The sequence below is a fragment of the Natroniella sulfidigena genome (assembly GCF_023223645.1).
Lineage (GTDB): Bacteria > Bacillota > Halanaerobiia > Halobacteroidales > Halobacteroidaceae > Natroniella > Natroniella sulfidigena.
This window is the reverse complement of record NZ_JALKBY010000009.1, coordinates 1-115,343: the sequence shown is the minus strand read 5'-3', so window position 1 is coordinate 115,343 and position 115,343 is coordinate 1. Positions and strand designations below refer to the sequence as shown.

The 115,343-nt window shown below is 32.5% G+C and carries 106 protein-coding genes, 9 tRNA genes, 1 other RNA gene, 1 riboswitch and 2 other annotated features (1 of these 119 running past the window's edge); of the genes, 104 read left to right on the top strand and 12 right to left on the bottom strand.

Features of this window, described 5'->3' with window-relative positions:
* The 17 genes from MWH28_RS07555 to MWH28_RS07475 all read left to right on the top strand — a co-directional run.
* Window positions 1-222 carry the end of a hypothetical protein gene (locus MWH28_RS07555; RefSeq protein WP_248618696.1) on the top strand. It extends 891 nt beyond the left edge of the window, so only the last 222 of its 1,113 coding nucleotides appear in the window; the start codon falls outside the window, past its left edge; the stop codon is at window positions 220-222.
* A gap of 258 nt (window positions 223-480) precedes the next feature.
* The gene (locus MWH28_RS07550) at window positions 481-1,587 is read left to right on the top strand and encodes a hypothetical protein (RefSeq protein ID WP_248618695.1); all 1,107 of its coding nucleotides are present in this window, start codon (window positions 481-483) and stop codon (window positions 1,585-1,587) included.
* 794 nt (window positions 1,588-2,381) lie between these two features.
* Window positions 2,382-5,192, top strand: coding sequence for an excinuclease ABC subunit UvrA (gene uvrA / locus MWH28_RS07545; protein ID WP_248618694.1), 2,811 nt, complete (start codon window positions 2,382-2,384; stop codon window positions 5,190-5,192).
* A gap of 411 nt (window positions 5,193-5,603) precedes the next feature.
* Entirely contained in the window at window positions 5,604-7,424 is a 1,821-nt protein-coding gene (gene uvrC / locus MWH28_RS07540) for an excinuclease ABC subunit UvrC (RefSeq protein WP_345894757.1), read from the top strand.
* A gap of 87 nt (window positions 7,425-7,511) precedes the next feature.
* Window positions 7,512-7,847 carry a phage holin family protein gene (locus MWH28_RS07535; protein ID WP_248618693.1) on the top strand — a complete coding sequence of 112 codons (336 nt, stop codon included), beginning with the start codon at window positions 7,512-7,514 and terminating at the stop codon, window positions 7,845-7,847.
* A 390-nt stretch (window positions 7,848-8,237) separates the two neighbouring features.
* Window positions 8,238-8,441, top strand: coding sequence for a hypothetical protein (locus tag MWH28_RS07530; protein WP_248618692.1), 204 nt, complete (start codon window positions 8,238-8,240; stop codon window positions 8,439-8,441).
* A gap of 429 nt (window positions 8,442-8,870) precedes the next feature.
* A complete protein-coding gene (locus tag MWH28_RS07525; RefSeq protein WP_345894760.1) occupies window positions 8,871-9,077 on the top strand; it encodes a heavy-metal-associated domain-containing protein in 207 nt (68 codons plus the stop codon).
* A 256-nt stretch (window positions 9,078-9,333) separates the two neighbouring features.
* On the top strand, window positions 9,334-9,606 hold the full coding sequence (locus MWH28_RS07520) for a metal-sensitive transcriptional regulator (protein WP_248618690.1): 273 nt from the start codon (window positions 9,334-9,336) through the stop codon (window positions 9,604-9,606).
* A gap of 13 nt (window positions 9,607-9,619) precedes the next feature.
* On the top strand, window positions 9,620-10,021 hold the full coding sequence (locus tag MWH28_RS07515; RefSeq protein WP_248618689.1) for a SoxR reducing system RseC family protein: 402 nt from the start codon (window positions 9,620-9,622) through the stop codon (window positions 10,019-10,021).
* The gene (locus tag MWH28_RS07510; protein ID WP_248618688.1) at window positions 10,002-10,844 is read left to right on the top strand and encodes a Cof-type HAD-IIB family hydrolase; all 843 of its coding nucleotides are present in this window, start codon (window positions 10,002-10,004) and stop codon (window positions 10,842-10,844) included. The genes MWH28_RS07515 and MWH28_RS07510 overlap by 20 nt, the downstream gene beginning before the upstream one ends.
* A 101-nt stretch (window positions 10,845-10,945) precedes the next feature.
* Complete coding sequence (locus tag MWH28_RS07505; RefSeq protein WP_248618687.1) at window positions 10,946-11,965, top strand: alpha-hydroxy-acid oxidizing protein; 1,020 nt, start codon at window positions 10,946-10,948, stop codon at window positions 11,963-11,965.
* A gap of 444 nt (window positions 11,966-12,409) precedes the next feature.
* On the top strand, window positions 12,410-13,450 hold the full coding sequence (locus MWH28_RS07500; protein ID WP_248618686.1) for a nicotinate phosphoribosyltransferase: 1,041 nt from the start codon (window positions 12,410-12,412) through the stop codon (window positions 13,448-13,450).
* A gap of 198 nt (window positions 13,451-13,648) precedes the next feature.
* Window positions 13,649-14,617, top strand: a complete 969-nt coding sequence (locus tag MWH28_RS07495; protein ID WP_248618685.1) for an ROK family protein — start codon at window positions 13,649-13,651, stop codon at window positions 14,615-14,617.
* 39 nt (window positions 14,618-14,656) lie between these two features.
* Entirely contained in the window at window positions 14,657-15,580 is a 924-nt protein-coding gene (gene hprK / locus MWH28_RS07490) for an HPr(Ser) kinase/phosphatase (protein ID WP_248618684.1), read from the top strand.
* Between the two features lie 45 nt (window positions 15,581-15,625).
* Window positions 15,626-16,093 carry a HutP family protein gene (locus MWH28_RS07485; RefSeq protein WP_248618683.1) on the top strand — a complete coding sequence of 156 codons (468 nt, stop codon included), beginning with the start codon at window positions 15,626-15,628 and terminating at the stop codon, window positions 16,091-16,093.
* 274 nt (window positions 16,094-16,367) lie between these two features.
* Complete coding sequence (locus tag MWH28_RS07480; RefSeq protein WP_248618682.1) at window positions 16,368-17,252, top strand: glucodextranase DOMON-like domain-containing protein; 885 nt, start codon at window positions 16,368-16,370, stop codon at window positions 17,250-17,252.
* A gap of 76 nt (window positions 17,253-17,328) precedes the next feature.
* Window positions 17,329-17,646: a carbohydrate-binding protein gene (locus MWH28_RS07475; protein ID WP_248618681.1), complete on the top strand. Its 318-nt coding sequence runs from the start codon at window positions 17,329-17,331 to the stop codon at window positions 17,644-17,646.
* 61 nt (window positions 17,647-17,707) lie between these two features.
* Here the strand turns inward: MWH28_RS07475 and MWH28_RS07470 are convergent, their stop codons facing one another.
* The gene (locus MWH28_RS07470; RefSeq protein ID WP_248618680.1) at window positions 17,708-18,481 is read right to left on the bottom strand and encodes a DUF4912 domain-containing protein; all 774 of its coding nucleotides are present in this window, start codon (window positions 18,479-18,481) and stop codon (window positions 17,708-17,710) included.
* Complete coding sequence (locus MWH28_RS07465; protein ID WP_248618679.1) at window positions 18,481-20,097, bottom strand: glycoside hydrolase family 57 protein; 1,617 nt, start codon at window positions 20,095-20,097, stop codon at window positions 18,481-18,483. The genes MWH28_RS07470 and MWH28_RS07465 overlap by 1 nt, the downstream gene beginning before the upstream one ends.
* Before the next feature lie 204 nt (window positions 20,098-20,301).
* On the opposite strand from MWH28_RS07465, the gene MWH28_RS07460 reads away from it, so the two are divergent.
* The 19 genes from MWH28_RS07460 to MWH28_RS07370 all read left to right on the top strand — a co-directional run bounded on the left by MWH28_RS07460 (window position 20,302) and on the right by MWH28_RS07370 (window position 40,758).
* Window positions 20,302-21,504, top strand: coding sequence for a glycosyltransferase family 4 protein (locus MWH28_RS07460; RefSeq protein WP_248618678.1), 1,203 nt, complete (start codon window positions 20,302-20,304; stop codon window positions 21,502-21,504).
* Between the two features lie 521 nt (window positions 21,505-22,025).
* Window positions 22,026-22,913 carry a hypothetical protein gene (locus MWH28_RS07455; RefSeq protein ID WP_248618706.1) on the top strand — a complete coding sequence of 296 codons (888 nt, stop codon included), beginning with the start codon at window positions 22,026-22,028 and terminating at the stop codon, window positions 22,911-22,913.
* Between the two features lie 21 nt (window positions 22,914-22,934).
* Window positions 22,935-23,675 (top strand): phosphatase, encoded by a 741-nt coding sequence (locus tag MWH28_RS07450; protein ID WP_345894759.1) that lies wholly within the window; start codon window positions 22,935-22,937, stop codon window positions 23,673-23,675.
* 45 nt (window positions 23,676-23,720) lie between these two features.
* Window positions 23,721-24,452, top strand: coding sequence for a PHP domain-containing protein (locus tag MWH28_RS07445; protein WP_248618676.1), 732 nt, complete (start codon window positions 23,721-23,723; stop codon window positions 24,450-24,452).
* A 232-nt stretch (window positions 24,453-24,684) separates the two neighbouring features.
* Window positions 24,685-25,548 carry an RNase adapter RapZ gene (gene rapZ, locus MWH28_RS07440; protein ID WP_248618675.1) on the top strand — a complete coding sequence of 288 codons (864 nt, stop codon included), beginning with the start codon at window positions 24,685-24,687 and terminating at the stop codon, window positions 25,546-25,548.
* Window positions 25,549-25,559: 11 nt separating this feature from the next.
* A complete protein-coding gene (locus MWH28_RS07435; protein WP_248618674.1) occupies window positions 25,560-26,858 on the top strand; it encodes a gluconeogenesis factor YvcK family protein in 1,299 nt (432 codons plus the stop codon).
* Between the two features lie 30 nt (window positions 26,859-26,888).
* Entirely contained in the window at window positions 26,889-27,824 is a 936-nt protein-coding gene (gene whiA, locus MWH28_RS07430; RefSeq protein ID WP_248618673.1) for a DNA-binding protein WhiA, read from the top strand.
* A 563-nt stretch (window positions 27,825-28,387) separates the two neighbouring features.
* The gene (locus MWH28_RS07425; protein ID WP_248618672.1) at window positions 28,388-29,407 is read left to right on the top strand and encodes a sugar-binding transcriptional regulator; all 1,020 of its coding nucleotides are present in this window, start codon (window positions 28,388-28,390) and stop codon (window positions 29,405-29,407) included.
* A gap of 59 nt (window positions 29,408-29,466) precedes the next feature.
* On the top strand, window positions 29,467-30,462 hold the full coding sequence (gene gap, locus MWH28_RS07420; protein WP_248618671.1) for a type I glyceraldehyde-3-phosphate dehydrogenase: 996 nt from the start codon (window positions 29,467-29,469) through the stop codon (window positions 30,460-30,462).
* Between the two features lie 141 nt (window positions 30,463-30,603).
* Entirely contained in the window at window positions 30,604-31,788 is a 1,185-nt protein-coding gene (locus MWH28_RS07415; RefSeq protein WP_248618670.1) for a phosphoglycerate kinase, read from the top strand.
* A gap of 186 nt (window positions 31,789-31,974) precedes the next feature.
* Entirely contained in the window at window positions 31,975-32,727 is a 753-nt protein-coding gene (tpiA, locus tag MWH28_RS07410) for a triose-phosphate isomerase (RefSeq protein WP_248618669.1), read from the top strand.
* Between the two features lie 316 nt (window positions 32,728-33,043).
* Window positions 33,044-34,597 (top strand): 2,3-bisphosphoglycerate-independent phosphoglycerate mutase, encoded by a 1,554-nt coding sequence (gpmI, locus tag MWH28_RS07405; RefSeq protein ID WP_428323573.1) that lies wholly within the window; start codon window positions 33,044-33,046, stop codon window positions 34,595-34,597.
* Window positions 34,598-34,735: 138 nt separating this feature from the next.
* Window positions 34,736-36,028 carry a phosphopyruvate hydratase gene (gene eno / locus MWH28_RS07400; protein WP_248618668.1) on the top strand — a complete coding sequence of 431 codons (1,293 nt, stop codon included), beginning with the start codon at window positions 34,736-34,738 and terminating at the stop codon, window positions 36,026-36,028.
* Between the two features lie 104 nt (window positions 36,029-36,132).
* Window positions 36,133-36,357, top strand: a complete 225-nt coding sequence (gene secG, locus MWH28_RS07395) for a preprotein translocase subunit SecG (protein WP_248618667.1) — start codon at window positions 36,133-36,135, stop codon at window positions 36,355-36,357.
* A gap of 118 nt (window positions 36,358-36,475) precedes the next feature.
* Window positions 36,476-38,599: a ribonuclease R gene (gene rnr, locus MWH28_RS07390; protein WP_248618666.1), complete on the top strand. Its 2,124-nt coding sequence runs from the start codon at window positions 36,476-36,478 to the stop codon at window positions 38,597-38,599.
* A 78-nt stretch (window positions 38,600-38,677) separates the two neighbouring features.
* Window positions 38,678-39,148 carry an SsrA-binding protein SmpB gene (gene smpB / locus MWH28_RS07385; protein ID WP_248618665.1) on the top strand — a complete coding sequence of 157 codons (471 nt, stop codon included), beginning with the start codon at window positions 38,678-38,680 and terminating at the stop codon, window positions 39,146-39,148.
* A 91-nt stretch (window positions 39,149-39,239) separates the two neighbouring features.
* Window positions 39,240-39,602: a transfer-messenger RNA gene (gene ssrA, locus MWH28_RS07380) on the top strand.
* A 147-nt stretch (window positions 39,603-39,749) separates the two neighbouring features.
* Window positions 39,750-40,598, top strand: a complete 849-nt coding sequence (locus MWH28_RS07375) for a methyl-accepting chemotaxis protein (protein ID WP_248618664.1) — start codon at window positions 39,750-39,752, stop codon at window positions 40,596-40,598.
* 84 nt (window positions 40,599-40,682) lie between these two features.
* Window positions 40,683-40,758 (top strand) — tRNA-Trp (locus MWH28_RS07370).
* A 93-nt stretch (window positions 40,759-40,851) separates the two neighbouring features.
* On the opposite strand, the gene MWH28_RS07365 is transcribed toward MWH28_RS07370, so the two are convergent.
* The 3 genes from MWH28_RS07365 to MWH28_RS07355 form a co-directional block, all read right to left on the bottom strand.
* Window positions 40,852-42,009 carry a tyrosine-type recombinase/integrase gene (locus tag MWH28_RS07365; protein ID WP_248618663.1) on the bottom strand — a complete coding sequence of 386 codons (1,158 nt, stop codon included), beginning with the start codon at window positions 42,007-42,009 and terminating at the stop codon, window positions 40,852-40,854.
* A gap of 114 nt (window positions 42,010-42,123) precedes the next feature.
* Window positions 42,124-42,615: an ImmA/IrrE family metallo-endopeptidase gene (locus MWH28_RS07360; RefSeq protein WP_248618662.1), complete on the bottom strand. Its 492-nt coding sequence runs from the start codon at window positions 42,613-42,615 to the stop codon at window positions 42,124-42,126.
* Between the two features lie 49 nt (window positions 42,616-42,664).
* Window positions 42,665-43,099 (bottom strand): helix-turn-helix domain-containing protein, encoded by a 435-nt coding sequence (locus MWH28_RS07355; protein ID WP_248618661.1) that lies wholly within the window; start codon window positions 43,097-43,099, stop codon window positions 42,665-42,667.
* Window positions 43,100-43,255: 156 nt separating this feature from the next.
* Between MWH28_RS07355 and MWH28_RS07350 the strand changes: the two genes are divergently transcribed.
* The 6 genes from MWH28_RS07350 (at window position 43,256) to MWH28_RS07325 (ending at window position 46,009) form a co-directional block, all read left to right on the top strand.
* Window positions 43,256-43,546, top strand: a complete 291-nt coding sequence (locus MWH28_RS07350) for a helix-turn-helix domain-containing protein (RefSeq protein WP_248618660.1) — start codon at window positions 43,256-43,258, stop codon at window positions 43,544-43,546.
* Window positions 43,547-43,550: 4 nt separating this feature from the next.
* Window positions 43,551-43,838 carry a helix-turn-helix domain-containing protein gene (locus tag MWH28_RS07345; protein WP_248618659.1) on the top strand — a complete coding sequence of 96 codons (288 nt, stop codon included), beginning with the start codon at window positions 43,551-43,553 and terminating at the stop codon, window positions 43,836-43,838.
* A gap of 125 nt (window positions 43,839-43,963) precedes the next feature.
* Window positions 43,964-44,851, top strand: a complete 888-nt coding sequence (locus MWH28_RS07340) for a DnaD domain-containing protein (RefSeq protein ID WP_248618658.1) — start codon at window positions 43,964-43,966, stop codon at window positions 44,849-44,851.
* Window positions 44,844-45,356 carry a replicative helicase loader/inhibitor gene (locus MWH28_RS07335; RefSeq protein ID WP_248618657.1) on the top strand — a complete coding sequence of 171 codons (513 nt, stop codon included), beginning with the start codon at window positions 44,844-44,846 and terminating at the stop codon, window positions 45,354-45,356. Before MWH28_RS07340 ends, MWH28_RS07335 begins: the two co-directional genes overlap by 8 nt.
* Before the next feature lie 57 nt (window positions 45,357-45,413).
* Window positions 45,414-45,770, top strand: coding sequence for a hypothetical protein (locus MWH28_RS07330; RefSeq protein WP_248618656.1), 357 nt, complete (start codon window positions 45,414-45,416; stop codon window positions 45,768-45,770).
* Window positions 45,767-46,009, top strand: a complete 243-nt coding sequence (locus tag MWH28_RS07325) for an aspartyl-phosphate phosphatase Spo0E family protein (protein WP_248618655.1) — start codon at window positions 45,767-45,769, stop codon at window positions 46,007-46,009. Before MWH28_RS07330 ends, MWH28_RS07325 begins: the two co-directional genes overlap by 4 nt.
* Before the next feature lie 44 nt (window positions 46,010-46,053).
* On the opposite strand, the gene MWH28_RS07320 is transcribed toward MWH28_RS07325, so the two are convergent.
* Window positions 46,054-46,497: a hypothetical protein gene (locus MWH28_RS07320; protein WP_248618654.1), complete on the bottom strand. Its 444-nt coding sequence runs from the start codon at window positions 46,495-46,497 to the stop codon at window positions 46,054-46,056.
* A 1,167-nt stretch (window positions 46,498-47,664) separates the two neighbouring features.
* On the opposite strand from MWH28_RS07320, the gene MWH28_RS07315 reads away from it, so the two are divergent.
* The 7 genes from MWH28_RS07315 (at window position 47,665) to MWH28_RS07285 (ending at window position 52,000) form a co-directional block, all read left to right on the top strand.
* Complete coding sequence (locus MWH28_RS07315) at window positions 47,665-48,315, top strand: hypothetical protein (protein WP_248618653.1); 651 nt, start codon at window positions 47,665-47,667, stop codon at window positions 48,313-48,315.
* Window positions 48,316-48,403: 88 nt separating this feature from the next.
* Complete coding sequence (locus MWH28_RS07310) at window positions 48,404-48,706, top strand: hypothetical protein (RefSeq protein ID WP_248618652.1); 303 nt, start codon at window positions 48,404-48,406, stop codon at window positions 48,704-48,706.
* 22 nt (window positions 48,707-48,728) lie between these two features.
* A complete protein-coding gene (locus MWH28_RS07305) occupies window positions 48,729-49,892 on the top strand; it encodes an ATP-binding protein (protein ID WP_248618651.1) in 1,164 nt (387 codons plus the stop codon).
* A 747-nt stretch (window positions 49,893-50,639) separates the two neighbouring features.
* Window positions 50,640-50,798, top strand: coding sequence for a hypothetical protein (locus tag MWH28_RS07300; protein WP_248618650.1), 159 nt, complete (start codon window positions 50,640-50,642; stop codon window positions 50,796-50,798).
* 168 nt (window positions 50,799-50,966) lie between these two features.
* The gene (locus tag MWH28_RS07295; RefSeq protein ID WP_248618704.1) at window positions 50,967-51,392 is read left to right on the top strand and encodes a phage holin family protein; all 426 of its coding nucleotides are present in this window, start codon (window positions 50,967-50,969) and stop codon (window positions 51,390-51,392) included.
* 10 nt (window positions 51,393-51,402) lie between these two features.
* On the top strand, window positions 51,403-51,777 hold the full coding sequence (locus MWH28_RS07290) for a hypothetical protein (RefSeq protein WP_248618649.1): 375 nt from the start codon (window positions 51,403-51,405) through the stop codon (window positions 51,775-51,777).
* Between the two features lie 16 nt (window positions 51,778-51,793).
* Window positions 51,794-52,000 (top strand): DUF3006 domain-containing protein, encoded by a 207-nt coding sequence (locus MWH28_RS07285; protein ID WP_248618234.1) that lies wholly within the window; start codon window positions 51,794-51,796, stop codon window positions 51,998-52,000.
* A gap of 962 nt (window positions 52,001-52,962) precedes the next feature.
* On the opposite strand, the gene MWH28_RS07280 is transcribed toward MWH28_RS07285, so the two are convergent.
* From MWH28_RS07280 to dndC, 4 genes are read right to left on the bottom strand one after another with little or no spacing between them, the layout of a single operon-like run.
* Complete coding sequence (locus MWH28_RS07280) at window positions 52,963-54,111, bottom strand: cysteine desulfurase family protein (protein ID WP_248618648.1); 1,149 nt, start codon at window positions 54,109-54,111, stop codon at window positions 52,963-52,965.
* Between the two features lie 5 nt (window positions 54,112-54,116).
* Entirely contained in the window at window positions 54,117-54,494 is a 378-nt protein-coding gene (locus MWH28_RS07275) for a DndE family protein (RefSeq protein ID WP_248618647.1), read from the bottom strand.
* Window positions 54,466-56,502, bottom strand: coding sequence for a DNA sulfur modification protein DndD (gene dndD, locus MWH28_RS07270; RefSeq protein ID WP_248618646.1), 2,037 nt, complete (start codon window positions 56,500-56,502; stop codon window positions 54,466-54,468). Before dndD ends, MWH28_RS07275 begins: the two co-directional genes overlap by 29 nt.
* Window positions 56,489-57,889: a DNA phosphorothioation system sulfurtransferase DndC gene (dndC, locus tag MWH28_RS07265; RefSeq protein WP_248618645.1), complete on the bottom strand. Its 1,401-nt coding sequence runs from the start codon at window positions 57,887-57,889 to the stop codon at window positions 56,489-56,491. Before dndC ends, dndD begins: the two co-directional genes overlap by 14 nt.
* Window positions 57,890-58,627: 738 nt before the next feature.
* Between dndC and MWH28_RS07260 the strand changes: the two genes are divergently transcribed.
* The 14 genes from MWH28_RS07260 (at window position 58,628) to hepT (ending at window position 76,011) form a co-directional block, all read left to right on the top strand.
* Window positions 58,628-60,685: a DEAD/DEAH box helicase family protein gene (locus tag MWH28_RS07260; RefSeq protein WP_248618644.1), complete on the top strand. Its 2,058-nt coding sequence runs from the start codon at window positions 58,628-58,630 to the stop codon at window positions 60,683-60,685.
* Window positions 60,686-60,688: 3 nt separating this feature from the next.
* On the top strand, window positions 60,689-60,859 hold the full coding sequence (locus MWH28_RS07255) for a hypothetical protein (RefSeq protein WP_248618643.1): 171 nt from the start codon (window positions 60,689-60,691) through the stop codon (window positions 60,857-60,859).
* Complete coding sequence (locus tag MWH28_RS07250; RefSeq protein ID WP_248618642.1) at window positions 60,849-62,801, top strand: AAA family ATPase; 1,953 nt, start codon at window positions 60,849-60,851, stop codon at window positions 62,799-62,801. The genes MWH28_RS07255 and MWH28_RS07250 overlap by 11 nt, the downstream gene beginning before the upstream one ends.
* Window positions 62,801-63,202, top strand: coding sequence for a hypothetical protein (locus MWH28_RS07245; protein WP_248618641.1), 402 nt, complete (start codon window positions 62,801-62,803; stop codon window positions 63,200-63,202). Before MWH28_RS07250 ends, MWH28_RS07245 begins: the two co-directional genes overlap by 1 nt.
* A 661-nt stretch (window positions 63,203-63,863) precedes the next feature.
* Window positions 63,864-65,696 carry a DNA phosphorothioation-dependent restriction protein DptF gene (gene dptF / locus MWH28_RS07240; protein WP_248618640.1) on the top strand — a complete coding sequence of 611 codons (1,833 nt, stop codon included), beginning with the start codon at window positions 63,864-63,866 and terminating at the stop codon, window positions 65,694-65,696.
* 4 nt (window positions 65,697-65,700) lie between these two features.
* Window positions 65,701-67,128 (top strand): DNA phosphorothioation-dependent restriction protein DptG, encoded by a 1,428-nt coding sequence (dptG, locus tag MWH28_RS07235; RefSeq protein WP_248618639.1) that lies wholly within the window; start codon window positions 65,701-65,703, stop codon window positions 67,126-67,128.
* Window positions 67,109-70,972: a DNA phosphorothioation-dependent restriction protein DptH gene (gene dptH / locus MWH28_RS07230; RefSeq protein WP_248618638.1), complete on the top strand. Its 3,864-nt coding sequence runs from the start codon at window positions 67,109-67,111 to the stop codon at window positions 70,970-70,972. Before dptG ends, dptH begins: the two co-directional genes overlap by 20 nt.
* A 933-nt stretch (window positions 70,973-71,905) precedes the next feature.
* A complete protein-coding gene (locus tag MWH28_RS07225) occupies window positions 71,906-72,412 on the top strand; it encodes a hypothetical protein (protein WP_248618637.1) in 507 nt (168 codons plus the stop codon).
* 400 nt (window positions 72,413-72,812) lie between these two features.
* Complete coding sequence (locus MWH28_RS07220) at window positions 72,813-72,989, top strand: nucleotidyltransferase domain-containing protein (protein WP_248618636.1); 177 nt, start codon at window positions 72,813-72,815, stop codon at window positions 72,987-72,989.
* Window positions 72,986-73,132, top strand: a complete 147-nt coding sequence (locus MWH28_RS07215; protein WP_248618635.1) for a hypothetical protein — start codon at window positions 72,986-72,988, stop codon at window positions 73,130-73,132. Before MWH28_RS07220 ends, MWH28_RS07215 begins: the two co-directional genes overlap by 4 nt.
* Window positions 73,133-73,155: 23 nt before the next feature.
* A complete protein-coding gene (locus MWH28_RS07210; protein WP_248618634.1) occupies window positions 73,156-73,806 on the top strand; it encodes a SatD family protein in 651 nt (216 codons plus the stop codon).
* Between the two features lie 68 nt (window positions 73,807-73,874).
* Entirely contained in the window at window positions 73,875-74,729 is an 855-nt protein-coding gene (locus tag MWH28_RS07205; protein WP_248618633.1) for a DUF3307 domain-containing protein, read from the top strand.
* A gap of 462 nt (window positions 74,730-75,191) precedes the next feature.
* On the top strand, window positions 75,192-75,605 hold the full coding sequence (gene mntA / locus MWH28_RS07200; RefSeq protein ID WP_248618632.1) for a type VII toxin-antitoxin system MntA family adenylyltransferase antitoxin: 414 nt from the start codon (window positions 75,192-75,194) through the stop codon (window positions 75,603-75,605).
* Window positions 75,598-76,011, top strand: a complete 414-nt coding sequence (hepT, locus tag MWH28_RS07195; RefSeq protein WP_248618631.1) for a type VII toxin-antitoxin system HepT family RNase toxin — start codon at window positions 75,598-75,600, stop codon at window positions 76,009-76,011. The genes mntA and hepT overlap by 8 nt, the downstream gene beginning before the upstream one ends.
* Window positions 76,012-76,310: 299 nt before the next feature.
* On the opposite strand, the gene MWH28_RS07190 is transcribed toward hepT, so the two are convergent.
* Window positions 76,311-76,802 (bottom strand): YusW family protein, encoded by a 492-nt coding sequence (locus tag MWH28_RS07190; RefSeq protein ID WP_248618630.1) that lies wholly within the window; start codon window positions 76,800-76,802, stop codon window positions 76,311-76,313.
* A gap of 190 nt (window positions 76,803-76,992) precedes the next feature.
* A riboswitch (M-box (ykoK) riboswitch) is annotated at window positions 76,993-77,161 on the top strand.
* 229 nt (window positions 77,162-77,390) lie between these two features.
* On the opposite strand from MWH28_RS07190, the gene mgtE reads away from it, so the two are divergent.
* Both mgtE and MWH28_RS07180 read left to right on the top strand, forming a co-directional pair.
* Window positions 77,391-78,755 carry a magnesium transporter gene (mgtE, locus tag MWH28_RS07185; protein ID WP_248618629.1) on the top strand — a complete coding sequence of 455 codons (1,365 nt, stop codon included), beginning with the start codon at window positions 77,391-77,393 and terminating at the stop codon, window positions 78,753-78,755.
* 341 nt (window positions 78,756-79,096) lie between these two features.
* Window positions 79,097-79,396 carry a hypothetical protein gene (locus MWH28_RS07180; RefSeq protein WP_248618628.1) on the top strand — a complete coding sequence of 100 codons (300 nt, stop codon included), beginning with the start codon at window positions 79,097-79,099 and terminating at the stop codon, window positions 79,394-79,396.
* 111 nt (window positions 79,397-79,507) lie between these two features.
* Here the strand turns inward: MWH28_RS07180 and MWH28_RS07175 are convergent, their stop codons facing one another.
* Window positions 79,508-79,909 (bottom strand): TIGR02328 family protein, encoded by a 402-nt coding sequence (locus MWH28_RS07175; RefSeq protein WP_248618627.1) that lies wholly within the window; start codon window positions 79,907-79,909, stop codon window positions 79,508-79,510.
* Between the two features lie 352 nt (window positions 79,910-80,261).
* On the opposite strand from MWH28_RS07175, the gene MWH28_RS07170 reads away from it, so the two are divergent.
* The 39 genes from MWH28_RS07170 (at window position 80,262) to MWH28_RS06980 (ending at window position 114,880) form a co-directional block, all read left to right on the top strand.
* Entirely contained in the window at window positions 80,262-81,299 is a 1,038-nt protein-coding gene (locus MWH28_RS07170) for a uroporphyrinogen decarboxylase/cobalamine-independent methonine synthase family protein (protein ID WP_248618626.1), read from the top strand.
* 142 nt (window positions 81,300-81,441) lie between these two features.
* A complete protein-coding gene (locus MWH28_RS07165; protein ID WP_248618625.1) occupies window positions 81,442-81,660 on the top strand; it encodes a hypothetical protein in 219 nt (72 codons plus the stop codon).
* A gap of 1 nt (window position 81,661) precedes the next feature.
* Window positions 81,662-81,964: a spore coat protein gene (locus MWH28_RS07160; RefSeq protein ID WP_248618624.1), complete on the top strand. Its 303-nt coding sequence runs from the start codon at window positions 81,662-81,664 to the stop codon at window positions 81,962-81,964.
* 388 nt (window positions 81,965-82,352) lie between these two features.
* The gene (locus tag MWH28_RS07155; RefSeq protein WP_248618623.1) at window positions 82,353-82,733 is read left to right on the top strand and encodes a hypothetical protein; all 381 of its coding nucleotides are present in this window, start codon (window positions 82,353-82,355) and stop codon (window positions 82,731-82,733) included.
* Window positions 82,733-83,362, top strand: a complete 630-nt coding sequence (locus MWH28_RS07150; protein ID WP_248618622.1) for a gluconate 2-dehydrogenase subunit 3 family protein — start codon at window positions 82,733-82,735, stop codon at window positions 83,360-83,362. Before MWH28_RS07155 ends, MWH28_RS07150 begins: the two co-directional genes overlap by 1 nt.
* Entirely contained in the window at window positions 83,352-85,001 is a 1,650-nt protein-coding gene (locus MWH28_RS07145; RefSeq protein WP_248618621.1) for a GMC family oxidoreductase, read from the top strand. Before MWH28_RS07150 ends, MWH28_RS07145 begins: the two co-directional genes overlap by 11 nt.
* 99 nt (window positions 85,002-85,100) lie before the next feature.
* Window positions 85,101-85,610: a hypothetical protein gene (locus MWH28_RS07140; protein WP_248618620.1), complete on the top strand. Its 510-nt coding sequence runs from the start codon at window positions 85,101-85,103 to the stop codon at window positions 85,608-85,610.
* Window positions 85,611-85,668: 58 nt separating this feature from the next.
* Window positions 85,669-86,022 carry a DUF2512 family protein gene (locus MWH28_RS07135; RefSeq protein WP_248618619.1) on the top strand — a complete coding sequence of 118 codons (354 nt, stop codon included), beginning with the start codon at window positions 85,669-85,671 and terminating at the stop codon, window positions 86,020-86,022.
* A 249-nt stretch (window positions 86,023-86,271) separates the two neighbouring features.
* Complete coding sequence (locus tag MWH28_RS07130) at window positions 86,272-87,711, top strand: glucose-6-phosphate isomerase (RefSeq protein WP_248618618.1); 1,440 nt, start codon at window positions 86,272-86,274, stop codon at window positions 87,709-87,711.
* A gap of 233 nt (window positions 87,712-87,944) precedes the next feature.
* A complete protein-coding gene (locus MWH28_RS07125; RefSeq protein WP_248618617.1) occupies window positions 87,945-88,406 on the top strand; it encodes a protease complex subunit PrcB family protein in 462 nt (153 codons plus the stop codon).
* 118 nt (window positions 88,407-88,524) lie between these two features.
* Window positions 88,525-89,862 carry an N-acetylmuramoyl-L-alanine amidase family protein gene (locus tag MWH28_RS07120; protein WP_248618616.1) on the top strand — a complete coding sequence of 446 codons (1,338 nt, stop codon included), beginning with the start codon at window positions 88,525-88,527 and terminating at the stop codon, window positions 89,860-89,862.
* A 167-nt stretch (window positions 89,863-90,029) separates the two neighbouring features.
* Window positions 90,030-92,252 carry an N-acetylmuramoyl-L-alanine amidase family protein gene (locus tag MWH28_RS07115; RefSeq protein ID WP_248618615.1) on the top strand — a complete coding sequence of 741 codons (2,223 nt, stop codon included), beginning with the start codon at window positions 90,030-90,032 and terminating at the stop codon, window positions 92,250-92,252.
* On the top strand, window positions 92,252-92,746 hold the full coding sequence (locus MWH28_RS07110; protein ID WP_248618614.1) for a GerMN domain-containing protein: 495 nt from the start codon (window positions 92,252-92,254) through the stop codon (window positions 92,744-92,746). The genes MWH28_RS07115 and MWH28_RS07110 overlap by 1 nt, the downstream gene beginning before the upstream one ends.
* Window positions 92,747-92,891: 145 nt before the next feature.
* Window positions 92,892-93,710, top strand: coding sequence for a glutamate racemase (gene murI, locus MWH28_RS07105; RefSeq protein ID WP_248618613.1), 819 nt, complete (start codon window positions 92,892-92,894; stop codon window positions 93,708-93,710).
* 215 nt (window positions 93,711-93,925) lie between these two features.
* Window positions 93,926-94,606 (top strand): UTRA domain-containing protein, encoded by a 681-nt coding sequence (locus MWH28_RS07100; protein ID WP_248618612.1) that lies wholly within the window; start codon window positions 93,926-93,928, stop codon window positions 94,604-94,606.
* Between the two features lie 47 nt (window positions 94,607-94,653).
* A tRNA-Leu gene (locus MWH28_RS07095) sits at window positions 94,654-94,741 on the top strand.
* Window positions 94,742-94,960: 219 nt separating this feature from the next.
* Complete coding sequence (locus tag MWH28_RS07090) at window positions 94,961-95,440, top strand: cell wall hydrolase (protein WP_248618611.1); 480 nt, start codon at window positions 94,961-94,963, stop codon at window positions 95,438-95,440.
* Window positions 95,441-95,454: 14 nt separating this feature from the next.
* Window positions 95,455-96,864: a PepSY1/2 domain-containing protein gene (locus tag MWH28_RS07085; RefSeq protein WP_248618610.1), complete on the top strand. Its 1,410-nt coding sequence runs from the start codon at window positions 95,455-95,457 to the stop codon at window positions 96,862-96,864.
* A 180-nt stretch (window positions 96,865-97,044) separates the two neighbouring features.
* Window positions 97,045-97,120: transfer RNA gene (locus MWH28_RS07080), tRNA-Val, on the top strand.
* Window positions 97,121-97,304: 184 nt separating this feature from the next.
* A tRNA-Asp gene (locus MWH28_RS07075) sits at window positions 97,305-97,381 on the top strand.
* Window positions 97,382-97,482: 101 nt separating this feature from the next.
* Window positions 97,483-97,558 (top strand) — tRNA-Phe (locus MWH28_RS07070).
* Between the two features lie 25 nt (window positions 97,559-97,583).
* Window positions 97,584-97,659 (top strand) — tRNA-Gly (locus MWH28_RS07065).
* Window positions 97,660-97,666: 7 nt separating this feature from the next.
* Window positions 97,667-97,740: transfer RNA gene (locus MWH28_RS07060), tRNA-Cys, on the top strand.
* Window positions 97,741-97,752: 12 nt separating this feature from the next.
* Window positions 97,753-97,842, top strand: a tRNA-Leu gene (locus MWH28_RS07055).
* 10 nt (window positions 97,843-97,852) lie between these two features.
* A tRNA-Val gene (locus MWH28_RS07050) sits at window positions 97,853-97,928 on the top strand.
* Window positions 97,929-98,488: 560 nt separating this feature from the next.
* Entirely contained in the window at window positions 98,489-98,965 is a 477-nt protein-coding gene (locus MWH28_RS07045) for a PTS sugar transporter subunit IIA (protein WP_248618609.1), read from the top strand.
* A 3-nt stretch (window positions 98,966-98,968) separates the two neighbouring features.
* Complete coding sequence (locus MWH28_RS07040) at window positions 98,969-99,235, top strand: PTS sugar transporter subunit IIB (RefSeq protein ID WP_248618608.1); 267 nt, start codon at window positions 98,969-98,971, stop codon at window positions 99,233-99,235.
* Window positions 99,236-99,328: 93 nt separating this feature from the next.
* Window positions 99,329-100,594, top strand: a complete 1,266-nt coding sequence (gene ulaA / locus MWH28_RS07035; RefSeq protein ID WP_248618607.1) for a PTS ascorbate transporter subunit IIC — start codon at window positions 99,329-99,331, stop codon at window positions 100,592-100,594.
* Window positions 100,595-100,875: 281 nt separating this feature from the next.
* A complete protein-coding gene (locus MWH28_RS07030) occupies window positions 100,876-103,107 on the top strand; it encodes a PRD domain-containing protein (protein WP_248618606.1) in 2,232 nt (743 codons plus the stop codon).
* Between the two features lie 454 nt (window positions 103,108-103,561).
* The gene (gene ytxC, locus MWH28_RS07025; RefSeq protein ID WP_248618605.1) at window positions 103,562-104,455 is read left to right on the top strand and encodes a putative sporulation protein YtxC; all 894 of its coding nucleotides are present in this window, start codon (window positions 103,562-103,564) and stop codon (window positions 104,453-104,455) included.
* A 69-nt stretch (window positions 104,456-104,524) separates the two neighbouring features.
* Window positions 104,525-105,124, top strand: coding sequence for a DUF445 domain-containing protein (locus MWH28_RS07020; protein ID WP_248618604.1), 600 nt, complete (start codon window positions 104,525-104,527; stop codon window positions 105,122-105,124).
* Between the two features lie 54 nt (window positions 105,125-105,178).
* Window positions 105,179-105,404 (top strand) — a binding site (T-box leader).
* Between the two features lie 600 nt (window positions 105,405-106,004).
* Window positions 106,005-107,918, top strand: coding sequence for a threonine--tRNA ligase (gene thrS / locus MWH28_RS07015; protein WP_248618603.1), 1,914 nt, complete (start codon window positions 106,005-106,007; stop codon window positions 107,916-107,918).
* A 154-nt stretch (window positions 107,919-108,072) separates the two neighbouring features.
* A complete protein-coding gene (infC, locus tag MWH28_RS07010) occupies window positions 108,073-108,663 on the top strand; it encodes a translation initiation factor IF-3 (protein WP_345894755.1) in 591 nt (196 codons plus the stop codon).
* A 52-nt stretch (window positions 108,664-108,715) separates the two neighbouring features.
* A complete protein-coding gene (rpmI, locus tag MWH28_RS07005) occupies window positions 108,716-108,913 on the top strand; it encodes a 50S ribosomal protein L35 (RefSeq protein WP_248618602.1) in 198 nt (65 codons plus the stop codon).
* A gap of 29 nt (window positions 108,914-108,942) precedes the next feature.
* Window positions 108,943-109,296 carry a 50S ribosomal protein L20 gene (gene rplT / locus MWH28_RS07000; RefSeq protein WP_248618601.1) on the top strand — a complete coding sequence of 118 codons (354 nt, stop codon included), beginning with the start codon at window positions 108,943-108,945 and terminating at the stop codon, window positions 109,294-109,296.
* An 89-nt stretch (window positions 109,297-109,385) separates the two neighbouring features.
* Complete coding sequence (gene rlmB, locus MWH28_RS06995) at window positions 109,386-110,180, top strand: 23S rRNA (guanosine(2251)-2'-O)-methyltransferase RlmB (protein ID WP_248618600.1); 795 nt, start codon at window positions 109,386-109,388, stop codon at window positions 110,178-110,180.
* 55 nt (window positions 110,181-110,235) lie between these two features.
* Window positions 110,236-110,500: a binding site (T-box leader), on the top strand.
* 64 nt (window positions 110,501-110,564) lie between these two features.
* Window positions 110,565-111,584, top strand: a complete 1,020-nt coding sequence (gene pheS, locus MWH28_RS06990) for a phenylalanine--tRNA ligase subunit alpha (protein ID WP_248618599.1) — start codon at window positions 110,565-110,567, stop codon at window positions 111,582-111,584.
* A 64-nt stretch (window positions 111,585-111,648) separates the two neighbouring features.
* Window positions 111,649-114,045, top strand: a complete 2,397-nt coding sequence (pheT, locus tag MWH28_RS06985) for a phenylalanine--tRNA ligase subunit beta (protein ID WP_248618598.1) — start codon at window positions 111,649-111,651, stop codon at window positions 114,043-114,045.
* A gap of 319 nt (window positions 114,046-114,364) precedes the next feature.
* On the top strand, window positions 114,365-114,880 hold the full coding sequence (locus MWH28_RS06980; protein WP_248618597.1) for a hypothetical protein: 516 nt from the start codon (window positions 114,365-114,367) through the stop codon (window positions 114,878-114,880).
* The last annotated feature ends 463 nt before the right edge of the window (window positions 114,881-115,343 follow it).

Here is a 115,343-nt window from a genome sequence, read left to right as displayed (position 1 = left end):
GTATTATTTGGCCAAACAGAGCCTTTATCAGCAGCTATCAATGAAGATAATATCTTTGGTGCAGATGTACCAAGTGGAGCTACTCAAAATGTTCAAGATTCATTTGATGGTGTAGCTGGTGCAACAGTAAGAATTTCTCGAGAAGCTACATCTTATCAGCGTGCATTAGAAGCTGCTGGTATTCTTGATGAAGATGAAGTAATCGTTACTGATCGAATCTAGGAAATCATCAGTATTAATTACTAAATTTAATAAGCAGATTAAGCCCTTCGTAAATTAATTTTTACGAGGGGTTTTTCTATTTTATGACTTATCTAAAAAACTTTTGAAAACTTGTACTTGTTTACTTTGTTTTGTAATTATTTGTTATGAAATTGTTCACAATTTACCTTGACGACTTAATGTGACAAATGTTATAATGAATCGTGAAGAATTTATTTATTACCTTAAAAATTTTCTTACAAAACAGGGGGGTTATTAATGAAAAAGAGTTCAAGAATTATGTTACTTTTGGCTTTGGCTTTATCTATCGTAGTTATTGCAGTAGGTTGTAGAGATGAACAAGCTGCAACAACAGATGGGGAATCACTGGAAGGGACTTATGTTGGTCGTGCTTGGAGAGGGCAGACAGATGGTGTTGATGAATTTGATGCAGATGAGACTGACAGGTATATTGAAACTATCTTAACACTTGATGAAGATGGGATTATTGAAGATGCTCAAATGAGATTCTTCCAACAATATGATGGCTACTGGGGTGTTCGTAATGATGGTAGCGCTGATATTGAGGTTGACTTTTCAGTAGAGCCTACTATGGCTAGCTTTAATAATGCTGGTGAATATGAACTTGGAGATTCTATGTTCGATGTTTCAACTACTAACATGAATGCTTTATATGCTGTAGCAGTAGATGAGGATACTGGGGATGTTGCAGCTTTACTTGTTGATCCATGGTATAGATTTGTACATGAATTGAGATTGGATGAAGACTTTGATTTTGAAAATGCAACTATTGGTGAAGACTTAAATTATACATCAGGTAACTTCTTTGCTACTAAAAGAGCAGCTAGAGATAACGAAATTGACTGGGAAGAAGAGTATGGTGACAACACTATCTTTGACTTCATTGCGTGGAACCATGTAATGACAGCACGTGGTCCATTTGAAGGAATGGATGAAGATACTTCTGTTAAAGAATTCTTAGCAGCAATGGATGTTGAATTTGCTAATGGACAACCACAACCAATGGACGTTGAATATGGTCACCACAGTTTAGGTGGTTGGGATGGTAACTACGCAGCTGTTGAAGAGTTCTTGATCGGTCAAGATGCAACTGAGCTTACTAACTTATATGATGAAGATGCTGTATTAACTGGTCAAACAGAGCCTTTATCAGAGGCTATCAATGAAGATAATGTATTTGGTGCAGATGTACCAAGTGGAGCTACTCGAAATGTTCAAGATTCATATGATACTGTAGCTGGTGCAACAGTAAGAATGTCTCGAGAAGCTACATCTTATCAGCGTGCATTAGAAGCTGCTGGTATTCTTGATGAAGATGAAGTAATTGTTACTGATCGAATCTAGGAAATCGACCAGTATTAATTACTAAACTTAATAAGTAGATTAAGCCCTTCGTAAATTAATTTTACGGGGGCTTTTTCTATTTTATTCTTACTCGTCCAATCTTCCTTTGCTAACCACTCTTTTCATAGCATTTTTTATATTAAATTGTTGAGGGGCTTATAGTTGTTATCTCGGTTCATTATTAATATTCTACGTTATTTTATAAGAATCCTTTTAACTAGCCATTCGCTTTCGTTATAGCTTGATAACTAAAAGGAATAGTGACTGGTTACTAGCAAAATAAAAAAGTAAACAGTTCTTTTGATATTTTTCAAAAACAAGAATAATTTAATTTTAGAGACAATATTGTGGCACTTTTGTGCCACAATATTGAGTTGACAGTTTACGGTTTACAGTTGACAGTTGAAGGTCAAAATCTTAAGACCTTTGAAAGGTCTTATGTTTAGGGGTTTAGAGTGGGTTTGAATTTAGGTTTTCCTTCGGGTTCTTTAAACCCTTCGTGATGAAAAAATCAGCTCTTAGATTTTTTCTATCCACTGTCAACCGTCAACTGTTCACTGTAAACTGATATATAGTGGCAAAGTGCCACTATATATCAAATAAGTTTAATAATTAAGGTTGATAATAATATTATAACCGCCTGGATAAAAATTAATCTTTGGTTGTAATTAGTAATCATTACTGATATAATAAAAACTAGGTTAAGCTTAAGTCTGAGTTTGAGTAAATTCAAAAAGAATTACTTAAACTTAACCTTAAGCTTAGACTTAAACTAAATTATAGGGGTGGGTAAAATGGCTAAAGATAAGATTATAATTAAAGGGGCAGCTGAACATAATCTAAAGGAGATAGATGTTGAGATACCTCGGGATCAGTTAGTCGTCTTGACTGGGTTGAGTGGTTCTGGGAAGTCATCCTTGGCCTTTGATACGATTTATGCGGAGGGCCAACGTAGGTATGTCGAATCTCTATCTGCTTATGCCCGACAGTTCTTAGGGCAGATGGAGAAGCCGAAGGTTGAATATATTGAAGGATTATCGCCTTCGATTTCGATTGATCAGAAGACGACTAGCAAGAATCCTCGCTCTACAGTCGGAACGGTGACTGAGATTCATGATTACTTACGATTATTGTATGCTCGGATTGGGACGCCTCATTGTCCTGAATGTGGTCAGCAGATTTCATCTCAGACAGTTCAAGAGATTGTTGATCAGATTTTGGAGTTGGAAGAGAGGACTAAGTTTCAGGTGTTGGCCCCAGTTGTACGGGGGAGAAAAGGGGAGTATAAGGATCTGTTGGCCCAGATTAAACGGGATGGATTTGTTCGAGTCAGGGTTGATGGAGAGATTAGAGATATTAGTGAAGAGATTGATTTGGATAAGAATTATAAGCATTGGATTGAGGTAGTAGTCGATCGGTTGGTTATGAAAGATGGAATCAAATCTAGATTGGCTGATTCTTTGGAGACTGCTTTGGAGTTGGCTGATGGGTTGGTAATTATTGATCTGATAGATGGTGAAGAATTATTATTCAGTGAGAGCTTTGCTTGTCCAGATTGTGGGGTTAGTTTAGAAGAGTTATCACCACGGATGTTTTCTTTTAATAGTCCTTATGGAGCTTGTTCTACTTGTGATGGTTTGGGAGTTAAGCGGGAATTTGATCCTGATTTGATTCTTGATTATGAACTGTCATTGGCTGAGGGGGCGATTATTCCGTGGCAGAAATCAAGGAGTAGATATTATCCACAAATGGTAGCAGCAGTAGCTGATAGGTACGGTGTTGATCGCCATCGACCATTGAAGGAAGCTGATCAAGAGTTTATCGATGTTTTATTGTATGGTGCTAGCAATCCAATTGAATTTGAATATACAAATCGAAAAGGTAGGACTAGATTACACCAGAAAAAGTTTGAAGGATTATTAGAGGTCTTTAATAGGAAGTTTAGAGAGAGTAAGTCGAAGCGAAAGAGAAAGAAGTTGGAGTCATATATGAGTATTGGCCATTGTCCAGAATGTGCTGGAGCTCGTCTAAATCGGAAGAGTCTGGCCGTAACAGTAGGTGGCAAGTCGATTGCCGAGATAAGTAGGATGTCGATTGAGGAAGCTTATGATTTCTTTGCTAACTTGGAGTTGAGCCAACGGAATCAGATTATTGGAACTGAGATCTTAAAGGAGATTAAGGAGCGGTTGAAGTTTTTGGTTAATGTAGGTCTAGTCTATTTGACCTTGGATCGTTCGGCAGGGACTTTATCTGGTGGAGAGGCACAACGAATTAGATTAGCAACGCAGATTGGTTCCAGTCTGGTTGGGGTAATTTATATCTTAGATGAGCCGAGTATCGGTCTGCATCAGCGGGATAATCGACGTTTGATCGATACCTTACAGGAATTGCGTGATCTGGGTAATACGGTCTTGGTCGTTGAACATGATGAAGAGACGATCAGAACGGCTGATCATGTTATTGATATTGGGCCCAAGGCAGGTAGACATGGTGGAGAGATAGTGGCTCAAGGTAAGGTTGAGGATATCATAGCAGCAGAGGAGTCTTTGACTGGACAGTATCTGTCAGGTGAGAAGGAAATTAAGGTGCCAGCTCAAAGGTTAGAACCTAATGGGAAATACTTAGAAATCAAAGGTGCCCGCCAGAATAACTTGAAGGATCTAGATGTCAAGATACCTTTAGGGACATTTACTTGTGTGACTGGAGTCTCTGGTTCTGGGAAGAGTACGCTGGTTAATGAAATCTTGAATCGAAGGCTGATGAAGGAGTTTTATAGCTCTAAGAAGAGGCCAGGTGAGCATGATCAAGTAGTAGGGATGGAGCATCTAGATAAGGTGATTAATATCGATCAGTCACCGATTGGTCGAACCCCACGTTCTAATCCAGCGACCTATACTAAGGTCTTTGATCATATTCGCGATGTCTTTGCGAAGACGCCGTTGGCCCAAGAGCGAGGTTATAAGAAAGGGCGATTTAGCTTTAATGTTAAGGGGGGACGGTGTGAAGGCTGTAAAGGAGATGGCATTATCAAGATTGAGATGCACTTTTTAGCCGATGTTTATGTTCCCTGTGAAGTCTGTGATGGTCAGCGGTATAATCGTGAGACATTAGAGGTTGATTATAAAGGAGAGACGATTGCTGATGTATTGGAGATGACAGTTGAGGAAGCTTTAGAGTTCTTTCAAAATATACCTAAAATTAAGCGGAGATTGCAGACTTTATATGATGTCGGTTTAGGTTATATTAGATTAGGACAACCTTCGACTACTCTATCAGGAGGAGAAGCACAACGGGTTAAGTTAGCAACAGAGTTGAGTAAGAGGAGTACAGGAAGTACAATCTATATCTTGGACGAACCAACGACCGGTCTTCATTTTGAAGATGTCAATAAACTCTTACAGGTCTTACAGCGATTAAAAGAAGGTGGCAATACTGTATTAGTAATTGAGCATAATTTGGATGTAATTAAGAGTGCTGATTATATTATTGATTTAGGGCCAGAAGGTGGAGATTATGGTGGAGAAGTAGTAGCTACTGGTACTCCAGAAGAGGTTGCAGAGGTTGAAAGTTCTTATACAGGCCAGTTTTTGCAGGAGATATTGTGAAAGAAAAAGAACACTAGTCTCTCAGAGACTAGTGTTCTTACTAATATATTTTAGTAGATGGTCCAAAAACCTAAGACTAACAAGATTAAGATTAGAAATAAGACGAAAGCATCTTGCCCCTTTTTGTATTTACCCATTTGTCTTCCTCCTTTCTAATCTGTTTGCTATATATTATGTAGTTATGTAATAAAATGTTAATTTGTATTGAACCACGAATGAACCCTAATAAAAAATAAAGATAAATAATGGATTGAACTTAAAATCGAAAAAGGATAAACTATGGAATTAAATTAATAAAGAGTTTAAAAAAATTACATAATTTTTGACTATCAATTTTAAACTATCAATTATCAATTCAGTTTTTTAACTGTCAATTGTTAATTGTAAACTGTAAATTGCTTTTCCGAGGGGGTGGTTAAGATCGATTTAAAAGTTAAAGCGAAGAATTTACCTGATGAGCCTGGGGTCTATTTAATGAAGGATCAGACGGGCCAAATTATTTATGTTGGTAAGGCTAAGTCACTACGTAAGCGGGTTAAGTCTTACTGGCAATCTAGTAAGCAAAGATTTAAGACTAAGGTCTTGGTCGATAGGATTGCTGATTTTGAATCTATTGTGACCGATACTGAAGTGGAGGCCTTGATCTTAGAGAATAATCTGATTAAGAAGTATAATCCTAAATTTAATATTCAGCTAAAGGATGATAAGACTTATCCTTATATTAAGGTAACGGTAGCTGAAGCTTATCCTCGTGTCTATAAGACACGGATTGTCAAGAATGATGGTTCTCGTTACTTTGGCCCGTATACAGATGTTAAAGCGGTCAATGATTTATTGGATTTAGTAACTGATTTATTTTCCCTGCGGGATTGTAAACGGGAGTTAACGGTAAAAAAAGAAGAACGAGCTTGTCTGAACTACCATATTGACAAGTGCCATGCTCCGTGTATTAACGAAATTAGCCAGGCTGAATATAATGAATTAATAGCACAAGTAACTATGATTTTAGAGGGAAAAGAAGAGAATTTAGTCAAGCAATTAGAGAGTAAGATGGAGCAAGCAGCACAAGATTTAGAATTTGAAGTTGCTGCTAAGTTGAGAGATCAAATTAGAGCGATCAATAAAGTGACCCAAAAACAGAAGGTTGTAGCAGAGAAGTTGATCAATCAAGATATAATTGCTCTGGCTACTGAAGATGATGATATTTGCTTGCAGTTATTAATTGTCAGAAGTGGAAGGTTGATAGGAAAAGAGGATTTTATTTTTGCTGAGAGTGATGATTTAGCAGAGGTAGTGACTGCCTTCTTACAGCAGTATTATGATCAGGTCTATTATATTCCTGAGGAGATCTTATTAGAGTTTATGATTGATGATCTAGCAGTAATTGAAGAGTGGTTACAGCGTAAGAAGGGTGGTAAAGTAGAGCTTAGAGTTCCTAAGCAAGGACAGAAAAGAGGATTGGTTGAGTTAGCAGCTCGTAATGCTCGATATAATTTGAAGGAGTATCGCTTTAAGGAAAAGTTTAGCTCGCAAAAGTTAGGTCAAGGGGTTAAGCAGTTACAGCAGGAGTTAGGGTTTAAACAGCCACCTGTTAGAATTGAAGGGTTTGATATTTCTAATTTGCAGGGGACAGATACGGTTGCTTCTTTAGTTAGCTTTAAAAATGGTCAACCATATAAGAAGGGGTATCGTCGCTTTAAGATTAAGAGTGTAGAGGGCCAAGATGACTTTGCTGCGATGAATGAGGTTATCTATCGAAGATATTCTCGATTAGTAGAGGAAGGAAGAGAATTTCCAGATCTGATCTTGATCGATGGTGGAAAAGGGCAGTTGAATTCAGCTTTAGAGGTTTTGAAGGAGTTGGGAAGAGAAGGACAGCAGATTATCAGTTTAGCTAAGAGGGAAGAAGAGGTCTTTGTACCAGGAAAAAAAGCACCTGTCAGATTGGCCAGGGATTCGGCAGGGTTATATTTAGTGCAGCGGGTACGAGATGAAGCACACCGCTTTGCAGTCAGTTACCATCGAAAGCTAAGAGGGCGGAGATTGACCCATTCGATGTTGGATGATATTCCAGGGATTGGTCAAAAGCGACGCGAGGCTTTATTACAGTACTTTGGATCATTAGAGAAGATCAAGACAGCTTCTATAAAGGAGTTGGCTAAAGTTAAAGGGATTAGTGATAATTTAGCAACGGGAATTAAAGAGTATTTAGAACAGCATCTTCGACCTTAGAGTATAAGGAAATATTATAAACTGATATTTTGAATTTAATTGTGAAGGATGCATCGTAAATTGTCAAATGAAACGGGAGGGAGTAGAATGACACGAGTTATTAAATTATTTATTTCGATGTTGGCCCTGATTTTGACTGCCCAGTTAATACCTGGGATTTCGATTGCTAATTTAGGGGCCGGTTTATGGGCTGCTTTAATATTAGGGTTGGTTAATACATTTATCAAACCAATTTTGACCTTATTTACCTTACCATTGACGATTTTAAGCTTTGGTTTCTTTTTAGTGCTTATCAATGGTGGAATGCTGTTATTAACTGCTTGGCTTGTGCCAGGATTTGCTGTAGCTAACTTTTTAGCTGCAATATTAGGGGCAATTTTGGTCAGTATTCTTAATAATTTAATGTTAAAAGCTTTGATATAAGTCATGAGTGTTAATTTAAGATGATTTTTTGTAGTATAAAGATTTGAAGTAAAGTTTTATTACAACATTGTGTGAGTTTCAGTGTTCGTGTGAGTGTGAGTGGAAATCATAAATTAAAACCTTTTTAGCTCGAAAGTTTTTGGCTTTGACTGAGACTTATTACACAGACTAACACTATTTGCATGAATGAATTGTTTGACAATTCAAAGAGGGTGTTTTATAATTTATTTAAAGAAAGAAAATTTGCTTAATCTTTTGATAATACTTAAAACTTATATTAGTAATTGAAGTTGAGTTTGAAGCTTAGTTTAAATAAAAGTAACCCCTAATTCTTTTAGTGAACTTAAATCTTAATTTTAAACTTAATCCTATCCAAGAAAGGGTGAAAAGATGCAGAATAAATTCGTAGCAGGTAGATATGTCAATTATCCTTGTGTTAAAGGCTGTAATCATCATTTGCAATTGAAGGAGGATATTTCAGAGCTGGCAGGAGATGCTGAGGTAAGTTTAGAATGCCCAACTTGTGATATAGAACGGAAATATTCAGTTAAAGAGGTAATGAGTATCATCAATTCGATGGAACATTATAATTAATTTTAAATAATCTGTATGTTATTTTGTAAAAAGGATACAATATTATAGGGTGGTAACTTTTATTAAATAATTTTTTAACGGCAGCCATGATGATGGTTGTCTTTTTTTTATTACAAAATAGCTTAAGTCTAAGGCTGAGTTTGAGGTTAAGTCAACCATTAAAACCATAAGGTCTTACTTAAACTTAGACTTACCCTTAAACTTAATATCAATAGATTTGTAGTTTAAGTCTTTGTTCTTATTTAGGAAATTATGTTTCTTAAAAATTATTGATTATTTTTTATTTTGGTTTTACTTAACCTCAACCTTAAACTTAGACTTAGTCTTAAACTATGACCAAAGGTCATTTCCCCTTGACAATAGTTAGAAATTTTGGTATTCTGATAACATACCACATGGGGGTATATCATAAAAATAAGGGAGGCTTTAATTATGAAGGAAGTATTTACAGTTAAAGGTATGTCTTGTGGTCATTGCAAGAATGCTGTGGAGTCAGCTTTAGCCGATGTAGATGGTGTTAAAGAAGCAGTGGTTGATTTAGAAGCTGAAGAAGTAGAGGTTGAATTTGATGATAGTCAGACTGATTTAAAACAATTGAAGGAAGTAGTTACAGAAGAAGGTTATAAAGTAAGTTAAATAGTGATAAAGGCCACCCCTTAGCTAAGGGGTGGTTTTTAAAATTAGCTAAAATCTAAATAAATATTTTGATTTTGATTGAATATATTGTATAATCAAAGGTAAAGATTTTTATAAATATCTTAAGAGCAAAGAAAATATTGTAAATTTTTGGAGGTTAATCGTTTTATAGCTCTTGATTATTGAGTTTTTAGTTTTTTGAGCTTGATATTTTGAATTTAAGAGTATTGTATAAATTAAAAGGGGGTTAGATTGAATGAGCTCATATAAAAAAAAGAAGGAAGACTTGTTAAATAGATTAAAGCGAATAGAAGGGCAAGTACGTGGAGTACACAGAATGGTTGAAGATGATAAGTACTGTGCTGATATTTTGGTACAAATTGCTGCTGTCAAAGGGGCTTTAAATAAGGTGGGAAAGACTATTTTAGAAAAGCATGCTCATGGATGTGTCCAGAATGCAATTGCAACTGGAGATGGAGATGAAAAGATTGATGAATTGTTAGAAATTCTATTTAAGTTTAATAAGTGAAAGGATGATAAAGTTGAAGCAATATGCTGAAGTTTTAGAAAGTATTGATTCTGAACAAAAGGTTAAAGTGGAGATCAGAAGACATTCTGCTTGTGGTGACTGTGGTAAGTGTGATGAAAGAAATAGCATGAAATTGGTGATTGATAATGATTTAGAAGCTCAAGAAGGGGATATTGTTGTCTTAGAACTGCAAGAAAATGATCTCTTAAGTGCTGCAGTAGTAATCTATTTGGTTCCTTTATTAGGTTTGATAGCTGGTTACTTCTTAGGGCTTGCTTTAGGAATTGAAGCGGAGTTGTTTAGAGTTTTATTAGGATTTGTATTATTTGGATTATCTTTTGTATTAGCTAGAAAATTTGGAGATTATAGAGCAGATAAGTATGAAGCAAAAATGATTGAAATTACTAATGGTTGAGGCAGAAAGGGAAGTGATAGGAATGGATTATAAATTAGTAGCTATAGATTTAGACGATACTTTGTTAGCAGATGATTTAGAGATTTCTAAACGGACGGTTGAAGCAATCGAAGAAGCTCAAAAACAGGGGGTTAGAGTAGTGATTGCTACTGGTAGAATGCACTCTTCTGCGTTACCATATGCAAAATTATTAGGATTAGAGAATGAATTAATTACTTATAATGGGGCTTTAGTGAAGCAGTTAGTTGATAATCAAACTTTATATCATGAGCCTGTTTCTGCTGAGTTGGCCCGGCAGATTGCTAAGGTTGCTCAAGAGTATGATCTACATATTAATTTTTATCTAGATGATCTGTTATATGTCAATAAAGCAGGTGCTGAAGCTGACTATTATGAAGAAGTAGCAGGGATTAAACCAATCTTAATTACTGAAGATCTAGTCGATTTTGTCGACCAACCTTCAACTAAGATCTTAATTATTGAAAATGATAAAGCTAAGTTAAAGGAAGCTTTTGCTGAATTGACTGCTAAATTTTCTGATTCATTAACGATAACTACTTCTAAGGCAAACTTTATAGAGATTATGTCTCAAGAGGTCTATAAAGGTAATACTTTGGCTAATCTAGCTACAGAATTAGGGATTGAAGCAGAAGAGGTGATGGCAATTGGTGATAGTTATAATGATCTAGAGATGATAGAATATGCTGGCTTAGGAGTAGCAGTAGGAAATGCTAAAGAAGAGATTAAAGAAGAAGCTGACTATATTACTGGAGCAAATGATGAAGAAGGGGTTGCTCAAGTTATTGAGAAGTTTATACTGTAAAAGTGATTAGTAATTAGTGATTAGTAACTAGTAAAAACAAATTCTTTAAAATCTTTTGAACTTACTGATCACTGATAACTTTTTCAAAGGAGGCTAAAAAAATGGATTTAGAAGAGATTTATCAAACAGCTAGAGAAAAGATGGAAGGTTATTGTCGGGTTTGTTCTGTCTGTGATGGGAGAGCCTGTAAAGGAGAAGTTCCTGGCATGGGAGGAGCAGGAACTGGGTCTTCTTTTCAAGCTAACTTGGCAGCTTGGCAAGATTATAAATTACAGTTGCGAACTTTACATCAGGCAGATGATCCAGATACAAGTGTTACTATTTTAGGGGAAAAGTTAACTACTCCAATTCTTAAGGCTCCAGTGACTGGTAGTCAGTATAATATGGGAGGAGCTTTATCTGAAGAGGAATATACTAAGGTAGTTGTAGAAGGTAGTCAGGAATTTGGAACGATTGCTATGACAGGAGATAGTGGAGATCCAACCGTTTATGATGTAGGGGTGGATGCTATTCAAGCTTGTGATGGTTTTGGAATTCCAATTATTAAGCCTCGTGAACAGGATGAGATTAAAAAACGGATCAAGATGGCAGAAGAGGTTGGTAGTAAAGCGGTAGGAATTGATGTTGATGGAGCTGGCTTAATTACTATGGCTTTGAAGAATCAGCCTGTTGGCCCGAAGAGCAAAGAAGAGCTAGAAGAGTTGGTTGCTAGTACTGAGTTGCCATTGATCTTAAAAGGGATTATGACGGCTGATGAAGCTAGATTGGCTGTAGATGCTGGAGTTGAGATGATTGTTGTCTCTAACCATGGAGGACGAGTATTAGATTCAACACCTGGAACGGCTGAGGTATTGCCAGAGATAGCTGCGGAAGTGGGAGATGAAGCAACGATCTTGGTTGATGGTGGAATCAGAGCTGGGGTTGATGTTTTAAAGGCCTTAGCTTTAGGAGCGGATGCAGTTTTAGTTGCTAGACCGTTGATTATTGCTGCTTTTGGTGGCGGAAAAGAAGGATTTAAGTTGTTATTGGATAATTTAACGACTGAATTAAAGAAGGCAATGATTCTGACTGGTTGCAATAGTGTTGACGAGATTAGCTCTGATATTTTGCGGAAATATTAAAAATAAAACTTTATTACAATTATGTGTCAGTTATGTGTGTGTGGGTGAAAATAATTTTGTAGGGGCAGGTCTCCGTGCCTGCCCGTGAAATGAATAAATTATTAGCCATATGTTTTAACGTATGGCGGGCGTTGTTAAACCAAGGCTTATTAAAGGTGTGAGCCACAGGTTTTACCACCCCAAGAGTACTTCCTCAGTCGGCATAAACCACCTCCTTCAGGGCGCTGTGGTGGGATTACGAAGTCTCGATTGGACTACAGGTTAAAACCTGTAGCTTGGACTTAAAAATAAAGGGCGAACACAGAGATTCGCCCCTACACAAACACATTATTGCACGAGCGAAAAGTGAAACTTTATATCAATTTAAGATCATATAGTAGATTCAATGATAATTGGAAATAATGAGAGTAAAGTAGTGATGCAAAGCAGGGAGGAAAATGGCTAATGGATTTTAAAGAACTTAGTAATTTAGATGATGTTAAAGAGTTTAAAATAAGTAAAGATAGAAGTCTTTTTTCTGCAACTCATCAAGAAATAGAGTCAGGAGCAACGACCGATATTTATTTTATTAAGACCAGAGAAATCTTAGACAAGTTAGAGCAGACTGATACTCAGGTTGTAGCTGAAGTTTTTGCTAATAGGTCTGGGGTTGTAGCTGGAATTGATGAAGCTTTGAACCTATTGCAGGAAAAGGATGTTAAGGTTTGGGCTTTAGAAGAGGGGACGAGTATAGATAAAAAAGAGGTTGTAATGAAGATTGAAGGAGCTTATAATGATTTTGGTATCTTTGAAACAGCTATTTTAGGTACTTTATCGAGTTCAAGTGGTTGGGCGACTGCTGCTAGAAAGTGTAAAGAGGCTGCTGCAGATAAGCCGATGTTATGCTTTGGAGCTCGACATTTACACCCTGCTGTTGCTCCAGTAATGGAGCGTGCTGCCTTGATTGGAGGAGCAGATGGAGCTAGTTGTATCTTAGGGGCCAAACTTGGAGGAACGGAGCCATCTGGTACAGTACCTCATGCCTTAATCTTAACGGTCGGTGATACCTTAGAAGTAGCTCAAGCATATCATGAATTTATGCCTGAAGATGCACCACGGGTTATTTTGGTTGATACATTCCAAGATGAAGCAGTTGAAGCATTAAGAATTGCTGATAAACTAGAGGGTGCTTTAGATGGGATTAGGCTGGATACTGCTTCTGAACGTGGTGGAGTGACTGCTGGATTAGTAAAAGAGGTTAGAGCTCGCTTGGATCAAGCTGGGCATGAAGACGTCAATATCTTTGTATCAGGAGGGCTGACTCCTACTAGAATTGAGGAGTTATCAGAGTTAGGAGCCGATGGTTTTGGTGTTGGTAGTTATATTTCGGGAGCTAAAGGGATTAATATGACGATGGATTTAAAAGAGATTGCTGGTAAGCCAATAGCAAAAAGAGGTAGGATTCCCGGACAGACTGACAATTCTAGATTAAAGAGGATATTATAGCTAAAAGGGCCTTGATTGGCTCTTTTTTCTTGTCGTATAATGTCTTTTTTTAATCCATTTTGCAGGATTTTTGTGTGGTTTCAAGAATAAGTATAGGAAATAGGTTATTTAATCTGGAGCTAAATGTCTGAACATTACAAATTTATAGATGAAATGGAAAATATAGATTATTAATATTAGTTGTGTTGAGGGGGAAAAATGATAGAAAAGGATTATGTTATTGGTATTGATCTTGGAGGGACGAAGATTTTGACCATGTTGGTTGATCAACAGGGGGATATTATAGCTAAGGTCAAAAGAGCAACTGAAGCAGATAAAGAGCCAAGTAAGATCATCGACAATCTAAAGCAGACGGTAGTTACAGTAACTGAGCAAGCAGGGATTGGATTAGATGAAGTTAAAGGGATTGGGTTAGGAGCTCCTGGATTACTTGATCTTGAGCAAGGAGCTATTATAGATACTCCGAATCTAAATCTTAAAGGTGTTCAGATTGTTGAGCAACTAAAAGAATTTGGTCCTGCTGTATTTTTGGAAAATGATGCTAACGCAGCAGCGATAGCAGAAAAGTGGTTTGGAGCAGGAAGAGATGTTGAGGATTTGGTGTATGTGACAGTCAGTACTGGGATTGGTGGAGGAATTATAGTTAATGGTGAAGTATGCCATGGTTTAGGTAATGGTGGTGAGATTGGACATATGACTATCGATCCGACTAGTAAATTACAATGCAGTTGTGGTAATTATGGTTGTTGGGAAGTGTTGGCTTCTGGTACTGCGTTGGCCCGTAGGGCCAAGGAAGTTGTTATTTCTAACCCTGATACTTTACTAAGGCAAATGGTTGAAGATATTGAGCAGATTGATGGTGCTATTGTAGCAGAAGCTGCACGTAAAGGGGATTTAGTTGCTCAAGGATTAATGACTGAATTGGCTGAGTATGTAGGGCTTGGATTGGCCAATTTAATTACTATATTTAATCCAGAAAAGATTGTACTTGGTGGTGGGGTTTCAAAGTCTTGGGAGTTATTAAAACCAACGGTTGAAGAAACTATTAGCAAGCGGGTAATGAAGCCTTTATTAGATGGTTTTGAAATAGTTGTTGCCCAATTAGGGACTGAAGCAGGAGGTATTGGTGCTGCTACAATTGCTTTATTAAAGTTGGAACTAATTTAGTTAGATAAAATTTGAACTTATTAATTTAGGGGAGGAATCATGGATCAAATATCTGTAGAGAAGATAATCGATAAATTTGGATTAAAACAATTAAACCAAACTCCTATTAAAAATCAAATAACAGTAAGTGATATTAAAAGACCAGGAATAGAGTTAGCTGGTTTCTTTGATTATTTTACTCCTGAAAGAATTCAAATTTTAGGTAGAACGGAGATTTCTTTTTTAACTGAATTACCATTAGAGTTATTAGAAGAGAGATTGAATAAATTTTTAGGATATCAAATTCCTTGTGTGATTATTACTAGAGGATTGGAGCCAGTAGAAAAATTAATTGAGATTTCTGAAAAGAATAATATTCCAATTTTAAGTACTGATTCTTCAACTACAAGTTTTATTAGTTGTTTAACTACCTATTTGGAAGAAACATTTGCTCCTCAAGTTACGAGGCATGGAGTCTTAGTTGAAATTTATGGAGTTGGGGTTTTGATTAAAGGAAGTAGTGGAATTGGAAAGAGTGAGAGTGCTCTAGATCTAGTAAAGAGAGGACATCGCTTGATAGCAGATGATGCAGTAATAATCAAGCGGGTAATGAGAAGTAAGTTAGTAGGGACTTCACCGGAGATATCAAAACATCATCTGGAGTTGAGGGGTTTGGGAATTATTAATGTTAAAACCCTTTTTGGGGCAGGAGCAGTTCGAGAAGCACAAAATATTGATCTAATTATTCAGCTAGAGAAATGGGATCAACAGAAAAACTATGATCGGTTAGGTTTAGATGATGAAATGGTTGAAATTTTAGAGGTTACTGTTCCTAGAGTGGTGATACCTGTTAAACCAGGAAGGAATTTAGCGATGGTGATGGAAGTAGCAGCTATGAATTTTCGTTTAAAGAGTACAGGATATAATGCTGCTAAAGAGTTTACTAAACGATTGGAGAATGAATTAAAAGATAAGAATAGTTAATTAACTATATAATCAAAAATAAGTTGCAATATGAGGTGAATAAAAATGGAGCTAACTGATTTTTCAGTAGAGGATATTATTAAAGCAGATGGAGAAAGGACAATAGGTAAAATTGCAACAGTTTTAGCTATGGTAGATGATCAGTGTGATGATCAATTGGTTGATACATTTATTTCAGAGGGTTATAAGGTAGTTATTACACGAGCTGGTGGCAAAGGTGAGCAGCTTAAAAATAAGGTGTTACGAAATACTTTAGGAGCTGCTGTAAAAGGAAATGTGATTGATGAAGGAATTCAAGATCGGAGGGTCTTAACTAGATGTGTTGAGCGTGCTTTAGTAGCACTCAATGGGCCAATGAGTGGTATCTCTGGAGCAGGGATTAAGATTGGAATTGTTAAAAAAGATGCTCATTTAGCTGTAGCAATCCACGGCAAATTAGGGATTCCAGGGTTGGATATTGATCATGAAATTTCTGGGTTAGGTGTTCATTATTACGGTTTGAGTGCTGAATAAAATTATAAAACAGCTTAAGTCTAAGGTTGAGGAAATGGTTTTTATTACGAAGGGTTTTTATAAACCCGAAGGTAAGGCTAAGCCAACCGTTAAAAGCATAAGGACTTAGGTTTTACTTAAACTTAGACTTAGCCTCAAACTTAATATCAGTTCATTTTCACTTGCTCGACTCCGCTTAAATTATTTAAGCGGAGCTTTTTTAAATTAAGAGAATAATATTCCTTTGCTTTATTTCATAACAATAGGTAAGAGAATTTTTAAAGGAGAGGTTTTGATGAGAAGAGTTAAGGGAATATTATTTCTGAGCTTAACTATACTATTAATTGGGTTTTCTGTTCAAGCAGGGAATAATGTTATCTTTGAGATGGAAGATCCGATAGGAGATGAATATGGTCCAGGGAGTTATTTATATCCTAAAAGTGAACAATTTGAGCCATATCAAGGGTTATTTGATTTGACTTATTTTAAGGTGGAAGAAGAAGCAGATAATTATAATTTTTATTTCAAATTTGTAGAGTTGACCAATCCTTGGCATGCTAAATATGGCTTTAGTCATCAATTGATCCAGGTTTATATTGATAATGATGAAGGAGGTAGGACGGATACCTTTAAACCTGGGGCCAACGTTCAATTCGAAGAACGACATCCGTGGAATAAATTAATTAAGATTACTGGTTGGTCATTGGAGATTTTTGATCACCGAGCTGATATTGAGGCAGATGGAAGGGTTGAAGAAGGGGATATAACGGTCTTAGATGATAATCAAACAATTAAAGTTACCATCCCACAACAGAAGTTAGGTGATTTAGAAAAAGCACATTATTATGTTTTGGTGGGAGCATTAGATGGTTTTGGTTATGATAATTATCGTCAAGTGCAAGAAGAGCCTACAGGTTGGCAATTTGGAGGTGGAACTGATACTGATTTAAATCCCAATGTTTTAGATATTTTAGTGCCTGAAGGGATGGAGCAAAAGGAGATTTTAGGAAGCTATGATTTAGAAAATCAAGAATTGGCTACTATCAGAGCTGTTGGCCCGGAAGTAAGTCTACAACTTAAATTCATTATTATATTTGGGTTTGTAGCTTTATTAGTGTTATCTTTAGTTGGAGCAGCAATTAAGTTTATCTTAACTAAGATAGCTAAGCAGAATGAGTAATGACAAAAATTGTTTATTATAAGATAGAGGCTGTAGTAAATACTATAGGTAAACACTATTTAAGGAGGGTGTTAAGTTGGAGCATTCAGAAGTGGTAGTAAATCCAACACCAATTAGTGCTGGAGAGAAAGTAACAGTTAACTATAAGGGATTGTTGGCAGATGAAGGAGCAGAGGAAGTTTATTTACATGCTGGGGTTGGTTATAATGACAAGTGGCGTGAAATAACAAATATTAAAATGGAACCTAGTCCTCAAGGAGAATGGACTGCTCAACTAAGAGTAAATACTACTGAGCGGTTAAATTTTTGTTTTAAGGATTCAGCAGAAAATTGGGATAATAATGGTGGACATAATTGGAGTTTTGAAGTGCATAATGGCCAACAATATAGTTAAATTAGATAAAGAGCCTTCAGTTAACTGAAGGCTCTTTATTTTTTTATGCTGTTAATAAAAATTAATTCTTTTTAAACAGTGTAGAGGAGGAAGTATTTGAAATTTCATGTTCAGATTCTAAAGAGGCATCTGGTTGGTAAGGGACATATTCTTTTTCTTGATCGACAACTTTCATCCATAAATCACCATATTCAAATTCAGGTTGATCAGTAGGAGTTAAGACTGGATTTGATTTTGCCAGAGTGATAAATAACTGGTTCTCTGTTAATAAGCCAATTTCTGCATAATATTCATGATTAGCATGTGGTACTTCGATATACCAATTATCAGTAGTAGGTGAGATTTCTATATCGAAGTAATTATCAACTTCTCCTGCTGTAAGATCATAAACTCTAAGTGTTGGTTGTCCTTCTTCTAGCTCTAAGCATGATGCATCCCAATAAGCATGAATTGAAGTGGGAGATTGGGTTAGTAGGGCTAGCTTATTATCACAAACATTATCCCTCAGATCATCTAATAGCTCTTCAGAAAGGGCAGGGATATTTATATAAGCATCATGAGGGATACTAATAAGATTTTCTGTTTGGTGATTAATACCGTGTTTCCAGTAGTTACTGACTAATAGATTATTATCAAATTCAGGATCTGAATCAAATTGAGTTAATTCTTCTCCAGCTTCTAGTTCATAATTTAACTTATTCAAGTCTGGTTCTGCTTTGTCTTCATGTTGGTTAGTCTCAGATTTAACTCCAGGGTCATCTCTATCAAGCCACAGAAAGTAAAAGATGACGCCACTGACTAAGACAGCAATCAAAGAATAAATTAATAGTAACATTAGATACTCACCTCTTTATAATTAGCATTTTTATTACTTTGGTAAATTTGATAATCTAGCTTGGAGAATAAGTTGTTTTTACTCTCTAATTGATTTAAATAATTTTGATCAATTTTATTTTGTTGGATTTGCTTATAAAGCTTTTCAAAGTTTTTAAAGTGTTGGTTAAGCCGTCTATTAGCATACTCTGTCATTGTATCCGTTTTTAAAATAAATGCCCAATCACTACTTTGGGCCAATAGCAATTCTCTAGCAAGTTGATTTAGAGCTCTTTTTTCTAACTGTTCAGGGTTAGTTACTCTGTTAGCCAGATTGATCATCTGCTCAGTAATGCGATGGAGTTTAGGATAAATCCAGTCATTGGTTCGATTTAGCCAGACTTGATTGTAACCTTCAGCTCCCCAACTTGATTGAGAAGGAGTTGCCACTTGATTGATTGGATATCTGTCTAGATATTGACTAGGTGTAATTAATTTAATCTCTTCTTGATCATAAGCTATCTTTCTAATTAAAAATTCTAACCACGTTGGCCCTTCATACCACCAATGTCCAAATAATTCTGCATCGTAAGGTGAAATAATGATTGGAGTTCGATCCATCTGTTGATTTAGATATTCTGCTTGAACTTGACGGTTGAAAAGGAAGTTTCCAGCGTGAATAGCAGCTTTCTCTTTGGCCCAGCGAGGTTTATAAACTTGTTTATGACTGCCCTCACCAGTAATTCTATAATACTTAATACCGGTCTGTTTTCTAAATCCTTCCGGATGAAGATGTGGTTTAATATAATCATAGTCTAGATCATAACCAATATCACGATAGAATTCACGATAATCATGATCCCCTGGATAGCCTTCTGTAGCACTCCAAACCTGCTTTGAAGATTCTAAATCTCTACCAAAAGCTGCTACTCCAGAAGGGCAATAAATAGGAGCGAAGTTAGCATAGTGTGGTTTAGGGTTTGAATTTAAGATCCCATGGCTGTCAGTAAAGAAGTAACGAAGCCCTTCATCCCATAAAAACTGGTCTTGCCCAGGATAATAACCACATTCAGGAATCCAAATTCCTGCTGGTTGGCAATCAAAATGTTGTTGATAGGTCTTGATGCCAAGCTTAATTTGAGCTCTAACAGCTTCAGGATATAATTTCATTAGAGGTAGATAGCCATGAGTAGCAGAACACGTGATTATTTCTAATACTCCAAGGTCTTGAAAATTCTTGAAGGCAGTAACTAAATTACCATCATAGGCTTGAAAAATTCTTTTAGCATCTAAAAAATTTTGCTGATACATGTGGGCTAAATGATGAAATTCAGGATCATTTTTAGTTCGCTCTAACTCCTTATTACTGAGCTCGATTAAGTTATCTAAATAATCTAGATAACGCTTTTGAAGTAAATCATCTGTCAGCATCGAGATCAAAGTTGGAGATAGTGAAAGAGTCAGATTGAAGTTTACTCCATCTTTAATCAAATTTGAAAAGACTTTGATTAAAGGAATATAAGTTTCAGTTATTGCTTCATGAAGCCATTCTTCCTCTAAGACATGTTTATCCTCTGGATGTCGGACGTAAGGTAAATGAGCGTGTAAAATTATAGATAGTAATCCATTCTTTTTCATTGGTTCACCTCCTGACAATTATAAGGATTACTTTTATTAATATGCTAAATTTAAAGTTAAGATATTCATTTTAGGATGAATAAAAAAAGGAAAGTGGGTAAATTTATAATTAGAGATCAAATCGAGTTAAACAACATGCAATTTAGTTGAACTATTAATTTTTAATTGTGAATCGTGACAATTTAAAGGGAGGAAAAGAAAGTAATGAAAATACTAGTCTTATCTTGGGAATATCCACCATATAGCATGGGAGGATTAGCCAGTCATTTATATGATTTATTACCCGAATTAGCTAAACAAGGAATTGAGGTTTATCTTGTAACACAAGGGACAGAGGATACACCAGATTATGAAAAGAAAGATGGCTTGCATATTTATCGAGTCTATACCCCTAAGATTTCTACACCAGATTTTTCTTCTTGGGTGATGTTGCTCAACTATAAATTACTAGAAAAAGCAATTTCGGTTATCAATAGTAATCAAATCGATCTAGTTCATAGCCATGATTGGTTAGTAACTTTTGCTAGTCAAACTTTAAAGCATACTTACGCATTGCCTTTAGTAACGACTATTCATGCTACTGAAATTGGTAGAAATCATGGAATTCACAATGAAGAGCAAAAGTATATCAATGATATTGAATGGTGGACAACTTATGAAGCTTGGAAGGTAATCTGTTGTAGTGATTATATGAAAGGTGAGGTAACGGGACATTTTTCTCTACCACAAGATAAGGTGAAAGTGATTAGAAATGGTGTTAAGGAAGAGAATTTTTCTTCTCAATATAATGATGATTTTAGGGCCAACTTTGCTCATCCCAATGAGGATATTGTCTTCTTTATTGGTAGATTGGTTCAAGAAAAAGGAGTACAAGTTTTATTAGATGCTGTACCAGAAATCTTAAAATATAACCCACAAACTAAATTTATCATTGCTGGAAATGGGCCCAAAGAGGATGATTTGAAAGCTAAAGCTAGAAGGTTAGGAATTGCTCAGCATGTCTATTTTACCGGTTATGCTCGAGAAAAATTAAGAAACTCTCTTTATCAAATAGCAGATGTAGCTGTCTTTCCTAGTCTGTATGAGCCATTTGGGATTGTTGCTCTAGAAGCAATGATTACTAAGACTCCACTGGTGGTTTCAGATGTTGGTGGACTAGGTGAGATAGTTGATCATCGTCGGAATGGATTGAAGACTTATCCAGATGATAGCCATTCTTTAGCATCAAATATACTTAAGACCTTATATGATGAGAAATTGACTAAAGAGATGGTTGCTAATGCTTACCAAGAAGCAAAAAATGATTATCACTGGGCCAACATTGCTGAGCAGACTGTAGAGGTCTATCGAGATGTTTTATCAGAGTATGAAACCAGTGATTGGGATGAAGAAGAGATTGTGATGTGATCCTTTAAGTGAATATAATTTTTTAAAAGGGAGATTTTATATCTCTCTTTTTTGATTATTGTGGCACAATATTGAGTTGACAGTTTACGGTTTACAGTTTACAGTTGAAGGTCAAAATCTTAAAAAATTAAGATCTTAAGACCTTTGAAAAGTCTTATGTTTAAGGGGTTAGAGTGGTTTTGAGTTTACGTTTTCCTTCGGGTTCTTTAAACCCTTCGTGATGAAAAAATTAGCTCTTAGTTTTTTTCTATCCACTGTCAACCGTCAACTGTTCACTGTTAACTGATATAAAGTGGCAAAGTGCCACTTTATATCAATACAATTTAATTTTAAAAGAAGGAGAATATACCTAAAATATGGAAACAATAATTAGGCGAAATAAATATATAAATTGAATTAATGATTTTTTTCAATTTACTTAACCTAAGTTCTTTTAAGAGTGAATGGTTTCAGTGAAAAATTTAAATTCAACTTATATAGTAAAGGAGTGATTAAGAATATTCAATTTAATATTGGCTGTAGTGATTACAGGAGCAGTTTATATTAGACGGCAAGTTGATTTTAGAGTAAAGGTCTTATTTCATCCGATTGTGTTGGCCCCTTTGTTGGGTAGCATGTTGGGAAGTGAAGGGTTTAGTACAGGGGTTACTATTGGCGTTATAGCAGAGTTGATTTGGGGTAGTAATTTAGTTGAGTATACTGCTGGTTTTAAATATGGTTTATTGGCTAGCTTATTGACTGTGGCTTTAACTATTTTGACAGGAAATATAAGTTTGATCCTAAATTTGAGTTTAGTTTTAATTTTATCATTTGCTTTTCAAGAAGTCTTTGATTTTTTAGAAGGCAATAAATATTTTCTTTTACCTCTTCTAGTCTTTAATTTATTGGTATTATTTAGTGTGCCATTGATTCAACAATTATTAGGCTTAACTCCAGTTCAATTTTTGGCTGAGTTATCGATTACTGCTGGATTATTTCCAGTTATTGGACTAGCTATCTTCTTAATTCAAGGAATTAAGCCTCTCTTTAATAGAGATAACGTCTGGTATTATTCTTATGCTTTAGCTGCTATAATTGCATCTGTCTTAGTGTATAATAACTATTATTGGGGATTGTTCTTCTTTCCAATCTTGTGGTATGGTTTATATTATCTGTGGGATAGAACCAATATTTTAGAGCTTAAGAATTATTTTAGGTTTGTCTTGATTGGCTTAGTTATAATAGCTACTCCGTTAATTTTAAATTTTAGTAGTGTATATATTACAAGTACTTTAAAACATATACTCTGGGCAGAAGCCTTATTAGCAATTTTTGCTGTGTTAAGGCTATTTAAATTAACAGGAATTGAAGGTTATTTTATTTTAGTATTAATAGGTATTATTGGAACAAGATTGGGTATCTTTATTTAAGATGAAGGGGGAAAAGAGATGATCAATTTAGTAGCGGATTTACATACTCATACGATTGCTAGTGGTCATGCTTATTCTACTGTGAATGAAATGGCAGCAGGGGCGAAAGAGAATGGGATTGAGATATTAGCTATTACAGACCACGGGCCAAATATGCCTGGAGGGCCTCATCTTTATCATTTTGGTAATCTGCGGGTTCTTCCTGAAACAATAGATGGTGTTAGGATCATTAAAGGGGTAGAAGCTAATGTGTTTGATGGTTTAGGCCAATTGGATTTACCGGTTGAAGTATTGGCTAATTTGGATCTTGTATTAGCTGGTTTTCATGTTGGAGCTGGTTATAATCCTCGTAGTAAAGAAGAAAATACTGCAGCGATGATCAATGCAATACAGAATCCTCTGGTAGATATTATAGTCCATCCTGGTAATCCAGAGTATGAAGTTGAGATTAGCAAGGTATTGGAAGTAGCTAAAAAAGAACAGACTCTATTAGAGATAAATAATAGTTCTTATTATAGTCGGCCAGGGAGTAAGGAAAGATGTTTAGAGATTGCTAAAGAAGCTAAGGAGATGGAAGTTAAGGTTTCGTTAGGAACTGATGCTCATTATTGTAAGCAGGTCGGTAAGTTTGATTTAGCATTAGAATTAGTTGAGAAGGCAGGATTGGGTGCAGATGATATCTTGAATAGTTCTGTACAGCAAGTGCTTGACTTTATTGCTACTAAACGGGAAGTGAAAGAGGAGTTACTAGAGGTTGATTAGTATTTATTTAATAATATGGGATAGAATACTATTGAGGTGAAATTGATGCGACTGAATGCAGATTATCATACTCATACTCTCTATAGCCACGGTAAAGGAACAATTAGGGAGAATATAGAGGTAGCAATTGCTAAAGGATTAGAAAGAATAGCCATCTCTGATCACGGGCCAGCTTGTTATGGTTTTGGAGTCAGGGATGCTGCTACCTTCTTAGAGATAAAAAAAGAAGTGGATAAGTATGATCAGTTATATCCGGAAATTAAGGTATTAGCTGGAGTAGAAGCAAATGTGATCAGTTTAGATGGAAAGTTAGATCTACCACGGTTTATTTTAGAAGAATTGGATGTTGTATTAGTAGGGTTACACTTACCGATCAAGCCAGTAAGTTGGCAAGATGGAGTAGGGATTATCTTTAATAATGTAATTGTTGATAAGTTAAAGTTAAAATCGAAGGAGATAAGGAAGAAGAATACGGAAGCTTTAGTTAATGCTATCCAGAATTATAAAATCGATATTATCACTCATCCAGGTTATCGGATCAATATTGATACTCAAAGGTTGGCCCGGGAAGCAGCTAAAAGGGATACAGCTTTAGAGATAAATGCCAGTCATGGCTATTTAACTGAAGAATTTGTAAAGGTTGCAGTTAGTGAAAATGTAAAATTCAGTTTAGGTAGTGATGCTCATAAGCCAGTTGATGTAGGAGAAGTAAAACCAGCTTTACAAGTAGCTAAAAGTGCTGGTTTGAGTGTGGAAGATATTATTAATGTTGTTTAAAATAGAAATAAATTAATATTACTAAAATGACAGATATAAGTTGTTAGTTTATTAATCGGGACAGTAGTGGTATAATTAAGCTTAAGGTTGAATAAAAGCAATTTACGATTGACAATTAAGATCATTTTCTAATTAAAAACAGATGTTCTGTATATTTTATAATTATGCACTGTACTAATAAGATTTAATTCAACTATCAATTGTCAATTATTAATTAATAAGGAGGGGACAGATGGAGAATAAGCTTGATTTTGTAATTATTACTGGAATGTCTGGAGCAGGAAAATCAGAGACGGTTAAGATATTTGAAGATGTTGGCTTTTTTTGTGTCGATAATCTACCTCCTGCTTTGATCTCTAAATTTGCAGAGCTATGTTGGCAGTCTAAAGGAGAAATAAATAAAGTAGCTTTAGTAATTGATGTTAGAGGTGGAGATTTTTTTGATAATTTATTTACTGAATTGGCTAAATTAGAGAATATTATTGCTGATTATAGGGTTTTATTTTTAGAAGCAGGGACAGAAACTTTGATTAATAGATTTAAGAAGACCAGAAGGCGTCATCCGTTGGCCCGACAAGGAAGGATTTTAGAAGCAATTAATTTAGAACGTGAAAAGCTAGAAAGAATAAGAGGGAAAGCTGATAAGATTATTAATACAACTAACTTAACCCCTAAGGAACTTAAGAAGAAGATTCAACAGGATTTTATTGAAAAAAAGAATGAAAAGCAGTTGAATTTATCAATCTTATCCTTTGGCTTTAAATATGGAGTACCATTGGATGCTGATTTAATGTTTGATGTTAGATTTTTGCCTAATCCGCACTATGTTGATTCATTACGACCGTTAACTGGAGAAGATAAAAGAGTACAGGATTATGTATTAAAATGGCCAATTACCCAAAAATTTAAATATAAACTATTTGATTTAATCAGATTTTTAATACCTCAATATATTAAGGAAGGAAAGTCCCATTTGATGATTGCTATAGGTTGTACAGGAGGTAAGCATCGTTCAGTTACTTTAGCTGAGAAATTATATCAAGAATTAAAAAATGAATATAACGTCTTAATTGAGCATCGTGATTCTGATAAATAGGAGTGTGGTTGATGAAAGAGTTTAAGTGGTTTTATCCTGGTTTAAAATTTAAAAGATGGTTATTTGTAATTGCAATTGGAATTGTTTTGGTTGGGGTTGGAGTGGCAGTAGTTGTTAGTTTTCAAGCTTTAAGTCTAGTTGAAAGTTTAGTAATTGAATTTTTAGGTGATTTAGTCGGTGATTTAGCTGACTTAGTTCATAGAACAATTGGAATTAGTTTGATTCTAGGAGGGGTTTTGGTAGTTTTATTTGGAACTAGAAAGATGATTGATTCTATTTTAGAAGCCGTAGTGCCTGAAAGTGAGGATAATTTAGTAGAGTTATTGTACCAAAAAAGATACTTAAAAAAAGGGCCAAAGATAGTTGTTGTTGGAGGTGGGACTGGTCTTTCTACCATGTTACGAGGGATAAAAAAATTTACTAATAATATTACTGCTATTGTAACTGTTGCTGATGATGGAGGAAGTTCAGGAGCCTTACGAGAACAATTAGGGATCTTACCGCCAGGTGATATTAGAAATTGCTTGGTTGCTTTGGCAGATACAGAGCCTTTGATGGAAAAATTATTTCAGTATCGCTTTAATAAAGGAGATGAATTAAAAGGGCATAGCTTTGGAAACTTATTCATAGCTACTATGTCTGAAGTATTAGGGGATTTTGAAGAAGGGGTCAAGGAGTCAAGCAAGGTATTGGCTATTAAAGGGCAGGTTTTGCCTTCTACTTTAGAGGATTTACGCTTATCTGCTAAATTAAAAGATGGTAAGATTATTAGTGGTGAATCTCAAATTCCTAAAGTTAAAGGTGAAATTGAAAAAGTTTTTATTGAACCAGCTGATAGTGAGCCTTTACCTGAGGCATTAACTGCTATCGAAGACGCGGATTTGATTGTTTTAGGGCCGGGTAGTTTGTATACTAGTATTTTACCTAATTTATTGGTCAAAAAATTAACGACTGCAATTAAAAAGGCTGATGCTTCTAAATTATATGTCTGTAATGTAATGACTCAACCTGGTGAAACAGATCATTATACAGCCAGTGATCATCTGCAGGCACTATATGATCATGTAGGAGATCAGATTGTTGATTATGTATTAGCTAATAGTGAAGAAGTAGACAGAAAATTGATTAAAAAATATGCTCAAGAAGGAGCAGAACCTGTGAAAGCAGACCTGGCTAAATTGAAAGAGCAAGGAGTAAAGGTAATCCATGAACCTGTAATTAACCAGTCTAATTTGGTCAGACATAATCCTGATAAATTAGCTAGAGTAATTATGGATTTGGTTATTGAGGAAAAGAATAATTATTTTTAGGCAGGTAAGAATTAAAAGGTGGGAATAGATATGTCATTTACAGATGAAGTTAAAAATGAAGTAGCAAGACAAGACTTTGGTGCTGAGTGTTGTAGAGTAGTTGAGCTAGCAGCTTTAGTTAAAAATAATGGAAGCTTAAGAATAGATAATCAACAATTAGCTTTAAATTTAAAAAGTAAGAATGCTGCAGTAGCAAGAAGGATTTATAGATTATTACAAGAGCAGTTTGATTTTTTCACACATATAATTGTTAGGAAAAAGATGTATTTAGATAAGAAGAATTATTATATTATTAGGGTGCCACCTCAACCAGGCGTTAGAGAAGTTTTGATTGAATGTGGTTTGATTACAGATGAGTATCAACTTAATCATCAGATTAAAGAAGAATTAATAGCTAATAAATGTTGTACAAGATCTTATTTACGAGGGGTTTTTTTGGCTGTTGGATCAGTCAGCAATCCTGATAGTGAGTATCATTTAGAAGTGACAGTTAGTTCAGAAAAATATGCTATACAGCTACAGAAATTATGTATGAAGTTTAAAATTGATTTAAAACGGCGTCAAAAAAATGGTGGTTATTTATTATATCTGAAAAAAGCTGATGATATTATTAAGGTGATGAATTTGATTGGCTCTGATTGGGCAGTGTTACAATTTGAAAATGCTCGAGTTTATAAGGAAGTTCGTAATCGAGTTAATCGAATTGTTAATTGTGAAACAGCTAATTTAAATAAGACAGTAGTTGCAGCTCAGAGACATTTAGAAGATATTGAATTGATTGATAGTTTACAGGGATTGGATAAATTACCGACCAGTTTACAGGAGATAGCAGAATTGAGAAGGAAGAATCCTTACTCTAGTTTAAAGGAGTTAGGAGAGTTATTAGAGCCAACTTTGAGTAAATCGGGGGTCAATCATCGCTTAAGAAGGATTAAAAAGATAGCCGATAAATTGAAGGGGAAGTAGATAGTGTTAGTGTCTGTAATCAGTGTGAGTGAAGTTTAATTACAATATTGTGGCACTTTTAGTGCCACAATATTGAGTTGACAGTTTACGGTTTACAGTTGACAGTTGAAGGTCAAAATCTTAAAAGCTTAAGACCTTAAAACCTTTGAAAAGTCTTATGTTTAAGAGTTTAGAGTGGTTTGAATTTAGATTTTTAACTGTCAACCGTCAACTGTTCACTGTCAACTGATATAAAGTGGCAAAGTGCCACTTTATATCAATACGACTTAAGTTTATCATAAAAAATAAAAAAAGTTATTTTTCTTGCAGGAATTATATTCTTCATCTAGAAAAATTAAAAGTGGTAACAGAAGTAATTGTTGTCTTGATTTATTTTTTAGGTGCATCGGGACAAATCCATACTACTTGGACATATTTGTCCCGCAGTTAGAATATTAATCAAGTATTAGAATTAAATTGAATTAATTAGCTACTAAAAGATGATATTTCCAGTATATTAAGAAGTTGATTGAGGAGATAATAAGTATAAGATATTGATGAAGGTTTAACTTGGGGGATTTCGTATGGTAGATTATTTTAAATTACAACAAGAGATAGCACCAGAATTGATTAAGATGATTGAAAAAAGATATGGTGTTTTGAAGAATATCTCTCGGTTACAGCCGATTGGTCGTAGGTCTTTGGCTAATAAGCTTAATTTAAGTGAGAGGACTGTGCGTAATCATTTAGTTTTTTTTAGGGAAAAGGATTTTATTGAAATTACTGCCGCTGGTACTAAAATTACTGTCAGTGGAGAGAGAATATTGTGGCAGTTGGATGGTTATATTAAAGAATTAAGAGGAACTACTAATTTAGAGCGTCAACTAAAGCAAGTCTTAGGTATAGATGTATATATTGTTCCTAATGGTTTGGGTACTGGTCAAGATCAGGAAGAATTAGGAAGGTTTGCTGCTGATTTTTTAAAGGATTTAATCTCTAAAGAGGATATTATTGCTGTAACTGGTGGTACTACTTTAGCTACTGTAGCTGAAATGATGGTACCATGCCAAGAAGATTTAGATGTTACGGTAGTACCAGCTCGAGGGGGATTAGGAGAAGGGGTTGAGATTCAAGCAAATACTATTGGGGCCAAGATTTCCGATAAATTAGGTGGCGAGTATCATCTATTACATATACCAGATAATTTAAAAGAAGAGACAATTTCTAGGTTGCTTACTGAAGATTCAATTCAAGGAGTTTTAGAATTATCTAAACAGGCAGATATTTTGGTTCATGGGATAGGAACTGCAGAGGTAATGGCCGAAAGAAGGAGTATGCCACTAGCAAAGATTGAACAATTGAAGTCAGTTGGGGCTGTTGGAGAAGCTTTTGGTTATTATTTTGATCAAGCAGGAGAGATTGTTTATTCCACAACAAGTGTAGGGTTAAAATTATCTGAGCTGGTTAAGATAAAAAAGGTAATTGCTATTGCTGGAGGTAAGAGCAAGGCAAAAGCAATTTTGGCTGTTATTTCAGCTAGGCATCAAGATATCTTGATCACTGATGAAGAAGCTGCAAAAGCTATTTTAGAGTTGACAAAGTAAAGCTTAGGTTTTAAAGCTTTATTTTCAAATAAAACTAAAAGTTATAAGGAGGAGTTAAGATGAGTAAAAAAATTGCAATTAATGGTTTTGGTCGTATTGGGAGAGGCTTTTTAAGGTTGGTTGAACAAAGAGGTGAAGATTTAGAGATTGTTGCTATCAACGATTTGACTGATGTTGAAACTTTAGCTTATCTATTGAGGTATGACTCTGTGCATGGTCGTTTTGATGGAACTGTAGAAGTTAATGAAGGTAACTTAGTAGTTAATGGTAATGAGATTGCGGTTACTGCAATTCCTGAGCCTACTGAATTGCCATGGGGTGAAAATGATATTGATGTTGTAATTGAGGCTACTGGTGTATTTAGAAAGAGAGAACAGATAGCACAACATTTAGAAGCTGGAGCGAAAAAGGTTCTTTTAACGGTACCAGCTAAAGATGAGATTGATAATACAATTGTACTTGGTGTTAATGATGATGAGCTATCTGATGATGATAAGATTGTTTCTAACGCATCTTGTACAACTAATTGTTTAGCTCCATTAGCTAAAGCTTTAAATGATGAGTTTGGAATTGAAAAAGCTCTAATTACTACAGTGCATGGTTATACTGCTACTCAAGCTATCTTGGATGCTCCTGCAGGTAAGCGAAGAAGAGGTAGAGCTGCTGCTGAGAATATTATACCTACTACTACTGGTGCTGCTATTGCAACTACTAAGGTATTACCTGAATTGGAAGGTAAGATTGATGGAATGGCAATGAGAGTTCCAGTTCCTAATGGTTCTTGTGTTGATGGAGTATTTACTTTAGGTCAGGATGTTACTGTAGAAGAGGTAAATGCTGCACTTAAAGAAAAAGCTGAAGGTGAAATGAATGGTGTTTTAGGTTATACTGAAGAAGAGCTTGTATCTCGTGATATTATGGGAATTGAACATTCTTCTTTAGTAGATGCTGACTCTACAATGGTTGTTAATGGTAATATGGTTAAAATTATTTCTTGGTATGATAATGAGTTAAGTTATACTAATCGAGTTATTGATTTAGCACTTAAATTGTAAGCTAGTTAATTTTGGGGTCAGATTATTTCTGGCCCTAAAATAACTTACAGATTAGTGATTGGTAATTAGTAACTGGTGACTAGCAACTAGTAATTAGTTACAAATTACTAAGAAAGTTATAACTGTGGAGGTGTGTAAATAATGGATAAAAAGACATTGAAGGATGTAGATGTTAAGGGAAAGAGAGTCTTGGTAAGAGTTGACTTTAATGTACCTTTAGAAGATGGAACAGTAACAGATGATACAAGAGTTGAAGCAGCTTTGCCGACAATTAATTATTTAATTGAGCAAGATGCAAAAGTAATCTTAATGAGCCATTTAGGGCGACCGGGTGGTGAAGTTAAAGAGGAGTTAAGATTAGATCCAGTTGCACAAGTATTATCAAATAAATTAGAGCAGGCAGTAATTAAGACTGATGATACTGTTGGTGATGAGCCTCAAGAGGCAATCTCTAGAATGGAAACTGGAGATGTATTATTGCTGGAAAATACTCGATTTAATCCTGGAGAAAAGAAGAATGATCCAGAGTTTGCTAAACAGCTTGGTCAATTAGCAGACATCTATGTCAATGATGCTTTTGGAGCTACCCATCGAGCTCATGCTTCTACAGCAGGAGTTGCTGATTATGTTGATGAAGCAGCAGTAGGATTTTTAATTCAAAATGAGCTAGAGACGATGGGCCAAGCGGTAAAAAATCCGGGCCAACCTTTTGTAGCTATTATTGGTGGAGCAAAGGTATCTGATAAGATTGGAGTAATTGAAGCATTAATAGAGAAGGTTGATGCCTTATTGATTGGTGGTGGAATGGCCAATACCTTCATTGCTGCTCAAGGGTATGAAACTGGAGATTCTTTGCTAGAAGAGGATAAGATTGATTTAGCTAAAGAGTTGATTGAACAGGCTGAAGCTAAAGGGGTTAACTTAGCATTACCTGTTGATGTGGTTGTTGCTGATGATTTTGCTGCTGATGCTGAACATAAGGTAGTGGCAGTAGATGGGATTGAAGCTGGCTGGCAAGCATTGGATGTTGGCCCGGAAACAGTTAAAAATTATAGTGACATAATTAATCAAGCTGAAACAATTTTATGGAATGGGCCAATGGGAGTCTTTGAAATGGATAACTTTGCTAAGGGAACTAACCAAGTAGCTCAAGCCTTAGCAGATTCTGATGCAACTACAATTATCGGTGGTGGAGATTCTGCAGCAGCAGTCAAAAAGGCTGGGTTGGAGAATGAGATGACCCACATATCAACCGGTGGAGGAGCATCGTTGCAATTTTTCCAAGGTAAGGCTTTGCCTGCAGTGGAGGCGTTGAATGACAAATAAGAAAAGCAATTAATGCTAAGTTAAAAATTAAAATAAGAGGTAAAGTTACATGGACACGGCCAGTCTTTATTTTTAGACTGGGCGGGAAGCACTTCATTAGTTGAAATTTAATACGATCAGTCTAAAATTTTAGACTGATCAAGAAATATATCTAACTAAGAACTTACAAAAATGGAGGGGTAAATTATGCGTAGACCATTTATTGCTGGAAATTGGAAGATGAATAAGACGGTTGATGAGGCTGTAGAGATGGTAACAGAATTAAAAGAATTGGTAGCTGGAGTTGAAGATGTAGATATTGCTATTTGTGCTCCAGCAGTTGACTTATATGCTATGAATAAAGTCGTTGCTGATACAAATATTGCTCTTGGTGCTGAAAATATGTATTGGAAAGAAAGTGGGGCTTATACAGGGGAGTTATCTCCAGCAATGATCAAATCTGTAGGATGTGAGTATGTAATCATCGGTCACTCTGAAAGAAGAGAGATTTTTGGTGAAGATGATCAACTATTGAACTTAAAATTAAAGACTGCGTTTGCTGAAGATTTAAATCCGATCTTATGTATTGGAGAGAAGTTAGCCGAGCGAGAATCAGGGGCTCACTTTGATAAGGTTGAATTCCAACTAGAAGCTGGCTTATCAGGAATTGAAGCAGCAGATGTAAAGAATATGGTACTTGCTTATGAACCACTATGGGCGATTGGAACTGGAGAGACTGCTACTCCAGAGCAAGCTGAAGAAATAATCAGCTTTATTCGTGAAAAGGTTGCTAAGATGTATGATCAAAAAACAGCAGAAGCTGTACGAATCCAATATGGTGGTAGTGTTAAGCCACATAATGTAACAGAGATTATGGCTCAACCTAATATTGATGGAGCATTGGTAGGAGGAGCTAGTCTAGAGGCTGAATCATTCTCCCAAATTGTTAAGTTTGACTAAGATAACACTACTTACACTCTAATAGGTAAGCTGTATTTAAGATGGTCAACTTTGAAATGAAGTAGTACAATATTGAGTTGACAGTGTACAGTGAACAGTGTACAGTTAAGATCAAGAGATTAAAAGCTTAAGACCTCTAAAATTCCTTACGCCTATAGGTTAGGGTGATTTTGATTTTAAGATTTTAATGGGTTTAACTGTCAACTGTAAACCGTAAACTGTACACTGATATTTAGTGGCAAAGTGCCACTAAATATCAAGTAGGTTTGATTATCTATATTTTGGGTAGGATATTATGGAGGAAGGAGAGATAACGGTGGCAATACCTAAACCGCTAGTATTGATGATATTAGATGGATTTGGTCTTAATGAAGAAGATAAAGGAAATGCAGTTAAAGCAGCTAATACTTCTAACTTTGATGAATTATTTGCTAAATACCCAACTACTACCCTTGATGCTGCAGGAGATGCAGTTGGATTGCCAGAGGGGCAGATGGGTAATTCAGAGGTTGGCCATCTTAACTTAGGTGCAGGAAGGGTTGTTTATCAGGATTTCACACGGATTAATAAGTCCATTGAGGATCAATCTTTTTTTGAAAATGAAGTTCTCTTAAAAGCAATCGAAAATGTAAAGCAGAATAATAGTGCTTTACATTTAATGGGGTTATTATCTGATGGTGGAGTACATAGTCATATTGAGCATTTATATGCTTTGTTAGAATTAGCTAAGAAAAATGAAGTAAAAGAGGTTTATATACATGCACCATTAGATGGAAGAGATGTACCTCCAGCTTGTGCTAAAAAATATGTCACAGCTTTAGAAGAGAAGATGTCTGAGCTAGGTATAGGTCAAATAGCGACAATCGGTGGTCGCTACTATTATATGGATCGTGATCATCGTTGGGAGCGAACTCAAAAAGCTTACGATGCGATCTGTCTTGGAGAAGGAGAGGTAGCTACTACAGCTATTGAAGCAATTGAAAACTCTTATGCTCAAGATAAAGAAGATGAATTTGTATTACCAACAGTAATTGTTGATCAGCAAAAAGAACCAGTGACAACTTTACAAAATGATGACTCAGTTATCTTCTTTAATTTTCGACCTGATAGAGCTCGTCAATTGACTAGAGCCTTAAGTGATCAGGAGTTTGATGGATTTGAGAGAAGAGAGCATCCGGAGGTTTATTTTGTCTGTATGACTGAGTATGATGAAACGATTGATGCCCCAATTGCTTTTCCTCCTGTAGAGATTAAGAATACTTTAGGTCAAGTATTAGCTGAGCATGACTTAAAGCAATTACGAACTGCAGAGACTGAAAAGTATGCTCATGTAACCTTCTTCTTTAATGGAGGAAAAGAAGCTCCTAATCAGGGAGAAAGTAGGGAGTTAATTCCTTCCCCAGAGGTTGCTACTTATGAGATGAAACCCGAAATGAGTGCTTATCAAGTAACCGATAAATTAATTGAACAACTTGAGGAAGAGGATTATGATGTTGTAATTTTAAATTATGCTAATCCTGATATGGTAGGGCATACTGGTTATTTTGATGCTGTTGTTGAAGCATTAGAGGTAGTTGATGAATGTTTGGGCAAGGTGGTTGATAAAGTGAAAGAGTTAGAGGGAGCAGTTCTAATTACAGCTGATCATGGGAATAGTGATCAGATGATTGATTATGAAACTGAAGAACCATTTACTGCTCATACGAATAGTCAAGTTCCTTTAATTTATATCAATCAGCAGCAGACAGGTATAGAGTTAATGGATGGAGGTAAATTAGCAGATGTAGCTCCTACAATGCTAGATTTATTAGAGATTGAAATACCAGAGGAGATGACTGGAAACTCATTGATTGAGAATAATAAGAGTTAACTTAATTACAATTCAGTTTAAGTTTGAGTCTAAGTCTAAGTAAGAGCTAAGCCCTTATGTTTCTAGTGGTTGACTTAAACTTAAACTTAGTCTTAAACTTAAGCCTTATATCAATAAAGAATAAGAGGAGGAATAAAAATGTTTGGAAATACTATAATTGAAGAAGTTCATGCTAGAGAGATTTTAGATTCTAGAGGAAACCCAACTGTAGAGGTAGATGTTTATTTGACTGGAGGTATTTATGGTCGAGCTGCGGTTCCTTCTGGTGCTTCTACTGGAGAGTATGAAGCAGTAGAATTACGAGATGGAGAGGAGCGTTATCGGGGTAAAGGTGTTCAAAAAGCAATTAATCATGTTAATGAAGATATAGCTCCTGAAATCTTGGGTATGGATGCTACACGACAGGTTGAAATCGATAGATTAATGATTGAGTTAGATGGTAGTAAAAACAAAGGTAATTTTGGTGCCAATGCTATTTTAGGAGTATCACTAGCAGTAGCTAAAGCAGCTGCTAATGCTTTTGGATTGCCTTTATATCAGTATTTGGGTGGAGTTAATGCTAAGGAACTGCCAGTACCAATGATGAATATCTTAAATGGTGGAGAGCATGCTGACTCTGCTGTTGATGTCCAGGAGTTTATGGTAATGCCTGTTAATTTCAGCACTTATAGTGAAGCATTGCAGGCAGGAGCTGAGATCTTCCATGCTTTACATGACATTCTTGCAGAAAGAGGAGATGTAACTGCAGTCGGTAATGAAGGTGGATTTGCTCCACGAGAAATAGAGGGTACTGAAGGTGCAATTGAGGTTATTTTAGAAGCAATTGAAAAGGCAGGATATACTCCAGGTCAAGATATTAAGTTGGCCCTAGATGTTGCTGCTACTGAGATATATGAAGATGGTGTTTATAACTTCAAACGTGAAGGGGTTAAAAGAAGTAGTGAAGAGATGATTGAGTTTTATAAGGAGCTAGTTGAAAAGTATCCAATTGTATCGATTGAAGATGGATTAGATGAAGATGATGATTGGGATGGTTGGGTTAAATTAAATGATGCTATAGGAGATAAGATTCAATTAGTTGGTGATGATCTATATGTAACTAATACAGAGCGTTTAGCAAAAGGAATTGAAATGGGAGCTAGTAATTCAATCTTGATTAAGGTTAATCAGATTGGAACATTAACTGAAACTTTAGATGCAATTGAATTAGCAAAGAGAAATAATATGACTGCTGTTATTTCTCACCGCTCAGGAGAGACTGAAGATGATACAATCGCTGATCTAGTTGTTGCTACAAATGCAGGTCAGATTAAGACAGGTTCTACTTCCCGTTCTGATAGAATGGCCAAGTATAATCAATTATTGAGAATTGAAGAGGATTTGGCCCAGGCAGGTCAATACAATGGATTAGCTAATCTTTATAATCTATAATTAGATTAAATAAGGTGTGGGATTTCCTGCACCTTTTATCAATTGCTTTTTTTATTTAAATATGTTAAAATGATAGTTGGATTTTTAACTAGGGGGTGCAAAAAGTGCTGATTCTTAAAGTGCTTCTAATTATTGTTTCAATTGTTTTAATCGTTGCAGTATTATTGCAGTCTGGAAAGAGTGCTGGACTGTCTGGAGCAATTGATGGTGGAGCTACGTCGATGTTTGGAGGAAAAGGTAAAGCGTTAGATAGTTTTTTGAATAAATTAACAATAGTAATGGCTGTCTTATTTATGTTGTTATCCTTAGTAATAGTAGCTATTCAATAGTTAATTTAGTTAAACTCTTGGTTGGATTTTTATCTGGCTAAGAGTTATGTTTTTTAATACATAAATTTAATTAAAGTGAGGAATAATAATTTAGCAAGAATAAGAATGGGGGGAGATTATGAGTACTAAAAATAGTATATTAAATTTCATGAGAGAAGAGGCTTATAAGCCATTAACAATTGAAGAGTTAGTTAATGTTTTGGAGATACCGAATTCAGAACGCAAGATGTTTGAAGAGGTATTGAATGAAATGGAGCAAGAGGGCTTAATCATTAAAAATCGTAAAGAACGTTATGGGGTTCCTGAACGAATGAATCTAGTAGTAGGTCGCCTACAAGGGCATGCTAAAGGTTTTGGTTTTTTAATTCCTGATAATCCTGAGCACCAGGATGTTTATATTAATTTGAATGATATGAATGGAGCTATGCATAATGATAAAGTAGTAGTTAGGGTTATGGGAGGCAAAGGAACTGAAAAATTATCAGGAGAGATTGTTAAGATATTAAAAAGAGAGAATAAAACTATTGTAGGAAATTATGAAGATAGTGAACATTTTGGTTTTGTTGTGTCTGATGACTCCAGAATTTATCATGATGTTTTCATTCCTAGGGATGAGAGAAATGGGGCTAAGGAAGGGTATAAAGTAGTTGCTGAGTTGACAAGTTGGCCCGAAAAAGGAAGAAATCCTGAAGGAAAAGTTATCGAAATTTTAGGACATAAACAAGAGACTGGTGTAGATATAGAAGCTATTATTAGGAAAGCAGATTTACCACAAGAGTTTCCAGAAGAAGTTAGACAACAAGTAGAGGAGATTCCAGAAGAGATTCCAGCTCAAGAAATAGAGACGAGAAAAGATCTAAGAGATTTGAAGATGGTGACGATTGATGGAGATGATGCTAAAGATTTTGATGATGCTGTTTCTTTAGAAATATTAAACGAACAAAAGGTTAGATTAGGAGTTCATATAGCCGATGTGACGTATTATGTTAAAGAGGGAAGTAGCTTGGATCAAGAAGCTCTTAATCGGGGAACTAGTGTTTATTTAGTGGATAGAGTAATACCTATGCTACCGGAGAAGTTATCTAATAATTTATGTAGTTTACGGTCTAATGAGAATAGATTAGCCATGTCTGTCTTAATGGATTTTGATTTAGAGACTGGGGAGTTATTGGATTATGAATTTGCTAAAAGTGTAATTAAGGTTAATCATAGATTAACCTATAATAAAGTTAAAAGAATGTTGGTAGATGGAGAAGAAGAATTGATTAAAGAGTATGATGATATAATTGAAGAGTTAGAAGCAATGGCAGAATTATCAAAGTTGATTAGAGAAGAGCGTCATAATAAGGGAAGTATTGATTTTGATTTTCCTGAGGCCAATATAATTCTTGATCAAGAAGGAAATCCAGTTGATGTTGTTAAGGTAGAAAGAACGATTGCAGAAAAATTAATAGAAGATTTTATGATTAAGACTAATGAGGTTGTAGCCCAAGAGATGTACTTTAGAGAAATCCCGTTTATTTATCGAGTCCATGAACAACCACCTCAAGATAAATTAGAAGATTTAAATAGCTTTATTCACAACTTTGGTTATCATATCAAGGGAAGACAAGATGACATACACCCTAAAGCATTACAGGAGGTTTTAGAGAAGGTAGCAGGTGAGCCTGAAGAAAGGATTATTAATACTGTTTTATTGAGGACAATGCAACAAGCACATTATAGTCCTTATAATATTGGCCACTTTGGATTAGCTTCTGAGTATTATTCTCATTTCACTTCACCGATTAGAAGATATCCTGATTTAATGATCCATCGAATCATTAAAGAAGTAATTGAACAAGAAACTATGTCTGAAAATCGCAGTAAGGATTTGGAGAATAAATTAGTAGGGATTACAGATCATTGCTCCGTACAAGAGAGAAAAGCTATGGAAGCAGAGCGAGAAACACTTGATTTAAAGAAGGTTGAGTATATGAAAGATAAGCTAGAGGAAGAGTATGAGGGAATAATAAGCAGTGTTATGCCTTTTGGTTTCTTTGTAGAGTTGGATAATACAATTGAAGGTTTAGTACATGTTAGTTCGATGACCGATGATTATTATCATTACCATGAAGATGAGCAATCTTTTATTGGGGAAAGAACTGCTAAGAAGTATCAATTAGGTGAGAAAGTAAAAGTTAAGGTTAGTAAAGTTAATGTAGAAGAGCAGCAGGTTGATTTTGATCTGGTTTTAAATTAAAATAAATCGCAATAAATCCTTGACAGTTAGAAAATAATTGTTATAATGATAGATACACGTTAGATAGAGGTGGCAAAAATGAGTGATGGAGTTAAGGTAATTACAAAAAATAGAAAAGCACGACATGAGTATCATATCGAAGAGGTTTATGAAGCGGGAATTGTATTAACTGGTACAGAAGTTAAATCAATTCGAGCTGGAAGAGTAAACCTTAAAGATAGCTTTGCTCTTGTAGAAGATGGAGAGGTCTATCTTCGCAATATGCATATAGCTGCTTATAAACAAGGAAATCGTTATAATCATGATCCAGAACGACGACGAAAATTATTGCTGCATAAAAGAGAGATTAGAAAATTTATTGGTAAGACAAAAGAAAAAGGGTACACATTAGTACCATTGCAGTTATATTTTAAGAAGCAATTGGTTAAAGTGAAGTTGGCCCTAGCTAAAGGGAAAAACCTTCATGATAAACGCCATGATATAAAAAAGAAGACTGCTCAACGTGAAATGGAGCGGGCTTTTAAAGATAACCAATTAGGAAGATATTAAAGCGATTGATAGTTAATAAACTGGGATAGAAAAGGAAGTTGATTTCAACTATTCACTATTCATTATTAACTATCCACTGCTTTTAACCTATGGGGGTGTATATGGAACTCGACCTGTAGGGTGTGCCGGAGGAAGCGAGCCGAGATTGCTATTAATCTCGTAAACTAATAGCAACTTATAAAATTATCTGCAAACGATAATAATTACGCATTAGCTGCTGCGTAAAGCACCAGCTACGCTTATAAATACTTTGTCTGTGAGTCTTTATAAGTGTCATAATTAAGCAGGCTTTTCATCCTTTGAAGCTTGTAGGAGGATGAGAGATTAACAAGCTAGCAGTTTTTTATCCTGCTTGGAGGGAGATAAAACTGTGAACTCAAAACACAAGCTACGCTCGTAGAAGCTCTAGGAGCATCCTATAGGGACGGCGGTTCGACTCCGCCCACCTCCACCAATAATAAATATAAGTTAACCAACAAAGACACCAGGAAATGGTGTTTTTTTTATTTTAAAAGGTAGTTTGCAGGAAGTAAAAAAGTTTTATTGAAATAAAATTAGAGACCGATAGATAGAGAACTAGAAATTAGAAAGGAGAGGTACAATGTCTAGTGAAGCTGGGTTATTAGAGTCGATTTTGATGGTGGCTCCTTATTTAAATAAATTTACATTAGAGGATACAGGAGTATTGGTTACAGATACGGAGAAAGTATTGAGTTATCATCCTGGACAAGAATTGATCTTTGATATAAAAGTTGGAGATAGAATTGATCCTAATTGGGTAGTTCAAAGAGCACTTGAAGAAGAGAGAAGAATAGTCCAAGAAAAGGATTCTTCTGTTTGTGGAGTGCCTTATATAGGTATTTCTAATCCTATTTTTAATGATAGTGGACAGGTGGTTGGTGGGATTACAATTTCTCAATCAACTGGTCGTAAAGAGAAGTTATTAGGGGTTGCTAAAGGTTTGTTAGAGGCTACTGAAGTAGTGAATAAACAAGTTGAAGAAATTAGTATAGAAGCTGAAGAGATGGTTAAAACAGGAGAGGAGTTAAATAAAATTTCGGGTAAAACTGAAAAGAGAGTTGAGGATACAGATGAAATAATTGATATTATCAAGAATATTTCTCGGCAAATAAAGATGATTGGAATGAATGCTTCGATAGAAGCAGCTCGAGTCGGTGATGCAGGTAAGGGTTTTACAGTGGTTGCTGAGGAAGTTCAGAAGTTAGCTGGTAAAAGTTCAAGTTCAATGTCAGAGATAGAAGAAATCTTAACTAAAGTCAGTGAAATAACTGAACAGTTAGACCAGGTAGCTAAGAAGATTGATGAGGTTAGTAATAAACAAAATAATGTAGTTACTACAATTCACTCAGAAGTTCAAAATTTGAATGCATTGGGAAATAATGTTGTTCAAATGGCAGAATCATTGAGTGACGATATTTATCAAAAATAAATTTAGATTATTCCTTGCAATTTAATCAATAATATGTTAGAGTATTAGCAGATTGGTCGAAATAAGTATATATTAATTTCACGCACGGGAATAGCTCAATTGGCAGAGCACTGGACTCCAAATCCAGGTGTTGCGGGTTCAAGTCCTGCTTCCCGTGCCAATTTTATTTATTTACATAGCAAGGGATGAGGGTAGTTTTAAAGAAAAGAGAATTTGAAATGAAAATTGAAGATGTCGCCATCTTGACGCCCAACTATTTTTGTAGGGTGTTTTTTAATTTTTGAACTGCTTCTTTTTGCATAGATGGTATTACATGAGAGTAGGTATCTAGAGTTACAGTTATCGAAGCATGTCCTAACCTTTCCTGGACTATTTTAGGATGGACTCCAGCTTTAAGCATCAATGTTGCATGAGTATGGCGTAGATCATGTAATCTAAAGTGAGATAAGTCTACCTCCTTAGCTACTTCATTAAATTGTCTAGTTGCATATTGAGGTAAGAAAGGTTCTCCATTTTCCTTACAAAAAATAAGATTATGTTGATTATCATATTTGCTACCGAAAAGTAATTTATTTTGATTTTGTTCATTTTTTCTTCGCTTTAAAGCAGCTACAACATCTTCATCTATATTAATTGGTCTAATGCTAGAATTAGTCTTAGGTTTACGAAAGATTAAATCTTTTCCAGTTACTTTAGTAACACTTTGTCTAACATGAATTACTCTTTCTTTCAAATCTACATCTTTCCATCGTAATCCTAAAATTTCACCTCTTCTCATTCCTGTATAGATAGCAAGATAAATAAAATCATATACCCATTTTTCAGGATGTTTTTTTGCACAATTTAATAACTTATTTACTTCTTTACTTGTCATAGCGTTAATTTCTGGTCTATCTGGGCTAGGAGCATCAATGTAATCTGCAGGATTATTATTAATAATTCTCCATTTAACAGCATGTTTTAAAGCTTTACTCAATACTCGATGATGGTATTGGACAGTTCTTTTAGAAAGACCTCCAGATTTACCATCTTTACGTCCAGATTTAAGCTTATGGCTTTGGTAAGATTTAATATGCATTGGTTCTAAATCACTTAGTTTAATAGACCCTAAGGCAGGAATTAAATGAGATTTAATAATTATCTCATAGCTTTCCAATGTAGAAGGGGCTAAATTAGGCTCACAATAATCCTCAAACCACTTTAAAAGATATTCCTTTACAGATAGCTCTGAAGGCTCAATATAAGCCCCTGTTTCTATTTCATGGGCCAACCTATGCATTTCCTTTTCAGCTTCCTTCTTAGTCCCATTAACCGTTCTATAAATCCTTTCTCGTTTACCTGTGACTGGGTCACGTCCTTTTTCAATACAGATCTGCCAGCGGTTATTACCACGTTTTCTAAGATGTGCCAATTTGAATACCTCCTTTTAAATTTATACATTAATTAGTATATAATGTTTTGGGGAGATTATCATATATCTCACCAATGAAATATATGATAATCATGCTAAATATTTCTAAAGCACTTAAAAAAAGTTGCCATGTTGTTGATCATGGCAATAAGGAATATCTTTAATTTTCAATTTAGTTAAGATAGCTTGTCTGGTTACTTTAAAGAATTCAGCTAATTTATTTATGTTATAATTAAACTTTGCTGCTTTCTGTTTGAGAACTGGCGTAGGAATGAGTAGCTCACTAGCAAAAACATCTGCTTCTTTTTCTTTAAGGGGTTTATTTTTTTTAAGATTAGAAGTAAAGAATTCCTCTTGATGTTGAGGTAAAACATGTGCTATTCCATAGGCAATATTGAATCTTTTTTGGCCTAGACTCTGTTGTTTACCGATAACTATTAAATTCTTAGAATGGCCCTTATAAAGGATAGCAGAATTAACAGGATAACTTACTTCTTTAATCTCAATATTTAAGATGTTGGTTGCTTTATTAAGTTTGACAGGAACAGTGAGATTATGCTTTTTCAGAAAATTTCTAGCCTGTGATTCGATCAGTTCAAAGTCCATTAAATTCTCCTCCTTGCTATACTCATCTGTACTCAGCTATATTTTGTACTTACTCCTTAACATCTTCCTCTTCGGCGAAGACTCTAATAATTTGAATGATTTTGGCTAAATTCTCCTTAGACAATTTGCTACTCTCTTTCATTAAGACCCAACGTTGGTCATCTTGGAATAGTTCTGCTAAAAAATCGAGATCTTCTTCAGTCAATAGCTCCAGTGTACCTTGAGGTAGCTTCTCTAGTAATCTTTCATCAGTTCCCTTTTCTTGCTTCTTATTTTCTTCTTCTAAATGGCCGGCCAGTTTTAATAGTCTAGTTTTAGGTATATCTAGACCTTTAGAAATATTGTTAATCGTTTTAATAGAAGGTTTCTTTCCCTTAGCCAATCTGCTTACTTCAGCATGGCTAATCCCACATAATTGACCCATCTTCCTATAGGAAAGATTATGTTTTTTGAGGTAGTTATTGATAAAATCAGTAAAGTTCACGTGAATACCTCCTTGTTAGTAACGTTAACGTTACACTAATATAATAATATAACTTGTAAAAAAAATCAAGTTTTTTCATAAATCTCTTGAAATTTAAAAACAAGATTGTTACAATATTAAATAAAGTAACAAAAATGATACGAGAGGAGGTGAAGGATGAAATTAGATAGTAAGACACTACTTAAGATAGCTCAAGGTGAAGTTAGAGCAAGGCTTGATGGAGATTTTTTGTTAAAATTGGCGAAGGAGAAAGGGATTGAGTCTAAAGCTGAGTTGGCAAGGGAAATAGACTTAAGTAGGATGCATTTGTATAGGTTATTAGCAGGTAGTAATGCTGGAGTTACTGCAATCAAAAAGATTGCTAGTAGGTTTCCTGAACATAAGGATGAGTTATTTTTTTTAGAGTCTAGTAACAAAAAAGATACAAAACAGATGATAGGAGGTTGATAAGATGGGAGTGTTAGAAGAGGTGTTAGAGGAGTTAAAGGAGATTAATCAAAAGATGGAGCAGTTGGCTACTTTAGATCAGAGTAAAGAGACTAAGATGTTGAATGTTGATGAAGCGGCTCAATTTTTAAAGCTCAGTACTACCAAGGTTTATGAGTTGATGAGACAGAGGGAGATTCCATTTGTTAAAGCAGGTAGGAGGAAGTTGATTCCCAAGCAGATGTTATTAGAGTGGATTGATCAGAATGCTCAGGATAATCAACAAGTAGAGAGAATTTATCAGATTAAATAGAGGTGAGTAAGATGGATGATTTGTTAAATAAAAAAACACCCGCGGCAACGGGTGCAATTAAGTAAGTACTTATTAATTATTATACGAAATTTTTGCTCAAATATCAATTAGAGTGAGGGGTGAGGATGAAACTAAATTCCTTAGATGATTTATTTCAGGTCAATCAAGCTTTTGATAAGATGGTAACGGTCAAGGGAATTTATGTTGATCTAGCAGAGGATTTAGTGGCAGGGGTCTTATTGAGCCAGATTATTTATTGGTTTCGCCCTGATAAGAAAGGTAAGAGTAAGCTAAGAGTCAAGAAGGATGGTCAGTATTGGCTGGCTAAAAGAAGGAGTGATTGGTGGGATGAGATTAGGATAACTGCTCGACAATATGATCGGGCAGTTAAGATCTTACTTGATAAAGATTTAGTGATTAAGAGGTTATATAAGTTCAATGGACGACCGATTCATCATTTGAGGTTGAATGAGGAGGTCTTGATTAGTGAGATTAATCAGAGATTGGAAGGTGGAAATAACGAAATGGTAAAGTCGACTTCACATAAAAGTGAAAGTGGACTTTACGGAAAGCCTAAAATGGACTTTGCAGAAAGTGTAAAATCTTTAACAGAGACTACTACAGAGACTACAGCAGAGATTACTAAAGAAGAAGGAAGAGGGTTGGCCAAATTTTATGAAAAAGCTTTGGGAAGAACGATTAATTCTTATCAGTTGGATCTATTAACAAGTTATTTAGACGATGGATTGAGTTTAGAAGTAGTAGTTTTAGCGATAAAAAAAGCGAGTGTCAATAATATCTATAGATTCTCCTATGTAAAGGAGTTACTCGATGATTGGTTGGCCCAAGGATTACTGACGATTAAGCAGGTTAAAGATTATCTTAACCAGCGTAAAAATAAAGCAAAAAAGAAGAAGAACGAAACAGAGTTACCACAAAACATTCAAAACGCTTTAAGCCTAGTTGAAGAATGTGAGCTAGCAGAGGGGCTAGGTGGTGAGGTGTATGACTAAGACTGAGACTGCTAAGATACTATCTATTTTATCACTTGCTTATCAGAAGTTTGAAGTTGATCGAAAAGGGGTTAAGCTAAACTTCTGGTATCAGATGTTGAAGGACTTTGATTATCAGGAGGTACAAGTAGCAGTTCAGAAGTTGGTTGCTGAACAGCCATTTATACCGACTATAGCAGATATTAGAAAAGCAGTGTTAGAAGTAACAACTGAAGATAGGTTAACCCCTGCAGGTGCTTGGGGAGAAGTAATAAAAGCAATTGAGCATTATGGTTATTGGAATAAGAAAGAAGCATTAAAGAGTTTAGATCCTTTGGTAGCTAAGACAGTTGATTATATGGGTTGGCGTGAGATATGTACCGAGACTAATACTGGAGTAATCAGAGGTCAATTTATCAAGATGTATAAGCAGCTAAAGAAACGAGAGAAGAAAGATAATATAATTCCTGATAGGTTACAAGGAGAGATAGATAGCATAGCTAGTAGTCAATTGCTTCTTGATTAACTGAAAATGTACCCTGCTGCAGCTGCAGTAGGGTACTAACTTAAAAGGATTGATAAGATGAAAGGTTTTAGTAAGGTGGTTGAGGTTTTGTCTAACTATAAGAGGTATCAAGTTAGATTAAAGTCGATTAAGATAAAGCTTAAATTTGAAGTCTTAGATGAAGAGTTAAAGAGCAATTTGTTAGAGGAGAAAGAAGAGAAGGAGAAGGTTTTGAAGTTGGTTGACAATGCTTTGGAGGTTTTAGATCAAGATTTGGAGTTGCCATTGATCAGGGCTAAGTATCTTAATGAAGGGGTCAAGCAGGATAATCTAGTCTATAGAAGTAGGGAGTTTCCCTATTCCAGTAGTCATTATTATCGGGTTAAGAAGAGGGCATTAAGAAAGTTAGATGATAATATTGGAGATTTATTGTGAATAAAATAATATTTGATTTATTTAGAAAAAGATGTTATATTAACAATCGTGATTATTATATCGAGGTGATAAGCATGACTGGTAAACTTAAAGAAGAAATTGAATTTTTGCGGAGAAGGATGACTAAAGAAGCTCAAGATAAAGATTTATTAGATGAAGGTGTACAGGCTGTTAGTCGAGAATTAGATAAGAAGATTGTTGAGATGATGAAGCAGGATAATTTGTTGACCAGTTCTTAATAGAGCTGGTCTTTGTATTTTTGCTTTAATTATTTATGGTAGAGCTAAAATTTCAAGTATTTAAAAATAAAAGAACTAGCTATAAATGACCAGAAAATATACATGAAATAAAATTCTATAGCTGTTTGGGCAGTATTTAGTTGTCTAATACGAGGAGCTAAAAAGGGAACTATAGCTAAGTGAAAAAACCATAATAATACAGCAATACCTATAATTTTGAAATACCTTTCATCTAATCCTGTATATTTATAAAAGAATGCTGATATCAAACCAAATAATGCTCCTAAACTAAAGTTTGTTATCACTCCAACAATCCAATCAAGAGTTACCAGTTTTCTTTCAGGTGAATGAAGTATAAATCGTGCAGCATATTCTGTTTCACTAACTGCTAAAAGATCGAAAAAGTCTAGAGTGGCAGTTATTATAACCAAGGCGACTGTTGCTATAAGACCTGCTAAAACCCCACACTTCCAAGTGTCAAATTTCATTAAATTACACCTCCTTAAGTCATATTATTTACGTATTATAAATTATTAATACTTGTCGAAAAATCCTCGGAAGCAAAATGAGAATAGATGAGAAATTCTGTGAGATTTCTCATCATCTCAAATGTTGTCCCTCAAGTACCCCTCCCCCCAAAATAATGGCACCTTTTTTGGCTCGGTGGTTGTGCGAGCCTGTCCGCAAAGGGAGTTGATGGGTAGGGGGTTTGGGGGGAGGGATTTGAGGGAAAAGATGGTTTTGCTGGAGGGGATTTTTAAACATTAGCCGATCAAGTTGTTAAATCTTTTCTAAAAATTAAAGCCTGGCCCGGTTGAAGGAGTGGAAAGCAGCATAGATACCGGGTGCTGACTTGTTCTTTAGTCAGCTTGTAGCTATGCTGTCTTGGAGCGACTGAAACGGGGCCATCGTAATTAGGGATAGTGGTACTGAGTGTTTGTGTCAGTACTACTATCCCGTTATGTTTTTGGTGTTGGAGTGTTGGCCCGTGCTAATAATTATTAGTTATTATTTACAAAATTAGATTATTTGTTTTATGTTTAGAGGATATTTATTCTTTAATGAGAAAATAATACTATAGTTTAATTTATATTACAAATTAGTTTGAAGGTGAGTGAAAATAGGAATAATTAAGATATTATTAGAACAGTAATAGTTCCTATAATTGTAATCACTAGCATAACTTTAATATTAGCTTTACTATCTTCAGCTTTAAGCCAGTCTAGAAACTTCAATATAATCTACCGTCACTACTCTTTTTTAGTAGTTTACCCAAAATTAGAAAGGAAGAAATTGAAGAAGCTGCTCAATATTTATCAGATGAAAGTCCTAATGAAGTTTTAGAGAAAGTTAAAGAGATGAGTAAAGAAGACTGGATCAACATCTGTTCCTAGGTATGCAGGTAAGGAATATGTTAAGGGAGGGTAGCTTTGAGTGGAGTGATGTGGTGCTAGATGAATTATAGAGGGACGTTATTAGGTTAGCAGTAGAAACTTCAGAAATTTGAAATTAGTAATAGTAAAGTAATAAGGATATATAGTTGTTGAATGAGGGGAATGGGAACTAAACAAATGATTTATGAAATTTCAGGAAGATAGAGCTAGCTAAAATCCTAAGTAATGCGCATATTATAAAATAAAATGGAGGTTAATAAAATGAATTATGAATTATTGTCTATTGATAATGCGGAGAGAATAAAAAATTTATTGCTTAATACTCCACTTGTTAGACCTATAGAAATAGAAGTTGAAAAAATAAAATTAGTTTTAGAAGTAGATGGAATATCTATGTCTATTAAAAGTAAACATTTTAAAAATATGAATGAGGTCTATTTTATGAAAGATAATGCTACCCAAGTATTACAAATTAAAGATAAAAAGTATAATCTTTTTTATAATATAGGGGAATGGGGATATGAAACTAGAATACCAAATGCTCATATTTGTTTAGGAACAAATTATTCAAAATTTGGTGAATATTTTAGCCAACTTGAATTATCACAAGCAGTAGAGGATGAAGACTTTATTTATATTATTAAGAAATTAAGTAAATTAGCTGGTAAAGGAGCTATGGCTAGACTTAATAACAACTTAGGTAATAATAAAGAAATGAAATATGAAAGGCGTAATATGCTTGTTCAGAAATTTAGAGGAAAAGTTATTAATTATAATTCTCAAGATTGGCTATGTATAGATAAAATTAGCATAACTGAATTAAATAAAAAAAGTAAGGAAGAAGAAATTTTATATAGCATTTTATATAATTTTTTAAAATATTCTCTGTGTATAGAAGAAATTATATCATAAATTAAAATAAGATAGTTATCAATTGAAAGGAGATTTTGTATGTTTTTAGATATTAATTTAGATAAAAGATAATTTTAATAATAAAGAAGTGTTAGATAGATTAGAAAAAGCAATGTTTTATTTAGGACAAAATATTATTAATATAGATAAGCTAAAAGCAATAAAGCATTATATTAATGCAAATTGCTTAAATGATAAAGAGTTACAAAAGATAAAACAGTATATTAGAGAATTTAATGAAGATAAAATAACTGAATTATTGAGAGATAACTTTGATAATTTCAAAAAGGCTATTAAAGAAAATAATAGGAGCCAATTTGCTTCTAATGGAATAGAAAAGCAGATAGAAGTTTTGACTGCAGATTATGGAGAACAATTATCTTTGTTTTAAATAAGAAGAGGAGTGTAATTTAATGAATAGTTTTATAATAGGTAAACATACATTAGAGTCATTGACTACTGGAATGTATGTTGACGCTAAAATAGTTTATAGAGAATATGTACAAAATAGTGTTGATGCTATAGATGAAGCTATTAAAATGGGTATAATTAAGAAAAAAAATGCTAAGATTTTTATAGAAATAAATGAAAAAAACAAAAAAATCATGATTGAAGATAATGGAGCAGGTATTTCTGTAAAGGATGCTTCAAAGAAACTGTTGGATATTGGTAATTCCAAAAAAGATCATAGAACTAATAGAGGATTTCGGGGAATAGGTAGACTTTCTGGTTTGAGTTATTGTAGTAAATTAAAATTTGAAACTTCTCATAAAGGTGAAGATAAAAAGACTATAGTTAGTTTTAATAGTAAAAGATTAGAAAAGTTATTGATTCCTGGGGATTATATGGATTATGATTTATTAAAAGTTATTGAAGAAGTGACTACAAAAAAAATTGAAAGTGAAGATTCAAATAAACATTATTTCAGAGTGATTTTAGAAGAGGTAAATAATATAGACCATATTTTAAATTATAATAGAATAAAAAATTACTTGTCACAGATTGCTCCTGTTCCATTTGATGAAAGATATTTTGATTTTTCTACTAAGCTAAAAAAGGAGTTTGAGAAAAAGAATATTTTAATTAATGAATATAATATATTCTTAAGTGATGGAGAAGAAACGGAACAAATATATAAATTAAATTCTTCTAATTTTGTCTCTGATATTAGAAAAAAAATAAGTGATTATGTGAAAAGTATAGAAATTGAATTTATTAAAGATAAGGATGAAAATCTGCTTGCTGCTTTATGGTATACTAAATCTAATTTTTATGGAACAATAGTTGATAGAAAGATAAAAGGATTACGGTTTAGAAAAGGAAATATTCAAATAGGTGATAGGAGTTTATTAAATAAAATATTTAAAGAGGATAGATTTAACGGTTGGTTTCAAGGAGAGGTATATGTATTAGATGATGATCTTATTCCTAATGCTAGAAGAGATGGTTTTGAAAAAAATTCAGCTTATGCAAAATTGATTAATGAATTAGAAAAAATAGGTTCTAGGCTTTCAAAATTAGTGAGGTCAGCTTCTAAAAAAAAGAAACGAATTGAAGAAGAAAAGAAATTTACATAATAAAATAGATTGCTTATTGAAACAAAAAGATAGCAATTTTAAGGTGCTAGAGCTAGCTGATAACTTAAATGTAAAAGACAAAGAGATTTTAGAAAAAGTATTTAGTATAATCTCCCCAAATTATAAAAAAGAAAAAACAGATCAATTTATAAATATTGTAATGGATAACTATTAATTTTACTTTTGATTAAAAGTAGGCTAAAGATATATTTCTAAATATTTAATAGTGATCAACTTCTTAAGACAAGTGGAGTGTTGTGAAGCTTAAAATTATTATATGCTAGCTAAAGTGTTAAAATAAAACGAGCAGCTAGAATTTTATTAATAAACGAGATTCCCAAATATAAGGTTTAGATCTGATATTTTAAAGCTTTAACTATTAGAAGACTCTATATTGATTGGTGAGAGTCTTTTACTTATTTGCAGCTTCAAAAATTAAATTGATATAGACGAACAGTACTGAAAAATCGAGGTTATAGCTGGAAAGATCTCAAACCTATATAAGTCTTGATTAATTTAATAAATCAAGGAAAAAAGAAAGTGAAAGAAGCTAAAATAATTTTCAAAAGTAGTTATTTTTAATAAAAGATTTTTTGAAACATAACTATACCATTTTAATGGTAAAAGTAGGGTTATAATAAAATTAGGAGAGAGATAAATATGAAGTTAAGTAAAAGTGAGTTAGAGTACATTGTGAAAAAAGGTATATAATTTCAACTTAAAGAAGAAAATAGAAGTTTGAGATATTTGGAGAATAATGGATTAGAGTTATGTGCTGATTGGCTTGAAGGAGAAATTGTTAGGAGGGGTTTAAATTTATATTATGAAGTAGAGAAAGAATGCATAGATTATATGGTTGATAATTTTTATGATAGAGTTGATAAGATTTTAAAAAGGAAAAAATAGTTTTTTATGCTAGTGGATTAATTGATAAGAAAGAAAATCATTACCTTAACACGGGCCAACAAAACAACTCCAAACACCCAGTCAGATCTTAAACAGATCTGGCTTTTTTTCTTTTTGGGCCAACTTTGTGCCAATATTGGGAGTTGGCTGCCTTAGATATTGTGTATAATGATTGCAGATGTTGGCCCGAAGGGAGGAGGGAGGAAAAAATCTATTGATGCTATTTATTATTTCATAGGATTGATGGGAGGGGGGCTTCATTACTGGCTAGGTGGTTATGATCAATCCTTAAAGTTCTTAATCAGTATAGTAGTAATCGATTATATTACTGGCTTATTATCTGCTTTTGTTCTGAAAGAGTTGAACAGTAAACTAGGTCACAGAGGAATACTTCGCAAGATTGGTCTTTTTTTAAGCATAGTAATTGCTCATTTGGCTGATGAAGTGTTGGGAAGTCAAGGGATGATTCGTTTAATGGCTATTTGGTTTTACATCTCTAAAGAGGGGATTAGTGCTGTAGAGAATTTGGCCCAGGCTGGGGTGCCAATTCCTAAAGCTTTGAAGAAAGCTTTACAACAGATTCAAGAGAAATAGGAGGAATTTGATGAGTGAAACTATTAGAATTTTGACAGCGACAGGACTGAATTTTGTTCCTGTCATTACTATAGTGGTTATGTTGTTAAGAAAGATTTTTCCTGGTATAGATCCTTACTTTGAAAAAGGGTCTATAATTTTAGCTGAAGTTGATGATGTTTTAGATGGAATCTTGCTAGAGTATCCAGAGAACAATGCTTTAAATCGAGTTAATGATGTAGTAGAAAACTTAGTTCAGCAATTGAAAAGAGCAGGTTATAAAGTTGATCAGGAAACGGAGGTGAAGATTGAGAATCATGTCAAAGGGAGATTAAAGAGAGAAGAAGGAGCCAATGTTTCTTGGGATGGTGATGATTTGAAACTGGAGTACAATAAAAACTTTTAATCAAGGAGGAGATAAAATGAGAGGAGTAATTGATCGTTTTGTTGGTGATTTTGCAGTGGTGTTATTAGAGAAGCAAAGAGTGCAGTTGGATGTGTTGAAGGATGAGATACCTGGAGATCCAGAAGAAGGGGATTGGCTACAGATTAAATTTATTCCTGATAAGAAGTATACTAAAGAGCGAAGAGAAGAAATGCAGAAAATGTTGGATAAGTTAACAGGTTAATATTATTTGATTTGGTCAGTGCCTTCGGGTGCTGGCCGTTTTTTTGAGTGATATAATTTTTCCAGTTATTTTTATAAGGATATATTACTATTTTTAGAAATATTATATTAAAGGTGGATAGAATTTATATTTGATTTAAGGGAAGTGATTAAATACTAGAATTGCATAAGAGACTGGTTTTAAATAATGAGGCATTTGAAAATATACTTAAGCTAAAGAGAATAACGAAAAATCACAAGTTATATTTGTTTGCTGCTTTTTTACAGAGATAAAAGAGAGGAAAAGTGAGATGTCTTTTAGAAAACTTGCGTTACGGATGATAACAAAGAGTTGGTATTCAATTATTGAATAGAGGTTAAATTTTAGGAGGCAAGATAAGTTAGGTCTAGCCAAAGATATTAAAGAAGAAGATTTACTTGATTTTTTAAAGTGTGAAATTCAAGATAAAGAGATTGAAAATGGGATAGATTGCATTTGGAAATATGTTCTCTATCATTTATTATTTCTATTTTATTTTGAATTATGGGGTGTAAAAGAATATAAAAAGAATAAGTTGATAACCAAACTTTCTTTAAAAGATGATAGAGCTATTTATAAAATAGAAGAAGATAAGGTAGTTGTTAATAACAACTGGTAAAGTTATTAAAGTAAATAGTTCTGATTTTACTGGAATAGATAAATAATATTATTTTCTACTAACCTATTAATAAGTATAGCCCTATGGATTTTAGAGAGTATAAGAATAATCTAATTAATAAATTACAATAAGAATTAGATGAATTTAAAGCAGAGGAAGAGGTTGAGGAGATGACTGATATTTTGTAAGTTATTGAATGATTATTAGCCAGTTGTGGTCTAATTGGGAGTAGATTTTGAGATGAAAGAGAAGAAGATTAAAGAGAAGGGAAAGGTAAGTTTGAAGACATGATGGTGTTAGAAGAAATTAAAGGGTGAAGTGTACATTAAATTTTAAATTCATTTATAGTTTTTATCAATAGATCTATAGCTTGTTCGATTTCTTCAGGAGTATTAAATTTACTTAAAGATATTCTAAAAGTTGAAGTTATCTCATTACGATTTAATCCAATTGCTTTTAAAACATGGGAAGGCTCTGTAATTGAACAAGCTGATCCATCAGAAATAGCCAACTCTTCTTCAAGGTTAGTTATAATTAACTTATTATTAACTCCTTGAATAGGGATTGTCATATTTATAATTCCTGGTATTTTTGAAGTCTGATCACCGTTAAAGTATAGATTAGATATTTTATTTTTAATTTTTTCTTTAAATAGGTTTTCTAACCTTTTAATTTTAGGAATATAATCTGACATTTCATTAAAAGCTATTCTAGCAGCTTCACCTAAGCCTACGATATTATGAACACTTAAGGTGCCAGCTCTTAATCCATCTTCCTGATTACCCCCATGAATTAAAGGGGTTAGCTCATGTCTAAGACCTATATCATCTGTTTTAATAAATGCAGCACCTACTCCCTTTGGCCCATGTATTTTGTGAGCAGAACATGACAAAAAGTCAAAAGGAATGTCTTGAGCATTAATATCTATCTTACCTAGTATTTGAGTAGCATCGGTATGGAATAAAATATCATTTTCTTTTGCAACAGTTGCTAATTTTTTAACAGGATTCAAGCTACCAAGTTCGTTGTTTCCCCAAAGAAGTGAGATTAAGATAGTCTGATCTGTAATTGCTTTTTTTAAAGTATCTATTTCTATTTGTCCTTTTTTATTAACAGGCAAATAAGTGATTTTATAACCTTTCTTTTCTAGATAATTACAACACTTTAAAATTGATTTGTGTTCTACACTAGAAGTAATTATATGATTTCCTTGATCCTGATAATAGTCTGCTATTCCTTTTAAAATAAAGTTATTACTCTCTGAAGCACCACTAGTAAATATTATTTCATCATTTTCGCAGTTTAGAAGAGTAGATAGATTACTTCTTGCCACTTCTACAGCACTTTCAGCATTTTGGGCTAAAGTATAATGTTTACTTGTTGGATTGCCATACTCTTCTTTTAAATATGGTAACATTTTTTTGATTACGCGAGGATCAATTTTAGTAGTAGCTGAATTGTCCAAATAAATCATTATTATCACCCAATTTTATTATTAATTAAATTTTTTACAAAAGTTTCGAAGTTGCCTGCATAATTATATTCATTTTTTAAAAGTCTAGTTCCTCTTTCTAGATGTAATTTAACATAATTAGGAAAGTATTCTTCTTCTTTAATATGTCTTCCTAATCTTTGTGAGATTAAAGCTTTATATAGTTGATCATATTCTCCTAATAGTACATTTCTAGGAAATTCAAGTCCATTATTATCATATTCTTGATCTTTTACTGGATCATCTTGCACCAAAGATAAATTAATTGCTATACGAGAGAGAATATTTGGTCTTAAATTTGATCTTGCTTGAATTTCTTTTAAGACTTCTTTAGTTTTAGCCGAAGTTTTTAATCGGAACTTCATTATTATCACCTACAAAGAGAGTATTTTCTTCTATTGTTGATCTATTATTAAGTTTATCAACTTTATTAATTAAATAGTTTCGTTCAATATAAGGTTTTAAAGCTTTGTATTGAATATTATTTAATTCAGAATTGATAGCTAAGATTATAATTTGTAAGTCAGCTTTTATTAATAAATTTTTAATAATATTTTCTCGATGTTTTTCATCAATTCTACCTAGTAAAGTATCTAAAATTAATGGGAATTTCTGCTTAGAAACTTCCATTAAAGACCATAGTAATGCTAAAATTACTAATTCTTGCTCTCCAGCTGATAGATTGGTTAATAAATCATTATTTTTACTATAAAGATTAACTTTAAAAGTAGTTGGGTTTATCTCTATATTTTTTATATAATTTTCAACACTAATTAAATTATTTATAATCTCTAAAAATTTATTTTCGACTAACTTTAATTTCTTTTTTGTTTGAATTTCAGTATATTTACTTAATACATTATTTAACTTATCGCAAAGAATAGGAATATTATTAACTTTTTTAGAATTTTTCCATTCTTTTAATTTTTTCTTTTTATCTTTGGATAATGTTTCTAAATCATCTTTGATAAGGTCGATTTCTTCTTTAATTTCTTCTACCATCTTTTCTAATTTAGACTTTTTCATAATACATTTTTCAATTTCTTTTAAAAGATTATTTAACTCTGAACTTTCTTGATTGTGCTTTAATCTTTTATTTAACTTATTTAATTTTAAATTTATATTATTTATTTTTTCTATTTTTTCTAAGGCTTTTTCTTCATTAAAATTAATTATAGTTTTAATTTTGTTAACTAATTTCTGCTCTTCTGAAGATGATAATTTATGGATTAGATTGAAATTCTCAGTATCAAAATTAGGTTTAAATGATTGATCTATATTATCAAGTAATATTTTTATAAGATCTTGTGACCTATCATTTTTATTTTCATCAGTAATTTCAAGTTGAGATTGTTTAATATCTTGATTTAATTTTTTAGGTAATTCGTTATCCAATTTATTTTTTACATTCATATAATTTTTATAAACATTTTCTTTTTTTACTTGTTTTATAATATTCGATAGTAGTCTTGTACAACAAGAGAAAGGTAAAATATTTTGATAGTAATTATCTAAAAAAGATTTTGCTTCTTCTTTTTGAAGTTTTAACTTGTTAATTTCTTCATTAATTTTCTTTCTTTCTTCAGCAAATAGTCCTCCATAAGTATCAAATTCTTCTTCTAAAGCTTCTTTTTTTTCGGATGAAGCTTCTATTTTTTCTTTAATATTTTTTAATTTATTTTGTTTATTTTTTAATTTGTTTTTTAGTTTCTTATATTTTTCGGTTATTTTTTTATATTCTTGCTCAATTTTTGAAAGTGATCTATCTTCTATTTTTTCTTTTAAAAGGGTATCAAGATCATCATTTAATTCTTTAATTAGGTTTAGATTGAAGATTGTTTTAGAAGACCCTTCTAAAATTTTTCTGAAGTCTTCAGTATAAAGTAAATTCCCCATATTTTCACCGTCAAACAGGAAAAACTCAAATAAAGAAGGGGGGAAGACAGTTCGAATATAGTCTTGAAATTTATTTATCTCCTCTTGGGTTAACTCTTTATCTTGATCTTTAATAATTAAATTTTCTTCAATATTGTCTTCAAAATACCATTCTCTTTTCATTATATATCTTTTCTTGTTTCCGTGTTTATTTAAGTTGAAATCAAGAGTTAAATACATTTTAGTATCATCTTCTAAAGCTGAGTAGTTAATTCTTTCTTTGATATAATTTATATATCTGCTGGTATTGGTTTTAGTTCCTAAGATTAATGAACCATATAGTACTAAATTTACTGCGTCTAATAAGGTAGTTTTACCTGAACCGTTTTCTCCACTAATTAAGATAACATTTTTTTCTTTGCTTGATAAATTAAAGTCCATTTCATGTTTGCCATAATAAATTCCGAAATTATATAGTTGAAGTTTATTGATTTCCATTTACATCACTTCCTAGGTCTTTTATGTCTTCATAATGAAGCCAGTCTTGTTTAAGCAACTTTTTGATCTTTTTATAAATATTATGGCGATAATTATATCCTAAATAGTCTGCTTCAATGGAGATTAATTTTTGTAAAAGTTCTGGATCAATTTCTTCTTTTCTACAAAGCTCAGTTAACAATTTGCTTTCTTTAGAATCGAATAAGTAATTTTGGTCAATTTCCCAAGAGAGTGGTTCTCCATTAATTTCTTTATATATCTTAGGTAATGAGTCCTCCCAATCACCAGATGAAATCCATTTTTGGCGAATTATTTTTAATTCTTCTTTTTGAATTAAGTTATAATCTATTTTATTTTTAATTTCCTTTTGTATTTCTAATAACTTTCTTAATATTTCTCTTCTAGCTTTTAAATTAAAAGGACCAAGCCCTCGTAATGATTTTCCATCTCGTTCTATTGTATAGATGATTCCATTACTTCTCTTTTTTTCTCTCATAGATCTATCACTTCTAATATTATAAAGCCAATTTCTAAATTCTAATAATGGTCTAAGCCATTTTTGTCCTGATTTAATAAATCCAGTTAGTGATTTATCTTCTTTAACAACTGTGCATGTCCAACAACCAAATCTAGAATTACCACATGCTTTAGTATCTTTAGAAATTACCATTGGGCATTCAGCATTAGAATCATTATATAATTTATAAAGTTTATAATTATCAGTATCCCATGGAGATTTACTATCATAATGATTTAAAAGAAAATGCCAGACATCACTAACAGAAAACTCTTCAATAGGTGCATATATATACGCGTTATTTAAGCTTTGGTGTCTACGTAGAGTTTTACCTTCAATTTGACTATTATTTAGTACTTGGTCTCTACTAGCACTTTCACCTTTTCTAACTCCTAAAACGACGATAGCCTCATTATATTTTGATAATTTATCTTTTATAAAATTAGTTGTAGGTTTAATTTTTAGCCTATCAGTACACCATCTAAATTTTTGTCTAGGGCTAGGATAGCCCTTACCAATCATTAAACTCCAGAATGTTTCATCATATTTAGGATATACTTTTTGAGTTTTAATAGGCAAGCCTAATTTTCTAGCTTTTTTCTCAATCATATTTAATGTATCAGTAATGAAATTAATAATCATCGGATTCTCTACAAGTGTATCTGCAGAAATTATATAAATTGGTTTATGTAATTTTTTTCCTTCTTTTTTTAATTGATGGACAGCTCTAAATATTAATTGGGTAGTTGTACTAGAATCTTTTCCACCGCTATATCCAATAATCCATGGACTGTTGTCTCTTAAATATATTTCTTGAATGTTTTTATAAATATCTTCAATATTATGTTGATGGAAATAATTTAAGTTCATATTGCCACCTCTCTTAAGATTTAACTAACATATTTAGGGTATTAATAATAAATGATCCCTAACAGAATTATAATACAATACTAATACTTAGTTGTCAAATTGTTATGAGCTTGTACTTAGTGTGAAATAAATATAGGTGAATCTAATATAAAATTGGAAACGGAACTCTTTTTTTTGATAAAGTGTTGAGTGGTTAGATAAAACACAGAAGGGGTGTTCTATATAAATACAATTATAATGTTTTGTAAAACTTAAGGAAAAGCTAGAATGATTTTGTTAAAAGTTTGGATTGTCAACACTTTTTAAAAACTTTTTCTTAGACATTAACACCATATACCCCAAAGGGTAGGGGGGATAACGTTTTATCTTAATTTTGCTATTATTTTAAGCTTTAAATGAACAGGGTTATTATAACCTTCTAGTTTAGTTTGATTTTATTATATCATGTCCGAGAAAGAAATCATATAATCTATTATACTTATCTATCAAGACCAATGTGTTGCTCAAAAATAGAGGGAGTTAGATGATAAGGTTGATAGTCTTTAAGTTTAATGGAGGTCAATTAAAAAGGTGATATTAAAGAAGGAAAGGAGGAAAGATAAAGAAGATAATCAATTAGCATTATATCTATAAAATAGCAATTTCATTTACTTTTAGAAGGAATATACATGGAATATCTTGAATAATTAAAGTATATGGATCAGTTTGATTTTTAATTTTATAATATGGAGGAATTATATGAGCTTAAAAGATATAAATTTGGAAGAAAATTATAGAACTGGAGATAATGATTTGATTTCTGAATTTTACATACCTTGTTTAGCTAACTCAATAAGATATGATAGAGCTGTTGGATATTTTAATTCTTCCATAATAAATTATATTTCAAATGGTTTATATCAATTTATTAAGAATAATGGAAGGATGAGATTAATATGTAGTATTCAATTATCTAAAAAGGATTCGGTTTCTTTAAAAAAAGGCTATAAGATGAAAAATATTATTGGGGAAAATTTGAATAAAAAAGTTGATTTATTATTAAATGATTCAGATAAAGCAAATATAAAAAATCTTTCTTGGTTAATAAAAGAAGGATATTTAGATATAAAAATAGCTATTAGAAAGCCAGAGGATGATAATTATAAAAATTACAACAGTATGTATCATGAAAAGTTTGGGGTTTTTACAGATGAAGAAGGAGATAAAGTTGTATTTTCTGGCTCTTTAAATGAATCTTCTAATGGTTGGATATATAACTTTGAATCTATTGATGTATTTTGGAGTTGGCAAAATGAGTTACAGAAAAGAGTAAAAAAAAGAATAGAGTATTTTAGAAGATTATGGAATAATTCTTCTTTAGGAGTTGAGGTTTATGATTTTCCAGAAGCATCCAAGAGAAAACTAATAAAAATAGCACCTTCTAAACCGATTAATAAGATTTATAAACTAAATCCATCAAAGGTAAAAGAAAATTCACCCGAATATAAAGAAGAAAATAATATTACCCCAAGGGATTACCAATTAGAAGCTATTAATAACTGGAAAGAAAATAATTATAAGGGCTTATTTGAGATGGCCACAGGTACTGGTAAGACAATTACTAGTATATTATGTGCTGAAGAATTTATAAAAGACAACCAAGAGGTATTAATAATAATAGTTTGTCCTTATCAACATTTAGTGGATCAATGGGAAGAAGAGTTAAATAAATTTAATTATAGAGTGATTAATTGCTATAAAAGTAAAAAGTTATGGGAAAATAAGCTAATTAGAAGAATAGTTGATTTAAATATTGGAATTTCAAAATGTGAATTTGTAATAACAACGGTTACAACAGCTTCTATGAAAACCTTTGAAAAAGCAATTAATAGAATAGATGATAAGGTAAAAGTACTTTTAATTGGAGATGAAGTTCATCATTTAGGTTCAAATTGTAGAAGATCAATTTTAAAATCTAATTTTATTGGGAGGATTGGATTAAGTGCAACCCCTAAGAGGTGGCATGATGAAGATGGCACTAAAATATTATACGATTATTTTAATGGAGTAACTTTTAGTTATGATTTAGAAAAAGCAATTGATGAAGGGTTTTTAACTCCATATGAATATCATCCTATCTTAATTGAATTGACGAATAAAGAATTTGAAAATTATAAAGAGTTATCTGTAAAGATAGCTAAAATGTTAGCCAGTGGGGTAGCTGAAGATGACGAAACATTAACTGGTTTAATGATAAAAAGATCAGGTATAGTTAATTCAGCTAAAAATAAAATTGAAAAGTTTAGAAATTTGATTTCACGAGAACAAGATTTAAAATATACTTTAGTCTATACTTCTCATCATCAAATGGATAATATTCAAGATGTTTTAAATAATCAAGGGGTATTTTATCAAAGATTTACCGCTAGAGAGAATAATAGAGAGAGGCAAAGGATCTTAAAATTATTTGCGAATGGAGATATTGGAGTATTAGTTGCAATGCATTGTCTTGATGAAGGGGTTAATGTTCCAGCTACTAAGAAGGCTTATATACTTTCTAGTAGTAGTAATCCAAAAGAATTTATTCAAAGAAGAGGACGGGTATTAAGGAAATATCCTGGAAAAGAAAAAGCAACCATTTATGATTTTATAGCAATTCCACCTGATGAAATGGGGGATATATCTTCTATTAGATCTATATTGAGAAGGGAATTAGCTAGATTTAAAGAATTTGCTGATATTTCTTTGAACAAGTATCAAGCTAGAAAGAAAATATTTGATTTGGCCAATTACTATAATTTATTAGATGAGGTGTAATATATGAGTAATAAAAGAATTGAAGAACTATTAAATGCTTATGAAGATAAAATAAAGAAAACAGTTTTAAAAGCATTAGAGAAGGAAGAAGAAAAGATTAGTCTTATCAATCCAGTAGGTATTAAACAAGATTTAAAAGAAATTATTGATGAGGTGGTAGCCGATGATAATTAATTCTATGAAGTTATTGAATTTTAAGCAGTATTATGGGGAACAAGAAGTAAAATTTTCTGGATTGGGAGAAAAAAATGTAACTATAATAAATGGTAAAAATGGAGCGGGGAAAACTAATTTTTTTAAGGCTATTAATTGGTGTTTATATGGAGAAAATGTTATAGATATTGAAGGACAAATTGTAAATAAGAATGCTTTAAAAGAAGCTGATATTAATTCAAATGTAGAAGTTAAAGTTTCAATTAATTTTAGACATAGGACAAGCAGTTATTTAATGATAAGAAGAATTAGTGTTAAAAAAGAAGCTGAGGATAGTTATATTTCACAAGGTTCAAGTGAAGTAGAGATGTTTGAGATTAATCGTGGATCTGATAGCCAAGAGAAAGTACCAGATCCCTTAATTAAATTGAATTTAATTTTACCATCTAATGTTAGAAATTATTTTCTGTTTGATGGAGAAAAGATTGATGAATTTGCAAGACCTGAGCATAAAGATGAAGTCTGGAATGCTGTTAGAAATGTACTTAAATTAGAAGTTATTGAAAGAGGAAAGAAACATTTTAAAGATATAGCTTATGAATATTCTAGAGAACTTAAAAATTATAGTAGTGGAAATTTAAAGGTACTATTAAATAAAGAAGAAAAATATAAGAGGGAAAAAGAAAATAAATTAAATGAATTGAATGATAAGAAAGATGAGTTAAAAGAATGTCAGAGACAGATTAATGAGATTGAGAAAAAGCAAAGTGAAATTAAAGAAATTAAAGATTTAATAGATCGAAGAAATAAAATCCGAAGTGAAATAAAGAGATTAAAGAATGATTTAAAAGAATATAAAAACAAGTTAAAAGATAATCTTTCTAAGTCAAGTATAATCTTTGGATCTAAAATATTAAATAATATGGAAAAATTTCTGGATAATATAGTAAAAGATAATAAGATACCTTCTGGGACATTAAAAAAGTTATGTCAAAAAATCATCAAAGAAGAAATTTGTATTTGTGGTAGAGATATTGAGAGAGGTACAAATGAATATAGGGAATTAGTAGATTTGATTTCTAAAGGTGGTGAAAAAGAAAGTAATGAAAGTTTCTTAATAGACTTAAAAGCTAGCCTTAAAGCAGTAATACAGAAGAAGAATGATTTATTAAAAGATATTAGAGAAAAGCATAACAAAATTAGAAATTTACAAGAAAAAATAGATTATTTTAAAGCTCAGGAAAATGAGATTAGCAGTCAACTTACTGAAAATGAAAGAGAAAATGTATCAAAATTAGAGGAAGGAAGAAACTCTTTATTAGAGGATAAGGGTAAACTTAAAGAACAGATTAATATATTAGAAGATAAAATAAATGAGTTATCAGATGATATCGAGGAAATTCAAGATGAGATAGAAAAAGAAAAATCTTTAGAAAAAGAAATGGAAGATTTAAAACAAAAGAAGTTAATTTCTGAAAAGAGTTCTAAAGCTTTGGAGGATATATATAATAAGTTTGCGGAAGAGATGAGACTAAAAATAGAAGAGAAATCAAGTGATATTTTTCAGAAACTAATTCGAAAAAAACAAAGTTTTTCAAAAGTTATATTAGATGAAGATTATCAGTTGAAATTAGTTGATAGATTTGGTGATGAAGATTCTAGAAGTGAGATTTCTGCTGGAGAAAGACAAGTTTTAAGTTTAGCTTTTATTTTGGGACTTTCTAAGGTATCTGAGGGGGAAGCTCCATTAGTTATGGATACTCCTTTTGGTAGATTAGATAGTGAGCATAGAAAGAATATTGTAGATACTATTCCAGAGTTGACATCACAGTTAGTTTTATTTGTAACAGATGAAGAATTAGATGAAAATAATAGAGCAATGTTACAAAATAAAATTGATCAAGAATACACCTTAAGATATAATGATCAAACTGGAAATACTAAAATAGTGAGGGATTTATAATGGATGAATATATAAGAAGAAAAGTATATATAGATGATGGAAAGCATAATAAATTTAGGGAATTAAAAGGGTCTGATGTTCATGGGGATTCTGTTTTTTCTAGTATGAAAGATATATTTATGGTTGCAGCTATAATGGGTTATAATTCAGGAGAAAAAAGAGAGGTTAAGAATGGAAGAGATATATTTGATAAGGGGGTGTTTAATGAACATGATTTAACGCTATTATATTCAATTTTCTTGGATTATTATCAAGATGTAGAGGCTTTAGAAAGTACAGATGTTTTAGGGTTGATAGAGGAGTTTGCTAATGCAGGGATAGATGAGTTATATGAGTTGGTTAATAAGCAAGGTGAAGGAATTGTTAATGTTGTTGAGGAAATTTTAGTTAATTATTCATGATATAAATTGATAATCCTATATTATCAAAAAGTGATTAGGTAAGAAAAACTTTAAAAATAACTTATATGGAAAACAGTAATGATTTTTAATTTTTTGTATGAGCGATCCGAGGTTTTTATGATGAGTTCGCTAGAACTGGTAGGTCGTCCCTGATTATATGTCTATTAGGGATAGGTACAGATGTCTGTTTTTATAAGTTATATGATTTTTTGTATTCTATATATTAACTTTATTTATGTAACTAAATTATAATGTTAAATTATTATCATTTATAATGTTTCTAAGCCCATGAAGCATATTTAAAGATAGTTTTGTATCTTTTTTAATTTTGTTTTTTGGTTAATATTAACAAATAAATACATAGAACGAGTTATATAATATTAATTTATATTTTCTCAAATTGGAAATGTAAATTTTAATATAAAAAAATCAGATTATTAGCAAGGGAATTGGAACTAATTATAGAATATGTAATTATAAGGTTGACAATAAATAAAATAGTTAGATAAAATTTATCGAAAAATTAATGATATTTAAAATCGGATAGTTGATATTGTATTTGAATTACTAGCGGAGTATTGCAAAAACCTTCAAGCAGTTAATAAATGAAATTTAGTTTAGAGGCTAGCACTAATTAATATTTGTTAGGAAGGTGTTTATGTTGAGTGAAATTAATAGTTGTTTAATAGAAGAGTTAAAGAAAATAAAAGTGTCTGCTAATGAAGCAATAGAAGATTTAGAACCACTTAGTGACTTCAAGGAATATATGCATGTGAAAAGAAAAGTTGAAGGTGACTTGATGGAATTAATAAAAAAGTCTTATGAATTAGATAAATCTCAACTGATTTTAGTTTGTGGGAATGTAGGGGATGGAAAATCTCATATAATTTCTTATTTAAAGAAACATCATAGTGATATTTTAAATGAAGATAATTTTTATATACATAATGATGCTACTGAAAGTTTTTCACCAAAAAAGACTGATAAGGATACTCTAAAGGAAAAAGTTTTAAAAGATTTTTCTGATAAGAATTTAAATATAAATTCTCAACAAAAAACTATTCTTTTAATTAATTTAGGAACATTAAATAATTTTATCGAATCAGAATATGAAAAAGACTTTAAAATATTAAAAGCTTATGTAAAAGATAAAAAAATCTTAGAGTTAAGTAAAACTCCTAAAAAAGAAAATGAAATCTTTGATAAAGGTAGTCAGTTTCAATTTATAAATTTTAGTGATTATCATTTATATAATTTAACAAAAGAAGGACCAAGATCTAAATATATGGAAGATTTATTTAATAAAGTTGTACAAAAAAAATCTACTAATATTTTCTATAAAAAATATAAAGAGAGATGTCAGAGTTGTAAATATAAAGATAAATGTCCAGTAAAATTTAATTATGAATTTCTACAAGATGAAAGTATTCGAAAAAAGATAATTGATTTATTAATACAAATAATGATTAAATTTAAAGTAATTATTTCGACAAGGGATTTATTAAATTTTATATATGATATTATTGTATGTAGTTATAATATATCAACTTTACATAAAGATTTAAAAAAAGATATTAATTTTAAACGATTTATAAAGTATATTTCCACCTTAATTCCAATGTCTTTATATGAACATGAAGATTTATCTTTTATTTTTAATAATATGTCAAAATTAGATCCAATTACAATAAGAACAGAAGAATTAGATGAAAAAATCATACGTTTTAATAATATCAAAAGTATTTCTGAAATGTTTAAAGAGCATATCAATTTTGAAAAATATGATTATTTAAAAAGATTGTTTATTAATGAGAATATACTAGAAGAGGATTGTGTAGCAAAGAATGAAATAAAGTTGAAGCAAACTTTTTTGAAGTCATTTATTCGTTTTTATAAATTTATACCTAAATCGGGCCTATTAAATTTAAAAGATGATATATACAGTAATTATATGAAAGATTTATATTATTGGAATAAGTACTATTATAATGATGATAAAGAAGTAAAAAAGAATTTGAAATCACTTTATAATAAAGTAGAAGATACTATTTATGCATGGAATGGAAGAAATTTAAATAAATTAATTAATATTTCACCAGGGAAAATTCAATCTGATTATATAATAAGTAAAGAAGTAGAAATTCGTCCTAAACTTGATAAATCATTTGATAAAGAAGTTCCTCTAGAAGATTTGAAGGAATTACATAAATTTCTCTCTGTTTTTTATTTATCTTATACAGCTGATCCTGGAAGTAATAGTACAGTATCTATAGATTTTTCATTATATAAATTAATAGAAAAAATTAATAAAGGATATCGACCAAATAAAAAAGACAGAAACAACTTTGTTAATTTTGTTCGATTTATAGAAGAATTATTGGAAAGCAAAAATATAAATGATGAAATGCATATTGAACATTTACGAAGTGAAAAAAAATATAAACTTGTTTATAATAAGGAATTTGAAGATTATGAATTCAAGGAGGTGAAGTAATTGTATGAATGTATTAGATATAGAAAGAATAAAGAATACTTTTAATATCATAAAAGAAGATGGAGAATGGATTAATTTTAAGCATGATAGTGGAAAACAAGCCAATATATTTCCCTATGTAACAAGTCATTTTCCTAAAAGTAGTCTTGATTTTAAATTTATTTTAGCAGAGTTTTTTCGATTAATATTTGGTAAAGTACTAGATCAAGAACATAAACCAAATGAAATTATAAACTCAGTAATTAAAAAAGTTGAAGTAACTAATAACAGAGAACAATTAAAGGAACAGTTAAGAGACCTTATAAATAAATTGTTTTTTGATGATCATAGTTTAGAAATTTTTCATCCAAAAGCGTTTAATTATATTTATATTGAAAAAAATAAAGAACCAAAAAGAATTGCTAATTTTTTGTATAATGTGTTATTAAATGATAAGAATAGAAAAAATATATATGATATGTGTAATAAAGAATCTAATGATAATATATTAGTTAAGTTAATGATTGATTCAATGCCTTGTTTGGAGACGGATGATAAACAGAAAAACAATAAATATAAAAAGTGTCTTTCATTTATTATAGATTTATTTAATAAAGACCTAGAATTTATTTTAAGTGATGATAAGTTTAATAAAGATTATTTTGAAAAATTATTAAAATATTATTATTTCTATTATATTTCCCAATTATCTATCCATCTAAGTAAAATGTTTACTGCTAAAGCTGGTAATGAGTTACCATATCCAATATACTTTAATTTAGATTGGGAAAGAAGTTCTAAAACAAGAAAAAGTTATGAAAAAGGATGGAGAATTCTAGACGGTGTTATTGAAGAATTGTTTTCACATGTTAATTGCTTGGAATTTTTAAATAGTCGTAATGATGATAAGGGAGTTTATTTATATGCTGAGTTAAAGAAGGAAGTAATTAATTGCATGAGTGATGAAAAAAAAGATCAATTTATTGAAGAATTAAATAAATTAATTAAGTTATATAAAGACTATCATAATAAAATTTCTTGGGGTAAATTTCCCAATAAGGGAGATGATATAAATGATTCTATTGAAGATAAAATAAAAGAGTTGTTTGAAGTAATTAATTTTCAGTTTAAAAATAGTTCATCAACCAATGAAGCCTATCGAAGATATAAAAAGCGTTTTAAAGATTTTTGTAAAGAAGAATTTTTACAGCCATGGGGAAGTCTTGGGAATAGATTGAAGTTAAATCAAGAGTATTTGATATTTTTTACTAATGTTTGCATAGGAAATAAAAATAAAATTCGTCAAAATAATCTTTTTAAAGAATTTGAGAATAGGGGTTTGTTTTTTGATAAAGAATCTAAAAAGAGAATTATAAATTTGTATGAAAGACTTAATATTTTAGAGAAAAAAAGTGATAGTGGTGATGCCCAATATGTCAAAGAAATTTTATAAATTTTTATCAGAGCAGATAGAAAATTATTTTGTTGGTAAGGATTTGAAACCTGGAGATCGTTTTTACATTCAGTTTAATCAAAAGGAACAAGTAAAAAAATTATATAATGCTTTAAAGGAAAGAGATTGTGCATATTCTTTTAATCTACCGTTAGAAGAAGAAAATGATAGTTATAGTTCTTATCTTATAAGGGTAGATGATCAAGAAATAATTATAGCAGCAACTACTAATAATGTTCATAGTCATTTTTTAACTTATTTAAGAAATCGCGTTGGTAAAAAAACTCATTCTAAATTACGAGACAAGATTATTTTATTTATAGATCACACAGATCTAGATAGTATTAAAGATGCAGAGAGCTTTTATAAAGAAGGTATGCCCTTCCACCTTGAAGTTGTTAAGAAAGAAATAAAAGAACAAATGAAAGAAAAAGAGTTATCAAAGGCAGATCAAAAAATAATAGAGTTCACATTGTTAAAAAGGAGAGATAATTTATTAGAAGATTATAGCTCTTTATTTTCTTATCAGGATATAATAGAAGTTATTTATAAGGGGGGAATCTCAAAAGAGAAATATTCTGATTTCGAAATTTTTCCTGATGAAACGTTAGATACTTATAATGAAAAGGCTATGAAAAAGCGTTTAGAAGATAACAATAAACTATTTAGAAAAGTAAGCCAAATTTATGAGTATAAGGATGTTGCAATTGAGGATGAGTTAGAAAAAACTTTTGATGATGATGGAGTGGATTTATTATCTAAAGGAGAATGGGGAAAAGTCTCTTATAGTGAAGTGAAGGAATCTAGAGATAATAAAAAGAAAGCTAGTCCTATAAAATATTTAAAAAAAGAAGAATTAACAACTAAAAAGGGACTTAAATGTTGGGAAAGAATTAAAAAAAAGGATTCTCACATTATTGTATTTAACCCGAAAAAAAATAAAGAGATTAATTTGGAATTCAAATTTGATCGATTAATTAAAGAGAAACCAGAGTATAAGCCAGAAGATAATATAAGTAGTTGTAGGCGGAATAATGATAAGAATAAATTAAACGTAAAAATTGACCATAAAGTAAATCAGACTACATTTGCTATAATAAAAATAAAGCATAAAGGTTCTAAAAGACATCAGTTGAGAATAGCTGTAGTAGAATGTAATGAAACTGTTCTACAAGATATAAAAACTAATTATTCTTTAACTGCTAGGCAGAATAATAATAAGATTAAAATAAAAAGTAATGAAGGAATAGTTATCAATTCAAATGAAGATAGTTCTAAAGAAATAATAATAGATCAAAAAGATTTTGAAGCTAAAATCAACAATCCAAATTATAAAACTATAATAAAAAATGATTTATCAAAATTAAATGAAGTTGAGAAAATAAATATTGATTTAAATTATTTAGATACTTCTATGCCTTTAACTATTATCCAAGAAATAGAAAAACCTAAATTCGTTTCAGGATTAAATGTTTGGAAATTTAAAAGGGAAAAACAGAAAAACTTTGAATATAATTCAGAAACAGAAAAATTAATCCAGGGGAATCAAGAATATTTTACTAAAACCCCTTTTAGGGATAATCTAAATTTAGAGTATGAGATTATTAAATCAGGAGCTTTATTTTATAGTCAATCTTATAAAGAAGATGATTTAAAAGAACAGTCACTACAAATAGATAATATAGTAGAAGAATCTTATAAGAATTTAATTGAATATTACAAAAAAAATAAATTGTTGCCAAGTCTAGCTCATTATAATGAGCAACTGATTGAATTATCTAAAAAATATATTAATAGTTATCTTCAAGCTATTAATGAAATTAAAACAGGAGATGCGTTAGAAACTTGTAAAAGAAATTTAATGAAAATAGGGACTATTGAAAGAGGAGTAAGTGAAAAAGAAATTATTTTTACTCCATTACATCCTTTAAATGTAGCTTATCAAGTTGTCTTAAATGAGGAAATAGGAAAAGAAAAAATTAGTAATAAAATTTTAGAGAGATTAAGTCCAATTAGTTTGCTACCTTATATTGAAAAAGAAAAAGGTGAAATATGTAAGCCTATTGGGCAGTGCGATTCTCCAGAATGGACTTATTATACTAATGCAAGAAAAAACAACAACAATAATTCTAGAGAATTTATTGTTAAGTTAGTTAATGAAAAACTTACAGAATTCACTAATCATTTTTCTTATTTATTCACCTTAAAAAAAGCATCAATAAAAATAGGTTTAATCAATATGGGAAATTGTAGTGAAGTTTTAGAAGCAATTTGGAAGTATTATAAGCAACAATTTAAAGATAATAAAATAGATAAATTAATACCAGTAGATATATACATATATGATAATAACAAAACAAATGAGTTTTCATTATATAATGAGATTGAAAAGGTTAAAGAACGATTTAAAAATCAATCTAATTTTGATGATTATGATGAATCATATATACTAGATATTTTTAGAGCGAATGTACATGTTTATTTTAAGAATGAGTTTGAAGACAATTATGAATATTGTCATATTACATTTTATGAAATGAAGGAAGATTTTGAACCAACTTATAGAAACATGAATAATATAAGCACTGGCATCTCATTAAACGGATTATTTTCTGGAGTATCTTCTGTATATCATGAGAATTCTTATCTTACAGGGTTTGGGACAAAGTGCATTAAGGAAGATAATAAAAACATTTTATTAAAGACTGCAATTAATTTAAATTCATTAGCGAGAACTGCTAATAATATGGATCCATATGAGAAAGAACAATGTATTGTTACTACTATTTCTAATGAAAAAAAACAAGACTTGGATAAAATTTATAAAAATTCTCGTTGGGTTACTTTTATAGAACCCAAAGTAGATTTGAGTTTTTTTCAAGATGAATCAGATGATGATAATGTACTAATTATTCATTATAGTGACCAGTATACGTCTTCAAGTGGCTATGATGCAATAACGGTTACTAAAAGATCTAACCAGTATCAAGAGGTTATAAATGAATTTTTAACAGAGAAGCTTGAGACTTTTGAAAATACTTGCTCTAAAATTATTAATAATTTTAATGCAATTAATGGAAATTGGTTATTGAGGTTAATTTCTAATCAAAATCAATTTTCTAGGGAAAAAATAAGTATAATATCTGCTATAAAGGTAGCATTAGCTTATTTTAATCATGAAGAAATTTTATGGATTCCTATTGCATTAGAAGAAATCTTAAGAATCTCAGCAGGAACTGGTTTAAAGTTAAGTGAAGGATTATTCAATGCTCGTAAAAGTGGTGTTTATAGTGATGATTTATTATTAGTTGGGATTGAGTGGAAAGCAGAGCCAATAAAAATTCATTATTATCCTATAGAGGTTAAGATAGGTAATTGTAGAAGCAATGTCATTAAAAAAGCTGTTAATCAAGTTATTAAAACTAAAAAACTACTAGATGAATATTTAATTGGTGATAACTTCAATAATAAGTTTTATAGAAACTTTATAATGCAATTTGCTTTAGCTAGTGCAAAAAAAATGAAATTATATAAAATGTATGAAGAACAAAAATGGGATAAAATAATTGATGATCATCTAAGAGAAAAATTACTAAATGATAAATATGAAATTAATAATGAATTAAATAATTATATAAATGATGGAGCAGTTATTTCTTTTAAAAAAAATGAATATGATAGAAAAGTTTATGAATCTAACCAAAACAATAATGTACTGATTTTACAATTCACAGAAAACGATGGCTATGAAAATATTAATACATCTGTTAATAAGATAGAAAAACTTATTAGAGATGGGAATATGGGCTTTGATGTTAGTAAGCTACTTAATAATTTATATTAAATTGATTTAGCTTGTAAAAGTAAATAAGTTTTTACTGGATAGTGCATTATTTCTGAAAAATCAAGTGTTTTTCAGAAATAATGTACTTATAAATAATTATAATAAAATTCTTTTTACTAGAAAGGCGAACTTTTTATGTTTATAAGTAAATTTTTAGCAGAACAAAATATTAATAGAATATGAAAGAGTAATGTGGATAATTAAAGAAACATATTGTAAGTATGATATCTATAGAAATTTTTTATAAAAGGAAAGATAAATATGCTATAAATGGGTTAACAGAAGTAAAAAAAGGAATAAATCTGATATATCATCTTATTTGTTGATACAAAAATGCATAATGAAGTATAATAATCATAAAAAATCACATAAAAAAGCAAAATAAATTTTTATATTTCTGCTTATATATATAATCTGTCTAGATAAGATGAACTTAACTCGGGTTGAGTATTGTTTTAGTGATTTATTGAGTGTAATGAAGACAGAGAAAGAGAAGTGGAGAGAATTATAAGTAATCCATTATTAAAAGATAGGGATGAGGTTTGAGGTTCCCTCATTAGATTAGACACATAGTTTAGACGTTTTTCTCCCGTTTTCGTACTCTTCTGGACTTTTATAATCTAGGGTTGAATGATCTCTATTATAGAAAATCTCAACATATTGAGATTTGCCTAACTTTTTGTTTTGTTACTCCACCTTAAAAATGTTAAGTTGGTGTTTTTCTAACAGCTTTAGGGGAGCGTAATATCTAAGTTATAGAGGTCAAAAAGAAAATTATGAAGCTTGAATGGAAAATGTGGCTTATAGGACTGAACCTCATCTTAAGGTTATAATTAAAATATTTTAAAATTTATTAAATTTATATTTCAGCTTGATTCTAGATTTAAACTAAAGAGCGTTAAAACGTTTTATATATTATATGAGGAGGTATTTATGTCTAAAGAAGAGTTGAAGAAAATCGAGGATATAACAGAAGTTAAAGAGTTGGAAAAAACAAAAAATGAACTTGAGGAAAAATTAGCTGGTTTATCTGTTCATAAGCATAGAGCAAAAACATATATAAAATTAGCTAGAATTGAGATGCAACTAAAAAAATTAAAAGAAGGTTCTTCTAATGCATCTATGATAGAATTTTCTACTGCAATAGCATATACTGAAGAATTAGAAGGAGAAATAAACAAAATAGTATCATCTTTGATTCCTATTTTAGAAAAATCTAGTACTCTTCAAGATAAAAAAGAAAAAATTAATGAGTGGAAAAGATATTTAAGAAAGTTTAAAAATGAAGATGATTTTTTTCAAAATAATGATACTGGTATTGGTAAAAATAATACAGTAGCAAAGCTATTAATCCCAAAGTTTTATGAAATGGATAAGGAGCTAGATGAAATATTTTTCAAGCAGTTTATAATGATAGATAATTTTAGGGATTTATGTTAATTCATCTTAGGTTGACTATTAATAGTTTAAATAAACGGGCCAACACCAGCATAAAATGGAAGATGTAGTTCAGGAGAAAAGCACTCCTGAATCACATCTTCTAATAAAAGCGTCATGACAAGTATCTTAAAAAGAGAATATTTGATTTAATCAGACTATCATCTTTTATGGTGATAGTTTTTTATTGCAAGGCTGGTCATCACGCTAATGTCCTATTTACCTTAAGTAAGTTATGCATTTAAGATAATATGCTTCTCCATGATGAAGGAGAGTAATATTTTTTGGTTAATTAATAAAATAAGTTCATATAATTACGTAAGTAATGCCATAATAAGTATAGAAAGAGTAGCAAAATTAATAGAGATCTTTGCAGGGTTTTTAGAGGGTAGGAGGAGATAAGATGATCGATAAGGATAGAGTAGTAGAAATCATTCGCAAGTATTGTAGCCAAAATCAAGATATAGTAGCAGTCTATCTTTTTGGTTCTTTGGCCCGAGGTACTTTCAATCAAAATAGTGATGTAGATATAGCACTTATGCTTAATCCTAACTTAGATAAAGTAAAAGCTTTGATTTGAAATTAGAGATTGCTGTAGATTTAGAAAAATCATTGGGAGTTGAAGTTGATGTTGTTATCTTTTCTAATGCTGATTTAAGATTAAAGCATCAGATTATTAAAGGAAATTTAATTATAGGAAAGAATAATAAAATTTTAAAGTAGAAGAGAACAAGTGAGGTGGAATTATGAAGGAGCAAAAGAAAGATTATTGTGCTATAATTGCTGATATAGTAAATTCAAAAAAGATAGATCGGCGTAATGATGCAAAAGATAAACTTGAAAAAGCTATTGACAAGATAAATCTAAAATATAAAAGAGAGTTAGTAGCAAAATTTTCAATCTATGCAGGTGACGAAGTACAAGGATTACTTGCTAATCCTACTAGAAGTTATCAATTAATTAAAGACCTGCAAAAGGAGATAGCACCTTTAGAGTTGACCTTTGGAGTAGGAGTAGGAAGTATCTCAACTGAAATTCCAGATGAGCCAACAACTTGGGAATTAGATGGGCCAGCTTATCATCGAGCTAGAAAGATGATTAAACAAGCCAAAAAGAAGAAACCAAGTATCTGTTATTCATTTGAGGAAGCAGTAGATGATCTAATTAATTCGTTAATTTATTTCATTCAGTCCAATAAAGAATTTAGGACAAATCGTCAGCAGAAGGTAGTTTCTTTATATAAAAAACTTAATAATCAAAAAGAAGTTGCAAAGAAGTTAGATATTACACAAGCAACAGTCAGTAAAATATTAGCTCAATCACTATATCATCAGATTCAAAAAGCAGAAAATAGTATTAATAATTATCTGGCTAATTTCAACAGAATTAAAATATAGACTACACAATCTATATTTTAAAATATAGACTACACAATCTATATGAAAAGTATGATTGGAGTGATTTAATGGGAGCAAAATTAATAGTTTCTATTTTTATATTGGCTCATATTATAGCAGATTTTATAATTCAAGATGATAGACTGGCCAAAAGGAAGAAGAAAGAGCCAAAGAGTTTACTTTTACATTCGTTTATGGTTTTTATTACTTTATTTTTATTTACAAGTTTTTACGCTTCACAGAGGTTAGTTATAATTCAATTTTTAATAGCAGTTTCACATTTAGTTATAGATTATATTAAGATAAGTATAGAAGATAAAGTATTACATTCTGGAAAAAATAACTTGAATTGGATTAAAAATATTATTACTGATATCAGGTTGTTTATTATAGATCAAATTTTACACTTGATAATATTAATTGGAACCTACACCTTCTTAGAAAATATCAGGTTGAATTTTGTTGGCAGATATCTTAATAATAAATTAATTGAACTGTTTCCTATTCTAGATCAGATAACTGTTAAAGATCTATATATCATTATTTTAGTTATTTCTGGTTATGTTTTAGTATGGAAGTTTGGTTCAATATTAGTTAGATTGACCTTAGATAAATTTATAAGTAAAGATAATGATATTATAAATGCTAATACTGATAATCCAGGAGAATTAATTGGAAAGTTAGAAAGATTATTAATTTTAACTTTAGTTTTAGGAAGAGATTATAGTGCTATTTCTCTGGTTTTTGCTGCTAAATCAGTAGCTAGATTTAATAATTTTAAGGATAAAGATTTTGTTGATTATTATATAGTCGGGACTTTGGCTAGTGTATTGATTGGAATAGTTATTGGCTTATTATTAAATTTAATTATTGGTTTAGAAGGTTATGATGCTAGATTTATATTTTATGATTTAATTCAATAAACGGGCCAACACCAGCATAAAATGGAAGATGTAGTTCAGGAGAAAAGCACTCCTGAATCACATCTTCTAATAAAAGCGTCATGACCAGTATCTTAAAAAGAGAATATTTGATTTAATCAGACTATCATCTTTTATGGTGATAGTTTTTTATTGCAAGGCTGGTCATCACGCTAATGTCCTATTTACCTTAAGTAAGTTATGCATTTAAGATAATATGCTTCTCCATGATGAAGGAGAGTAATATTTTTTGGTTAATTAATAAAGTAAGTTCATATAATTACGTAAGTAATGCCATAATAAGTATAGAAAGAGTAGCAAAGTTAAATGTAGGATAATTATGAAGAAATAATCCTGGATTGGCTTGAAGAGAATATTACAAGCCAAAAGCTTAGGTTAATGCTAGAGTCTTTAACTTCTGAGGATATAGAGGCCTTTAGGGGTTTTTAGAGGGGAGGAGATAAGATGCTCGATAAGGATAGAGTAGTAGAAATCATTCGCAAGTATTGTAGCCAAAATCAAGATATAGTAGCAGTCTATCTTTTTGGCTCTTTGGCCCGAGGTACTTTCAATCAAAATAGTGATGTAGATATAGCACTTATGCTTAATCCTAACTTAGATAAATTAGAAGCCTTTGATTTGAAATTAGAGATTGCTTTAGATTTAGAAAAATCATTGGGAGTTGAAGTTGATGTTGTTATCTTTTCTAATGCTGATTTAAGATTAAAGCATCAGATTATTAAAGGAGATTTAATTATAGGAAAGAATAATAAGTTAAGGGTTAGAGAGGAAAGTAAAGCAGTTACTCAATACCTTGATATGAGATATTTTTATGATCAATATGAAGAGCAGGCAGGAAAGGAGTTTACTCATGGTTGATAGAGAATTAGTTAAGGGAAGGTTATTAAAATTAGAGGAGTATATTAATGATTTAAAAGAGTATGAAGGTATCAAGTTTATTAAATATAAAAACGATAAGTTAGTCAAGCGTTTTATTGAACGAACTTTACAGTTGGCCATTGAATCTTGTCTTGATATAGGAAGCCATATTATTAGTGATGAAAGATTAGGAGTAGCTAATACTAATGCAGATATTATTAGAATTCTAGTAGAAAATAATATAATTAAAGATAATGCTGATAATTATATCAAGATGGCCAAGTTCAGAAATGTAATTGTTCATGATTATGCTAATTTTGATGATGAAATTATCTTTGCTATCTTAACTAAAAATTTAAAGGATATAGAAATACTATTTAATTGGTTTAAAGAATATATAGAATAGAAGAGACCTTCTAGGTTTAATTCCTAGAAGGTCTTTTGTAGATGAAGAGAAGTAGTGTGACGTCAAATTGTCGCCATGGTGTCGCCAAACTCGGCGTCAATAGTTTGATACAATGTAATTATTGGTAAATAAAAAACGAATTTATAGGCTTCATCGGCATTATTTTTGTCAAATTATCTCAAAAAAACTATCTTAGCCAGACTCCAAATCCAGGTGTTGCGGGTTCAAGTCCTGCTTCCCGTGCCAATTTTATTTGTTTACATAGCAAGATTAGGTAACTGTCCGAGAGGGCAGATTTTTTATTTTTGAATTGCTTTTTTGATATCTAATTCAAGTTCCACCTTGATTTTGTCTCCATTAGCTAAATGCATTTTAAGCTCAAAATCTTTAATGCTTTCTTGTTCGAATTTTAATTCTTCTAAAACAGCCTCAATAAGGGCCAACGGCTTGCTATCAGTAGGATGTGGTAAGCTTTCAATAATACCATCTATCTCTTCTAAAGCTTCTTCATCAGTAATCTGTTCTACTTGATTGCCTACCTTCTTTACTACCTTTGCAGAGGAATCTTTTTGAGATTCATGGAATAACATATCAATTTTTTCATTATTATTAAGCTCTACTTCTAGTTTGAATTTATCGACTTCCTCTAGTGTTTGTGTAGAAGAGCCTCCTATGAAGCCTAAGAGTGAAAAATGAAGATTTTCACTTTCTTGAATACCATAGAGCATAAAGCTAAAGCCAATAGCCAATAAAAAAATTACTAAAGCAACAATAGGGTTTTTTCTTTTCAAAAAAACAGCTCCTTTTGATTAAATTAAGTTTAGTTGTTAGTATATTAACCATATAATAACTGAACAATAAGAGTAACTTATTTCCAATTTAGAAGGTGGTTAAGTTAGTTTGACTATATCTTTTACTTTCTAAATTTATAAATTACTTGACATATACTATCATATATTATATAATCCTAGTGGAAAAGAAAATAGAACTTGTTAGGTGAGGCTCCTATATAAACATAAGCTACTGCCCAAAAACGTCCAGAGACGCCAATGGGTAGAACAGATCAGATCGGAATAAGGTCTATCTAAGGTAGCTGATTAATTATTAATCTACGTTATATAGTGCTAAAGCCAGGACGAGGAGTAGATAACTAATCTTAAGATTAAAAGGCTCCTTTGAGAGCTTTTTTTTATTTTCATATAATAATTGATTACTGTTAGTTAAAAGGCTTAATTGTGAATTGTACATTGCAAATTGTTAATTATAATTGGAGAAGGGGGTGATAATAAAGTGGCTCTAGATGATGACCAGGATTCATCTTATTGGTTTCAGCACAAAAAATTTAAAGTTCAAGGTTATAATATTCAGGAGGGATTAATATGCCACTTTATAAAGAGATCACCCATCTTATATCAGAAAAAGAAATGGATGTCTTAAAAGAGAGATTAAATCAACTTACTGAAACAGAGGTTGTAAAACTTATTAGAGACTTGGAAAGAAAACAGCAAGTGGTAGTCTTTAGGCTACTAAATAAAGATTTTGCTATTGAGGTATTTGAAAAGCTTGAGCCTGGTTTTCAAGAGGAATTGATAGCTTCTTTTGCAGAAGATGAAGTTATTGAACTTATGGAAGATTTAGAGTATGATGATCGAGCAAGATTATTAGATGAGCTACCAGCTAAAGTAGCTAAAAGAATAATGAATTCATTTGATAAGGAAGAAAGAGATACTATTGCTAATTTATTAGGATATGCCCCTGAAACTGCAGGAAGGATTATGAACCCAGATTATATCTGTCTCAAGAAAGGAATTACTGCTCAAGAAGCATTAGAACAAGTTAGAGAGATCGGTATTGATAAAGAAACAGTTTATTCAATCTATATTACTAATCAAGAAAGAAGATTAGAAGGGGTTCTTTCTTTAAGGGTTTTAGTGATGGCCGATCCAGATGAGATGATTGAAAATGTTATGTATGATCATCCAATATCAGTAAATACTTATACCGACCAAGAAGATGTTGCCCGCTTACTTCAACAGCAAGACTTCTTATCTGTACCAGTAGTAGATAGAGAAAATAGGTTGGTTGGAATAGTAACCTTTGATGATGCAATGGATGTAATTGAAGAAGAGACTACGGAAGATATTTTAAATAAAGCTGGATTTACAAGTATAGGTCAACAAGAGACTGATCGCAGTAGAACATTAATTTCAGGTTCATTATTTGATGTTTGGAAGGTAAGGTTACCTTTTTTGATTATTACACTGGTCGGTGGGATGCTGGCAGGTGCAGTTATTGAAGGCTTTGAAGAAACATTAGAAGCAATTGCAGCTTTAGCAATCTTTATTCCAGTAATTATGGATATGGGTGGTAATGTTGGAACTCAATCTTCTACTATCTTTTCTAGAGCTTTAGTTTTAGGCCAGATAAATGTCAGAAGGTTCTTTAAGCATTGGTTACGTGAAGTTTGGGTTGGTTTGAGTATGGGAACGTTTCTTGGAGTAGCTGCAGGTTTAATTGCAGCATTTTGGCAGCAGTTACCTGCATTAGGAATTGTTGTTGGTTTATCTTTGACATTAACAATTACAATAGCTACATCACTAGGGTTTATGATTCCTTTTATCTTATTTAAATTAGGGTTTGATCAGGCGGCTGGTTCTGATCCAATTATTACTACAATTAAAGATATTACAGGCTTATTTATTTATTTCTTCCTTGTAAGTCAATTTTTAGGTGATATGCTGTAAAAATAGAGTTATCTAATTAAGGCTTGTGCTACTGAACTACTCAGTAACACAAGCCTTTTAATTTTTTAAGATTCTGGTATTGTACTAGTTATTTTTTACAAAGTTAGATTATTTATTTGTGAATTAAAGGATATTCCTTTTGTAGCGAGAAGTAATAATATAGGATTGATACTAATTATCTCTAGCTTTAGATCAACTAAAGAATTTGGAAAACTACTCAGGATTGCTCAAAATTAAAATAAGTATAAGGAGCTGATAGAACAGAATATACTATTAAGAGCAGGTTATCTAGTTTAGTGTTGGATTAGGTTAATGAGTAGATGTAGGAGGGATAATTAATTATGGATAACTTTAATGATCAGTTTTGTGATTTGCTGATGTCATATATTCAGAAATTTAATACAGAAACAGCTCCTGATGGTGAAGAGATTTATAATCAATTTTTGCAGGAACTAAAAGAACTGAGGATTAATGATCAACTTGCAGAAAAATCAGAAGTTTATGAGCCCCAAAAGCAACTTGAACTATTATATCAATTTGAGCTAAGTGAGCTGGATGAACAAGATAATCTTGAAGCATTAAATGATAAACCTGATTGGGTAGTGGAGAAGGTTAATTATTTTGAAGATGGCCTTATTTAATTAAGTGATATAGAGTTAATGATTTTAAATAGATAAAAAGTGAAAAATTTTATATTTTTATTCTAACACCCAAGTATTCCTAAAGGGTGTTTCTTTATTATTAATTGTTCACTACTTTATAACCTCTTCAATATATCTGCAGACAACACCTTTTTCAAATAAATTGGTAAGACATTCTTTCAAATATTGCTTATTGTGTTCAGGATAAATTATTTTTTTAGAAAGATGTTCTTCTGGGGAAAGAGTGCAAAAACTACTATCGTAACCAACTGCTTTACCCCTGTAAGACTCCTCAAACCATTCTTCAGCCGGCTTATACTCCCGCTCTTTCATTTCTAACATAACTTTGAAGTGGTAGGCAACTAATCTACTGGCGTCGTATTTAAATACATAATCTACTGTAGCATGTTTTTTGGCCCAGCCTTTGCCTCGGAGTGCACAACATTCGCGGTGTTGACCGAGGAGTTGTTGGCGTGGTAGTTTATCAATTAAATTCTGATGCCATAATCTCAATTTAGTAGACCTCCTTATTCTTGATATAAAGTTTAAGGCTAAGTTTAAGTAAGAACTAAAAGCCCTTATGCTTTTGATGGTTGACTCAGACTTAACCTCAACCTTAAACTTAAGCTATTTTGTAATAAAATTTCATTTTGAAGTTAGGTATCTGTAATAGTTTTGGCTAACAAGCTTATTTTAATAAGCAGGTTTACTAATATTCATTTGTGAAAAATTAGATTTGAAAAGTGTGATATATGTTATATAACCAGTGGTTAACTTGGGTTATAATTAAATTAGTAATAGTTTCAAATTAAGTTTTATGTTGGTGGCAAATTTAGATATGTTAGAAATAAAGGGGGAGATAATTATGAGTGAAGAGTTGGGTAACTTGCAGACGATAGCGATGGGAATTATGCCTCATCAGGATTTAGAAAGGCCAATGGATTTGGCAATGGGTTTGGATATACCATTTTGGCCTCAACTTCCTAAAATGAATTATTATGAGGATATGTATGTTCAATTTGTTGATAAGTTTCCAGGGATAGTTATTGATGAGGAAGAGAAGAAGATCTGGTTGGAGACAGAACGGTTTTATGCTCAGTTACCATCTTTTATAGAGAACAGCAATAATTTAGATTATTTTAAATTATCAGAAGATTTCTCCGTTTCTTATTCTGATTTTTTAGAGAAGGATTTAAGTGATCGGCAGGCAATTAAAGGGCAGATTATCGGGCCAATCAGTTTTGGACTACGAATCTGTGATGAAGATAGAAAGCCGATTATTTATAATGATGAGCTTAGAGTCTTGTTATTTGATTTTACTAAACAGAAGCTGTTGGCCCAGTATCAAGATTTGAAAGAGAAGAATGAAAATGTAATTATTCATATAGATGAACCAGGTTTAGAAATGCTCTTTACTGGGGTTACTGGGTATACATCAGGTACTGCTAAGGGAGATTTGCAGGGGTTATTGACTGAAATTAGAGCGGAAGCACCAGAGATACCGTTAGCTATTCACTTGTGTGGTAAGCCAGATTGGGACTTCTTATTACAAGCTGAGATTGATATTCTTTCTTTTGATGCTTGTTCTTGTGGTAGTGCAGTTGTAAAATATAATAGTATGGTAGAATTCATAGAGGCAGGAAAGATAATTTCTTGGGGAATTGTTCCTACTAAGCTAGAAGAGTTAGAAGATTTAACTGCTGATAAGGTTATTGAGAATTTAGAAGAGTTATGGGCCAAACTTGTTGAGCGAGGAGTATCTAAAGAACAAATAATTGCTCAATCACAGTTGGCCCCTGCTACCTGTAATATCAGCCAAGGAGATTATGTTAGTGGAGTAGAAGAAGGATTTAAGTTATTAAAGGAAGTTTCAGAGAAATTAAAAAGCAAATATTTAGATTAATAACTCACTAATATTGACTTCTAGGTAGCTACCTAGAAGTCTTTTTTGGTTAATTTTATATTGCTAAGGGATAGAATATTTTTTATTAACTAAAGTAATAATATATATAGTTCAAGTAAATATCTAATGGGAGGTTGTACAAGTGAGAGAATTGACCCAAGCTGAGAAGTTAACATTGAGGGAATTATTACAGATGGAGACAAATGCCTTAACTAAAGCCAAAGCTACTCAGGAGATGATTGGTGATGAAGCTCTTAAAAAAGAAGCAGAATCTGCTATTTTAGCTATGGAAGGTAGAATTAAAGGAATGCAGCAATTTATCAATGAAAATAATATAATAAATAGTCAGGAGGTTCACTAATATGGGAAATTTAATGTCATCTTTAGTGAATGGTGATAACCTTAAAGATCAAACGGTAGCTAATGATATGATTGCAGGATCTAAAAGTGCAGCTACTGCTTATTTGTCTGCTATTTTAGAATCTTCTACACCTGAACTTAGATCAATGTATACTGATAGTTTAAATCAAATTTTAGCTGGTCATGCAGCATTAACTGATTTAGCTGTAAATAAGGATTGGTACAAGCCATATGATATGCCTGAACAACAACTCTCTGAAATTTTCAATCAATCGCAGCAGTTAGTTGAACTTCCTAAAGAGTAAGCCTAAAACCCCCTACTTTTAGTAGGGGGTTTTTAAAATTTTATCAAATAAAAGTTGAGTAAAAATTAAATAGGTCATCGGATTCAAACCGATGACCTATAGGAGTCCTATGTTGCTTAGATTATACCCAATAGGAATAAAACTAAAATCATAACTAAAACAGGATAACGTCGTAAATACCCTACTAATGGAGCAGTCATTTTATGTATCCCTCCCTTCAATAACAATTACTATTCTTTTACCACATAGTATGCAACGGGAAAAATTATGTTAATTAAATCTGAAATAAAATGGGTCAAATTTGAATTGCTTTGATGTATAAGATTAAAGCTTTGGTCAAATCCTAAAATTACTAATTGTTATTAATATGAAGGGAAAGGAGAGATTAATGGAGACGCTAGAAGGTTTATTACATGCACTTAAATTTCTTTTTTGGGCTTTAGCAGCACATCTTTTTCATTATCGACAAAACTTTTATCACTGGAGTTTGTGGGTACCGGTAATCTCTATCTATTTTTTAGCTGCTAATCTTTTTTTAGCAGAGTTTTATGGAGCAGATTGGGTATTAACATTATTGGCTATAACCTTAATTACTGTGATAGCTACAAATCTGTGGGGGGCTTATCTACATTGGGATGGTGTTAAAAGTAGGGTAGGTGGCGATAATGTTCATAATCATATAGTAGGACCTCCTGTAATTTTACCCTTGATAGTAGCTACTGTTGCTAGTATTGATCTATTAAGACTGCTGCAAGGAGGGATCAATTAATGATTGAGCGGAATACTTATTATCCAGATTATGATGTTTTAGATCAAATTGAAGAGTGGGATCCAGTTACTGCTGATGCAGTGCTTAAAAGATTAGGGCCTTTTCCTGCCCTTGAATTTTTAACAGGTGATGAAGAGCAGAGATTGAGAGTGATATGTAAACATCTTGTTTATGATAATCGAGATGATATTTTTGATTGGGTGATTCACTTTATTGATCAAACACTGGCTGATGAGAAAGGAGAATATCAAAGAAGTCCTGATGCACCACCGGAAAAGATTTTAGTCAGGGAAGGGTTGAAGGCGATTGATAAATTAGCTCAGAAGCTTTATGGTAATGATTTTCTTTCGATAGATGTTAAAGAGCAATTTGATATATTAGCTTCTTTACAGGTGGGAAAGGCGGCTAGTATTCCTGAATGGTCAACAATTCCTCAAAAGGATCTATTCGATAAGCTATTGGTCTTGACTGTTGCTCCTTATTATTCCCATCCAACTATCTGGTCAGAGATAGGTTATGGTGGCCCTGCCCATCCAAGAGGATATTATAGGATTGAACTTGGCCTGGCAGATCCTTGGGAGGCCCAAAGAAAAGATGTAACAGAGAAGGAGGAAGATAATGGAGAATGAAAGTCGTGTAGAAAAGGAAAGCTATGTACAGCATAATTGCGATCATTATAAGGATCATCGCTATGATGATCTAGAACATAGAAAGTATGGAGATAAAGAGGTAGATGTCTGTATAGTTGGTATGGGAGCAGCAGGAGGAGTATTGATCCATGAATTGAGCAAGGCAGGGTTAGAAGTAGTAGGGATTGAGGCTGGCCCTTTTTGGGATCCCCAGACTGATTTTGCTAGTGATGAGTTACATGCTTATTCATTAAATTGGCAGGATACTCGTTTATCTGGCGGAAATGATGCGTTGAAGTTTGGACCAAATAATTCAGGTCGAGGAGTTGGAGGTGGAACTACCCACTTTACTGGAGTATTTTATCGGTTCCATGAAAGCGATTTTAGGGTTAAATCTACCGATGGGGTGGGGGAGGATTGGCCTATTTCCTATCAAGATCTAGAACCTTATTATGATAAGATTGAGAATGATATTAAGGTCTCTGGGCCAAAACACTTTCCTTGGGGACCTTTTAATGGACCTTATCCTTATCCTGAGCGAGAACCGATCAGTGCTTGGGCCCAGGTCTTTCGTGAAGGGTGTGAGATCTTAGGAATTAGAAGTAGTGTACCCCCATTGGCAATTTTATCTGCACCATTTGATGGTCGCCCTCCTTGTACTAATCGAGGTTTTTGTAATGAGGGTTGTAAGCCTAATGCCAAATTTAGTACATTAATTCATCATATACCAAAAGCAATCCAAGAAGGAGCAGAGGTTATTACTGATTCGATGGTCACTAGAGTATTGGTAGATGATGATGGTACTGTAAGTGGTGTTGAATTTAATCATGACGGAAATTATTATCAACAGAAAGCTAAAGTAGTAATTATTTCAGCCTTTACAGTTGAAACACCAAGACTACTACTGAATTCAGCCTGTTCTCAATACCCTGATGGATTGGCCAATAGTAGTGGGTTGGTCGGAAAGTATATCATGCCCCATAGTGGACATGATGTCTTCGCTAAGTTTGATCAAGAGATGAGGTTATATAAAGGAACTCCTGTAATGGCCTGTACTCAAGATTTTTATGAAACAGATCCCGACAATGATTTTGTAAGAGGCTATACTTTGAATGCTCATGGTAATAGACCAGTAGCCACGGCTAAGATCTTGACTGCTGATGCTGGATATTGGGGTAAGGAGCTGCGTGAAATTATGCTGAACTTTAATTTTTATGCTCAGATAACGATGGTAGGTGAGGTGTTGCCTCAAAAAAAGAATCAAGTTACCTTAAGTGAAGAGAAGGATGAATATGGAATACCACGACCAAAAATAACCTTTAGTTATTGTGAAAATGATAATAAGATGATTGAGCATGGTGTAGAGAAGGCCAATCAGATCTTTAAAGCAAGAGGTGGGAAGCCTGCTTTTGTTGCAGCAGATACTGGTCATTTGTTAGGAGGGTGTCGGATGGGTGATGATCCGACTAATTCTGTAGTCAATGGATTCTGTCAAAGCCATGATATACCTAATCTCTTTATCTGTGGAGCTAGTGTCTTTACAACTTCTGGAGGGGCCAACCCAACTGAGACAATCATGGCTATTGCAGCAAGGACGGCAGATTATATTGCTGATTTGGGTAAAAAAGGTGAATTTTAATCAAAAAGAGGTAGTCTTATTTATTTTGATTGTGGTTTTTTAAGAAATAGTGTTAAGATATAATTAAATCTACCATATTTTTAGAGAGGAGCATAATGGATGAAGAAATTAGTTGTAGTATTAGTCCTAATTGTAGTTATGGGTTTTACATATTCAGATCTAACTTTAGCAAATGGAACACATATACCACCAGGTTTAGAAAGGACAGAAGGAGTGCCACCTGGCTTAGAAAAGAAGGGAGGCTTACCACCTGGTCAGGCTAAGAAGGTAGAAGATGAAGACAAATTAGATGAACTGACCAAAAAAGATCCAATTTTAGGGGCTAGTCGATCTTTATTTTTACCTGGCTTAGGTCAATATTATGTAGGGGATCAAGAAGGAGCACAAAAATTTATTGCTCTTGAAGCAGTTGGAGCGGGGTTATTATATACTTTTAGTGATCATGAGAGTACCAATAAGTTAATAGGTGCAGGGCTGATAGGATTAAGAGTTGTTTCCGCTGTGGATGCTTATGATCAAGTACTAGCTTATAATCAAAAACTTGCTGATAGATATAGTCTGGAGTTAAAAGAAGATGGAGCTAGGTTATATTTGGGCTATGAGTTTTGATTTTAAATGATGTATAAAAGCCTTTGCTGAGGAGATTATAAAAGCGGAGGCGATTTGAATGAGTAAGACTTCAAGAACACTTATTTTAAAATTTATTTTAACCTTTCTGGCTATGATAGCTACATTATTTTATATTGATGCTAATCCATTAGGTTGGGTCTTTGTAGTTGCTTTATTTGGGACTGTTGTAAATTATTTAATTGGTGATTTAATTATTTTATCTTTTTCTAATAATCTAATTGCTTCAGTTGGTAATGGTTTAATGGCAGCAGTGATAGCTTTTGTTTTTGATTTAGTGACTGTTGTTAATATTACTTTTACCTCGTTGGTTTTTTTAGTAATAATAATTGCAGCAGTAGAATATCTATTTCATCAGTATTTACTAGCGGTTGAAGAGGTTTTACCTGAATAATAAAAACTGGAATAAAAAAGACCATTTAAATGGTCTTTTTTATTTTGTATTACAAAATTTGGAATAATACTGATTAAAAGCAGGAATTAAATGATTAATCTAGAAAGGTAAAAGAGTGATAAGGAATAATTTATACTAAAAGGTAATAATTACTATACAGTACAATAAATATAGATAGAGAATTTCAAATTAAAATGATTGATAAAAATTCAAGGGGAAGAAGATAATAATACAGAAGGAGGAATAATAATGAGCAAGAGATATGAAGATCAAGCTTGGCAGGAAAGAATGAGGATTAAATTAGATATTAATAATATGTTTAGTGAAAATGTAGGAGAGGAACATGGGTATACTCAAGATGATATCAGTAATATGCAGACTCAAGCTGAGAATGCACATCAAGCAATTCTAGCAGCAAAAGAAGAAGGAACACTAGGTTTTATGGAATTGCCTGAGACGCATCAAGAGATTGCAGCTGAAATCAAAGAATTTGCTCAAAATAATGCTCAGCAGTATGATAATTTTGTAGTTTTAGGGATTGGGGGTTCTGCGTTAGGTAATATTGCTTTACAGACTGCTTTAAATCATCCTTATTATAATATAAATGAAGAAGCTAGGGGTGATTATCCAAAATTATTTGTTCCTGATAATGTTGATCCTGTTCGGTTGAAGGGGTTATTGGAAACATTAGATTTAGAAAAGACTATCTTTAATGTTATTTCTAAGTCAGGTGGAACTGCTGAAACGATGAGTCAATTCTTAACTGCTCGGAGTTTGGTTGTTGAGGAGTTAGGAGCAGAAGCAGTTGCTGAACACTTCATTGCTACGACCAGTCAAGATTCTGGAAATCTAATTAAGATTGCTAAACAAGAAGGAATTAAAACTTATTATATTCCTGAAAATGTAGGAGGGCGTTTTTCTGTTTTAAGTCCAGTTGGGCTGGTATCTGCAGCATTTACTGGAATAGATATTGAAGAGTTATTAGCAGGAGCACGGTATATGGCTCAGTTGTGTGATACGGAAGATTTATGGGCCAATCCTGCTTATTTGAATGCTACTTTACATTATTTAGCTGATCAAGATGGCAAGCCAATGTCTGTGATGATGCCTTATTCCCATTCACTGAAGGATATAGCCGACTGGTATCGACAGTTGTGGGCTGAATCATTAGGTAAAAGAGTTAATCGTGAGGGAGAAGTTGTTCACGTTGGCCCGACGCCAATTAAGGCATTAGGTGCTACAGATCAACATTCTCAAGCCCAACTATATATGGAGGGGCCTTTTGATAAAGTAGTTACATTTTTAGAGGTTGAGGAATTTAAAGAAGAATTAGAGATTGGATTTGGATATGATGAGATTGCAGGTGTCTCTTATTTAGGAGGAACTACCTTTAATCAGTTGATTACTACTGAAAAGAAAGCAACTGAATTAGCTTTAACTAAGAAAAACCGCTTGAACTGTACAGTTATCTTCCCTGAAGTAAATGAGTTTACCATGGGCCAATTTATCTATATGTATGAGTTACAGACTGCTTTTGCTGGTGAGTTATATAATATTGATGCCTTTAATCAACCAGGGGTTGAGTTAGGCAAGGAATATACCTATGGTGTATTAGGTAGAGAAGGATTTTCAGAGATGAAAGATGAGTTTGATGCTCGACCTAGTAAAGATGGAAATTTAATTATTTAAGTTTTTAACAGACCCTTTAAAGGGTCTGTTTTGTATAGGGGATGAAATTTTTTCTAAGAGGATTTAGTTTTCAAGGCATAGAAATATGAAAGGGGGGAAGATATATTTTAATAACTAGAAATATCTTCGAAAAATTAACATAAGATTAAATTAGGGGATTTTAATTTAGAGAGGGAGGCAAGGTAACGATTATTCTGTTAATCTTTAGTTTGGCACTGTTTTTTTTATTTGGTATGGGTTTAATTGGGAGAAAAGAGATTCCATTTACGCCTTTGCTGGAAAAGGAAGTTAATGGTAGGTGGCAAAAGGATGATTATGACTGTAATTTGATCGTTAAAATTTTAACAAAGCCAGATAATAATTTGGAATTACCTAAATATCATCAAAAAGTACCTGAGCGTTTAAATATTGATTATGATAAGTATTATTTAATCTATGTCTCTTTAGGTGAATATAATGCCTGTCGGTATGATATTAAAATTGATAAGATTATTAAACGAAAGGATAAAGTGATTATCAAAGTTAAGACAGTCAGTTGTACACCTGAGTGTATAGGTTTAGAATTAATTAGTCTGCCTTATGATTTAGTAAAAGTTCCTAAAAAACATTTGATTAAAGATGAAGAAGAATTAAAATTTAAATTTATTGATCAAGAGAATAATTTATTAACTAGTAAGAGTTTAAAATTAAGCTAATTTAAATATAAGTTGAATTTAACTTTTTCACTCAAGCACTGCAAGTTAAAAAGAACTTAAGTTAATTAAACTGAAGAAAATCATTAATCCAATTTATATAGCTGGAAGGAGAAGAATAGTGGCAACTAAGTATAAAGTATTCATTCTAGTATTTGTGGCAGCAGTAGTACTAACATCAGTTCAAGTTGAAGCTCAAGGAGCAGATTTATTAGTTAATGGGGAAGAAGTAGATGTAAATTTAAGAATTGTTAATGGAAGAACGATGGTACCACTTGATTTTGTCAATGATTATTTTGGAGCTGAGGTGGAATGGGAAGCGGGATCATCTGAAGGAAAGGTTATTCATCCTCATAAAGTAATTGAGTTAGAAATTGGCAATAAAATCGCTTTAGTCAATTCTGAACCTGTTCCTTTAGGTGAGAATGTTAGGTCAATAGATGGACAAGTTATGTTACCATTAAGGTTTTTAACAGGAATTTATGGTGGGAATTTAGCTTGGCAGGAAAGTAGTAAATCAATTTATTATCAAACTAATCAACTCAAAGGTGTTGAAGTTAAAGATGAAGAAGATACCTTTAAATTAATTATTGATTCTAATTTTATTTCTAATTATGATTTGCAGTTATATCATCAGCCAACCAGATTAGTTTTGGATATGCATGATGTTAGTTTTAAAGAACTACAAGAAACAATCAATGTTGGAAGTGAGTCAGTAAATAGGGTTCGATTTAGCCAGTTTGATTTTGCTCCTGCAATTGCTAGAATTGTAGTTGATATTGGAAATATGAGTAGTTATAATATAAAAGAAGATGGTTCTAATTTGATTTTGGAAGTTGAAGCTAAAGAAGAAGTAATAACTTCTTCAATTATTAGTACTAATCATGATTTAATTAATCAATTACGATTAACAAATAAAAGAGTTGTAATTGATCCTGGACATGGTGGAACTGATTCTGGGGCAATAGGTGTTACGGGGTTAAAGGAGAAAGAAGTTGCTCTTGATATAGCTACTAGAGTTGATGATTTATTATATCAAGCAGGGATTAATACCTTGATGACAAGAAGGGATGACTCTTTTATTTCATTAGCGCAACGGGCTGAGATAGCTAATAGATTTGATGCTGATTTATTTGTCAGCATTCATTCTAATGCTAGTTATAATTCATGGGCCAATGGATTAGAAACTTATGCTCATTGGGATGCTAGTCAAGATAATTGGGCTTTAGCCTGGTATGTACAAGATGAAATTTTGCAAAGGACAGATTTTACAGACCATGGTTTAAAAGCTGCTAACTTTGCTGTCTTAAGAAGAACAAATCTACCAGCTATCTTAGTAGAAGCTGGATTTTTATCCAATCCTGCCGATGAAGAACTGTTAAGGTCATCCCAATTTAGACAGCAAATTGCTGAAGGGGTTGTAGCAGGAATTAAAAGATACTTTGCAGAACAAAGCTAATTATCTTTTAAAGAATTTAGTAGAGTTTTGTCGTTGAAAATTAATTTTCTTGTAATTTATCAAATAACTTGGAAGTTAAAAGAGGATTTTACCTAATGAGACAGAATATTAAATATAAGATAAATTAAGAGAATGTAGAAAATCGTCTAGTTTAGGGGGCAGGAGCGATGCCAAAAAAATTATCGATAGTTGTGTTACTGATATTAGTTTCTATTATTTCATTGCAAGTGGATGCCACAGAAAGGGTTAGTTTAGAAATTAACGGAGATATTGTGACTGATGATTTAGATTATAAATTATTGGATGAGGATATATTGATTCCATTACATAATCTAACAGATAACTTACCGATTAAAGTTAGGTGGTTCAGTGCAATAGAGACATTACAGTTAGAAACTGAAGAAAGGGTTGTTAAACTAAGAATAGGTGACCCTAACTTACAAGTTAGTCAGCAGATGATTCAAGTTCCTGTAGCTGCTGAATTGGTTGATGATCAACCGATGGTGCCTCTTAATGCTTTAGGTGATATCTTAGGTCTAGTGATTGATGTTGAGCCTGATGATAATATAGTTAAGATATCTGAAACTAGAGCAGAATTAGAAGCAATAGACTATGTAGTAAATGATGATTATGAAGGTCTAAAGGTAACAACTAATGAGCCGATAGATTATCAGCTTGATTTAGTTCGAGAGCCATATCGGATAGCTTTTGATTTAGAACGAACTGCTCTTAATCAGGAGTTAGACAAATTAGATTTAGATAGTCAGTTGGTTGAAGATGTTAGAGTTGCTCAGTTTGATGCTAGGACGACACGGGTTGTATTAGATTTATTTGCTAATGTTGATTATCAGCTTCAAGAGCTAGAAAGTGATAGTGATGATCAGTATAAGTATTTATTACGGGTTAGTCCAATTATTAAAGGTATAAGTCATAGTGAAGAAGGTTTAAAAGTAGATGCTACACGACCATTACAAGCTAGTTCAGTAAGTTATTTATCAAATCCTCAACGAGCTGTAATTGACATTAAAAATGCAGCTTTAGCAGAAAGTCAAACTTTAGAAGTTGATGATCCATTGATTGAAGAAGTTAGAATGAGTCAATATCAGACTGATCCTAATAATATAGTTAGAGTTGTGTTAGATACAAAGGATAACACTAAAGTTAATTTGGCTCACCAAGATGAATCATTGCTAATTAAATCAATTAAATCTGAATTAGAAGAGATAGCTTATAGTGATACTCATGGACAGTTGTTATCTTTTGACTTAACTGAAAGAGTAGAGCCAGAAGTAATGCCTTTAGCAGAAGGTAGTAGGCTTGTCTTTGATTTTCCTGATACCAACAAAGAGATGATTGAAGATCAGATAGATATTGATAGTGAATTGGTTAAAGGAGTACGTAGTTCTCAATTTAGTGATGATAAAACCAGAGTAGTTGTTGATTTAGAGGAGCTTGTTCCTTATGAGTTGGATTGGGAAGGAACTACCTTACAGGTTAGCTTGATGAATCGCTTATTAGATTTAGAGACGAGTACTGAAGGGTTAAAGACTGAACTAGGCTTATCTTTATTGGCCCCAACAGAGTATGAGGTCTATAAATTATATGATCCATATCGTTTAGTAGTTGATTTAGAAAATACAGTCGTAGACACAAAACAGCTTGCTATGTCTGAAAAGTTAGGGATGGTGAATGACGTTAGGGTAAGTCAGTTTTCTGCTGACCCTAAACAGGTAAGGGTTGTCTTTGATTTAGACAGTGATGTAACATTTGAAGTGGAATCTGATGAACGGACTCAAGATATTGATATTAAATTGAATAGATTTAATCTTAAAGATAGAATTATAGTTGTTGATGCAGGTCATGGTGGTTATGATCCGGGAGCAATAAGTCCTTCAGGTTTAAGGGAGAAGGATGTAGTATTAGATATCTCCTTAATTTTAGAAGAGCTGTTGAAGGATGCAGGAGCCAAAGTGGTAATGACCCGACGTGATGATCACTTTGTTAGTTTACCGGAGAGAAGTGAAATTGCTAATAGCCTAGATGCTGATCTATTTATTAGTGTTCATGCTAATTCTCATACTGATGAGCGACAGTTAGGGACAGAGACTTATATAGTACGTGATGCTGATAAAGAAGAGATTTCGCTAGCTGAGTATATTCAGCAAAATAAGGTTGAAAGATTAGAGACTCATGACCGAGGAGTTAAGAAAAATAACCTATCAGTATTAAGGAATACTGAAATTCCAGCAGTTTTAAGTGAAGTAGCTTTCTTAAGTAATCCAGAAGATGAAAAGTTATTGAAAAAGGATAGCTTTAAGCAAGAAGCGGCTATAGCGTTATATAAGGGGATCAGTCAATATTTTGAATTGTTACTAGAGGAGGAGTTGTAATGAGTACTTCTAAGGCTAGGAACCTATTGATAATAGGTGTAATTGTTGTGATTGTAGCTTTAATTTTGACCTATCCTCGCTTTTTTGCTACAACTGAGATTGAGCTTTATTTTAGTGATGCTCAGGATCAACTATTAGTGGTCGAAACGCGAGATGTAAGGAGAAATAACTTATATCAAAATACGATTGAGGAATTGATTAAAGGACCACAGTCAGAAGAGGTAGGGGTTACAATTCCTCCTGAAACAGAAGTGATTGATTTAGAAATAAAGGATCAATTAGCTATAGCAGATTTTAATCAAGAGTTAGTTGAGGAACATTGGGGTGGTACAACTGGAGAGATATTAACTGTCTATTCGATTGTTACCACGTTGGCCCAATTTGATGAGATAGAGCAGGTACAGATTTTAGTTGAAGGAGAAAAGATGAAAACATTAAGTGGGCATTTAAATTTGGAACAGCCACTAGAAGTTGACCCTCAGTTAATAAAATAAGAGCGAATAATTTTTAGCGAGACTTATTGTCTCGCTTTTAATTTGTTTAATTTAAAATAAGTTAGCTAAGTTGCATATAATATAATTAATAACTGATTAGTATTTTTAATAATTAAACTAGGAAAAGGTGAATAGGATGGTGAAGATGGATAAAAACAGTCCGATTGTTTTATTTGATTCTGGGGTAGGAGGATTAACGATTGCTAAAGAGGTGATGAGTGAATTTCCTAATGAAGATATTATTTATTTCGGTGATACAGCTCATCTTCCTTATGGTTCCCGCCCCCAAGCTGAGGTTAGAAAGTTTGCATTTGAGATCATAGATTATTTTTTAGAGTTAGAGGCTAAGATGGTGATTATTGCTTGTAATACTGCCACTGCTGCTGGACTTAAAGCTGCAAAAAAGAAGTTTGGGGTTTCGATTATTGGCCCGATTCAGCCTGGAGTAAGAGAAGCAATCTTAGCTACTAGCAATAATAAGATTGGAGTAATTGCTACTGAGGGAACGATTGGAAGTGGTGCTTATCAAAGAGCCTTGCAGACTAAATCAGCAGATGTTGAAGTTTATGCTCAAGCTTGTCCAAAGTTTATTCCTTTAGTAGAAGCAGGGGAGTTATATAGTCAAAAGACCAAACAGATTGCCCAGCGTTATTTAACTTCTTTGGTAAAAGAAGAGATTGATACACTATTATTAGGTTGTACTCATTTTCCTTACTTAGGAAAGGTGTTGCAGGAGGTTGTAGGTGAAAGTGTTAATTTAATCTATCCTGGTCGAGGAATTGCTTTGCAGGTAAGGGATATTTTAGAAAGAAAAGCTCTATTAAGCCCTACTCCAACTAAAGGAAAGCGAGAATTTTATATCAGTGATTTAGATAAGTTATCAGCTAAATTTGTAAGATTAGGAAAAGAATTTTTGAATCTTAAAGAATTAGAATTCAAAGAACTCGATTTATGGAGCAGCTAGCCTAGGGTTAGCTGTTTTTTGTATTTAGGAAATTATTTTTTTAGGGGTTGTGGATGATCTTTGTCAGTTTGTATTTGTTGGTTTTACTTAAACTTAATCTTAGACTTAAACTTAGTTGCCGGAGGCAACTTTTTTATTTTAAATTTTTGATGTATAAGAATGTCATAAGTCAGGAAGAATATTTATAAGAAATATAATTACAAGGAGTGAGAAGTATGGAGTTAGAAGAGTTGACGAAAAAGGAGCAGATTATTAATTATGCTAGACATGACCCCTTTTTGAAAATTAGTGAAATAGCTGAAAATGTGGAGACAACTCCACGCTATGTCAGAACAATTCTGTCTGAAGCTAATATTTCTTTAATGGAGTTGCGAGAAAAACATGCTCGTAATATGGAACAGAGGTTAGAAAGAAAAGAGTATAATTTACAGAAGGCAACGGTTCAATTAATGAAAGGTAAGGGCAAGATTGAAGTAGGGGAAATTAAGTTTAAGCGGATTAAAGATGTAGAAGTTGATGAACTAGTCAAGGTAGAAGAAGAAGAAGAGTTATATAAGATAGTACAAAAGAAATTAGTTGATGGTAATCCATATGGATTACAAGAAATTATTACTTATTTAAGTAGTAACATTAATCAACAAAGAATTGCAGATCTGGATTCATTATATGAGTTGTTCAATGATAATGGACTGGATAACTTAAAGTTTAGAAGTAATGTGATGCAGGTGGAAAAGGCTAATCCAATGTTAGCTAATAAACTTGAGTTGAAAAATAATGAACCGGTGATTAAAAGCCAACGAGTAATTTTAATTGATAAGCTACCTGTGGCAATAGAGAATTATTATTTTGATGCTAATAGTATTCAACTTGTTTTTCCTGGTGAGTTAGTAGTTTAGTATTGACTTTTAAATTAATTATGATATAATTAGCGTGGAAGTAAAAAGCCGAGGTGGCGGAATTGGCAGACGCGTAGCGTTGAGGGCGCTATGGGTATTTTATCCGTGTGGGTTCAAATCCCACTCTCGGCACCAATTCTTTGTTAAACTACTTAGAGCTGAAAAAAATATTTATAATAATTTAGTGTGAATTTGAACAGCATGCTCTTTTTGAAGGGTATGCTGTTTTTGTAATTATAAAATAATAAATAAATTGAAGTAAAATTCCGGACTAGTAGTTCGGAATTTTATTTTTGAATATTAAATGGATTAAAGGTAATTATAATAAATAATAAGTAAAATAAGGAGGATAGAATGAAAAAACTATTAGCATTAACATTAGTATTATTGTTGATTGGAGTTGGAACTATTGTTTATTATGGTCAGACAGGAGTTGAAATGGAAGAGAGCCATGCAGGGACTCCTAGTTTTTGGAGTCTATCACCAGAAGCAAGGTTGATGGCAAGAGTTGTTTATAGTGAAGCTCGAGGAGAGCCTTTTTTAGGACAAGTATCAGTTGCAGCAGTAATTATGAACCGAGTTGAAAGTGATGATTTTCCTAATACAATATCAGGAGTAATTTATCAACCTTGGGCCTTTACACCTGTAATGCATGGACTTATTTGGAATGTAACACCAGGGCCAGAAGCGGTACGAGCAACAGTTAATGCCTATAATGGTTGGGATCCGACTTATGGATCTGAATATTTTTATAATCCAGATAAAATCACTTCATATTGGGTTACTACTCGTGAGACAGTACGTAGAATCGGTAAACATGTTTTTGCTAGATAGAGGGGGGGATGATTTTGAAAAAGAGATGGTTGACAGTAGCTGGAATTATTTTAGCAGTAGCAGTTGCAGGATATTGGGGTCGTAATATGTATCTTACTTATCAACAAATGAGAAGTGAAGTCAACAATAGGTATGAACATGCTTTTCAAGGGTTAAATGATCATGTCGATGATTTGGAATCTGAATTAGGAACAGTATTAATTGGAGAGGCACCTGATAATTTAGCAGTAAACCTATCTAATATTTGGGAATCAACTTCTGGAGCTCAAGAGGATATAGGAGAACTACCAATAGCTAGTGATTCATTAGATGAGGTAAAGGATTTATTACAGAAGACAGGACAATATGCTAAACATTTAGAAAAAGAAGTTGTTGATGGTGGGATAAGTGAAGAAGATAAAGAGGTTATTAGAGAGCTTCATAATAAGGTAACTACAATAAACCGTAATTTAGAAACGATTCATGATGAAATGGAGCAAGCAGGATTTAGGTGGCATGATAAACGAAGGGTAAAAATTGATGAGGATGAACAAAGATTTTCTATTACTCCTTTAGCTGGTTTATTAGAGTTGAGGGATGAAATAAATGTTGATAATATTTCAGTTAAGTTAAAAGAGGTTCTACCAGCTGGAGTTATTGATTTTGAGCCTCAAGATTTAATCACAAGTTTATCTCAACTTGATGGAGAAGAGATAGATCAAAATCAAGCAGTTGAGATAGCTCAAAATTTCATTAGGAATCCAGAGAAGTATGAATATGAAATAATTCCTAATGATACGATAGATGTAGAAGGTGAAATAGTAGAAGCTCATGTACCTGCTCATACTGTTAGAGCAGTTAATACTACTCGGGCTAATGAAACCCTCTATTTTGATATTTCTAAAGTAGGTGGAAAAGTAATTTCTTTACTTAATCAACGAGAAGTTGGACAAGCACAAATAGATGAAGAAGAAGCAGAAGATATTGCACTTCAATTTTTAGAAGAAAATGAATTTGGTAATTTAGCTGTCAGTTCTACTAGAAGGTTTAATGATATTATGTTGTTATCTATAATTCCAAAACAGAATGATGTTTTAATTAAACCAGATGCAATCAATATAGAAGTAGCTTTGGATAATGGAGATATAATAGCCTATAACGGACTTGATTATATTTTGAATCATAGAGAAAGAGAAGAAGAGAAGCTAGAAGCGGATTTAAGTGTAGAAGAAGCTGAAGAACAGATTAGTAATAATTTAGATTTAAGTAGGGAGCCACGACTTGTCTTGGCAGAAGTGGATGGAGAAGAGGTTCTTTCTTATGAGTTTATTGGTAAAATTACTGAAGAAGGTACAGGTAGTTATTTAATTCAGATTAACGCTAATACTGGAGAAGAAGAGAGAGTTAAGAGTATTGACCAAGATATTTATAAAAATGTAAGTTAAGAATATTGGCTGCCTTTAGGCAGCCAATATTTTTGTATTTTAGAGTAAATCTAAGAAAAAGAAAGAAGAAAGGAGTTATTTGATCGTAATATGATGTATTAGCTAAAATTAAATTTGAAGTTTTAAATCAAATTATGTATACTAGTAACTGCTGATGCGGAAAAGAGATATATTTAATGAGGGCGAATAGCTCAGTTGGGAGAGCACCTGCCTTACAAGCAGGGGGTCACAGGTTCAAGTCCTGTTTCGCCCACCAAATCTTTTTATTAAAAGACGCAAGGTAAGATTTGGTGTTAGGCCATCGAGGCCGTCACACCAATTAAAAGCAATCAATAGTTAACAGTGAATAAAGAATAGTTGAACTTCAAGAACTTAAAAGAATTTGACTTTAAGATTCTAACTATTCACTATTAATTATTAGTTATTAACTGTTTTTCCGTGGGGACGTGGTGTAATTGGTTAACACGCCGGCCTGTCACGCCGGAGAGTGCGAGTTCAAGTCTCGTCGTCCTCGCCATTAAAAATCAATGAATAGTGAATAATGAATAACTGATAGTTGAATTTAAGAACTTAAAACTATTAACTATTAATTATTATCTATTAACTGCTTTTTATTCTGGCGAGATAGCTCAGGTGGTAGAGCAGAGGATTGAAAATCCTCGTGTCCCCGGTTCGAATCCGGGTCTTGCCACCATTTATAACTAGCAGTTAAATATTATGCGAAAGTAGCTCAGCTGGCAGAGCGTCTCGTTGCCAACGAGAAGGTCGCGGGTTCGAATCCCGTTTTTCGCTCCAAATACGAGGTGGCATAGCCAAGTGGTAAGGCCGAGGACTGCAAATCCTCTATCCCCAGTTCAAATCTGGGTGCCACCTCCAATAAAAAAATATGCCGGGGTGGCGGAATTGGCAGACGCATCGGACTTAAAATCCGATGGGACTTTCGTGCCCGTGTCGGTTCGAGTCCGACCCCCGGCACCATTTTTAATGTGGGAATATAGCTCAGTTGGGAGAGCGCTACGTTGACATCGTAGAGGTCAGTGGTTCGAGCCCGCTTATTCCCACCATTTATAAATACTAATATAGTAAGCCTTTGTAACCTGTTAATGAAACAGGTTATTTTTTATTTTGGAAGTTAATCTTGCTATTTTGACTCGCAATTATTTTTTGAATTTATTTTCATTTTTTGAACCTTTTTTACATAGAAGTAATTTAATCTTATACTGGATTTTATTTTTTGGTGAGATTAATTTAATTACTATAAGCTAAAAGACCTTTTAGGAGTATTCTCCTAGGAGGTCTTTTTCTTTTAAACAAATGATTGTTATTAATTTGCCATAATTCTTTTAGAAAGAAAGCAGACTAATTAATAGGTTAAAAAGGAATTATTATAACCCTAATATTGTAGTATATGAATGTTTTGGAAATATTCAGAAGATAAAAAATTAATTTGCCTGTTTAATTTGTAGTTAGTAAAAACTATTATTAATTTGCCATAATTTTTTCGGAAAAGAAAAGCAATAATTATGAATTGAACTTTAGCGCCTTTGAGTGTAATATTAAGATAACAACAGAAATAAATTATATGTTTAAAAGATTTTATAATTTTAGAAAGGATGATAAAGTTATGCTATTAGATCTATTATCTAAAAAACGTATATTTACTAAAGTGAAAGCAGAAGATTGGTATGATGTCGGTAGAAAGGTTGGAGAAATTCTTTTGAAAGACAACTTAGTTGAGGATAGATATATTGATGCAATGATTAAATCAATAGAAGATAATGGTCCATATATTGTAGTGGGTGAAGGGATAGCAGTTTTTCATGCTAGACCTGAAGATGGTGTGAAAGAAACAGGAATGAGCTTAATTACCCTTGATTCACCTGTAGAATTTGGCCATGACAATAATGATCCAGTGAAGATAGCTTTTGCTTTTGGCTCAATTAATAATGATCAACATGTTGAAGCGATGTCTCAGTTGATGACAGTTTTAATGGAAGATGGATCAGTTGATAAGATATATGCTAAAGATACTTCTAGTGAAGTATTTGATTATATAAATCAAATTGTAAATAAAAACAGACAAGAAAAGGAAGGGGAATAGAAAATGAAAATTTTAGCTGTTTGTGGAATGGGTTTAGGAAGTAGTTTGATGTTAAAAATGGGTGTTGAAAAGGTTCTTAAGGCGGAAGGAATAGAAGGAACTGTTGAAGTGAGTGATGTCAGTAGTGCTAAAGGAGAAAAGGCAGATGTTATTGTGGCTGCACCAGAGATTGCTGAGCAATTAGAAGGTCATTCTGCTAGAGTAATTACGATCAAAAATATGGCTGACAAAAATGAAATTAAAGAAAAGATTATGGATTATATGTCTTAAAGCTCTATTATTCAGTGTTATAATATAAGGAGATAAGATGAATGAATTTTATTTTAATTTTCAAAATCATTAAAAAATATAGGAGGAATAAAAATGGGATTTTTAGATTTTTTAGTTAATGATATATTGAGTGAGCCGGCTGTTTTGGTAGGTTTAATGGCCTTTATTGGTCTAGTTGCTTCAGGGAAGAACTTTTCTGAAATCATGTCAGGAACTTTTAAAAGTATTATAGGTTTTGTTATCTTACAAGCAGGTGCAGGGGTTTTAATTGAGAGTTTGGACAACTTAGGTCCAATAATTCAAGATGCCTTTAATATTCATGGAGTAGTTCCAACTAATGAAGCTGTAGTAGCTGTGGCACAAGAGACATTAGGAAGGGAAACAGCTTTAATTATGGGCTTTGGTTTTTTAGCTAATTTAGCCTATGCCCGTTTTACTCCTTTTAAGTATGTCTTTTTAACAGGACATCATACCTTCTTTATGGCAGCTTTATTGGCAGCTGTATTAGGAACTGCAGGTTTAACTGGAGCTTCATTAGTAGTTGTAGGATCAGCAATATTGGGCTTTTTAATGGTTTTAATGCCTGCTTTGGCAGATATATATATGGAGGATGTAACTGGTAGTGATGATATTGCTTTAGGACATTTTGGAACTGTAGGTTACATTTCAGCTGGATTTGTTGGTAAGTTATTAGGAGATCCAGAGGATTCTACAGAAGATATTGAAGTTCCAAAGTCATTAGGATTTTTAAAACAGTCTCTATTATCTACTGCCATAACAATGACAGTTATCTTTTTAATTATTGTGGTGAAGGCTGGTCCAGAAATTGTTGGGGACTATGCAGGAGAGCAGAGTATGTTTATGTTTGCTGTAATGCAAGGGATTACATTTGCTGCAGGAGTTAGTATTATCATGTCAGGTGTAAGAATGCTTTTAGGAGAAATTGTTCCTGCCTTTGAAGGAATCGGTGAAAAAATAGTTCCAGATGCTAAACCAGCATTAGATGTGCCAGTTACTTTTAACTTTGCTCCTACAGCTGTAACTGTTGGTTTCTTATCCAGTTTTTTAGGGGGAGTTATAGGAATGTTTTTGCTAGGGCCAATAGGATTGGCTACAATTATTCCAGGTTTAGTACCACATTTCTTTACTGGGGCGACTGCAGGAGTATTTGGTAATGCTACAGGAGGTAAGAAAGGAGCTATCTTTGGTGGCTTTGCTAATGGGTTATTGATTACTTTCTTACCCGCTTTATTACTTCCAGTATTAGGAGATTTAGGCTTTGCAAATACTACTTTTGGAGATGCAGATTTTGGGGTTGTAGGTATTATTATTGGAATGGTGGCTAGATTATTCGGTTAAATTTATTATCAACTATTTAGAGGAAGGGACATCCCTTCCTTTTTTTTAAAATTAAGAAAGATCTTTAGCATCTATTAACTGATAGTAGCATTAAGAGCTCTTTAAAAGATTGGGAGTAAAAATAGATTTGATTATAATTGTTTTTAGAGATATTATAATTACAAAAGCTTTTCCCTTTAAATTGGTGTTTTATGGTTTAGATTTAGCAAATGGTTGTTTATTGCGGAAGGTTTGAGCAGATCTGTAGGGAGAGCGTTATAAATAAGTGAGGAGGTAAAAAGTTGAGTTTAAAGCCACGAGTCTGTCAATTGTTGAAAACACTGCTTAGTCAAAAAGAAGCTATTTCTATTAAAAACTTAGCTGATAAATTCGATGTTAGTACTAGAACAATTAGATATGATTTAGATGATATTGAATCTAGTATCTCCTCATATGATGCTAAATTAATAAGAAAGCCACGAGTTGGGATTTATTTAGAGGGAGAAAAAGAAGAGTTAAACAAGATTCAAAAAGAATTAATTAATATTCATGGTTTTGAAAGGGTTTTATCTCCTAAAGAGCGGCAGTATCTGATCTTATTTAGGTTATTTCAAGTTAATGAACCGATTATTATTAAAGAGTTGGAAATAATGTTACGTATTAGTAAATCAACAATAATTAAGGATTTAGATGAAGTTGAAAAGTGGTTAGCTAAACGCAACTTAACTCTTATTAGAAAGACCAATTATGGTTTAGAAATAAAAGGTGAAGAGATAGATATTAGACATGCTATGATGAATGTTTTAGAAGAAACAGCAAATAAGGAAAAATTAGTTAGTTTTCTAAGACAAATCCAAAAAAAAGCATTGGAAGAGAGGAGTTTAGAGCCAGGTTTTTTTAAGGAGTTTGATAAATTGGTATCTGATATTGATCTAACCAAGATTGAGAGTGTGATCTCTTTTGCTGAAAAACAGTTAGGATTTCAATTTGCTGATGAAGCTTATGCTAGTTTATTAGTTCATTTAGCTTTAGCAATCAGTAGATTATTAGAAGGGAAGGATATTCAGTTACCTGAGGAACGATTAAAGGTGATTAAAAAAAGTGATGAATATAATATAGCTAAGAAGATAGGAAGAATCATGGGACAAATCTTTGAAATAAAGATTCCAGAGTCGGAGCTAGGTTATATTACTTTACACTTAATGGGAGCTAAGTTATGGCATAAAATAGATGATGACGATTATAAAAAACTTATGGACAAAGATTTAGATCAAGAGTTGATTATTTTAACTGAGGAAATGGTTAAGGTGGCTGAAGACTATTTAGGGGTTAAATTAATTGATGATACTCAATTAATAATTGGTCTAGCGTTACATCTAAAACCAACTATTAATCGGATACAATATGATTTGCCATTAAAGAATCCTTTACTGCTAGATGTTAAAAGTAGGTATGGAGAAATATTTAAAGCAGCTAAAAGGGCAGCTAAAATATTACAGAGCAAGTTGCAAAAGCCAATCAGTTCAGATGAAATTGGATATATTACTCTTCATCTAGGAGCTGCTTTAGAGAGGAGTAAATCCTTAGAGCCTAGCAGGAAATTGAGAACGGTCTTAGTCTGTTCAAGTGGAGTGGGAACGACTAAGTTGTTATCTTCTAGGTTGAGTAAAGAATTTTCTGGGCTTAAGATCTGTAATATTTGTTCTGTTATTCAATTAGAGAATAGTGAAGTTGATCTGAAAAATATTGACTTAATTATTACAACAATTCCCTTAGATATTGATGATGTTTTGGTATTACAGGTTAATCCACTATTAAGTCAAGAAGATAAGGAAAATATTAAGAAGATTATTAATGCTAAGCAAGATATTTTTGATGTTACTGAAACTAAAGAAGACTCTAAATCTAAAAGAGATTATTTCTTTGAGATTGAGGAAGTAGTTGAAGTTATAGAACAAGAAGCAATTATAGGGGATAAAGATAGCCTAAAAGAAGATTTAAAAGATTTTTTTGCTTCTAAAGGAGTTAAAGTTTCGGATAAAATAGATGACACAACTGATAAACAAAGTATAGAAGAGAGTGATAAAGGGCTATTAGAGTTATTAACTGGAGATAATATAGCAATAATTGATAAGATAGATGATTGGAGAAGAGCAGTTAGAATAGCAGGAAAACCTTTAGTAGAACAAGGTCATATACTAGAAGGGTACGTTGAACGAACAATAGAGATTGTTGAAGAAAAAGGTGCTTATGTAGTAATAGCACCTCACATTGCTTTGATACATGCTAGACCTGAAGATGGAGTTAAAAATAAGAGTATGGGGTTAGGGATTATAAAAGAGGGAGTTAATTTTGGTCATGATTATGATCCTGTTCATTTAATTTTCACATTAGCTCCTATAGATCAAATTTCTCACTTGTCTGCTTTATCTGAACTGTTAAAATTAATTAATGAAGATGATTTTGTAGAAGAAATGTTGAAGGACGATAGTAATCAAGGTGTTATAACTAAGATAGAAACAATTTTAAATTAAGGATAATTTCATAATTAAAGAGCTGATAATTTTAAAAGATGTGGAATTAAATTTGATTCTACATCTTTATTTTGATTTTAGCATTCTAGATTGTAAGCTTTATTTTTAAGAATGAATTTTTTGCTAAAGCAAATCCGTCTCTTTGTGATAGATGTGCTGATCTATTATTTGAAAAAGTGAAGGAGTTTATCGAGGAAAATCTTAATAGTTCTATTGCTCAAATTGTTGAGGAAACAGAAGTCAAAACCAAAGAAGCGATAAAAGAGAGAGTGTTTTTATATTCGAGAATAACGATTAAGAAAATGTTGCCATAAAGGCAGCTTTTTTTATTTCTAGTTATAATCGTTCAAATTTTATTGTAAAGTTAGAGACTTATAGTTTAGATTGCTGGATGAGAATATAAAAAATAAGGTTAACATATACTATAATAGATTAAAGGTTAAGGAGTGGTTAAATGTCTTTAATTAGGATTGAAACGAAAAAGTATAGTGACTTTTTGCGAGAGAGGTTACTTTTTGAAATAGATATTTTGAAAGAAGATGGTACTATAATTGAAATAGATGAAGAAAAACAGGGAGATGCTATCATCTTTAACTGTAAGCTAGTTACAGAAAATAATAATTTTGAAGATGAAGTGGCTATCTTCAGAGAATATATAGCTAATATCTTATCTGATTTAATTATTAATCGATTTGAAGAGGATTTATTACATAAGATTTTAAAGAGAAATTATCAACATTTTACACCAGAGGATGAGAAGAAGCTAATAGAGTTAGCTAGTGATAGGTTAAATTATTTAGAAAGTAAAGATGATGGAGCAATAATTTCTCAAATCCAGCGTAAAAATAGAATTTTACTGGAGATAGTTGATTATTTAACGATTAAAGATGTAATTATTTTGGAAGGGTTTGTCCGCTTTAGATTAGGGGAATATATAAGTGAGTTACAATTAGCAGTTGATCAGGCAGTTAATGATTTGGCTGTAGAAAGGGAGTATGAAGAGTTTGTTTATCTTTTAAAGCATTTTGTTGAAAATCAGGATCCTAAAATTGAGCTAATAAATGTAGTTAAAACTGAGCAAAATAAATTTGAGTTCTTAAATCAATTTGGTACAGTTCTTAAAAATAGTTACTTAGATGATGATATATTAAACTTGATGGAGGAAGATTTAGATTATCAAGATTTATTGATCAGTGCGTTAATTACTTTAGCTCCTCAAGAGATCGTTCTTCATTTTAAAGAACCTGCAGAGGCAGTAGAAACAATAGAAGGGATTTTTGCTGAGCGGGTTTGTATTTGCATGGGATGTAAGTATTGTGAAATAGATAGTTTAAATGAATTAGAATAACCCCTTGTCAACTTTAGAAGAAAATTGTATAATAAAGTTGATTTAAATATGATAATAAGGGGAGTTACTATGATTTTAAGATTATGGTTTTTACCAGTAATAGGAGCAGTAATTGGTTGGGTTACTAATTTATTGGCTATTAAGTTGATCTTCAAACCTTATGATCCAGTAGAGATTCCTGTACTCGGCTTTAAAATTCAGGGATTATTACCTAAAAGAAGTAAGGAGTTAGCTAAAAGAGTTGGGGAAATTGTAGAAGAAGAGCTATTACCTAAAGAAGAGTTAGAAAAAGAGTTGACAGGGTTAGAAGTTAAGGATGAAATCAAGGCAAGGATCTTAGAGGTGGTAGATGAAAAAGCTAAAGAGCGGATTCCACCGTTTATTCCCGAAAACTTTCAAGTAATGATCATTGATTTCTTAAAAGAGATGGTTAAGAAGGATTTAGATCCTGAAATTGAAAACATGTTAGAAAAGGTAAAGAATAAGATAGTCAATGAAACTGATATAGCTCAATTGGTTGAGAGACAGGTCAGTTCCTTTGATATGCGGGAATTAGAGGAGTTAGTTCTAAAGATTGCAGCTAAAGAGTTAAAGCATATAGAGGTTTTAGGTGGGATCTTAGGATTTATTGTGGGAGTAGGACAAGCCTTAATAGTAATTAATCTTTAATTTTTTCTTGACATTGTATCTATTTCTAATTATAATTTTAAGTAGTTTAATATGATAAAGACTGTGATGAGGAAGAGTAGGTTGATTTTATCTTTACTAGAGAAAAGGGATTATAAGCTGGAAGTCCCTTAAGGATAGTTGCCTGAAAACCACCTCGGAGTTGATCCCTGAAAGTAAGTAGGGCGATCCGGCGAATAAGCCGTTATTTTAGCTGAGATTAAATCTATATTTTACATATAGGTTTGAATTAGAGTGGAACCGCGAATCCTTCGTCTCTAAAGTGGAGATGGGGGTTTTTTTATTTGTGGGATAATGATTAGCGATTGGGAATTAAAAAGTGAAGCTTAACTACAATTATGTGTAACTTTTGATGTGAAGCATGAGGGGCATTTCTCGTTTTGAAAGATTTTTTCTGAGCTTCTAAGATTCGTCTGCGAATAAATAAGAGCAAGCTAATTTAAAAGTAGGAAAATTAGCTAATTCATACTCTTATTTATTTCTCGACTTATCAAGAAGCTAAACGAAAAAATCTAGATGTCACTGCGAAACACCCCTCATGCTTTATAGTTAGTTAGATTTTAGGAAAATTCCTGTCTGAGCTAAGCATAAATTTATATTTAATTTACTGAGAAGTAATTAAATATTTAAATATTGGGTAATAGAGTTAATTTTAAGCAAAGAGTTAGCTTGGGTAGCGAGTTTAATTTTCCCCTGTTTTTTAGCTTTTTTTCCTGACTTTTTTTACAGTAAAAAAAGTTAGTCGAGGAAAGGCTGATTTTTAGCCACCTCCAAATTAATTTTAGGTTTTATATTTTAAGATTGTAATTTTAAAAGTTAAACTTAATATCAATACTGATATTCATAAAAGGGAGGGTTATTAATGAGTCAAGTTAAGATTACATTACCAGATGGTTCAAGTAGAGAGTATCAACAAGGAGTTACTATTAAAGAGATAGCTTTTGATATTGGCCCAGGACTAGGAAGGGCTTCGGTAGCAGGAAGGGTAAATGGTCAAGAAGTTGATTTAGCTTATCAAATTGAAGAAGATGTTGAGCTAGAGATTATTACAATTGATTCTGAAGATGGGTTGGATATTTATCGTCATACTGCTGCTCATGTGTTGGCCCAGGCATTGGTTCGATTGTTTGATGATGTTCAATTGGCAATCGGGCCAACGATTGATGATGGTTTCTATTATGACTTTGATCTGGAAAAAAGATTATCAGAGGATGACTTTGAGCAGATTGAAGCAGAGATGAAAGAGATTATTAAAGAGGGTTATGAGATAGAAAGAGTAGAACTTTCTAAAGCAGAAGCAATTGCGAAGATGAAGGAATTAGGAATGGACTATAAAGTAGAATTGATTGAGGAGATGGAGGATGAAGTAGTAAGTTTTTACCAACAAGGTGAATTTATTGATCCTTGTCGAGGTCCTCATTTACCTAGCACTAAAATGTTAAAGACAAATGCCTTTAAATTATTGAATCTAGCAGGTGCTTATTGGCGAGGCGATGAGAATAATCAGATGCTACAAAGAATTTATGGTACTGCATTTACTAAGAAGTCTGATTTAGAAGAGCATCTTCATCGTTTAGAAGAAGCTAAGAAACGAGATCACCGTAAATTAGGTCAAAAATTAGATTTATTTAGCTTACATGAAGAAGGACCAGGATTTCCATTCTTCCATCCTAAAGGAATGGTTGTGAGAAACCAGTTAATAGATTTTTGGAAGGAAGAGCATCGCAAAGCCGGTTACGAAGAGATTAAGACCCCGATTATTTTGAATCAAGAGTTGTGGGAGCAGTCTGGTCATTGGGATCATTATCGGGATGATATGTACTTTACTGAGATTGATGAGCAAGATTATGCTGTTAAGCCGATGAACTGTCCGGGAGGAATTTTAGTTTATAAGGATAGAATGCGTAGTTATCGTGATCTACCGATTAGATTAGGAGAGTTAGGTTTGGTGCATCGCCATGAGCGTTCTGGGACTTTACATGGCTTGATGCGGGTTAGAAACTTTACGCAGGATGATGCTCATATTTATTGTTTGCCTGAGCAGATTGAGGATGAATTGAGTGGAGTTATTAAGTTGGTTGATACTATTTATAATGCTTTTGGGTTTAAGTATAATGTAGAGTTGAGTACTAAGCCAGATAAGGCAATGGGTTCTGATGAGTTGTGGGAGCAAGCTACTAGTGCCTTAAAGGAGGCAATTCTTGCTAATGATTTAGATTATGAGGTCAATGAGGGTGATGGAGCATTTTACGGGCCAAAGATTGATTTCCACTTAGAGGATTGTTTAGGACGTAGTTGGCAGTGTGGAACTATTCAGTTGGATTTCCAGATGCCAGAGCGTTTTGATTTAACTTATATCGGCCAAGATGGAGAAGAACATCGCCCAGTTATGATCCATCGTGCTATCCTTGGTAGTTTGGAGCGATTTATGGGAATTTTGATTGAGCATTATGCAGGAGCTTTCCCAACATGGTTGGCCCCTATTCAAGCGGAAATAATTCCAATTACTGATGATCAACTCGATTATGCTTATCAAGTTAAGGAAGAATTGGAGGAAGCAGGAATTAGAGTTGAGGTTGATAGTCGTCAAGAGAAGGTAGGATATAAGATTCGAGAAGCTCAAGTACAACAGATTCCTTATATGTTGATTGTTGGGGATGATGAAATAGAAGCAGGTACAGTATCAGTTCGCGAACGGCGTGAGGGAGATTTAGGAGCAGTTAAGGTTGAAGAATTTAAGAATGATCTATTAGAAAAAATAGAAAAAAAAGTATAAAAAAGTAGTTAATTCTCTGCTTGACGTCTTAATAGAGATGTGATATACTACTTAAGAATAATAAAGTAGAAGTCATCCGCTTCTCACCTAAAGTTAGTAAGCTTTGGGTTAATATTTGCTCAAGGATAGATTCCTTAGGGGAATCTATGTTTTGATGTGTCAATTTAGCGGATGGTCTACTATAGACCATCTGTTTTTCTTTTTAAAATTTTCAGGAGGTGTATATAAAATTAGTACTGATTTGAAGGTCAATGATCGGATTCGTGCTAGAGAGATTAGAGTTGTTGATAATGAAGGAGAACAAATTGGGGTTATGCCGTTGAAGAAAGGGGTAAGCATTGCTAAGGAGAAAGGATTGGATTTAGTTCAGGTAGCTCCTAATGCTAAGCCACCTGTTTGTAAGATTATGGATTATGGAAAGTATAAATATGAGCAGGCCAAGAAAGCTAAAGAAGCCAAAAAGAACCAGAATGTGATGAAGACTAAAGAGGTTCAAATGAGCGTTAAAATCGAAGAGCATGATTTTAATGTTAAAGTTGATATGGCTAAGCGCTTTCTTAATAATAAAGATAAAGTTAAGGTCAGAATTCGTTTCCGAGGTAGAGAGATTACTCATAAAGAACTTGGTTATGAATTGATGGATAAATTAGCAGAAGAGGTTAAAGATCTAGGACGGGTTTCAAGTAAAGCAAGTATGGAAGGTAGAAATATGATTATGTTTATAACTCCAAAGAGTGATAAGTAATTTATCGAACATATAATCTGGTAACTAATTATAGTGAGAGGAGGAATATCTCATGGGGAAGATGAAGACGCATAAAGGAATGAAAAAGAGAGTTAAAAAGACTGGTAAAGGCAAATTTAAGCGTAAAAAAGCATATAAAGGTCACTTGATGACAAAAAAGAGTGGTAATAGAAAGAGAAAACTGAGTAAAGATGCACTAGTGGATAAAGGTAATCAAAAAAGAGTTGAAAAATTATTACCATATGAATAAATAGAAGATCAGAAAAGGAGGGTATCTAAATGCCACGGGTTAAAAGAGGTAATAGAAGACGTAAAAAAAGAAAGAAAGTATTAAAGTTAGCGAAAGGATATTTTGGAGCTAAAAGTAAGTTATATCGACCAGCTACTGAGCAGGTAATGAAGTCTTTGCACTATGCTTATCGAGATAGAAGACAGAAAAAGAGAGATTTTAGAAAGCTATGGATTACTAGAATCAATGCTGCAGCTAGACAAGAAGGTATGTCTTACAGTAGATTTATTCATGGTTTAAAGCAAGCTGATGTTGATATTAATCGAAAGATGTTAGCAGATTTAGCAGTAAATGATCAAGATAGTTTTGCTGAATTAGTTGATTTAGCTAAGGAAAACTTATAATAATAAGAGGAGCTTAAAGCTGGTGCTTTAGGCTCTTTTTATGTTTACTTTTATTAATTAAGGGAATACTAAAGAAGAGGGGTTAGCTAGTGAAAATCTCAAGTCTTAAAAATGATAAAGTTAAGTACTTACGGTCTTTGTATCAAAAAAAGTATCGTCGTCAAGAAGATAAGTTTGTTTTAGAAGGAGTTAGAATTATAGAAGAGGCATTACAAGAGCAAGTAGGGTTGGAGACTATCTTTTATTCAGATTATTTATTAAGAAATAAGAGAGGGCAGGAGTTATTAGATGAACTAGAGGATAGTCAGATCGAGTTGATTAAATTAACAGATGATCTATTACAACAGGTTGCTGATACAGTTTCACCGCAGGGGATTTTAGCAATTGTTAAGAAGGTTAACTATGATCAACAGATCTTAAGTGGTTCTAATCGATTGCTTTTAATTGTAGATCGAGTACAGGATCCTGGGAATTTAGGAACGATTATTAGAACTGCCGATGCAGCAGGGGTTGATGGAGTGATTACGACTAAAGGTACGGTTAGTTTATATAATCAAAAGACGATTCGAGCTACGATGGGTTCTTTATTTAGAGTTCCTATCTTGAGGGAAGATAATTTAGATAAGTTGATAGAGGACTTAAAAGATGAGCAGATTAGATTAATTGTAGCTGATTTAGCTGGAGAAGACTATCATTTTAATGTCGATTATAATAATTCAACTGCTATTATTGTTGGTAATGAGGGGGTTGGCCCGCGAGAAGAACTATTAGCTGCAGCGGATAAAAAGATTAAGATTCCTTTGGCTGGAAAAGCAGAATCACTCAATGTAGCAATGGCAACAGGGATAATTATTTATGAAGCTGTACGGCAGAGGTTGGGTTAATTTAACTTGTCAAGGGTAGGGAAGTGTGATATAATTCAAAGCAAAGTAAATTATGCTTAAGGTGTTGAAGGAGTTTAAGTAATCTAGTGACTTTAAGAGAGAAGGTATTCTAAGCTGAAAGTATCTTCATTAAATTAGGTGAAATTCACTCTGGAGCTACTAACTGAACTATAAAGTAGGTTAGGTCGGTCTTCTACCGTTATTAGAAGTTAGAGATAATCTATCAATTAGTTATTAATTAGTTAGTGGAGATTAATTAGTAGTTGATGGATTAATTAAGGTGGTACCGCGAAGATAATCCATTGTCTTTCGTCCTTAGCTGGGAGAAAGAGATGGATTTTTTTATTTGGAGATATAAATAAATTAGATTAAGGAGGATTTATGATGGAGGATAAATTAAAGGAAATTGAACAAGAAGCAACTTCTGCAATTGAGAATGTTGATTCATTAGAGCAATTAGAAAAGTTGCGGGTTAATTATTTAGGTAAAAAAGGAGCAGTGACAGAGATTTTAAGGGGGATGGGGGATTTGGCCCCTGAAATGAGACCTGTAGTAGGAAAGTTAGCTAATCAACTAAAGGGTAAAATAACTAACTTAATAGCTACTCAAGAAGAGAAATTAAAAGTAGCAGCTAAAAATAAGCAATTAGTTGCTGAAACTATTGATGTTACTCTACCAGGTCAAAAGCAAGGAGTGGCTAGAAAGCATCCTTTGACTTTAGTCTTTGATGAGATTAAGGAGATCTTTTTGGGATTGGGTTTTCAGATTGCTGAAGGGCCAGAAGTAGAGACAGATTATTATAACTTTGAAGCTTTAAATTTTCCAGACAATCATCCTGCTCGTGATATGCAAGATACTTTTTATATTGCAGGGGAGCGATTATTACGGACTCATACCTCTTCAGTTCAGGTTAGGACAATAGAAGAGCAAGAACCACCAATCAGGATTATTGCTCCAGGGCGAGTCTACCGTTCTGATGAGATTGATGCTACTCATACGCCAGTCTTTCATCAGGTAGAAGGATTAATGATTGATCAAGATATTTCTTTTGCTCACTTGAAAGAAATTTTGATTCAGTTGAGTAAAGAGTTATTTGGAGCAGATCGAGAGGTTAGATTTAGACCGAGTTACTTCCCGTTTACTGAGCCAAGTGCTGAGGTTGATATCTCTTGTGCTAAATGCGATGGAGATGGTTGTAAGCTCTGCTCAGGAACAGGTTGGTTAGAAATTTTAGGGTCTGGTCTGGTACATCCTAATGTTCTAGAGATGTCTGGGGTAGATTCTAAAGAATATAGTGGATTTGCTTTTGGGATGGGAGTAGAACGGATTGCGATGTTGAAGTATGGAATTGATGATATTAGATTGCTTTATGATAATGATCTGAAATTTTTAAGTCAATTTTGATAAAAAGTACCGTAGAATAGTTGAATAAAAGACTTGAAATTACATAATGTAAGGGAGGATTAAGATGAAGGTTTCATATAATTGGTTACAAGAGTATGTTGATTTTGATTATACGCCAGAGGAGTTGGCCCATCAGCTAACTTTGGCTGGTTTAGAAGTAGATGGTGTAGAGTATCAAGGAGAGGAAATTACCGATATAGTAGTAGGTGAAATTAAGGATATAGCTGAACATGAAAATGCGGATAAATTATCGGTCTGTAAGGTTGATATTGCTCAACAAGAGTTACAGATTGTTTGTGGAGCAACTAATATGGAGATAGGAGATAAGGTTCCTGTTGCTCCTGTAGGTACAGTAATGCCTGATGGGATGGAGATTAAAGAGGTTGAACTAAGAGGAGTAAGATCTTGGGGGATGATGTGTTCTACAGATGAGTTGAAGCTAGCTGATGATGGAGTAGATGGTCTTTTTATCTTATCAGAAGATGTTGAAGTAGGAAATAAGCTTGTTGAGGAGTTAGGATTAGATGATATTATTATCGAATTAGACTTAACACCTAACTATGCTCATTGTTTGAGTATGGTTGGAGTAGCTAGAGAGGTAGCAGCCTTAGCAGGAACTGAAGTAAAGATGCCAGAAGCTGAAGTGGAAGAGATTGAAGAGCAGATTAAAGATTGGGTTAAGGTAGAGGTTGCAGATGATGAACTAGCACCTCGTTATGCTGGACGAATCATTACTGGAGTAGAAGTTAAAGATTCTCCAAGGTGGTTAAAGAAGAGATTAGAAGCGATAGGGGTTAGACCGGTCAATAATATAGTTGATGTAACCAACTTTGTTTTAATGGAGTTAGGGCAACCATTACATGCTTTTGATTATGAGCAGATAGCAGGACAAAAGATTGTAGTTAGAAGAGCTAACTCTGAGGAAGAACTAGTTACTTTAGATGATCAACAGAGAGAATTAGATGAAGAAATGTTAGTAATCGCTGATGATCAAAAACCGATCTGTTTAGCAGGAGTAATGGGGGGTTTGAATAGTGAAGTTGACCAGCAGACGACTACTATCTTTTTAGAAAGTGCTAACTTTGTTCCTGGAGTGGTACGAAGTACTGCCAAAAAGTTAGGGATTCATAGTGATGCTTCACATCGATTTGAAAGAGGGGTAGATATTAATTTAGCTGATGTTGCTTTAGAACGAGCAACAGAATTGATCGCTAAAATTTGTGGGGGGCAAGTAATCAATGGAATTATAGATCTTTATCCTACAGAAGTTGAAGAAGAAGTGTTTACATTAAACCCCAAGAGAGTAAAGAAGTTGTTAGGTGTTGACTTGACAGCTGAAGATATTAAGGATTTATTAGAAAAATTGAATTTTGAAGTTGAAGGAGCAGAAGAATTAACTGTCAAAGTTCCTACCTATCGAGTTGATATTAATCAAAAGATTGATTTAGTAGAAGAGGTTGCAAGAAGTTATGGTTATGATCAAATAGAGCCAATTAAACCAACTGGGGATATTATTCAAGGGAAAAAGACTTGGCCCCAAAAGATTGAAGATAGAACGAGGAATATCTTGACTGATCTAGGTTTATTTGAAGTACAAAATTATTCTTTTATTAGTCCAACTGCTTTTGATCAAATCAACCTACCAGAGGATAGTCAATTACGAGAAGTAGTTAAATTAGGTAATCCAATTAGTCAGGATTACTCCGTGTTGAGAACTACCTTACTTCCTAATTTATTAGAAAATATCCAACTTAATCTTAATCGTAATGTTGAAGAGGTAAGTATCTTTGAATTAGGAAAGGTATTTATCCCAACAGTTGAACAGGAACTACCATTAGAAGAGTTAAAATTATCAGCTGCAGTACTTAAAGAAGGTTTAATCGATAGTTGGAACTTAGATGCTGCTGGATTCTTTTATTTAAAAGGTATTTTGGAAGATTATTTTGCTAGTTTAGGTATAGAGGAGGTTAATTTTGTAGCGAATGAGCATCCGAGTTTGCATCCAGGTAGAACAGCAAAATTAGAGGTTGCTGGTGAGATGATAGGGTACTTAGGTGAAGTGCACCCTGAAGTATTAGATAATTATGATTTAAATCAGCGAGTTACAGTCTTTGAACTAGATTTTTCAGCTATTGTTAAAGCGGCAACTGATATTAGAGAATATAGCCAACTGCCGAAGTATCCAGCTTTAACAAGAGACATTGCTTTGGTTGTTAAAGAAGAAGTTACTAATCAAGAGATTAAGGATGTTATTTTAGAGATTGGAGATCAGATTTTAGAGTCGATTAAATTATTTGATCTATATCAAGGCGAGCAAGTTCCGGAAGGACATAAAAGCTTAGCTTATTCTTTAAATTATCGAGTAGCCACAAGAACATTGACTGATGAAGAGGTTAATCAAGTTCAAGCTAAGATAGAAGAGGAGCTAGATCAAAGGTTAGGTGCTAAGATTAGACAGTGAAGGAGCAGAGGTCAAAAATAAATAAAAGATAATTAGTTTTTGAAAAATAGTTAAAATAAAAACATTTGAAACTTAAGATTTAATATAATATAATATGTAAGCAGGTTTTTTTGATCATTAAAAGCTCGGATTATATATAATCCGAGCTTTTTAAATACCTGGTTTCTTTCAATTTAATTTACTTAAGTTCTTTTAAAATCGAAGGATTTGGGTAAAAAAGTTAAATTCAATTTATATAGATGTTAAAGATTGATGTTTTTGGTGTTTTAATTCTGATATTTTGAGTTTTAAACTGTCAATTGAAATGGGAGTGGTGCTAATGGAGCTGATAAGGAGGTTAAATAAGAAAATAACTATTTTCTTTGAAGATTATCTTCGAATAATTGCAATGATAATCTTTCTTATGCAAACACTTATACAACTATTAAGTGCTAATATTAATATTTATCTTTTGTTCTCCTTTGTAGTCTTTACTTGTTATTTCTTTGATTTCACAGATAAGTTTTTTCAAAGAGCGGAAAAACTTAATAAAAAATATGATGTGCTTATAGTAAAAGATGATGATGGCTCTAAATTAGCATTTGATAAAATCAAAAACATAATTATTTATTTTAAAAAAATTAGATTAAAAAATCAAACTACTCTTAATTATCCAGAAATTCGTTTTGAACTAAGAAAGATGTTGCATAATAAAATGTATGATAAAAGTTATTGTATAACTGTAAAATCAAAAGATTCAGCTGATCTTGAAAAAATAGAAATTATATTGCAACAATGTAAAGGAGAAGAAGTATATAAATTAGTCTTTAATGAAAAACCTTATGCTAAGTTATAAATCTTTAGGGGTTAATTGATAACTAGGTTAATCTCTCCAAATTAAATATAAATAATATTTGGGGAGACTGAAAGATGGTTTAGGGGTATTATATATAGTAGAGATTTTTCAGAGAAACTATACACTTCAACTTGTAATTTATAAATCTAAAAAAAGATCATTTTATACTTGACAGATCAGGTCACAAATGTTATTCTATTAATTGTCGCTTGCAAGAAATATAGAAATTTAATCTTTTCTTGACAAGTTTGAACTAATATGTTAAATTATTAGTTGTGCTAGTCGAGACAGAAAAGTTTTAATTTTTTCTTGACAAGTTTGAAAGAGAGTGATATACTATTTGATGTTGTCGCAACAAAAGGAAATTTGGCAACAAAAAAGAACTTAAAAAAGTTCTTGACAAACAAGAACGAATTTGATAGTATATTAAATGTCGCTTGAGAAAGCGTCAGAAATTGAAGAA

Excerpts from the sequence above, each read along its gene's own strand:
- MWH28_RS07550 (WP_248618695.1), top strand. The coding sequence starts at position 481 with ATGAAAAAGAGTTCAAGAATTATGTTACTTTTGGCTTTGGCTTTATCT.
- uvrA (WP_248618694.1), top strand. The coding sequence starts at position 2,382 with ATGGCTAAAGATAAGATTATAATTAAAGGGGCAGCTGAACATAATCTA.
- MWH28_RS07535 (WP_248618693.1), top strand. The coding sequence starts at position 7,512 with ATGACACGAGTTATTAAATTATTTATTTCGATGTTGGCCCTGATTTTG.
- MWH28_RS07530 (WP_248618692.1), top strand. The coding sequence starts at position 8,238 with ATGCAGAATAAATTCGTAGCAGGTAGATATGTCAATTATCCTTGTGTT.
- MWH28_RS07520 (WP_248618690.1), top strand. The coding sequence starts at position 9,334 with ATGAGCTCATATAAAAAAAAGAAGGAAGACTTGTTAAATAGATTAAAG.
- MWH28_RS07505 (WP_248618687.1), top strand. The coding sequence starts at position 10,946 with ATGGATTTAGAAGAGATTTATCAAACAGCTAGAGAAAAGATGGAAGGT.
- MWH28_RS07500 (WP_248618686.1), top strand. The coding sequence starts at position 12,410 with ATGGATTTTAAAGAACTTAGTAATTTAGATGATGTTAAAGAGTTTAAA.
- MWH28_RS07495 (WP_248618685.1), top strand. The coding sequence starts at position 13,649 with ATGATAGAAAAGGATTATGTTATTGGTATTGATCTTGGAGGGACGAAG.
- hprK (WP_248618684.1), top strand. The coding sequence starts at position 14,657 with ATGGATCAAATATCTGTAGAGAAGATAATCGATAAATTTGGATTAAAA.
- MWH28_RS07485 (WP_248618683.1), top strand. The coding sequence starts at position 15,626 with ATGGAGCTAACTGATTTTTCAGTAGAGGATATTATTAAAGCAGATGGA.
- MWH28_RS07480 (WP_248618682.1), top strand. The coding sequence starts at position 16,368 with ATGAGAAGAGTTAAGGGAATATTATTTCTGAGCTTAACTATACTATTA.
- MWH28_RS07470 (WP_248618680.1), bottom strand. The coding sequence starts at position 18,481 with ATGTTACTATTAATTTATTCTTTGATTGCTGTCTTAGTCAGTGGCGTC.
- MWH28_RS07465 (WP_248618679.1), bottom strand. The coding sequence starts at position 20,097 with ATGAAAAAGAATGGATTACTATCTATAATTTTACACGCTCATTTACCT.
- MWH28_RS07460 (WP_248618678.1), top strand. The coding sequence starts at position 20,302 with ATGAAAATACTAGTCTTATCTTGGGAATATCCACCATATAGCATGGGA.
- MWH28_RS07445 (WP_248618676.1), top strand. The coding sequence starts at position 23,721 with ATGCGACTGAATGCAGATTATCATACTCATACTCTCTATAGCCACGGT.
- rapZ (WP_248618675.1), top strand. The coding sequence starts at position 24,685 with ATGGAGAATAAGCTTGATTTTGTAATTATTACTGGAATGTCTGGAGCA.
- MWH28_RS07435 (WP_248618674.1), top strand. The coding sequence starts at position 25,560 with ATGAAAGAGTTTAAGTGGTTTTATCCTGGTTTAAAATTTAAAAGATGG.
- whiA (WP_248618673.1), top strand. The coding sequence starts at position 26,889 with ATGTCATTTACAGATGAAGTTAAAAATGAAGTAGCAAGACAAGACTTT.
- MWH28_RS07425 (WP_248618672.1), top strand. The coding sequence starts at position 28,388 with ATGGTAGATTATTTTAAATTACAACAAGAGATAGCACCAGAATTGATT.
- gap (WP_248618671.1), top strand. The coding sequence starts at position 29,467 with ATGAGTAAAAAAATTGCAATTAATGGTTTTGGTCGTATTGGGAGAGGC.
- MWH28_RS07415 (WP_248618670.1), top strand. The coding sequence starts at position 30,604 with ATGGATAAAAAGACATTGAAGGATGTAGATGTTAAGGGAAAGAGAGTC.
- tpiA (WP_248618669.1), top strand. The coding sequence starts at position 31,975 with ATGCGTAGACCATTTATTGCTGGAAATTGGAAGATGAATAAGACGGTT.
- eno (WP_248618668.1), top strand. The coding sequence starts at position 34,736 with ATGTTTGGAAATACTATAATTGAAGAAGTTCATGCTAGAGAGATTTTA.
- rnr (WP_248618666.1), top strand. The coding sequence starts at position 36,476 with ATGAGTACTAAAAATAGTATATTAAATTTCATGAGAGAAGAGGCTTAT.
- smpB (WP_248618665.1), top strand. The coding sequence starts at position 38,678 with ATGAGTGATGGAGTTAAGGTAATTACAAAAAATAGAAAAGCACGACAT.
- MWH28_RS07375 (WP_248618664.1), top strand. The coding sequence starts at position 39,750 with ATGTCTAGTGAAGCTGGGTTATTAGAGTCGATTTTGATGGTGGCTCCT.
- MWH28_RS07360 (WP_248618662.1), bottom strand. The coding sequence starts at position 42,615 with ATGGACTTTGAACTGATCGAATCACAGGCTAGAAATTTTCTGAAAAAG.
- MWH28_RS07350 (WP_248618660.1), top strand. The coding sequence starts at position 43,256 with ATGAAATTAGATAGTAAGACACTACTTAAGATAGCTCAAGGTGAAGTT.
- MWH28_RS07345 (WP_248618659.1), top strand. The coding sequence starts at position 43,551 with ATGGGAGTGTTAGAAGAGGTGTTAGAGGAGTTAAAGGAGATTAATCAA.
- MWH28_RS07340 (WP_248618658.1), top strand. The coding sequence starts at position 43,964 with ATGAAACTAAATTCCTTAGATGATTTATTTCAGGTCAATCAAGCTTTT.
- MWH28_RS07335 (WP_248618657.1), top strand. The coding sequence starts at position 44,844 with ATGACTAAGACTGAGACTGCTAAGATACTATCTATTTTATCACTTGCT.
- MWH28_RS07330 (WP_248618656.1), top strand. The coding sequence starts at position 45,414 with ATGAAAGGTTTTAGTAAGGTGGTTGAGGTTTTGTCTAACTATAAGAGG.
- MWH28_RS07320 (WP_248618654.1), bottom strand. The coding sequence starts at position 46,497 with ATGAAATTTGACACTTGGAAGTGTGGGGTTTTAGCAGGTCTTATAGCA.
- MWH28_RS07315 (WP_248618653.1), top strand. The coding sequence starts at position 47,665 with ATGAATTATGAATTATTGTCTATTGATAATGCGGAGAGAATAAAAAAT.
- MWH28_RS07305 (WP_248618651.1), top strand. The coding sequence starts at position 48,729 with ATGAATAGTTTTATAATAGGTAAACATACATTAGAGTCATTGACTACT.
- MWH28_RS07295 (WP_248618704.1), top strand. The coding sequence starts at position 50,967 with ATGATTGCAGATGTTGGCCCGAAGGGAGGAGGGAGGAAAAAATCTATT.
- MWH28_RS07290 (WP_248618649.1), top strand. The coding sequence starts at position 51,403 with ATGAGTGAAACTATTAGAATTTTGACAGCGACAGGACTGAATTTTGTT.
- MWH28_RS07285 (WP_248618234.1), top strand. The coding sequence starts at position 51,794 with ATGAGAGGAGTAATTGATCGTTTTGTTGGTGATTTTGCAGTGGTGTTA.
- MWH28_RS07280 (WP_248618648.1), bottom strand. The coding sequence starts at position 54,111 with ATGATTTATTTGGACAATTCAGCTACTACTAAAATTGATCCTCGCGTA.
- MWH28_RS07275 (WP_248618647.1), bottom strand. The coding sequence starts at position 54,494 with ATGAAGTTCCGATTAAAAACTTCGGCTAAAACTAAAGAAGTCTTAAAA.
- dndD (WP_248618646.1), bottom strand. The coding sequence starts at position 56,502 with ATGGAAATCAATAAACTTCAACTATATAATTTCGGAATTTATTATGGC.
- dndC (WP_248618645.1), bottom strand. The coding sequence starts at position 57,889 with ATGAACTTAAATTATTTCCATCAACATAATATTGAAGATATTTATAAA.
- MWH28_RS07260 (WP_248618644.1), top strand. The coding sequence starts at position 58,628 with ATGAGCTTAAAAGATATAAATTTGGAAGAAAATTATAGAACTGGAGAT.
- MWH28_RS07255 (WP_248618643.1), top strand. The coding sequence starts at position 60,689 with ATGAGTAATAAAAGAATTGAAGAACTATTAAATGCTTATGAAGATAAA.
- MWH28_RS07250 (WP_248618642.1), top strand. The coding sequence starts at position 60,849 with ATGATAATTAATTCTATGAAGTTATTGAATTTTAAGCAGTATTATGGG.
- MWH28_RS07245 (WP_248618641.1), top strand. The coding sequence starts at position 62,801 with ATGGATGAATATATAAGAAGAAAAGTATATATAGATGATGGAAAGCAT.
- dptG (WP_248618639.1), top strand. The coding sequence starts at position 65,701 with ATGAATGTATTAGATATAGAAAGAATAAAGAATACTTTTAATATCATA.
- dptH (WP_248618638.1), top strand. The coding sequence starts at position 67,109 with ATGTCAAAGAAATTTTATAAATTTTTATCAGAGCAGATAGAAAATTAT.
- MWH28_RS07225 (WP_248618637.1), top strand. The coding sequence starts at position 71,906 with ATGTCTAAAGAAGAGTTGAAGAAAATCGAGGATATAACAGAAGTTAAA.
- MWH28_RS07220 (WP_248618636.1), top strand. The coding sequence starts at position 72,813 with ATGATCGATAAGGATAGAGTAGTAGAAATCATTCGCAAGTATTGTAGC.
- MWH28_RS07210 (WP_248618634.1), top strand. The coding sequence starts at position 73,156 with ATGAAGGAGCAAAAGAAAGATTATTGTGCTATAATTGCTGATATAGTA.
- MWH28_RS07205 (WP_248618633.1), top strand. The coding sequence starts at position 73,875 with ATGGGAGCAAAATTAATAGTTTCTATTTTTATATTGGCTCATATTATA.
- mntA (WP_248618632.1), top strand. The coding sequence starts at position 75,192 with ATGCTCGATAAGGATAGAGTAGTAGAAATCATTCGCAAGTATTGTAGC.
- hepT (WP_248618631.1), top strand. The coding sequence starts at position 75,598 with ATGGTTGATAGAGAATTAGTTAAGGGAAGGTTATTAAAATTAGAGGAG.
- mgtE (WP_248618629.1), top strand. The coding sequence starts at position 77,391 with ATGCCACTTTATAAAGAGATCACCCATCTTATATCAGAAAAAGAAATG.
- MWH28_RS07180 (WP_248618628.1), top strand. The coding sequence starts at position 79,097 with ATGGATAACTTTAATGATCAGTTTTGTGATTTGCTGATGTCATATATT.
- MWH28_RS07170 (WP_248618626.1), top strand. The coding sequence starts at position 80,262 with ATGAGTGAAGAGTTGGGTAACTTGCAGACGATAGCGATGGGAATTATG.
- MWH28_RS07160 (WP_248618624.1), top strand. The coding sequence starts at position 81,662 with ATGGGAAATTTAATGTCATCTTTAGTGAATGGTGATAACCTTAAAGAT.
- MWH28_RS07155 (WP_248618623.1), top strand. The coding sequence starts at position 82,353 with ATGGAGACGCTAGAAGGTTTATTACATGCACTTAAATTTCTTTTTTGG.
- MWH28_RS07150 (WP_248618622.1), top strand. The coding sequence starts at position 82,733 with ATGATTGAGCGGAATACTTATTATCCAGATTATGATGTTTTAGATCAA.
- MWH28_RS07145 (WP_248618621.1), top strand. The coding sequence starts at position 83,352 with ATGGAGAATGAAAGTCGTGTAGAAAAGGAAAGCTATGTACAGCATAAT.
- MWH28_RS07140 (WP_248618620.1), top strand. The coding sequence starts at position 85,101 with ATGAAGAAATTAGTTGTAGTATTAGTCCTAATTGTAGTTATGGGTTTT.
- MWH28_RS07135 (WP_248618619.1), top strand. The coding sequence starts at position 85,669 with ATGAGTAAGACTTCAAGAACACTTATTTTAAAATTTATTTTAACCTTT.
- MWH28_RS07130 (WP_248618618.1), top strand. The coding sequence starts at position 86,272 with ATGAGCAAGAGATATGAAGATCAAGCTTGGCAGGAAAGAATGAGGATT.
- MWH28_RS07125 (WP_248618617.1), top strand. The coding sequence starts at position 87,945 with ATGGGTTTAATTGGGAGAAAAGAGATTCCATTTACGCCTTTGCTGGAA.
- MWH28_RS07115 (WP_248618615.1), top strand. The coding sequence starts at position 90,030 with ATGCCAAAAAAATTATCGATAGTTGTGTTACTGATATTAGTTTCTATT.
- MWH28_RS07110 (WP_248618614.1), top strand. The coding sequence starts at position 92,252 with ATGAGTACTTCTAAGGCTAGGAACCTATTGATAATAGGTGTAATTGTT.
- murI (WP_248618613.1), top strand. The coding sequence starts at position 92,892 with ATGGATAAAAACAGTCCGATTGTTTTATTTGATTCTGGGGTAGGAGGA.
- MWH28_RS07100 (WP_248618612.1), top strand. The coding sequence starts at position 93,926 with ATGGAGTTAGAAGAGTTGACGAAAAAGGAGCAGATTATTAATTATGCT.
- MWH28_RS07090 (WP_248618611.1), top strand. The coding sequence starts at position 94,961 with ATGAAAAAACTATTAGCATTAACATTAGTATTATTGTTGATTGGAGTT.
- MWH28_RS07045 (WP_248618609.1), top strand. The coding sequence starts at position 98,489 with ATGCTATTAGATCTATTATCTAAAAAACGTATATTTACTAAAGTGAAA.
- MWH28_RS07040 (WP_248618608.1), top strand. The coding sequence starts at position 98,969 with ATGAAAATTTTAGCTGTTTGTGGAATGGGTTTAGGAAGTAGTTTGATG.
- ulaA (WP_248618607.1), top strand. The coding sequence starts at position 99,329 with ATGGGATTTTTAGATTTTTTAGTTAATGATATATTGAGTGAGCCGGCT.
- ytxC (WP_248618605.1), top strand. The coding sequence starts at position 103,562 with ATGTCTTTAATTAGGATTGAAACGAAAAAGTATAGTGACTTTTTGCGA.
- MWH28_RS07020 (WP_248618604.1), top strand. The coding sequence starts at position 104,525 with ATGATTTTAAGATTATGGTTTTTACCAGTAATAGGAGCAGTAATTGGT.
- thrS (WP_248618603.1), top strand. The coding sequence starts at position 106,005 with ATGAGTCAAGTTAAGATTACATTACCAGATGGTTCAAGTAGAGAGTAT.
- infC (WP_345894755.1), top strand. The coding sequence starts at position 108,073 with ATGTGTCAATTTAGCGGATGGTCTACTATAGACCATCTGTTTTTCTTT.
- rpmI (WP_248618602.1), top strand. The coding sequence starts at position 108,716 with ATGGGGAAGATGAAGACGCATAAAGGAATGAAAAAGAGAGTTAAAAAG.
- rplT (WP_248618601.1), top strand. The coding sequence starts at position 108,943 with ATGCCACGGGTTAAAAGAGGTAATAGAAGACGTAAAAAAAGAAAGAAA.
- pheS (WP_248618599.1), top strand. The coding sequence starts at position 110,565 with ATGGAGGATAAATTAAAGGAAATTGAACAAGAAGCAACTTCTGCAATT.
- pheT (WP_248618598.1), top strand. The coding sequence starts at position 111,649 with ATGAAGGTTTCATATAATTGGTTACAAGAGTATGTTGATTTTGATTAT.
- MWH28_RS06980 (WP_248618597.1), top strand. The coding sequence starts at position 114,365 with ATGGAGCTGATAAGGAGGTTAAATAAGAAAATAACTATTTTCTTTGAA.